Origin of the sequence: uncultured Comamonas sp. (assembly GCF_964277875.1) — a bacterium.
GTDB lineage: Bacteria > Pseudomonadota > Gammaproteobacteria > Burkholderiales > Burkholderiaceae_C > Comamonas > Comamonas sediminis.
Genome location: NZ_CAXYJV010000035.1, coordinates 1 through 93921 on the forward strand (window position 1 = coordinate 1; position 93921 = coordinate 93921).

Genomic DNA, 93921 nt, shown 5'->3' on the forward strand with positions numbered 1-93921 from the left:
AGGTCGACGGTTCGAACCCGTTTTCCCGCTCCAGTTTCAAAGCTGGTGTGGATCCGTTCATGCTGGTTTTTGCGGGAATAGCTCAGTTGGTAGAGCGATACCTTGCCAAGGTATAGGTCGACGGTTCGAACCCGTTTTCCCGCTCCAACACATTGCGAAAAGAGCCTTTGGGCTCTTTTTTGCTTTTCGGCGTCTGCGTTCTGCACGCTAGCGCATGTTGCTGCCGCTGCACAGACCGGCACGAAGCCTGTCTTCGTTTACCCCTGGCGCATTCGCTGTCATGGGCACTGCGCGCATCTGCAGATGCTGGGGCTACCGTGTCCACACGGAGTTCCCGGGCTGTCTTCGTCCAACAGCGCAGCGGGAGCGGCTAGAATGGCAGGCTGCGTGCCTCGATGGTGAAATTGGTAGACACCCGGGACTTAAAATCCCGTGCCGCGAAAGTGGCGTGCCGGTTCGATCCCGGCTCGAGGCACCACCCGGATGATGCGTGGCTGGCGTTGGCGCGATGCTGCGGCAGACACGCCGGTGCGCTGGCGATGCGTGCACCCCACGATCGTCCGCACGGTCTTGCGGACCACCGCCTAAGCTGCGGCAGGCTGACGGTCATCGGCCAGCTTCCAAGAGCACTCTTTCTCTCTCCATCTCCACCTTCATTTCCGCAGCGTGCCTGCCGGCGCACGTCCTGCAGATCTTCCATCGCTGATAGTGACAGGTGCTACCCCATTGCGCGGGCCTCTTGATGACGGTGCGAGCGTTCGAAGGCCTGATCCGCACCGGCTTGCCATTCCACCACGGCGGTCGCACCGCAAACGGACCAGCGGCGCAGGGGGGCGTGCGTTATGCCAGGCGCGCGCATCCGCGCAGACCGCCGCGCTGGAATGTCCAGCCCCTTGCGCTGGGCCGCCATCTGCGGCACTTCAGTCGCGCAAATAGCTCTTTTTGCCACTGTCGGACAGGCAATAGCGTCCGCCGCGTGGACCCGTGCAATAGCGGTTGGCGCGGCAGGCGCAGTCCGTGCGGGAGGGTGTGGCATCGGTGACCAGCGGACGCAGGATTGGCGTGGCTGCGTCGGCGGCAGTGCAGACGCGCTTGGAGCCGCTGATGGAGCCGTCGCGGCAGACAAAGCGCGTTCCCGCACAGTGCGCGATGCCGCCTTTGCCGCCGCTGCAGGGGTAGTTGGCCGCTTCGGTCCCACTGGCCAGCACGCAGAGGAGCAGAACCAGGAGCGCACGGACGGTCGTCAGCATCGTTGCCATCTGCGTTGGACTCTTTGGAGTGCGTCATTCATCTGCATCTGCCCCTTGGTAGTGTGGGAATGCTACATCATTTTGTTACATTCCCCGGTCGCGTAGCTTAGACGCCCCCGGCATGCCCTTGGGGTTCAATGGTCGCCCGTGTCCGGTTTTTCCGCGCATGGCCGCGACTGCGGGCTTGCGGCGGTACCGTTCTCTTCCGGCGGCTGCAGTGCTCCCATCCAGCGAAAGGGGCGGTGATGGGCGCCTTGTTGGCGTGCCAATGCATCGACAGACTGCAGCCACTGCGCACATTCCCGGCTGGGCGTGTTCGCGCTGCGCTGGGTGCCCAGCCGGCTCAGAAAGCGGCCCAGCTCCCGGTGCCAGGCGGCGTAGTCGCCACAGCCATGTGTGCACCAGTGCGGGCGCGTGCCCAGCCAGGCCTTGATGCTGGGATGCTGGCTCAGCGCGCTGGTGTCGAGGATGCAATGCACATCCAGATGAGGCGGCAGCATGGCTTCGACTTCACGCAGGAAGACCAGAAACTCCTGGTGCCGGAGACGGGGCTTGCACTGCGCTGGCGGGCTTGTGCAGGGGCTGCTGAGTGCCTTGCACAGCGCCGTTGAGAGCGAATGCGGCCAACTGCCATGGTCGGTGAGGGCGTGGGATGGGCTGGCCTTGCGGGGAGCGGCGGGCAGGCTCAGCGGGCTCTTGGTGTCCAGGCAGATCACCAGCGCTCTGTCGCTGCCGCTCAGGTAGAGCGCAGCGGGGGCCTGCAGCTGCTCCAGCAGCAGCGGATCGCTGAAGAGCGCAAAGTGGGGACGGGACCTGGTTTTGCCCAGCAGCTGCAGATAGCGCGCCACGCTGCTCTTGGACATGCCCGTGCGCGCTGCCAGCGCGCGCACGCTGTCAGGTGCGGCGTCGCCAGAAGCGGTTGCCGCTGTGGTGATGGCAGCGATGGTTTGCAGCTGCCGGTCATCGATCGTGCGGGGCTTGCCCGGGCGCATGTTGTCATACAGGCCCACGACGCGGTGGCTGGCAAAGCGGCGCCGCCACTTGCCCACCGTCGCCTGCGTCAGTCCCATGCCCTGGGCGATCGCGGTGTTGCTGTCGCCTTCCACGCTGCGCAGGATGATCCGGGCGCGGGCCGCCAGATGGGCGGGCTGGCCTGCCTGGGTGGCCATGGTTTCGAGCTGTTCACGTTCCCGTTCAGTCAGTGTGATGCCTGACTTCGGTCTGCCTTTTTCCATGCTTGTTTCTCCGTGTCCGGGGATCTTCTGCGCTGTACGTTCCGAAGGCGTGGCGTGCGGATCGGCTCATGGTGTAAGGCGTTTTCGCGCGTCAGCGGCCTGCAGTCGACAAGACATTCCACCTGAGCACTCGCGCCGGCCCATGTTCAGACCGCGACAGCGGAGGAGGCAGCAGATCCCTTGCTATGTGTTGGGGCAGCGATTAATGCTGCTTATTTATTGGACAGATGAAATGATTACTCGCTAATTATGGCAAGTTATTCTGGGACGGTATCGAATATCGATTGCATATATATGTTGTGTAATTATGGGACGTTCCCTCGGACTAGGGGCTTGGGTCATGATTTCTATGGAATTATTGTGTTGACTGGCGTTGGTTGCAAAGGATTGTTCAATAACCTGTGGATGTCATCAATATGACAGTTGAAAAATTTCATCTGGCAACAAATTAATTTTGACAAATAAGCTCATTCAGTCTATTTAGGCAAGGAAACACTTTGTTAACATTTTAATAAAAATGGCATGTACATCGCGAAAACAGATAGATACCATTGCGCCGTTCAGTAATTGCGCTGCGCTGTCGCATGGCATGGTTTCTGAAATGACTGCATTTTCGTCCGAATGATCCATGAATGAGGAGCTCGCCTTGAATATCACAAATCACACCCCATCCGCTGTCGCAAGACTTTCCATGCCGGTGACCAAGCGCAAATCGCGCGGCCAGGGCATGACGGAATACATCATTATCTTGGGCTTGATTGCGATTGCCGCGATTGCCGCCTTCAGCTTTTTCGGCCAGACGGTGCGCAGCCAGGTTGCGGGTATGGCCAAGGAAGTGGGTGGTGAATCGGGCAAGGAAGGCATTACTGCGGCACAGGCAGCATCGGGCAAGGCGCTGACCAATGCCCAGAAGAACATGAATATGTCGACCTATACCGAGGGTGGTAACGACGGCGCCAAATAACAGCCGCTGTCGCAAACCGGTTGCGCTGCTGCGAAGCTGCAGGCGCCTGGCCCCAGCGTAAGCAGGTACTGCCTGCGGTGGGCGTCTGGTATTCAGTGCAAACCCTTGGGTGGGCCGGGTTGGGATAATGGCTTTACGCTATCAACGGGAGGGAGGGCCTCCGGAATCCAACGAATTACATAATAGTGGCCATCATGCATAAACCATGTTCGTATCGATTCGGGGATCGCGTACAAAAAGGGCAGGTGATTGTCTATTTGTTGGCCATGGTTCCGGTGGTCTGTCTCGGCATATTCCTGGTCTATAACACGGCCATTGTGACGCGAGACAAAATGAAGCTGCAAAACAATGCCGATGCGATGACGTATAGCGCTTCGACGGTATTTGCGCGGCAATTGAATTTTCTGGCCTATACCAATCGGGCCATGGCCGCAAATGAAGCGGGCGTCGCGATGCTGGCGAGCTTTCAAACGTCGGTGGGCATGGTGGTCAGCACGGCGGCCAATATCCAGGTGGCGCGGGTGGAGATCGAGGGGCAGAAGGGCGTGTGGAACCTGGCCCAGGCAGCAGCCGCTGCTGCACGCTATGACTTCATCAGCGCCATCAATTACCTGGTCAAGTGGGGCGGCAATGTGCAGGCGGCCGCCAAGTACCAGCGCCAGGCCAACAACATCGCCAAGGCCATCGAGCCGTCGGCCCGGCCGTTCCAGATCATGGTGGACGCGCTGCGGGTGCTCAACACCGCCATCTCTCTGGCCCAGGCGGCGACAACCGGCGCCAGCATTCCCGAGGCCATCGTCGTCGCCAAGGATGTGCTCAGCGACAACGACGACAAGGCCTATTTGCCGGTAGCGGCCAATGCACCGCTGATTGCCAGCTCGTCGCTGGAGTTTCTCAACTTCATCAAGCTCTACAGCACCACGTCGGACCGCCGCAACGACGAGGACGATTTTTTTGATGCGATGCGTTTTGCCCATGCGGCCCAGGCGACACGCGATGACTTCAGCAAGGACCGGCGCATTTTCCCGGGCCTGATCGGTCAGGGCATCAGCGGCATGCAAAACGAGGGCTCCAGTTTTGACCTCTCCAGCGGCCCGATAGCCACGGCCATGCAGGAGCTGCTCAAAGGCACGGTGTCGTGGAAGGGCGGCACCGAGCTGGTGGCCACCCGGGGCTCGGACCTGGCCGACGAGCGGGGCCGCATCCGCTGGCAATCAGCCGATTCGGTGAACATCTTCGGCGCCGGGGTGCTGCTGGGCGAGCGCTTTGTCGGCGATTTCGGGCTGGGCGCAGCCGCTGCCACGGGTGGCTCCGGCTATGCCGACAAGGGCTGGTCCGGCCACCGTCTGGCCTTGCGCTCCTACGACAAGAACTTCAAGCCGCGCAATGCCGATCCCGAGTACCAAAGCGATGAGAAGCGCAACTACGGCAAGCTGACCGCGGACGGCCTGTCCGACAGCGCCATCTATGCGGCGGGGCGCGACCGGGATGGCAACAATTTGCTGGTGCCTTATGCGGTGCTGCAGTTCAACTCGGCCTACAAGTACAAGCCGCGCACCGACATTGGGCTGGCCACCAGGAATTTCTCGCTGCCCCGCTACTGGGATGTGCGCCAGCTGCGCACGCTCAAGGGCCGGGACCAGGACAAATGGTATGGCGACCTGTCGATGACCAGCATCAACCCCCGCAAGTGGGGCAGCCTGACCGACAAGGGGCCGACCATCTCGGTGATGGTGGCGCGCCGGGGCAGCGATGTGCGCACTGGCGAACAAGCCGGCTTTGGCTATGCCAAGGACGACTACAGCATCGGCCTGCGCGACCGCATGCTGGGTGGCGACATGAGCGCGCTGTCTTCGGCCCAGCTGTATTTCAAGCGGCCGCAGGACCGCTGGCAGCGCCGCGACATGACCAAGGACCAGTACAAGTCGCTGCAGATCGCCGGCCGCACGATCAAGGTCGGCTTCACCGGTGGCTATATCGAGCACAAGAACCTGTTCTCCCCGTACTGGCAGGTCCACCATGTCGAGCCCTCCATCTGGGCGCGTGGCGTGGCCGTGGCCGGCTCCGCCCTGGGCGGGTCGGATGGCCTGTTTGGCGGCGGCGAGCCCGACAACCAGGATGCCGCGCAATGATGCTCCAGACTCCTCCGATGAAGGCGCTGCAGCGCCGTGCCCGGCACCGCGCGCAGCAGGGCAGCGCGCTGGTCGAGGTCACGTTGATCAGCGGTTTTGCGGCACTGCTGATGGCGGCCGTCCCGTTGATTGCCGACTACGGCCAGGCGCGCATGCAGGTCACGGCGGCGGCCAAGCTCAATGCCTGGCAGCGCGCGGTCTGGTTTCCCGCGGCGACGGAAACCGAGGTCATGTCGGCCGACCAGTACAAGGGCGCCAGCGGCGCCATCCGCAAGTCCGATGCCGAGCTGAGCAACGACCTGCGCCGCCATGTATTCCGCGATCCCATGCAGGACACCAACACGGGTGTGCATGGCGAGGCGGTGTCCGAGTTCACGTCGGGCCAGGCCCGCATGCCCGACTTCAACGAGTCGCTCAGCGCCAAGACCACCGCTGCACCACTGCCCTCGGTCGCGGCCTTCATGGATACCATCTTCTCCAAGGTCGGTGAGGTGCAGAACCTGGCCAAGGGCGAGTCGATCGCCAAGTTCCGCTTTGTCACCCAGGGCTATATGCGCACCGAGGTGGCACTGGAGCGGGGTGCCGGTTTTGCCGCTGCGCGCTTCCCAACCGAATTTGGCAAGGTGGAGTCGGCCTTGCACAAGAACGACACGCCGCTGCCGCTCAAGTTACAGATCAAGGACCATGTGACCATGCTGTCCGAGCCCTGGAGCGCCGGCGGCACGAACCGCGAGGAATCCAAGATCCAGGGGCTGGTGCCGATGAAGCTGCTGGACCGCCCGGAGTACCAGGATTTCCGCGCGCCACTGGGGCAGCTGGGCAGCACGCTCAAGTGGCTCTGGCCCACCTTTGACCACAACAAGCTCACGATGGGCCTGACGCCTGGCGATGCGCAGGAGAAGTCGGTGCCGCTCGACCGCTATGAGTGGCTGCAGAAGGTGCCTGCCAATGAGCACTACAACGACAACCCGGGCGAGCACGAGTGCGGACCGCTGGAGAAGCCCGACGGCAAGGACTGCTTCCGCTTCTACCGCGCGTTCCCGCCGCCGCCGGTCGTCAACACCTTGCCATGACGATGATGCTGTTGCACAGGCCCAGGCGTGGCGTGCGTGCTGTCCGCCGGCCAGCAGGGCTGTGGTTGCCGCTGGCCTGGCTGCTGCTGGCCGCGCTGGCCGCCGCCGTGCCGCTGGCAACCCGCGCCGCACCCGGCAGCGCCATTGCCTGGCCGGTCATCCTGTTTCCAGACAAGCATCTGTCGCCGTACTGGGTGGCCGAGTTGATCGTGCAGAACAAGATACCCATGCAGATCCAGGCCTTTGATATCGACGGCGACACCCGCCAGGCCCAGCGCTTCTACCAGGAATGGCTGGGGGGCAAGTCCGATTTCTCGGAAACCATGCTCGAAGGCATTCCGATCCTCGGCGCGCGCGATGGCCATTTCCGCATCACGGTCGAGTTCCGGCCGCTGCCCAGCGGCAAGCAGCAGGTGCGCATCTCGTCGGCCTGGCTGCATGGCGCGGTGCCGCAACTGGTCAGCGAGCAGCTGCAGCGCCGCAGCTACCTGGCCGTGCCGATGGGCACCGATGAGTTCTCCGACACCTTTTCGTTCGATGCTGACCGGGTCAACCGCACCACCGTCTGGGGCAATACCTTGAGCGTCGAGGCCAATGAGCTCTACATCCGCGAACAGGCGCTGGTGGCCGGCTGGACGGTGCTCAGCCGCAAGACCATCCAAGGCGGCACGCGCGCCCAGGTGGTGCTGCGGCGCGGCGGCCAGGAGGCGGTGATCGCTCTGGCCCACAACGGCGTGGGTTGCTCCATCGTCATCAGCAACACCTTGCCCCAGGCCTAGCCGTTTCCCGCATGCCGACACCGAACCTCCCACGCCCAGTTATCCGCAGCCGCCGGCAGTCGGGGCAGATCATGACCGAGTACGTGATCGTCGCGGGGGTGCTGGCGGCGGTGTTCTTCGCGCCCATGCCGGGGACCGACAAGTCGTTGTTTCAGCTGCTGATCGATGCCTTCCGCGCAGCCTGGGCTTCCTATTCCTACACGATCTCTTTGCCATGGTGACCCCAAACTCTCCCAAACCGAACCGTTTCTCCCGGCTGGCCAATGGTTCGCGCCGCGCCGCTCCGCTGATCGCCGCCATCACGCTCGGGGTCATCGCAGCCGGCCTGGGCTGGTACTACCTGAAGACCTCCGAGCGCGAGATCCAGGCCAACCTGGAATCCGAAGCCGAACGCCTGCGCACCGATGTGGTGGTGCCGATCCAGAACATTCCCGCCGGCACCGCACTGCAGCCCGAGATGGTGGCCAAGCGCAGCGTGCCCTCGGCCTATGTGCATGCCGATGTGCTGACGCCGGACATGATCGACGGCTTTCTGGGCCGCCAGCTGTCGGTGGACATCAGCGCCGGCAAGCCACTGCTGGCCAACTTTTTTGTGACGCCGCGCAAGCTGTTCTCCGAAGAGCTCGAAGCCGGCGTGCGTGCGGTGACCATTCCGGTCGATGAGGTCAGCACCATCTCGGGCATGCTGCGTGCGGGCGACCATATCGACTTCCTGTTCATCGCCGACAAGGATGGCGGCACCCAGGCCGAGGACGCCATCGTCGTGCCGCTGTTGCAGGACGTAGTCGTGCGCGCCACCGGCCAGATCACCTCCGAGCAGTTCTCCGAGCTGCGCAAGCGCCCCGACATCGCCAACACCGTCGATCCCTACCGCCAGCGCAGCTACACCACGGTGACCGTGGGCCTGCCGCCGGTCGATGCGCAGCGCCTGATCCTCGCGCAAAAGCTGGGCAAGATCGTCGCGGCACTGCGCAATGCCGATGACCGCCAGAAGCTCGACACCGGCACCAACGCCCAGCAGCTGGCCAGTTACATCGACAGCTTCCGCCCCCAGCGCCCCCCGGTTCGGACCCTGCCCAGCCGCACACCGGCGATGGTCGAGTACATCGTCGGCGGCAGCGGGGTCAAGACCCAGATGCAGACGCCGCTGGCGGCCTTGCTGGGTGCTGCGGCCGTTCCTGGCGCCAGCGTGCCGGCGCCCCAGGCGCCCGCCGTGGCCGGCTCCTACTGATCCCCGCTGCGTGCTGATCTATTCCCTGGCCTTGCTGTGCCGTTCGCTCCCTAGAGTTGGTAGACCATGAATTCCTTGATGATCCGTATGTCCCGTCCCCGTCCGGCCCTTCAGAACTGGGGTGCGACGGCTTGCACCGCGCTCGCGCTGGCCCTGCCTACGGCGCCGTTGTTGGCCGCACAGCCATCGGGCGGCACCACGCAGCCGGCAGCCACCGGTGCACTCGGTGATTTGCTGCGCGCTGCGCAAAGTGCCTCGCTGCAGGCGGAAGCCGAGCAGCGCGGCCAAGGGGGCGAGGGGGGCGATTTCGCCCGCGATACCGAGGGCCAGATGGCGCCTCTCACATCGCCTGGCTTTCGCACCTTGCCCACGGTCAGCGTCAACACCCAGGCTGGCGCAGATGCAACCAGCATCGGTGGCGTGCAGCCCCTGGTGATCAGGCACCTGCCGGCATCGCTGTCGCTCTATGTGGGGCAGATGACCCTGATCGAGCTGCGCGACGTCGTGCGCGTGGCCGTCGGCAATGGCAAGATCATGGAAGCGCGTGTCGTGGACCAGAAGAGCCTGCTGCTGACGGCGCTGGACGCCGGCGAAAGCACGGTCCATATCTGGCGCAAGGACGGCCAGGTCAGCAGCCTCAAGGCGCGCGTCAATGTGGTCGACCTGGACCGCATCGAAGGCGAAATCTCGATGCTGACCGCCGGCATCAGCGGGGTGAGCGTCTCGCGTGTCGGCGAAAAGATCATCCTCGACGGCGCCAACCTTGACCCCGCTGCGGTATCGCGGCTGCGGGAGATTGCGCGCATGTACGGACCGGCCGTCGTATCCTTCGCCACCTCGGAGCGCCTGCGTGTGGACCGCATGATCGAGATGGATGTGCGCATTGTGGAGTTCTCGCGCTCGGCGCTGGACGACCTGGGCATGAAGTGGGATACGACCGGTGGTGGTTTCAACTTTGGCCTGTTCTCCGATATCGCCTCCAACGGCGGCTACCGCATCCTGCCGGAGAACTCGCCCTTTCTGAACTTGGACAGCGGCTACGGCCAGGGCTTTCTGGACCAGCGCCGGCGCAAGGCGCGCTACTACTTTGGCCTGAGCACGGCGCTGACCTCGGCGATCAACCTGCAGGTGCAGCGCGGCAATGCGATGCTGCTGGCCTCGCCCAAGCTCACCACCCGCAGCGGCGGCGAGGCGCGCTTTCTCTCGGGCGGTGAAATCCCCTTGCCCGCGATGAGCGCGCTGGGTACCGGCTCGGTCAACTACAAGCCCTATGGCCTGCGCCTGCATGTCAAGCCGATGGCCGATGGCGCTGGCAACATCTCCGGCTCGATCCTGGCCGAGGTCAGCAACATCGACCAGTCGGTCTCGGTCGATGGCATCCCGGGGCTGCTGACGCGCCGCACCGAGAGCGAGTTCAATGTCGATGACGGCGACACCATCATCCTCTCGGGCCTGCTGAGCCGCCAGTCCTCGCGCGCCACCGATGGCCTGCCGGGCCTGCGCCATGTGCCGGTGCTGGGCTGGGCCTTCAAGAACAACAACGACAGCGACACCCAGATCGAGACCGTGGTGTTCATCACCCCGCGTGTGGTCACCGCGCGCGATTCGCGCCCCCGCCTGGAGCGCAGCCAGCAGATGGAGGAGCAGATCTCCAATGGCTTTACCGACCTGACCGAAGACCTCTACCGCAACTCCAGGAAGGCCGAGCCGCCGATGCCCGAGCGGGGTCTGGACCCCGACAGCTATTCGCACAACTGACGGCTGCGGCCGCTGATTCCGGAGAAGACCGTGCATAAGTTACTAGTCCATTCGCCCCGCCAGAAGGCGCAGGAGTTCGAACTCGGCGCCGAGACCTTCACCATCGGCAAATCCGCAGACCGCTCCCTGCACCTGACGGGCTGGAACGTGGCCCGCGACCATGCGGTGGTGATGCTGCATGACGGCGAGGTCTTCATCGAAGACCGGGGCAGCCTGTTTGGCACCTGGGTCAACAACGAGCGCGTGACCCGCTATGGCCCCTGCCGAGGGGGGGAGGAGGTGGTCGTCGGCGGGCACTCCATCATCGTGCTGCTCGATGAGAAGCTCGCGGGACCCCGCGAAGAATCCCAGGCACCGGACCCGGGCGCACCGCCTGCGCTGGAGCACCCGCGTCCCGCGCGCAGCCAGCCGCGCCAGGAAGACCCGCTGCTGCAGTGGCGCCGCCTGCTGCACCGCCAGCTGCTCGAGCAGCTGGAAGCGCGCCGCATCGACACCATCAAGATGAAGGACGACGAGCTGCGCTCCAACGTGCGCGCGCTGATTGCCGAGATCATCCGCGACACGCCCAACCTGCCCGAGACCATTGACCGCACCGAGCTGAGCCAGCAGCTGCTGGACGAGGCGATTGGCCTGGGCCCGCTGGAGGTGCTGCTGCAGGACGACTCGGTGACCGAGGTGATGGTCAACCGCTTTGACGAAATCTGGATCGAGCGGCGCGGCCGCCTCGAGCGCACCGATGTGTCCTTCACCAGCGACCTGGCGGTCAACGGTGCGATCGAGCGCATCGTGACGCCGCTGGGCCGGCGGATCGACGAGAGCTCGCCGATGGTCGATGCGCGCCTCAAAGACGGCTCGCGCGTGAACGCCATCATCCCGCCGCTGGCGATTCGCGGCCCCAGCATCACCATCCGCAAGTTTCCGAAGAAGCGCATGGGTGCAGAGGGCATGGTGCAATACCAGTCGATCTCGCAGGCCATGGTCGACTTTCTGCAGCTGGCGGTGGAGAACAAGCTCAACATCGTGGTCTCGGGCGGCACCGGCACCGGCAAGACCACGTTGCTGAACATGATGTCCAATTTCATCCCCAACGACGAACGCATCCTGACGGTGGAGGATGCGGCCGAGCTCTCGCTGAACCAGCCCAACCTGGTGTCGCTGGAGGCACGCCCGGCCAACGTCGAAGGCAAGGGCGCCGTGTCGATCCGGGACCTGGTCAAGAACTCGCTGCGGATGCGCCCGGACCGCATCGTCGTCGGCGAGTGCCGCAGCGGCGAGGCGCTGGACATGCTGCAGGCCATGAACACCGGCCACGACGGCTCGCTCACCACCTTGCATGCGAACTCGCCGCGCGATGCCGCAGCCCGCATGGAAGTGCTGGTGACGATGGCGGGCATGAACATTCCCGTCACCGCCATCCGCGAGCAGATCGCATCGGCGATCCACCTGATGGTGCAGCTCACCCGCTTTCCCTGCGGCAGCCGCAAGGTGACCCAGATCACCGAGGTGCTCCACTGCACCGATGGCGTGATCCAGATGCAGGACATCTTTGTGTTCCGCAAGACCGGGCTGGATGCCGAGTTCCGCACCCAGGGCCGGTTCGAGGCCACCGGGGTGATCCCGGACTTTGTCTCCAGGCTGGTGGAACACGGAGTACCGGTGAACATGGAGGAGTTGTTCTTCCAGGGAGAGCCGGTATGAAGAATTGGCAGTTCTTCGGCTTTCTGCTGGCAGCTGCCGGCTTTGTGGTGCTCTCGGGCTGGCTGGTCTACAGCCGCCTGGGCGAGTGGCGCAACCGGTCCAACGTCTACCTGCGCGGCCGCGGCCTCCGGATCCTGGGCATCTCGGAGTTCCATGCGCAAAAGGCGCTGACCCTGGCCACCGGCCATATGGCCATGGTGGTGGTGGCCGGCATCCTTGCCTACCTGGTGGCCCGCAACTGGTTGCTGGTGGTGGTGGTCTGCGGCGCCGTGTACTTTCTGCCGGCGCGCTACTTTGCCTGGCAGCGCAAGAAGCGGCGCGAACGCATCGAGGCCGAGCTGCCCGATGCCTTGCTCTTCATTGCCAGCGCATTGCGCGCCGGCAGTGCACTGTCGGTGGCGCTGCAGATTCTGGTGCGTGACCAGAAAGGCCCGCTGGGCGATGAGTTCGCGATTGTGCTCAAGGAGCAGCGCATTGGCCTGTCTTTTGACGACGCGGTGCAGAACATGGCGCGGCGCATCCAGATTCCGGACTTCATGCTCGTGGTGGTGGCCTTGCGGGTGGCCAAGGAAGTGGGGGGCAACCTGTCCGAGCCGCTGCAGCTGCTGGCCGAGACCCTGCGCAAGAAAGCCATGCTGGAAGGGCGCATCAAGGCGCTGACGGCGCAAGGCCGCATCCAGGGCCTGGTGATGACCATGTTCCCCGTGGTGCTGGGCGGCATTCTGTACCTGATGCAGCCGACCATGCACCTGCTGTTTGTCACCCCCATCGGCTGGGGGGTACTGGCCGTGATGATCGTGATGCTCACCCTGGGCTATATGTCCATCAAGAAAATTGTCGCCATCGACATCTGAGCCATGAAAAACGCCATTCTGCTCGCCGCCATCTTTCTGTCCGCTGTGATGGCGGCCATCATCCTGCTGTACTTCGTGGCCATTGTGCGCAAGGCCCGGCCGTCGGTGCGCGAGCACATGGACCCGCTTCCATGGGGCATCCGGCTCATCTGGCCGGCGGTCAACGTGCTGCAGTTCCATGTCTCGGAGATCGCGCCCACCTCCAGCCTGCTGCGCTGGAAGCGCAAGCTGCAGCTGGCCGGCCTGGAGTATGTGCTCAAGGCCGAGGAGATCATCGCCGTGCGCGTGATCGCGATGACGGCGGTGGCGCTGGCCTTCACCGGCGCGGCGATGGCACTGAAGATCGATGGGCAGTGGGTGCGCCTGGCCTGCCTGGCAGGCCTGCTGTTGGGCTGGATGCTGCCGGCTATCTGGGTCAACGACCGCAAGAAGCGCCGCGACAAGGAAGTGCTGCGCACCTTGCCCGGCTACCTCGATCTGATCACCTTGTGCTGCCAGGCCGGTCTGGGCTTGACGGCGGCGATCTCGCAGGCGGTGCAGAAGGGACCCAGCGGCGCCATGCACGAAGAGCTCGAGCGCCTGCTGCGCGAAATGCGCACGGGCATGAGCCGTACCGAGGCCTTCAACGCGATGGCCGAGCGCATGGACAACAAGCATGTGCGCGGCCTGGTCTCCAACCTGACGCAGGCCGAATCGCTGGGTGCCAGCGTGACCGACACCCTGGTCGCCATCTCCGAGCAGCGCCGTACCGAGCGCTTCCAGCACGCCGAGAAACTGGCGATGGAAGCGCCCGTGAAGATGCTCGGTCCGCTGGTGATCTTTATCTTTCCGGTCACCTTCATGGTGATCTTTTTTCCACTCGCGGTGCAGATGTACCAGACCTTGAAATGAAGGTGCCCGGCATGCCAGCACTCAAAGCACAGGTGGCCGAGCGCTTTTCCGAACGCGCCTTTGGCCTGATCTTTCGTCCGCCGCCCGGCAGTGGCGAGGCGCTGGTGTTCGAGCGCTGCGCGGCCGTGCATACCTGCTTCATGCGCTACGCGATCGATGTGGTGTTTGTCGATGCGCAGCAGCAGGTGCTGCGCATCAGCGCCGGCCTGGCGCCTTGGCGCATGGCCTGGTGCCGGGGCGCTCAAGGTGTGCTGGAGCTGCGCAGCGGCGAGGCTGCGCGCCTGGGGCTGGCACCGGGCCAGCGGCTGCAACTGTGTTGAAAGGGGTTGACATGCGCATGACGCTCAAGCCTGCAAGCCGCGCCCGGCAGCGCGGCGTGTCGATGACGGAGACCTTGATCGCGCTGCCGGTGGTGCTGGTGTTCACGCTGTCGCTGGTCCAGTTTGCGCTGATCTACCGCGCCAGGCTGACCTTGCAGTACGCCGCCAACGAGGCTGCGCGTGTGGGCTCGCTCAACAATGCGCTGCCGCTGCCCTATGACCTGCGCATTCCGCTGGCCAAGAAGGGCATGCTGGCCGACGTGAGCCTGGGCAACGTCAAGTCCGCACTGACCAAGGGCAGCGTCTGGCAAGGTTTTGTGCGCGGCATGATGCCGCTGTATGTGTCGGACGCCAGTGTCTCGAGCCTGCTCAGGGGCTGGGTCAACACCAACACCGATTTGATCCAGGGCAGCTGCATCGAGTATGTCAACCCGACGCAGAACACTTTTCTGGACTGGGCGATGGTGGAGAACTATGGCGAATCGCGGGGCATCGTTCGCATCCCCAACGACAGCCTGCGCTACCGCAAGCCGTTGCCCTATGAGCGCGATGCGCGTACCGGCGCGACCGACACCTACAACGGCGACACCCCGAATCTGGAAGATGCGCGGCTGCGCGGTGCGGTCTCCAACAAGACCTTGGGCGAGACCAATATCCTGCACCTGCGGGTGCACTACGGCTACAAGCTCAGCGTGCCGATTGCCGGGCCCATCATCATCAAGGCGATGCAGGGCTACCGCTATGTCTCCAGGCACATCGGCTCGGTGCTGACGACCGGCGACGACGTGCCCGGTGCCGATGCCACCGGTGTCTCGGCCATCGATGCGTTCTTTCTGTCGAACGACCGCTTTCCGCTGACGCAGGAGGCCTCGGTCGGCATGCAGTCGTCCCTGTACTGGCATCCCTTCTATTCCTTTGGGCCGGCGCGCGATACCTCGGACCTCAATGCCAGCTTCAAATGGGATGTGGCCGACGGCAACAGCGGCCTGGGCGACTATGCGACCCTGGTGCCCGACCTGGTCGGCAATATCCGCAACGGGGCGCAGTGGGTGACCGCGCATGTGGGCAATGCAGCGCTTGATGGCCTCCAGGACGTGGTGGGCCTGCGCAATGCCTTCTGCCCTGCAATCTGGACAAATCCGATGGGGGTGGAGAATGTTCCCAATCCATTCGATGCGGCACGCTGACGGGGCATTGACGGCAGCGGCCGTGCTGCTGCTGTCTGCCGCGCTGGGCGCTTTGCCAGCCGGTGCGCAGACGGTGTGCAAGGATGAGGGCGTGGAATACATCCTTGGCGGTGCCGCCGCCGCCGGACCCGGTTGCAAGGCCGCAGTTGCAACGCCCGCGCGCCGCACGCTGCGCACGGTCGCATCCGCACCTGCCCCAATCCACACCCGGTCGCCAAGCCCACGCCCGCCTGAGCGCGCAGCTTTTGGCCAGGACGAGCGCCGCCTTATCCTGGAGACCGAGCTGAAAAAGGCCCAGCAGGTGCTGCAGGGCTTCTCCCAGGCCCTGGGAGGATCGGCCGCCAGCGCGGCACCGGCCGACCAGACCCGCGCGCTGGCCGATGTGCGCGCGTTGACTGCCGAGCTGGCGCGCCTGCCACCGGCCCGCTGATCGCTTCGCGTCTATTCGGGGTTCTCCAGCGACTGCACCAGCTCGGCCGCATGCGCATAGCCCGAGGCCCTGGCCCGTTTTGCCCAGTACAGCGCGCTGGCGCTGTCCTGTTCATACATGCCGATCTGGGCCAGGTTGTACTGCGCCGGCGCATGGCCCAGGTCGGCCGCCAGGATCAGCCAGTCGCGCGCCTGGGCATCATCGTTCTCTACCGAGCGCAGATGCTGGTAGACGTTGAAGGCCGCACGTTTGTCGCCCCCCTGGGCCAGGCGCTTTTGGCGCAGCAGCTCAGTCTCTGACATGCGCGCAATGCCCGCGCTGTTGGCGCCAGGCTCGTAGCGGATGCCGGTCGGCGGTGCCGGCAACGGCGAATAGGGGATTTGCTTGCAGCCGGCGCTGGCCAGCAGTACAAGCAATGCCAGGGGAAGGACGATAGAGGACAGGCGCATCGCCGCATTGTGGCATTGCCCGGCCCGGTGCCGTCAACGCCTTCAGCGCACAAAGGTGGACGGCTGCAGATCCGGTGTGGTGGCCTTGCGCCGCTCCAGCCAGAACGCTTCGTTCCTGGTCAGCATCTGGAAGTCCTGCGCATCCTGCAGCTTTTGCGCCGCATCCATCGGCCAGTTGGGGTTGTAGATCAGCTCGCGCGCCAGTGCCACCAGGTCCGCGTCGCCGCTGCGCAAAATGGCTTCGGCCTGTTGCGCATGCACGATCAGGCCCACAGCCATCGTGCGGGCGCCGGTGGCGGCCTTGATGGCCGAGGCCAGTTCCACCTGGTAGCCATAGGTGGCCAGCGCGCCGCCGCGCAATGGCGAGCCGGCAATGCCGCCCGACGAGCAGTCGATCACATCCACCCCCAGCGGCAGCAGGCGCTGGACCAGCGCGATGCTGTCTTCCAAGGTCCAGCCGCCGGGCGCGCCATCGGTGCAGGACAGCCGCACCAACAGCGGCAGGCCCGCTGGCCATACGGCACGCACCGCTTCGACGACGCTCAGCAGCAGCCGGCAGCGGTTGTCAAAGCTGCCACCCCAGGCATCGCCGCGCTGGTTGGCCAGCGGTGACAAAAAGCTGTGCAGCAGATAGCCATGGCCGGCATGCAGCTCCAGCACCTGGTAGCCCGCGCGCGCGGCGCGGCCGGCGGCCGCGGCAAAGGCCTCCACCACCTGCTGGATGTGCTGCAGCGACATGGGCAGCGGCGTCTCCAGTCCCTTGCCCGCCGGGATCGCACTGGGGCCCATCGGCGTCCAGGCATCCCAGTCGGCGATATCGGGCTGGCAGGGCAGGGGGCCCCGGCCCTGGGCCGGTGTCAGCTGCCGGGCCTTGCGGCCGGCATGCATCAGCTGGATGCCGGGCGTGGTGCCGCAGTCGCGCATCAGCTGCACGATGCGCTGCAAGGGCGCGACCATGTCGTCCTGCCACAGCCCTATATCGCCCAAGGTGCCGGCGCCACGCCGCTCCACGCCGGTGCCTTCCTGGAGCACCAGGCCGCTGCCGCCTGCGGCCAGGCGGCCCAGGTGCATCAGATGCCAATCCTGCACCCGGCCATGGCGGCCCTGGTACTGCCACATCGGGGCGGCCGCGATGCGGTTCTTGAGCACGACATCGCGCAGCTGCAGCGGGCTGAAAAGCTGGTTCTGGGTTTCGCGGTGGGCCATGGTGCGGCGGCCTACTTCTTGACCAGCGGGCAGGCCGACTCGGACAGCGGCAGGAAGGCCTTGTCGGCCGGCACCGTGCTGATGACCTTGTAGTAGTCCCAAGGGGCCTTGGACTCCTGCGGTGACTTGACCTGGAACAGGTACATGTCGTGCACCATCATGCCGTCCTCGCGCAGGCGCCCATTCTTGGTGAACACATCGTTGATCGGCATCTCGCGCATCTTGGCCATCACCGCCTTGGCATCGGTGCTGCCTGCGGCCTCCACCGCCTTCAGGTAGTGCTTGAGGGAGGAGTAGGCGCCCATCTGGCTCATATTGGGCATGGCATTGACCTTGGCGAAGTACTTCTTCGAGAAGGCACGCGTCTCGTCATTCATGTCCCAGTAAAAGGCCTCGGACAGCAGCATGCCCTGCGCGGTGCGCAGGCCTACCGAATGCACATCGTTGATGTACATCAGCAGTGACGCGAGCTTTTGCCTGCTCTCGGGGGTGATGCCGAATTCGCGCGCGGCCTTGATCGAGTTGACCAGGTCATTGCCAAAGTTGGCCAGGCCGATCACATCGGCCTTGCTGGCCTGGGCCTGCACCACGGCGGACGAGAAATCCGAGCCATTGAGCGGGTGCCGGGTCTCGCCGATCACCTTGCCGCCGACCGTGCTGATCGCCTGGGTGGTGGCCTTGACGATGTCATAGCCGCCGGAGTAGTCGGCGGTCAGAAAATACCACTGCTTGCCGAACTTCTCGGCTGCAGCCTTGCCCACGGCATTGGCCAGCGAATAGGAGTTGTAGGCCCAGTGGGCCACGGTCGGGCCGCACATGTCGCCAGTGATGCGGTCGCTGGCCGGGCCGCTCATCACCAGCACCTTGCCCTTTTCCTTGGCGATGTTCAGCACCGCCAGCGCGGCTGCCGAGCCGCCCACGTCCTGGATCGCGTCCACGCCGTTGTCGTACCATTCGCGCGCCTTGGCCGCTGCCGAGTCGGCCTTGCTCTGGTGGTCAAAGGTCAGCAGCTCGACCTTGCGGCCCAGCACCTGTCCTCCGGCCTCGTCCAGCGCCATCTGGGCAGCCGTGATGCTGCCCTTGCCGGTGATGGCCGAGTAGACGCCCGACTGGTCGACGATCAGGCCGATGCGCACCGGCGGGCCCGATTGCGCCATGGCGCCCAGCGGCAGGCACAGCAGCGCTGCGGCCAGGCCCAGCGGTGGGAGGGGGGCGCGCAGCGCGCGGATGTGAGAGATAACCATGTCTTGTCTCCTGTTCAGCTTTTTGTCAGTACCTGGGATTCGCGGATCATCTGTTGCCAGCGCAGGCGCTCGGCCTGCAGGAATTTCTCGTAGGCGTCCGGGCCCTGGGCGGTGACGGATACCCCTTGTTTTTCGAGCAGGTTCTTCAGCTCGGGCGCCTGCAGCTGGGCCACGGTGACCTTGCCCAGGCGGTCCACCACCTCGGCGCCGGTCTTGCGTGGCACAAAAAAGCCGTTCCAGATCGGCGCGGCAAAACCGGGGTAGCCCAGCTCGGCCACCGTGGCGATCTCGGGCCAGGAGGCCATGCGCTGCGCGCTCAACGTGGCCAGCACGCGCAGCTTGCCCGACTGCACCTGCGGCCGGGTGAAGAGCGCCGTCATCATGCCCATGTCCACCCGCTGCTGCAGCAGGTCCGGCAGCGCGGGAGCCTCGCCCTTGTAGGGCGCATGGATCATCTGCGCGCCGCTGAGCTTGCCCAGGTACTCCATGGCCACATGCAGCGGGCCCAGCGGCCCGGTGGACATGTAGCGCAGCTTGTCCGGTGTCTTCTTCGCATCGGCCAGCAGCTCGCCCAAGGTCTGGTAGGGGCTGTCCTGCGCCACCACCAGCACATAGTCCACATTGCAGATCGAGGCGACGGCGGCAAAGTCGCGCTGGGGCCGGTAGCCCAGGTCGGGCATCGTGTGCTCTAGCACGATATTGGTGCCCACGCCGCCCATTAGCACGTTGTAGCCATCGGGCTCGGCATGGGCCACCTGGGTGGCACCGATGGCGCCGGCCGCGCCGACCTTGTTGTCGACGACCACCGGCTGGCCCAGGCCCGGCTCCAGCGCCTTGGCCAGCAAGCGGCCCAGCACATCGGTGGCGCCCCCTGCCGCAAACGGCACGACCAGCCGCACCGGGCGGGACGGGTAGGGGCTTTGCGCCCAGGCCGGGTGGCTGGCCAGCAGGCTGGCTGCACCCCAGGCGGCGTTGCGCAGCAACCACCGTCGTCGGTCCCGGTTGGCAGGTGCTTGGGCTGGGGGAAGTTGGTCGTTCATGGCATTGTCTCCGTTCCTTTTTGTGGTGTTGCCGTGTCGAGAAGCCCCTCTGAGATCGCTATAGCCGGGTGGCGCTGATCGTCAGTCCTCCATCGATATGCAAGGTCTGGCCGGTGATGTAGCCGGCCAGCGGATGCAGCAGAAAGTCGATCGCATGGGCGATCTCCACCGGCTCGGACACCCGCTGCAGCGGCACGGCGGCGAGCAGCGCCTCGGTCTGCGGCGCGCCGGGCGGGCTGGCGGTCTTGAACAGTTCGGTGGCCACGGGGCCCGGGGCAATCACATTGACCGTTATCTGGTCCGTGGCCAGCTCCAGCGCCCAGGTGCGGCTCATGCCGATGACGGCGGCCTTGGTGGCGCTGTAGGCGGTGCGGTTGGGCTTGCCCAGCGCGGCGCGCGACGAGATATTGACGACCCGGCCAGCGCGCGCCTGGCGCATGCCCGGCAGCAGCGCCTGCATGCAGACCAGGCAGGCGTTCACGTTCAGCGCCATCGCCTCGTTCATGTCGGCCACGCTGGTGTGTGCCAGGTCGGTGGTGTGTGCCAGCGCGGCGTTGTTGACCAGGCCGTAGAACGGCGCTTGCGCGGCCAGCTGCTCGACCTGCTGGCGCGTGCCATCCAGGTCCATCAGATCGCAGGCGATGAACTGCTCATCGGAGCGGGCGTCGGCAGGGATGCTGCGGGCCAGGCCAATGGTCTGGTAGCCCTTGTCGGCCAGGTAGCGCATCGTGGCGCGGCCAATGCCCCGGCTCGCGCCAGTGACCAGAACGCGGGGTTTGCGGGAGCTGTCTGTCATGCCAGGCCTTTCAATATCTGCCGACCGATGATGGTCTTTTGCACTTCGGTGGCGCCTTCGTAGATGCGCATCGGGCGGACTTCGCGGTAGAGGCGCTCGACCACGCTGCCGCAGGTGATGCCCATACCGCCCCACAGCTGCACGGCCGCATCGACCACCTGGAAGGCGGCCTCGGTGCCCTGCATCTTGGCCATCGCTGCCTCGGTGCTGATGCGGCGCTGGCGCACATCGCGGCACCAGGCGGCCTTGTGCACCAGCAGGCGCGCGGCCTCCAACTGCGTGGCCATGTCGGCCAGCTTGTGCTGCACGGTCTGCATCTCGGCCATCGCCTGGCCATAGAGCTGGCGCTGGCTGACCCGCGCCAGGGTTTCATCGAGCGCACGCTGGCCCATGCCCAGCGCGGCGGCCCCGACGGAGCTGCGGAAGATATCGAGCACACCCATCGCCACCTTGAAGCCTTCGCCGGGCTGGCCCAGCAGGCGGTTGGCGGGCACCCGGCACTGCGCGAAATGGATCTCCGCGAGCGGATGGGGCGCGATGATGTCGATGGTGCGGTGGATGCGCAGGCCCGGGGTGCAGGCATCGACGAGCAAGGCCGACAGTCCGCTGGCACCCTTGGCCTCTTCGGTGCGCGCAATGACGACGTAGAAGTCGGCGATGCCGCCGTTGGAGATATAGGACTTGGCGCCATCGAGCAGGTAGTGGTCACCTTGCAGCACCGCACGGGTCTTGGTGGCCGCCACGTCCGATCCGCCATCGGGCTCGGTCAGCGCAAAGGCTGCGACTTTTTCGCCCTGGCTGCAGGCCTGCACATAGGGCGCCACCAAACGGGGATCGCCTTTTTGCCACAGCGCGGCGCTGCCGATGCCCTGCATGCTGAAGACAAAATCGGCCAGCGGCGCGTAGTAGCCCAGGCATTCGCGCACCAGGCAGATGGCGCGCAGGTCCACCGCCGCTGGCATGCCATCGGCCATCGCCGGCGCGGCGTATTCCAGCAGGCCATGCTGGGCGAGGCTCTGCAGCCAGTGGCGGCATTCGGCCTGCAGGTCCTGCGGCGTTTCATCGGCCAGGCGCGCGCGGTTGTCGCTGATCCAGCGGTTGAGCCGGGCGATGACTTCTTCATGCTGCGCGTCAAAAAAGGGCGTGTCGGCCAGGGTCCATGGCTGCTTCATGCGGTGGCCTCCTGGGCGAGCAGGCGCTGGGCCAGGTCGCGCAGCTCATTGCGTTTGACCTTCTTGCCGTTGGGTCCCATCGTGTAGGGAAAGGTGTCGACCCGGAAGATGCGGATGGGTACCTTGTAGCGGGCAATCTGCTGCTGCAGCTGGGCCTTGAGCGCCTCTTCGTCCCAACGGCTGCTGGCGCTGCCGCTGGGCTCCAGCACAAAGGCCACCGGGCGCGAGCTGCCCGAGGCGTTCACGGCCACCACCTGGCAGGCGCTGGCGCCGCTGAGCGCTATCACCGACTCCTCGATCTCGGCGGGGTTGACCAGAAAGCCGCCGATGCGCAGCACATCGCCCAGGCGCGAGATATGGGTAAAGCCGCCGTCGCCATTGAGGTAGCCCAGATCGCCGGAGCGCAAATAGCCGTCATCGGTGAAGGCCTGCTGCGTGGCCTGTGCATCGTGCAGGTACTGTTGCATCAACGTGGGGCTGTAGAACTCCAGCTCGCCGGGCTCCTGTGCGCCGGCGAGGGCGCCGGTCTCCAGGTTGCGCACGCGCACCCGCGCCTGCGGGCAGACCGGAAAGCCGCCCGATTGCGCGCGCCGGGGCAGGGGCGCGGCCGGGTCCTGGTGGGCAAACAGCGCAAAGGTCTCGCTCATGCCAAAGCAGCCGACCATCGGGATGCCGAACTGCTGCGCAAGGGCTGGCAGCGCATCGAGCCCGGGCACAAAGTTGGCATGGCCAAAAAAGCGCAGCGCCTGCGGCTGCCAGCCTGCGGGCAGATCGGCAATGAGCTTGTCGACCATGTCATTGGTGCCAAACATGTGGGTGATGGGCTCGCTGTGCAGGCAGGCCGCAGCGCGTGCGGTATCAAACACCTCATGCAGCACCAGGCAGGCGCCTGCGGCCAGGGTGGCCATTGCGGCGGTGTAGCCAAATGCCCCGCACAGCGGCAAGGCCAGCAGGCTGCGGCAGCTGGTGTCGATGCCAAAGCCGGGCGCCACATCCTGCGCATGCTGGGCCACGCTGGACTGGCGGTGCACGATGAGCTTGGGCTGGCTGGTGGTACCTGACGAGGACAGGATGATGCAGGTCTGGTCGCCCTGGCAGGCGCTGTTGTTCTGGGGCGTTGCGGGTGCTGCCATCAGCGTTTGCCAGGGCTGGATGGGTAGCGCCGTGCCAGCGACTTGCATTTGGCCTGGGTTGCTGTGGGCCGGGCCCAGGCTGGCATCGATCAGGCACTGCAGGCTGCCGCCTTGCTGCGCCAGGATTTGCGCCAGGCTGTTGCCCGGCAGCAGGCTGCCCGCACTGGCGGCAGCGCCATTCATAACGGCCAGCGCATTGGCGGTGGCGCGGTCAAAGGCCAGTGCCTTGCAACCCGAGCGGTCGATAAAGCTGCTGATTTCCTTGACGCCGAGCTTGAGGTTGAGGCTCAAGGTGGTGATGCCCAGCTCGGCGCAGGCCAGGTGCAGCAGCAGCCAGTGGGGGGTATTGGGCAGCCACAGGCCCAGCACATCGCCGGCCACCAGGCCTTGCTGGCGCAGGCCGTTGGCGCATTGCTGCACCTGGCTGCGCAGCTGCGCATAGCTGTGGGTGCTGCCGCCAAACTGCAGCGCAGGCGCGTCGTCGGCGCCCAGTGCCAGCAGGTGGCGCACATCGTTGGCCCGCGCGCTGCTGGGCGCGCTGGCCATGGGTTGGGATGTCATAGGCGGCCTTCAGACGGTGGCGACCGGAGTCACGGGCGAGCCCACGGCACCGGGCAGGCGAAGCGCCGGTGCGGTCAGCATGAAGCGGTAGCGGCCATGGGCCTGCAGCCACTGCGCCAGCGGGTGCAGGTACCAGAGTTCGCCAAACGGCATGCCGAGCTTGAACAGGCACAGCTCGTGCAGCGGCAGAAAGGCGCAGCTGCCATCCACCGGCCGGCCGGGCACCGATTCGATGCCGTAGTTGTCGGCCACCAAGGTGGTGATGTGGCTGTCGATGATCCACTGCTGCAGCTCGGGGCAGCGCCCATCGAGCACCGCGCCAACGGTCTCGGGCATGTCCGGCTTGGGGGGGCCATCGCAGGCAAGCAGCAGTTCGCTGAAGCCGGTGTAGAGCGCCACGATGTCGCCCTGGGTCACCTCAATGCCGTCGGCCTGCAGCACCTCCTTGAGCATCTTGCCCGACACCAGGGTGTGGCCGTCGCCAAAGTGGCGGCGCAGGTTGACCAGTACGCCCCGGCCCTGGATGGCCTGCTCGGCCAGGCGCTCCACGCCCAGCGCCTTGGCGCGGGACTGGCCGCCCATGTCCGGCAGGTCATCGGGCGCCAGGATGTCGATGCCGGCCTGGAAGCCGTTGTAGTAGACCAGTTCGTCCACGCCATCGCCATTGATGTCGAAATGGCTGCCCACATGCGACAGCGCATCCCATTGCGTTGAGTACTGCAGGTAGAGCTCGGCATAGTCGTCACTGACAACGTCGGTGTAGAGCGGGTTCTCGCGCGACAGCGCAAAGTTCAGGCCCGGGCCCAGCGGCCGGCGCGAGGGCTTGATGATCGGCGGGTGGCGGCGCGGGTTGAGCGCATTGCCGCCGGGCTTGTCCAACGGCAGGCTCAGGCAGAAGCGCTCGCCGGTCTGTATCTCCCGCGCCGCTTCCTTCACCTTGTCCGCCGTCAGGTAGTTCAGGCGGCCGAGCTGGTCGTCGGGGCCAAAATCGCCCCAGTTCGATTGCGCGGGGCGCTGGGTCCAGCGGGGCGAGCCAGCGCTGCCGACAACAGGGGCGGGGTGCGGGGCATGTACAGGGCGGTAGGCGTTCATAGGGTTTTCCAGATAACGGGGGAGACAGGCGCCGGCAGCCATCTGCATTAGCTTGTGCGGGCCTTGCGGGGTGACGACCAACTATGAAACGGGAAGCGCTGGGATGGCAAAAGCTGGCAGCACGGATGTTCACGATATGAACTCAGGTTTTCCCGGGGCGCAGAGCCCTGCGCGCCTGGTCAAGGTGCTGCGGCTGTTGACGCGCCACCATGTGCAAGGCCTGTCGATTGCCGATCTGACGGCGCAGTCGGGGCTGGACCGGTCGACCGCGCGGCGGCTGCTGATGGTGCTCGTGCAGTCCGGCTACGCGGCCAAGGATGCGGACACGGGCCGCTACCGCCTGGGGGTGGAAGCGATGCTGACGGGGCTGGCCGCGATGGCCAAGCCGCCGATCTTCGGGGTCTGCCACCCGGTGATGGTGAGCGTGGCCAGACGCACCGGCGATACGGTGTTTCTGATCATCCGCGTCGGCGACTTTGCCCATTGCCTGCATGTGCAGCCGGGCAGCACGGTGCTGCCTGCCCACAGCCTGATGACCGGGCAGATCCGCCTGCTGGGCCAGGGAACGGCCAGCCTGGCGCTGGCCGCCAGCCTGCGCGATGCCGAGCTGGAGCAGATCTTCCAGCGCCGCCGGCTGGACTACGAGGCCGCCGGCATCAGCCAGGAGCGGCTGATGGACATGGTGCGCCAGACACGCAAACGCGGCCATTCGCTCAGCGTCAACCTGCTGACCTCGGGTGCCACCGGCGTGGGCCTGGCGATCGAGTTCCAGACCGACCACAGCGCGCATATCGCCGCCATCAGCGTGGCCAACCATGATGCGCAGATGGATGCCGCACACCAGGCGCAGGCGCTGCAGGTGCTGCGCGACGAACTGGCCCAGGCCGGCATTGCACAGGTGAGCGGCGGCTGAAGGTCAGTGCCGCGCTTTGGCGCTGCGCTTGGCTGCTGGCTTGGCTGGGGAGGCCGCAAACCGCTGCAGCTCTTCATGGCTGAGGATGAATTCGGGGTTGTCCACCAGTCGCTGCACGGCCAGATCGATAAAGGCGCGCGCCCGTGCGGGCTGGGAGCTTCTGCTGCCAAAGTACACAAAGTAGTGGATGTACTCGGGCGTGTGCTCGACCAGCACTGGCACCAGCCGCCCGTCGCGTATGTATGGCGCGGCGGTGACGCCCGCCAGCTGGCCCAGCACCTTGCCGGCCAGCACGGCATCGAGCTCAAAGGCTTCGTCGTTGCTGCACAGCGCGGGCACCACGGGCAGGTCCACGATCTGTTCGCCCACCTGCAGATGCCAGGGCATGACCTTGCCACTGGCGGGGTGGCGAAAGGCACTGCAACGGTGCGCGGCCAAGGCGTTGAGTGAGGAAGGCACGCCGTGGCGCTGCAAGTAGGCCGGGGATGCGCAGACCACCATCTGCAATGCAAACAGCTTGCGCGCAATCACCCCCTCGTGCGGCGATGCACCCAGCCGGAAGCCGACATCCACGCGGTCCTCCACCCAGTTGCCGACCCGGTCCTCCAGCAGCACATCGGGCTGGATGCCGGGATGCAGGTCACAAAACTCTTCGACCAGGCGCCACAGGATGCCGCCAAACGTACTGCGGGGCCCCGCTATACGCAAGGGGCCTTGGAAATCGTCCTTGCCTTGGCGAGCATTGTCCAGCGCGCGCTGCATGCCTTGGACCGATGGTTGCACTTCTTCAAGCAAACGTTGGCCGGCATCGGTCAGCGACATGACGCGCGTGGTGCGGTGGAACAGGCGTGCGTCCAGATGCGTTTCGAGCTGCGCCAGCGCCTTGCTGGCCGCCTGGGGGCTGATGCCTAGGTCCATGGCAGCTTTGCGCAAGCTGCCCAGCTCGGCCGCCTTGATGAAAGTGGTGATGGATCGCAGTTCGTTGAGGGCCATGCTGTGCTTCCTTTGGGGGCTATTGTCATCAATTTGATGCCAATAAATCAACCTATTCACCACTGTTCAGTATGAACGCCCTTGCTTAAAGTGGGCTTTATCGCGCGCTGGGACCCGCAGCGCTGCCCACATCACCGGAGTTACGCACGATGAAATCCTTGCTTTGCCTCGCCTTGGCCGGCGCCGCATCCAGCGCCGGCGCACAGCCACCAAGCGGCGACCCGCGCACGGCCGTGGTGGAGGTTCGCACCGCTGCCAGCCAGCCGGCTGCCACCGGGACGGCAGACCGCTTTAGCGGTGCCGTGCGCATCAGCACGCCGTTCAGCGCGTCAGCGCCTGGCCACGCTGGTGGTGGTACGGTGGCGTTTGAGGCCGCTGCGCGCACAGCCTGGCACACCCATCCTCTGGGCCAGACGTTGATCGTGACGCAGGGCGTTGGTCTGGTGCAGCAGCAGGGGCAGCCAGCCCTTGCGATGCGCGTGGGCGATGTCGTCAGCATTCCGGCCCACGTGCGCCACTGGCACGGTGCAGGGCCGGGCGGGGCCATGGTGCATGTGGCCATCGCTGAGAAGCAGGATGGCCACTCGGTGACCTGGCAAGAGCTGGTCAGCGATGAGGACTACCAGGCAGCCTGGCAAGGCGCGGGCCTGCAGCAGGCCGCAGCGGCGCAGCCGCCAACACGCCAGCACCCCGGCGCAGATACGCTCAATGCGAAGCAGAAGGCGATTCCCTTGATAGCGGCATTTTCTGCCAGCAGTGATATGGCGCAACTCGATGCCGCCCTGCGCCAGGGCCTTGATGCGGGGCTGAGCATCAGTGAGACCAAGGAAGTGCTGGTGCAGCTGTATGCCTATGTGGGCTTCCCCAAAAGCCTGAATGCGCTCACGCAGTTGATGAAAGTGCTGGAGGCCCGTCAGCAACAAGGCATACAGGATGCAGTAGGCGCGGCGCCCAGCAGTAACGTTCCAACCGGTGAGGATTTGGTGGCGGTGGGGCGCAGAAACCAGACAGAAATATCCGGTGGCCCAGTGCAAGGGCCGGTGATGGTGTTTGCTCCGGTTATCAACCAGTTTTTGCAGGCGCATTTGTTTGGCGACATTTTTGAGCGCGACAACCTTGATTGGCAAAGCCGCGAACTAGCCACCGTGGGTGCATTGGCTGCCACCGCTGGCGCCGAGGCTCAGCTGCGATCGCACATGCTCGCCAGCATGAGGGTGGGGCTGCGTGCCTCGCAGTTGCAGGAGCTCATCCAGCTGTTGGCGGCCAGCGGCCAGACCGCGAGCGCCGAGCGGGCCCAGGTCGCTCTGGATCAGGCGCTGGCAACAAAAGGAAAACCATGAACATCTCCCATCTCTTGTGCACGACGGCGCTGGTCACCGGCTGCGCCACGCCATCCGGCCCAGCCACTGCGCCCCTGCAGATCCAATCCCAAGGCAGCTTTGCCGTGGGCGGTGTGGTGCAGCAGACCCCCGGGCGCTATGACAACAACCAACCCACGGCCGCAGGGCAGAGTTTTCATGGGGACCATCTGTATGCCTTCTACCAGGTGCCGGTGCAGCCCAAGCCGCTGCCGATCGTCATGCTGCACGGAGCGTTCCAGTCGTCGCGCAGTTGGGAGAGCACGCCCGATGGGCGGGAGGGCTTCCAGACCTTGTTTTTGCGGCGCGGATTCTCGGTGTACCTGGTCGACCAGCCGCGCCGTGGCCGGGCCGGCAACAGCACGGTGGCCACGACGGTGGAGCCCACACCGAATGACCAGCTGTTCTTTGACCAGTTTCGCATTGGCCAATGGCCCAAGCGATTTGACAACGTGCAGTTTGACCCGGCGCCAGAAACCTTGAACCAGTTCCTGCGCTCCATCACGCCCAACACCGGTCCCTATGACGCTGGCGTGATTGCCGATGCCATGTCGGCGCTGTTCTCCAAGGTAGGGCCCGGCATTTTGTTCACGCATTCACAAGGTGGCGGCCCCGGTTGGCTGACCGCCATCCGCAACCCGAACGTGAAGGCCATCGTGGCTTTCGAGCCGGGCAGCGGTTTTATCTTTGCGCAGCAGGATGCCCCCGAGCCCATGCCCAGCGCAGCAGGCACTCTGGCGCCGGAGATCGTGCCGCTGGACGATTTTCTGAAGCTGACCCGTATTCCTATCATCATCTATTACGGGGACAACTTTGCTACGACACCCACGGCTGAGCGGGGGCAGGACAACTGGCGGGTTCGGCTGGCCATGGCCCAGCGCTGGGTGGCTGCGATCAACCAGCATGGTGGCAAGGCGCAACTGGTGCACCTGCCCGAGATCGGTGTGCATGGCAACACGCACTTTCTGATGTCGGACCTCAACAACCGCGAGATCGCGGACCTGGTGGGGCATTTCCTCACGGCGCAGCAACTCGACTGATATGCGCACAACCTCCATCAACCACAACCGACATGCATTCTGAAATGACCCCCTTGACCCGACGTGCGCTGATGAAACATTCCGCGCTTACCTTGTCCCTCACTACCTTAGGAATTTCCACCATGGCTACCACCACCGCTGCCGCTGCAGACGCCGCTAAAAACCCTTTCACTTTGGTCTACGCTGGCGCGATCAGCAAGAACGAACCGGGCAAGGTCAACATCCACCCCGTGAGCTACAAGCTCAACGGCCTGGATATCGTTGCCAATGTCTACACCCCCGCCAACTACAACCCCCAGCAGCAGTACCCAGCGGTGGTGGTTGCGCATCCCAACGGGGGAGTCAAGGAACAGGTGGCTGGCCTCTATGCCCAACTTTTGGCGGAGCAAGGCTTTATCACCATCACCGCCGATGCGGCCTACCAAGGCGGCAGCGCTGGCCTGCCACGCAGCACGGACAAGCCACAGTTTCGCGTGGAAGATATCCACGGCATGGCGGATTTCATCAGCCGCTATGCCGGGGTGGATGCCAGCCGCCTCGGGCTGTTGGGAATCTGCGCGGGCGGTGGTTATTCGTTGACGGCGGCCAAGACGGACAAACGCTTCAAGTCGGTGGCCACCATCAGCATGTTCAACTCCGGGCGTGTGCGCCGCGATGGGCTGGCAGGCTCTCAAATGGCCACGATCCAGCAGCGCCTCAAGCAAGCCACCAATGCGCGCATTCAAGAGGTGGCGGGCGGCGAAGTCTTGTATGCAGGTGATGCCGACCTGACCGATGCGCAGATTGCAGCGCTGCCGTTTGCGCTGTACCGCCAGGGCTATGAATACTATTGGCGCACCCACGCTCACCCTGGCTCTACCTTCAAGTACACGATGAGCAGCCTGCTGGATTTGATGCGCTGGGATGCCACGGACCAGATCGACCTGATCGAGCAGCCTTTGCTGATGGTTGCGGGCAGTGCCGCCGACACCTTGTACATGACCGAGGACGCCTTTGCCAAGGCAACCGGTGCCAAGAACAAGGAGCTGTTCAAGATCGATGGTGCCACCCATATCGAGACCTATTGGGTGCCCAAGTATGTCGATGCGGCCATGGGCAAGCTGGCGCCGTTCTACACCAAGACGCTGTAATGGTTGCCGGCAAGCGATTCACGCGGCGGGCGCTGTTGGGCACGCTGGCAAGCTTGCCGGTGGTGGCCGCTGCGGCCGAGCAGACCCCCGCCGGGGGCACTAGTGGACGGGTGCTGGTCGTGTACTTCTCACGCACCGGAAACACCCGTGTCATCGCTGGCCTGATCCAGCGCAGCCTGACAGCGCAGATGGCCGAAATAGTGCCGGCCACGCCGTACCCCGAGGACTATCTGGAGACCGTGGAGCTGGCCCGGCAGGAGCGCGATGCGGGCCGGACCAGGCCGTTGGCACTACGTATCGACGTGGCAGCGTTTGACACGGTGTACCTGGGTTTTCCGATTTGGGGTGAGACGGTGCCTCCCGTGGTGCGCGCCTTTCTGGCATCGCAAAACTGGCAAGGCAAAACCTTGGTGCCCTTCCAAACCCATGGCGGTTATGGCTTGGGCAATAGCCTGGAGGTGCTGCGCGGCTACATGACACAGGGCCAACTGCAGCCGGGCTTTGTGATGGAGGCCGACCAAGAACGGCGCACGATGACCCAAGTGGGGGAGTGGCTGAAGTACAGGCGCAGCCACAGTTAACGCACCCAGATGTAGGGCGACAGTGCAGAAGGCCCGATGTGTCGCATTTTTGCGGAACCCCATCTGCGCTGGTGGCTCCAAGTGCCTTCTTTTGTGCACTTTTAACGCGGAGCCCTGATCCATGACGACTGAAGAAATTCGTGCCACTTTGACCTTGTGCCTGCTGGCCTCGTTCGCCGATGGCGAAAAGCACGAGCGTGAGCGCGAGCAGATCCGCCAGGTGGCCGAGGGCCTGGCGGCCGACCAGCAGATCAACCTGCCCCACCTCTACCAGGATGTGCTGCTGCGCCGCGTGCAGCTGGGCGATGTGCTGGCGCAGCTGCAGACGGTGGAGTCGCGCCAGCTTGCCTATGAGATGGCGCTGTGCGTCTGCGAAGCCGATGGCAGCACCAGCCCGAAGGAAGCGGAATTTTTGGCGCAGCTGCGCGAGGCTTTTGGTACGGTAGGGCAGGCGCCCGGTCCTAGCGCCGCGCCTGCAGTGGCTGCCGCGACGGGGATGGCTGCAGTGGCCACCTTGGCCACGCCACCTGCGCAGGCGCTGGCTGGCAACCTGGTCGATGCGCCGTTGAACGCCGCCTTGCCCGAAGCCCCGCTGGCGCTGACCGAGCCCGCACCCCATCCGGCAGCGGCAGACCCGCTGGTGCCGGCGCAGACCGAGCGCCGGCCCTCGACCTTGTCCGTGGAGGCCATGGACCAGAAGATCCTCAAGGCCTCGATTCTCAATGGCGCGATCGAGCTGCTGCCCGAGAACCTCTCGACCTTGGCCATCATTCCGCTGCAGATGCGCCTGGTCTACCAGATCGGGCAGAACTATGGCTACGAGCTGGACAAGGGGCATATCAAGGACCTGCTCGGTGCCCTGGGCGTCGGCCTGACATCGCAGTACCTGGAGCAGGCCGGGCGCAAGCTGCTCGGCGGTTTGCTGGGCAAGGCCGGCAAGGGCCTGATCGGTGGCCTGGGCAAGCAGGCGGTCAGCAGCGGCATGAGCTTTGCGTCTACGTATGCGCTCGGCCATGTCGCCAACCAGTACTACGCCGGCGGGCGCCAGCTGTCGACCGAGATGCTGAAGAACGCCTACGCGCATGTGATGCAGGATGGGCGCCAGCTCCAGCCGCGTTACCAGGCGCAGATGCAGCAGACCGCCAGCGGCTTGACCACCGCCAAGATCCTGTCGATGGTGCGCGGCGGTCAGTAGGAATATATCTGAATGTAACTGCTCCTGTAGGTCAAAACCTGGAATTCATGCAGGACGATACCGTCGGTATTGTCGGACTATATTGATTTCTGTATTTGGTTTTTTGGCTGATTTATGCCGAACCCGCCTGCATAGGCGGGTTTTTTTGTTTCAAAAATGCGCTGTGGCATGTCTTACAAAATCCAGCGTTTATCCCACATTTCTCCTCTGAAGGAGTATGAAAACAACCCAAAAGCGCATTGCATGGCAGGAGGTTTGCCCAGGGATTTTGGCAATTTTCTCAGCGGGTGGGACAGTCAAGCAGAGTTGAATTTGCTTATAGACCGGAACTAGTCGCGGTTATATGTTCTTTCAATAAATTAATTTACTGTTTACCAAAGATTCAAAGTACGGTTGTCCTTGTGAATAGTTGTGTTTGTATCAGTAATCAGCGGCACCTGTCCTCGACCCTCGGTGGATAAGGCCTGAGTGGAACTCAGCCTGTTCCGGCGTCTTGGCGCGGTGTACTAGGAGACGCTATGAACCCGATTGGTGCGCAGAGGACACTTCGCCGTCTGTTGTATGGGGGGCTCGCGAGCCTGGCCCTCGTCTGCAGTTTTAACGCTTTGGCGGCCTCTACAGGAGCTGGCCGGGCCTATGGCCTGCAGGTGACCGCCGATGCGGCCGGCGTGGGGCTCGGCGTTCCGATTGCCGACACGGGGCCGCGAACCGCACCACCGGATTTCAATGCGCCCACCTCGGTCCTCAGTGCATCGGTTGCTGCAGGCCTGGGCAATTTGCTGACCGTGCGCACGGGTGTTCTCAACGCTGCCACGCAGAGCAAGCTGGCGCAAAACAGTGTCGTGTCCTCGGCGTCCGTCAATGGCCTGGCCCTCAAGCTCGCCGGGCTGGCACTCGGGGCCGATACCGTCAGCTCGCAAGCGAAGATGTCCTGCGAAAACGGCGTCCTCAAACCAGAGGGGAGTGCGCAGATACTTGGCGCCTCGGGCTCACTGGTGGGTGTCGGTGTGGGGGTCAACACCTCGGTCAATCTGACCATCGGCGTGCCAACCCTCGGGACCATGGTGGGCGTGGTTCTCCACACCAATGAGCAAACACTCAGCAACCAGGGGCGGACGCTGAGCGTCAATGCGCTGCGCGTCGAGCTGGTCGCCACCGCGCTGGGCGCGCATTTGCTTGGCGCATCCGTCGTGGTCGGCAACTCCACGGCCACGATGGCCGACTGCGCGCCGACCGTCACCTTGGCTCCATTGCCGCTGATCACCACCAGCAACCAGTCCTCGGTCGCCGTCAGCGGAAGCTGCAGCGCCGGCAGTGGCAATGTGGCCATCACGTCCACGCCCACAGGTGCCAATCAGTCGCTGCCTTGCTCGGCCACGGGCAGCTATTCCGGTTCGGTGAACACCACCGGGCTGGCCGATGGCCCCGTAACGCTGACGGCATCCCAGTCCCCCGCAGGGCCGGGCAGCGCGGCCAGCCAGTCCACCACCAAGAACACGGCCCCGGTGGTGCAGCCGCCCGTCGTGACGGTCGTCTCTGCGCCACCTATCACCTTGGCCAACCAGGCGTCGTATGGCGTCTCGGGCACCTGCTCGGCCAACGGTGCGGCGGTATCCATCCTGGTGGGCGCAGTGCCCGCATCGGCAACGTGCAACGGCGGCCTTTGGTCGGCCACCGGCCTCAATGTCACAGCCGTGCCGAATGGGCCGGTCACCGTCACGGCCTCGCAAACGGTCAGTGGTTTGCTCGGCTCGGGCAGTTTCTCCACCAGCAAGGACGTCACCGGTGTGCTGCCCGTGGTGGTCGTTACGTCGGCACCGGCCATCACCGCGGCGAACCAGGCCTCCTACACCGTATCGGGCAGCTGCTCGGTGAACGACAGCAACGTCACGGTCCTGATCGACACCGTCACTGCCACCGCGCCCTGTACCGGCAATATCTGGGCTGCCGCAGGCTTGGATGTCAGTGGGTTGCCCAATGGGCCAGTCACGGTCACGGCCTCCCAAACGGCCAACCAGCTGACGGGTTCCGGCAGTCTGGGAACGACCAAGGATTCGGCCGGCGCCATCCCGGTGGTGACCATCGGCCTGGCACCGGCCATCACGCAGGCCAACCAGACTGGCTATACGGTCTCGGGGACCTGCTCGGTCAATGGCAACAGCGTGGCGGTGCTGGTGGGCGCTGTCTCCGCCTCTGCGCTGTGCACCAACGGCAGCTGGGCCACTGCAGGCCTGGATGTCAGCGCCTTGCCCAATGGTGCGGTCACGGTCATGGCTTCGCAGACCGTGGGCGCGCAAACCGGATCCGCGACCCTGGTGACGAGCAAGGACGTGACGGGCACCGTCCCTGTGGTGGCGGTGACCTCGGCCCCCTCGATCACCCCGGCGAATCAGGCGTCCTACACGGTCTCAGGCACCTGTTCGGCCAACAGCACCGGCGTCGCCGTTCTGATCGGCTCCCTCGCTGCCACGGCGACCTGCAATGGAGGCCTCTGGTCGTCGGCAGGCGTCGATGTCAGCAGCTTGCTGGATGGATCGGTCACGGTGACAGCCTCACAGACGGTAGGCAACCAGACAGGGTCGGGCAGCCTCTTGACCACCAAGAACACTGTGGTGGAGGCTCCCGTGGTGACCATTGTTTCGGCACCCGCCATCACCGCACTGAATGAGGCGTCCTATACCGTCTCGGGCACCTGCTCGGCCAATGGCACGCCTGTCGCAGTCCTGGTCGGTTCCGTGGCGGCCTCGGCAGCCTGCACCGGCAGCATCTGGTCCAGTTCGGGCATCGATGTCAGCGGCTTGGCGGATGGACCGGTGTTGGTCACGGCCTCGCAGACCGCCGGTGGTCAAACCGGATCAGGCAGCCTCGTGACCGCCAAGGACACGGCGGGTATTGCCCCCGTGGTGTCCATCAGCTCGGCGCCTGCCATCACGGCAACCAACCAATCCGCCTATACCGTCTCGGGCACCTGCTCGGTCACGGGTTCGCCCCCCGGCTCGAATGTGGCGGTACTGATTGGCTCCATCCCTGCATCGGCGGTGTGCAATGCTGGGCTTTGGACCACCTCGGCGGTGGATGTGGGGACCCTGCCGGATGGCGCGGTCACGGTGACGGCGTCGCAGACCGACAATGGCCTGACCGGATCGGGCACGCTGGTGATCAGCAAGGACACGGCCGGCGTCGCACCTAACGTTGCGGTTACCTCGGCTCCCCCCATCACGATCGCCAACCAGGCGTCCTATATCGTTTCGGGCACCTGCTCGGTCAACGGCAGCACGGTGAACGTTCTGGTGGGTTCCATCGCCGCATTGCCCCTGTGCAGCGGCGGTGCCTGGGCCACTGCAGGCCTGGATGTCAGCAGCTTGCCGGATGGACCTGTCACGATCATGGCCTCCCAGACCGCCGGTACCCAGACGGGATCGGGCAGTGCAGTGACCAGCAAGAGCGCGGCGGGGATCGCCCCCGTGGTGACCATCACCTCGGCCCCTGCAATCACGGCTGCGAATGAGTTGTCCTATACCGTCTCTGGCACCTGCACGGCCAATGGCACGGGCGTTGACGTCGGCATCGGGTCCATAACCGCCTCGGCGCAGTGCAACAGCGGCCTCTGGGTCACCGCAGGCCTCAATGTCAGTGGCTTGCCCAATGGATCCGTCTCGGTGGTTGCTTCGCAGACCTTGGGTGGGCTGACCGGCTCGGGCAGCCTGGTGATTGGCAAGGACTCGGTGGGCATCGCCCCCGTGGTCACCATTACCTCGGCCCCCGCGATCACCGCCGCGAACCAGACTGCCTACACCGTCTCCGGCACCTGCTCGGCATACGGCGCGCTGGTGACGGTGCATGTCGGTGAGGTGGCAGCCGTGCCGTTGCCGGTGTGCAATAGTGGGATCTGGTCCACCGCAGCGATGGATGTCAGCGGCTTGCCGGATGAAGCGGTCCTGGTGACGGCTTCGCAGACCGTGAACGGCCAAACGGGATCGGGCAGCCTGGTGACGGCCAAGGATACGGCCGGTATCGCTCCCGTGGTGACCGTGACCTCGGCACCCGCCATCACGGCTGCCAACCAGTCTGCCTATGTCGCAGCAGGCACCTGCTCGGTGAATGGAACCAACGTGGCCGTACTGGTCGGCGCGGTATCGGCATCGGCGCCTTGCACCAGCAGCGCCTGGTCTACCGCTGCGCTGGATGTCAGTAGCCTGCCCGATGGGTCGGTGACCGTGACGGCCTCGCAGACAGCGGGCGGCCTGACGGGATCAGGCAGTTTGGTCACCAGCAAGGATTTGGCTGGTGCTGCACCTGCGGTGGCGATTGGCTCGGCACCCGCCATCACCGCTGCCAACCAGTCGGCCTATGTCGTATCGGGCAGCTGTTCTGCCAATGGCGCCGATGTGTCGGTTCTGGTGGGCCAGGTCGCTGCGACGGCACCATGCAGCAACGGCGCCTGGACGACCGCCGCGCTGGATGTCAGTGGCTTGCCCACTGGATCGGTGACCGTGCTGGTCTCACAAACGGTCGCCGGCCAAACGGGATCCGCCAGCCTGGTGATCAACAAGGAATCCGGAGGGACCGCACCCGTGGTGAGCATCAGCGCGGCTCCCGAGATCACCGCGGCCAACCAGTCGGCCTACACCGTCTCGGGCACCTGCTCGGTCAACGGTGCGGCCGTGGTGGTCCAGGTGGGCGCCCTGTCAGCCACGGCAACGTGCGGCAGCAACGGTTGGACCACCGCCAGTCTGGATGTCAGTGGCTTGCCTGATGGCTTGGTCACCGTGACCGCGTCGCAGACGGTGGGCGGTGGTACGGGGGCGGCGAGCGTGGTGATTGGCAAGAGCACGGGCGGCGCGGCTCCCGTGGTGACCATTACCTCGGCCCCCATCATCACGCTTGCCAACCAGGCGTCCTATACCGTGGCGGGCAGCTGTTCGGCCAATGGCACGAATGTGGCTGTCCAGGTCGGCAATGTGCCTGCCACTGCGATGTGTGACGGTGGAAGCTGGTCTGCTGCCGGCCTGGATGTCAGCGGATTGGCGGATGGAGCCGTCATCGTGACGGCTACCCAAACGCTGGGTGGCCTGACCGGTTCGGACAGCGTCGAGACCAGCAAGGCCACTGCAGTGGTGGTTCCGGTAGTAGTCATTACATCGGCACCGGCGATCACCGCCGTCAACGCGGCGGCCTATACCGTCTCCGGTACCTGCTCGGTCAACGGCCAGGCAGTGGCTGTGCTGGTCGGCTCGGTAGCTGCCTCGGCGCAGTGCAATGAGGGCCTGTGGGCCGCCGGTCCCGTCGATGCCGGTGGCCTGGCCGATGGTCAGATCACGGTAGAGGCGTCGCAAACTGCCGGTGGCCAGACGGGAACGGTCAGTTTGGTGATCAGCAAGGACACGGCCGGTGTTGCGCCCGCCGTGAGCGTGACCTCGGCACCGGCGATCACCGCAGCGAACCAGTCGGCCTACACCGTCTCGGGTACCTGCTCGGCCACCGGCGAGGCGGTGGCTGTCGAGATCGGCACGGTTCCCGCCTCAGCGCAGTGCAACGCCGGCCTGTGGACGAGCCTGGCTGTGGATGTCAGTGCCTTGCCCGATGGCCCGGTCACGGTGAAGGCCTCGCAAACGCTGGGCGCCCAAACCGGCACGGGCAGCCTGGTGACCACCAAGGACGCGGCCGGCAACGTACCCGTGGTGCGCGTGACGTCGGCACCTGCGATCACATTGGCGAACCAGGCCGCCTATAGCGTCTCGGGCACCTGCTCGGTGGATGGCAGCAGCGTGGCAGTCCTGGTCGGCTCGGTATCGGCATCGGCACAGTGCAATGCTGGCATCTGGTCCTCAGCGGCTGTGGATGTCACTGCGTTGCCCGATGGAGCCGTCACCGTCATGGCCTCGCAGACTGCCAATGGCCAAACGGGATCGGGCAGCTTGGTGACGACCAAGGAAACGGCAGGCGCCGCCCCGGTGGTGACCGTCAATGAGGCACCTGCGATCACCGCAGCCAACCAGGCGTCGTACACCGTCTCGGGCACCTGCTCGGCCGACGGCACGCCGGTCGCGGTGCAGGTCGGTTCGGTGGCTGCAAGCGCCCCATGCGCGGGTAGCACCTGGTCCGCCGCAGGCCTCAATGTCACGGTCCTGCCCGATGGAGCGGTCACCGTGACTGCGGCACAGACCGTCGGCAGTGTGCTGGGCTCGGGGAGCCTGGTCACCTTCAAGGACACGGCTGGCGCCGTGCCGGTGGTAACCGTTACCTCGGCTCCCGCCATCACGGCAGCCAACCAGGCCTCGTATGTGGTCTCGGGCAGCTGCTCGGTCAACAGTGCGGCGGTGGCTGTACAGATCGGCTCGGTGTCGTCATCGGCGCCATGCGCCGGGAACCTCTGGACCATCCCAGCCGTGGATGTCAGTGGTCTGCCGGATGGACCGGTCACGGTGACCGCCGCGCAGACGGTTGGCGCGCTGCAGGGATCGGGCAGCCTGGTGACCAACAAGAGCACAGGCGGCGTCCCACCCGTGGTGACCATTACCGTGGCTGCGGACATCACGGCGGCCAACCAGTCGGCCTATAGCGTCTCGGGCAGTTGTTCGGTCAACGGCACCAATGTGGAGGTGCTGGTCGGTTCGGTGTCCGCATCGGTGCCCTGCACCAGCGGCAGTTGGATGACCGCAGCGTTGAATGTCAGTGGCTTGCAGGACGGCACGGTCACCGTGACCGCTCAGCAAACGGTGGGCGCGCTGGTGGGGTCGGCCAATGTGCAGGTCAACAAGAGCACTGGCGTAGCCACACCCGTGGTGACCATTACGTCGGCACCTGTCATCACCGCAGCCAATGCACCGGCGTACTCCGTCTCGGGCACTTGCTCGGTCAACGGCAGCAATGTGCAGGTGCAGGTCGGCTCGGTGTCTGCAACGGCACCGTGCAATGGTGGCCTCTGGGCGACCGCGGGCATGGACGTCAGCGGTCTGGCGGATGGGCCGGTTGCGGTGACGGCGACCCAAGTGGCTGGTGCCCAGACGGGCACGGGCAGCTTCGCCACCAGCAAGGACACTGCAGGCGTGGCACCGGTGGTGGCGATCACCTCGGCGCCTGTGATCACGGCAGCCAACCAGTCGGCCTATACGGTCTCGGGTACCTGCTCGGCGGATGGCGCCAATGTGGATGTGCTGATAGGCGGCCTCACCGCGTCGGCGGTGTGCAACAGCGGCATCTGGGCGACTGCGGCCATCGATGTCAGCGGCTTGGCCGATGGACCGGTCTCCGTGTCCGCGTCGCAGACGGTGGGTGGCCAGATCGGCTCCAGCGGTTGGACGACCAGCAAGGATTCGGCAGGCGTGGTGCCTGTGGTCGCCATTGGCTTGGCATCTGCGATCACGGCGGCCAACCAGTCCGCCTATAGCGTCTCGGGCACCTGCTCGGCAAATGGCGCCGCTGTCACGGTGCTGATTGGATCTGTCCCGGCATCGGCGCAGTGCACCGCCGGCATCTGGACGAGCGCGGGTGTGGATGTCAGCGGGCTGCCCGATGGCGCAGTCACCGTCATGGCCTCGCAAACCGCTGGTGGCCAAACGGGATCGGGTAGCCTGGTGATCACCAAGAACGCGGCCGGTGCCGCACCGGTGGTGGCCATTACCTCGGCGCCTGCGATCACGGCAAGCAACCAGTCGGCCTATGGCGTATCGGGCACTTGCTCGGCCGATGGTGCCAATGTGACGGTGCTGGTCGGCAGCATTTCGGCGACGGCCGTGTGCAGCGCTGGCGCCTGGTCCATCGCGGGCCTGGACGTCAGCGGCCTGCCCAACGGACCGGTGACGGTGACAGTGGCGCAGACGGCGGGAGGCCAGACGGGCACCGGCAGTATCGTGACGAGCAAGGATGCGGCTGGCGTAGTGCCTGCCGTGGCCGTGACCTCGGCGCCTGCGATCACGGCGGCCAACCAGACTGCCTATACCGTATCGGGCACCTGCTCGGTCGATGGCGCCAATGTCACCGTGCTGGTCGGCACCATCTCTGCGACGGCCCTGTGCAGCGGCGGAGCTTGGTCCACCGCAGGCATCGATGTCAGCGGCTTGCCCGATGGTGCGGTCGCGGTACAGGTGGCGCAGACAGCGGGCGGCCAGACGGGGTCGGGTGGTTTTGTGACCAGCAAGAACTCCAGTGGGGGCACGCCCGTGCTGGCCATCACTTCGGCGCCAGCGATTGCCTTGTCCAACCAGGCGTCCTACACCGTCTCGGGCACTTGCGCGGCCAGCGGCAGCAATGTGACCGTTGTGGTCGGCTCCCTGTCTGTGTCGGTGCCGTGCAGCGGCGGCACCTGGTCCACGCCAGCGCTGGATGTGCGTGGCTTGCCTGATGGTGCGGTCACGGTGACGGCTTCGCAGACGGTGGCTGGTGCGGTGGTCTCTGTTTCCCAGAACCCGGTCAAAGACACCGTGGCGCCCGCAGTCGCGATCGGCACGGCGCCAAGCATCGATACCTCCAACCAGAGCGCCTACCGCCCTGCGGGCAGCTGCACCTCGGGTGACGGCCCCATGACGGTGAAGGTCGGTACCGTCCAGGCTGCAGCGGCCTGCGTCAACGGCAGCTGGACGGCACCGGGCATGGATGTCCGTGGCCTGCCGGATGGCGCGGTTGCCGTGACCGCATCGCAGACGGACCAGGCCGGCAACACGGGCAGCATCACCCGCGAAGTCTCCAAGTCGACGGGCTCTGGCGGCGAGCCGCCCGAGCCTCCGGTGGCCCGGATTGCGCCCCAGAACGGTACCTGGATCATCAGCGATGAGCTCAATGGCGAGCCAGGCCGTGGCATGGGTATCGACATCCAGGACGGCGTGCTGTTCATGCAGGTCTACAACTACCGCCAATCGGGCGAGCCGACCTTCCACACGGCGCTGGGCACCTTGCGCGACAACAAGGTGACCGCTCCGCTGTACTTCTACGAAGGCGGGCGCTTCTTTGGCAGCGAGCAACGCGATGGCCATGCGGCCGGCAGCCCCGGCAATGTGGTGATCACCTTCACCAGCCGCAGCACCGGTACGATCCAGTTCCCCGGCGAGCCGGTGAAGGCCATGCACCGCTTTGACTACGAGAGCACGCCTGCTGGTGTCTTCTCCGATCCGGCCTTTGTCGACCGCTGGGCCATGGTCGAGCTCAACAGCAGCAACCAGCCGGTGCGCAGCTGGTGGGCCGATATCGGCAGCAGCGAACAGGTCTCGATGAGCGAGGACTGGGTGGCTGCAGCGATGGGCTGGCCATACCCACCTACTGTGGCGACGGCGGTCCATGGCTTTGGCGGCACCTTGTCGGGCCGTGTGGTGGCGCAATGCAGCTATGGCGGCCGGGGTCTGGTGTTCAACTGCGCGGGCAACCGTGCGGGGGCTAACGGTGCGCCGGCGATCGCGATGACGATGAAGCGTGGTGTGGACCAGCTCAGCGGCACCGTGAAGGAGGGCGGTGGCGAGACCCGGCGCCTGGTGGGCTTCCGCGTGGCGCGTGCTGCCTACGCCTGGCAGGACAACCAGCGCGTGCGCACCAGCTACTATGCGCCGGGCTACCTGCCCGAGTCGGGGACCTGGGTCGTCAGCAGCGAGTTGCGGGGCCTGCCTGGCCGCGGTATCTCCATCGAGCTGCAAAAGCCGCTGCACCAGGAAGACCACCTGTTGTTCATGTCGGTGTACGACTACCAGAGCGACGGCAAGGCCACCTTCCACAGTGTGCTTGGCGCGCATGACCCATCGACCACGCCCGAGCCCCACACCCCCGATCTGCCCACCGTGCAGTACCAGGGTGGGCGCTACTTTGGTGGCCCGGCTGCGATCGCAGGCTTCAAGGCGGATGCGGGACTGACCCAGTCGATCCACTTCAGCGCGCCGTCGGTGGGAACGCTGGCCTTCCCGGGTGAAGAGCCGGTGCAGATCGAGCGCTTCTACTACGGCCTGAACAAGGGATCGGCCCAGTCGCTGCGCGGGTCCTGGTCGGTGATGTCTGCGACCGACGCGATGCCAAGCCGTATCTTCCGCTTCCAAAAGCGCGATGAGCACTCGGTGATCGATACCGACTCGGGCTACGTCTGTGTCGCAGAAGTGCTGCGCCAGTACAACTTCCACTGCACGGGTCCGTCGGGGTCACCCGCCTTCCGCTTTGTCGCCGGCTTCTACGGCGCCAGTACCGGGATCGTAGGTGACGACGAAGATGCCCCCGCCATCACGGTGGTGCGGGTGACCGACACCAATGGTGAGATGGTGCAGGCGGGCGACTGAGCGCAGAGGCCACCGCTGGCCTGGCAAGGCGCAGCGGTGGCTTCCGAGCCGGGTGGCGGTCGCGGTAATGGCGAGGGTGTGCGGGGGCGCCTGGCTGACGCGATGTTGCAAAATCGGCATTGAATCTATGCCAGTATGTAACCGCTGCTGTAAGCCGGCGCCTTGATTTGACGGTGGAAGGCGCTGTCAGACATGTCAGGCGCCGCAGGCTGGAGACGGCTCCAGCGCCTGTTTTCCCTCTCCCCGTACTGTCACCGTGACTGCGATGCAAACCGATGCTGCAGGCAATACCGGCAGTGCCAGCCGCGCGACCAGCAAGCAGAGCACGGCCGCTGTAGTGACCGTGGTGGTCGCGCCCCGCATCAACAGTGGCAACCAGGCCAGTTATGGCGGTGTCTCCGGTGCCTGCAGCGCCTCTGGCGGTGCGGTGACCGTGGCGATCGGCAGTGTCAACAGCACGGCTGCCTGCAACGCCGGCACCTGGGTGACGAGCGGTGTGGACGTGCGCAGCCTGCCAGAGGGCACGGTGGTCGTGAAAGCCTCGCAGACCGTCGCTGGCACCGTCATCTCCGGCTCGCTCAACACGGTCAAGGACACGACGGCACCGGCGGTCTCGATCAGCACCGCGCCGACCATCGACACCTCGAACCAGAACGCTTACAGCCCTTCGGGTACCTGCACCACCGGTGATGGCCTGGTTACCGTGAGTGTCGGGGTGATCAAGGTGACGGTGGCCTGTGTCAACGGGACATGGACGGCACCGGGCATGCAGGTGGGTGCGTTGCCCAAGGGGTCTGTCACGGTCACCGCTTCGCAGACCGATGATGCTGGCAATACCGGTAGCAGCACGCGCGAAGTGAACAAGACCTCGGACCCCAGCGGCGAGTTGCCCACCACGCTGATTGCCGCGCAGAGCGGGACCTGGATCATCAGCGATGAACTCAATGGCGAGCCAGGGCGTGGCATGGGCATCGACATCCAGGATGGCGTGCTGTTCATGCAGGTCTACAACTACCGCCAATCAGGTGCGCCGACCTTCCACACCGCACTGGGCACCTTGCACGACAACACGGTGACCGCGCCGCTGTACTTCTATGAAGGCGGGCGCTTCTTTGGCAGCGAGCAACGCGATGGCCATGAAGCGGGCAGCCCGGGTAATGTGGTGATCACGTTCACCAGCCGCAGCAGGGGCACGATCCAGTTCCCCGGCGAGCCAGTCAAGGCCATGCAGCGCTACGACTATGAGGGCACGCCAGCCGGCGTCTTCTCCGACCCGGCCTTTGTCGATCGCTGGGCCATGGTCGAGTTCAACAGCAACAACCAGCCGGTGCGCAGCTGGTGGGCTGACATTGGCAGCAGCGAGCAGGTCGCGATGAGCGAAGCGCTGACCACTGCCGCGATCACCTGGCCCTATCCGCCAACCGCCGCAACCACCGTGCACGGCTTTGGCGGGACCTTGAGCGGCCATGTGCTGGCACAGTGCAGCTATGGTGGCTCGGGGCTGGTCTTCAACTGCGCAGGCAATCGCGCAGGGGGCGCGGGTAGTGGTGGCCCCGTGGCGCTGACCTTGCAGCGCGGTGTCGACCAGCTGAGCGGCACCGTGCGCGAAGGTGGCGACGAGGCGCGGCGCCTGGTGGGCTTCCGCGTGGCGCGCGCCGCCTACACCCGGCAGAACAACCAGAATGTGCGCACCAGCTACTACGCGCCGGGCTATGCCCCAGAATCGGGCACCTGGGTCGTCAGCAGCGAGTTGCGCGGTCTGCCTGGGCGCGGTATTTCGATCGAGCTGCAAAAGCCCGCGAACGCTGAGGACCATATGCTGTTCATGTCGGTGTACAACTACGAGAGCGATGGCCAGGCGACCTTCCACAGCCTGCTGGGCGCGCACGATGCCTCCACCACACCGGAGCCCAACACGCCTGATCTGCCGACCGTACAGTACCAGGGCGGGCGCTACTTTGGCGGCCCGGCAGCGGTGGCGCGCTTCAAGGCGGATGCGGGACTGACCAAGTCGATCCATTTCAGCGCGCCATCGGTGGGCACCGTGGCCTTCCCCGGTGAGCAACCTGTGCAGATCGAGCGCTTCTACTACGGCGTCAACAAGGGCTCGGCCCAGTCGCTGCGCGGCTCGTGGGTGCTGCTGTCGGCCAGTACGGCGATACCCAGCCGCATCTTCCGCTTCCAGACCCGTGACGCCAACTCGGTGATCGACACGGACTCGGGCTATGTCTGTGTCGCCGAAGTGCTGCGCCAGTACAACTTCCGCTGCACAGGCCCTGCGGGCGCACCGGCCTTCCGCTTTGTTGCGGGCTTCTACGGCGCCAGCACCGGCATTGTGGGAGACGCGGAGGATGCACCGGTTATCACCGTGGTGCGGGTGACCGACACCAACGGCGAGATGGTGCAGGCGGGCGACTGAGGCCGAGGGCGCCACCGCAGGCCTGGCAAGGCACAGCGGTGGCTTCCGACCCTCCAGCACCGGGCCCCAGGCCGGAACTGGTAAAATGCCTGAGCGCAAGGCACCACAGAGCAACGGTTTCGCAGAAATATCCTGCAAACCGTTGTTTTTTATTGCCTATGCCCCAGACGCTGGCCGGGCAATGCGAAGCATGTCGGCAGCGAAGGAGACCGTTTCGCATCCCCCGCTTTTGGTGGCGCGGGGATCGGGCGCCAGCCAGCAGGCATCCTGCTGGCTTTTTCTTCGTCTGAGATCGACAAACCGGGCACAATGTCCGATATTGTGGATATTGCGCCGCTCGGGTGGGTGGCGCATGGAGAGTTGCCAGCCCGGCCCGCTGCAGGTGGGGGGCTGGCGGCTTGTGCAGAGCGATGCGGCGTGCCGTGTCATCAGGCGTGGGGTTGGCCAGCGCAAGCGGACAGCCCCCATTTAGGAAGGTACAGAACATGCCCAGTTACAACCCACCCTTTGAGATCCATGTCCACGGACAAGTGCTGCTGCGTGCCGATGTCGGCTTTGACCAGCTGCAAGAGGCCTTGAAACCGCTGTGGGGCTACGCGGGCGCCAAGTCGCTGGTCGATGGCGCGGAGAGCGCTTATGAGGAAGAGCCCGGCATTCTGTTCGAGCCCAAGGACCATGTGCTGCAGATGTGCTGGACCGTGCGTGGCGACGATGATTTCCGCCAGTCGCTGGACGACATGTGCATGAACCTCAACGAACTGGCCGACCAGGGCGCAGCGATCGAGGTCACCTTCTACGACGCCGAGTTCGATGACGAGGAGCAGGACCGCAGCGCCGAGTCGCGCGATGACTTCATGATGCTGTTTGTCGGTCCGACACCGGCGGCCATCATGCAGGTGCAGCGCGACATGCTGGTGCAGGATGTGGTCAGCACGATGGAGCGCCACTTCGATGCCGGCGAGCTCGTCGGTGTGGTGGGCGAGATCGACAAGCTGTTCAGCCAGCGCTTTGATGCGCTGGTCGATTCGCTGGAGATCGGCAAGCCACCCCGTGGCACCGGTGGCCCCGGCGGCGGCCATGGCGGCGGCGGACGCCGCCCGCGCCACCTGCATTGACCATCGGCTGCGCTGCCCACAGCGCAGCGCTTCCCGTGTTTCACCCCAAGGCAGCCGCTGTGCTGCCTTTGTTATTGGCCTTGCCCCTCATGTCCAGCCCCGTCCTGCTTCCCTATCTGCAGTCCTACCCCGCCAGCTTGCAGCAGCAGGCGGGCAGCCTGGTGCAATCGGGCAAGCTGGGCCAGTGGCTGCTGCAGCGCCATCCGCAGCCGCACCAGATGCGCTCGGACAAGGCCTTGCATGCCTATGTAATGGGCCTCAAGGGCGAGCACATGCGCAACAGCGCGGCGCTGGCCAAGGTGGTGTATGACAGCAAGCTGCAACTGGTCTACCAGGCGCTGGGCATCCATGTGCGTACCGGCAAAAACCATGGCGGCAAGACCCAGTCGCGCCATGAGATCCGCATTGGCAGCCTGTTCAAGCATGCGCCCGAGGCCTTTTTGCGGATGATCGCCGTGCATGAGCTTGCGCACCTGCGCGAGTCCGACCACAACAAGGCCTTCTACCAGCTATGCGAGTACATGGAGCCGTCCTACCACCAGCTGGAACTGGAGGTGCGGCTGTACCTGACCTGGCTGGACCAGGGCGGCCACCGGCTGTGGCAGGTAGCGGCTGATGTGGCGGACGGTGCCCGCTGATCAGTCAGCGGCCCGGCACACCTGTGGCGGCAGACCCAGCCACTGGCCGGCGGCATACTGCAAGGCGGCCAGCTCTCCGGTGGTCAACAGGCTGAAGGCCTCATCGGCACCAGGTGCCTGCGCCGGCTTGCGCAGCATGCCGGTGGCATGCAGCAGGCTATAGGTGCGGCGGGCCACCGGCGTGGCCGTGTCCATCAGCTGCACCTGGTCGCCCACCAGCGCGCGCAGGGTATCGGCAGCAAATAGGTAGTGGGTGCAGCCCAGCACCAGGGTGTCGATCTGGCCAGGCTGGGTGCCAAAGGCGCCCATGGCGGCCAGGTAGGTCTGGCACAGGCTCTGGATATGCGCGGCATCGGCCGCCGCACCGCGCCCGGGCCGGGTGCTGTCTTCAATCGCGCGCGCCAGTCCGTTGCAGGCCTGCACCACAAAGCGGGTTTGCGTGGCATGCGCAGCCTGCAGGGTGGCAAAGCGGCTGCTGGTGACGGTGCCCTGGGTGGCGATCACGCCCACCACATGCGTCTGGCTGTACTGAGCGGCGGGTTTGAGGGCGGGCTCCACACCGATGATCGGTAGGCCAGGGTGCTGCTCGCGCAGGCCCTCGATGGCCGCTGCGGTCGCCGTGTTGCAGGCAATCACCAGCGCCTTGATGCCATGGCGCTCGCGCATCTGCTGCGTGATGTGGGCGCAGCGCTGCTGCACAAAGGCGTCACCTCGCTCGCCGTAAGGGGCATTGCCACTGTCGGCCACATAGACGAACTGCTCATCGGGCAGCACATCGCGCAGCGCGCGCAGCACGCTCAGGCCGCCGATACCGCTGTCAAAAACACCAATGGGGGAGAGGGGGCTGGGCATGGAGGCGTGCACGGTGAGGGCTCTGGAAAAAGAAGCGGGCGCCGTGATTGTAGGCAGGCTGCAGCTTTTATGCACCGGCCGCCGCCAGCAGCATCATGCAGGTGCAGACAATACTGGTGAGCCAGACCCCCATGGCCACGCCCAGCACATGGGGCCAGCGCGGCAGGCCCGGCCGCCAGCGCTGCAGCAGGCAATGCGCGGGCGTGATCAGCAAGGCCTGCAAAAAGCTCGCCGAGATGAGGATGGGCCAGAGGCTGTCGCCCTGGATGGCATCGAGCAGCGCGCCATCGCCGGCCCAGACAAAGAGCTGCTCGGCAGGCGCATAGCTGGCAAAGCCCGGCAGCCCCAGCGTGGCAAAGGACAGCGCAAGGCCGCCCAGGCTCCACAGCAGGGGCGTGCGCTGGGCCTGGGTCCATCGCCAAAGTCGCTGTAAATAAGACATCTCGGTATTGTGCCCATGAACGGTTGCCGCAGCTTGACAGCCCGCGCCCTGGCGGCGTTTGACCGCATCGATGCCCCAGGTTTTTTGGCAGGAATTTCCCCTTATGGCCAGCACAGCCTTGGGCGGCGGTGTATAAATTTGCCCTGTCAATCTGGGCTTTGCCCGGCATTGTTGCCAGCAGCGACCGCTGCTGCCCAACCAACAACTAGGAAAACGCAGCCATGGGCGCGCAATGGAAAGCAAAGGGCAAGGCGCTGGTCGCTGATGCCAAGGGAAAACTCTTTGGCAAACTGGTCAAGGAAATCACGGTCGCGGCACGTTTGGGCGGGGGTGACCCGGCCAGCAATTCGCGTCTGCGCATGGCTGTGGAAGCAGCCCGCAAGGCGTCGATGCCCAAGGACACGTTGGAGCGTGCGATCAAGAAGGGTTCGGGCGCTGGCGCCGATGCGGTCAACTACTCGACCGTGTTGTTCGAGGGCTATGCGCCGCACCGCGTGCCGGTGATGGTCGAGTGCCTGACCGACAACCCCAACCGCACGGCACCCAATATGCGCGTGTGCTTCCGCAAGGGCCAACTGACCGCCGTGGCCTGGGACTTCGACCATGTGGGCATGGTGGAAGGCGAAGCTGAGAACGGCGCCGATGTGGAACTGGCTGCCATTGAAGCAGGTGCGCAGGATTTCGAGCCGGCCGAAGAAGAGGGCGTGACCCTGTTCATCACCGAGCCCTCGGACCTGGACACCGTCAGCAAGGCCTTGCCCGAGCAGGGCATCAAGGTGCTGTCGGCCAAGCTGGGCTACAAGGCCAAGAACCCCGTCAGCATGGGCAGCCTGCCCGCCGAGGCGCAGGAAGAGGTGCAAGCCTTCCTGGCCGGCCTGGAAAATGACGACGATGTGCAGAACATCTACGTGGGCCTGGTGGACTGATCACAGTCTGTGCCAACACTCCTGGAACGGCCGCGCAGGCCGTTTTTTTATGGGCGCTTGTGAGACGGTCGTAGGCAGTTTGCGCTTCTTCATCATCTGCCCATTGACACGCCGGGCCAGATATGCCGAAATTCGCTTGCGCTGGTCGTCGGCGCAGTTTAGATAAGAGCCCATACCATGAAAAAACTCATCGTCCTCGCCAGCATCGCGCTGGCATCCCAGTTTGCGCTGGCAGCCGACAAGACCCCCACGGCCCAGCAGCAGCTGATGGGCACCTGCAACACCGAGGCCAAGACCAAGGAGCTCAAGGGCGATCAACGCAAGGCGTTCATGTCCAGCTGCCTGTCTGACGGCCGCAAGCGCCAGCAGGAACGCATGAAGACCTGCAATGTGGAGGCTACCGGCAAGAAGGGCGATGAGCGCAAGGCCTTCATGAGCGAGTGCCTGAAGAAGTAAGCCATTGTCCGCTCCGGCGCTGATGCGCGGGGTCTGCCCAAGCGGCAAGAAAAAACGCCAAGCATGCACAGATGCTTGGCGTTTTGCGTTGTGGGCCCCAAGGCACCACGGCTCGCTACACGAGCCGCTTAGAAGCGGTGGCGAATGCCGACGCCAAAGCTGGTGCCGTTGCCAAAGTCCTTGACCTTGTCGTACATCACGATGGCGTAGCCGTCGGTGCGCTTGGAGAAGTCGTAGTTGTAGCCGACGGAGACGGTGTCACGCTTGGCATTGCTGTCTTGCAGCTTGCTGTGCGCCCAACCGGCGAGGATGCGGCTGGTGGCGCCCAGCGGTACGGTGGCACCCAGGCTGGCGGTCTTGATCTTGAAGTCGGTGTCCTTGCCGGTCGTCTGGCCATAGGTCGCATAGGCCTTCACAAAACCGGCGTCATAGCTGCTGCCCAGCATCCAGTTGCGGTGGTTCTCGGCCAGCACGGCGGGCACGGGGTTGCTCAGGTCCACGTCTTCATAGAAGCCGGTGATGGCAAAAGGACCGTTGGCATAGGTGGCGTTCACACCGATGTTGTTCTTGCCGCCCTGGCCGGCCTGTTCACCAAACTGGTAGTGCAGGTTGCCGCTGAAGCCGCCGACCTTGGGCGTGCTGTAGATCACCTGGTTGCTCCAGCCGGTGTCCGAGGGGTTGCTGCTCTGCCAGCCGCTCTTGTTGAACAGCGACACGTTTTGGTGCAGCACCAGCGGCGAGAAGGTGAAGGAATCACCAAAGGGGTTCATCGAGATCGATGGCACGAAGTTGGGCGCCACGGTGCGGCCCAGGGTCACGGCACCAAAATCGCCGGACAGCGACACCAGCGCATCGCGCGACCAGAAGACGTCGCCATTGAAGCGGCCGGGCGTGCCGGTGTCGGCGCGCATGAAGCTGGTCAGCAGGAAGCTGGCCTTGAGGCCGCCGCCCAGGTCTTCGGTGCCCTTGAAGCCGAACCAGGAGGTGGTCATGCCACCGCTGCCCAAGGTAGAGGTGCGGCCGTCATCGCCGGGAGCTTTCATCGAGCCGATATACATATCGACCAGGCCGGTGGCGGTCACCGACGATTGGGCCTGCGCCGCGGAGGCGCAGACGGCCATCACGGCCAGGGCGAGCAGTTTGTTGTTCATGGCAGTCCTTTGTTACAAGCGTGTGAATTTGTGATAGCGGTGAATTGTGAAGTCAGTGCCGACCTCCCTGAGCAATATGTGTGCCAAAGGCGGAAAAAAGCGCTGGTAAAGACCCGAGGTGTGGCGTGCACGCCGCATATCGGGCCTATATGGTTTTCGAATAGGTAGTGCCGCCGGTCGTTGGCTAGTGCGATGGCGAGCGGCGGAGGGCGGGTTTTTCTGGACTGCGTGGGAAGAGCATTGATGTAGCTCAATGTGCGGCTGCGCCATTCGCGGCAAAGTGCGGGCCATGCCTGACTTACTCTGCCTGGATGAATTTGCCCCGATCAGCGCCGGCGCGGGTGCCTTGCTGCGTCAGCGCCACCAGCAATTGGTGGATGTGCTGTACCTGGAGCAAGGCTCGGTCGCCTTTGGTGTGCAGGAAGAGGGGCGCATGCGCCACCTGCTGGGCGTGATGGAGGGCCCCTGCTGGCTGGACGCCGCCCCTGCATTGGCGGGCCAGCCCTGCGCGGTGGACATGGTGGCGCAGACCGCCGTGCAATGGCGGGCGGTGCCGGTGACACAACTGCGCGGCTCCCTGCTGCAATGGCCGGCAGAGGCCCAGGGCCTGGTGGCCAGCATGGCCCAGGGCTACTGCCAGCAGGCGGCGCTGGCGGTCAGCCGGGTGGCGCAGGATGCGGTGGCGCGCTGCGCCGAGTGGCTGCTGCTGCATGCCGAGCCCGCCGACAAGGGCTTGCGGGTGCAACTGGGGCAGTCCAAGCGCCAGATCGCTGCACATCTGGGCATTGCGCCCGAGACGCTCTCGCGCGTGTTGCGCCAGCTGCGCGACCAGGGCCTGCTCGACGGCCTGGGCAAGAATCTGTGGCTGCCGCAGCCCGAGTCGCTGCGCCAGCTGGCCAAGGCCTAGTTCAAGCCATCTCCCCAACGCTGGCACCGCATTGGCTGGCCGGCCGCGCCCAGCCTTGTCGCAGGCGTGTGCTGCCTGCGGTGCTCCGTCTTCACCGCTAGCCTCGCCGGGTCCGGCTGCGGCAGCGGGGCTTCACCCGCTCCCTGTGTAACCCGGGTTTCCTCCGTCCGGTCTTTTCCCGATACCGGCGCAGGAGCTAAACAGCGAACATGTGCGCAGCTGAAAGGAGGCGCCACATGCCAGAGTCTGTTATTTGCCATTGCCGGGTTCTGGTTTCCGCCATCGTGGTGGCCAGGTAGCGCGGCATGGATGGCCGGCAGGTGCATTGGCAGCCCGATCCTCCCCCTGCGGCAGAAGGCCTGCGCGAGACGGCCGGACCCTGGCTGTGGCGGCTCTGGGTGGTGGTGCCGTTGATGGTGCTGCTGGGCACGGCGCTGGTGCAGTGGCTGGCGATCCACGCGAGCCAGCAGACCGTCATTACCCAGCTCTCGGCCCAGCAGGCCGATGAGACCGAGATGCTCGCCAGGCTGATGGGCAGCAAGCTCGAGCAAAGCCAGAAGGTGCTCGGCACCCTCGCCGAAGCTGCCGCACCCTGGGTGCAGGGTCCGGCGTCCCAGCCGCCGCCGCTGCTGGACCAGGGCGGCACGGCCACCCGCTACTTCGACAGCCTGGTGTTTGCGCGCGGCGCCGAAGTGGTCAGGCGCCAGGTGCGCGACGCGGGCCAGGGCGACGAGGCGGTGGAGCCTGCAGAGCGCGACGTGCTGCGCCGGGTCATCGTCGATGGCAAACCCCTCGTGTCCGAGCCCTTCAGAAGTGCCTCCGGCGGGCCCAGCATTGCGCTGGGCATTCCGCTGCGCGACAAGCAGGGCGCCGTGCAGGGGGCGATGGCCGGCGTGCTGCGCCTGCAGTCTCAAAGCCTGCTGCCGGTGTCGCTGGCGATCACACCGCCCGACAGCGGACAGCTGGTGCTGATGACGGCCAGCGGTGTGCTCATCTCCCACCCGGACCCGACCCGCGTACTGGGCCCGGCCGACAGCGACAGTCTGCTGGCGCAAGCGCTGCAGCTGTGGCGCGAGCGCACGGCCAACGGCGGCGCACTGACCGCCCATTCCTGGTGGCTGGCGCCGCATGTCGTCAGCGTGGCGCAGATGCCTGCGGCCCGCTGGCTGGTGGTGCGCGTGATGCCGCATGACCAGAGTCTGCAAAGCTGGGGGCGGCAGTGGCGCAGCTGGTGGTGGTTGCTGCTGCTGCCGGTGGCGCTGGCGGCACTGACCTGGCTGTGGCTGTGGGGACATAGCCGGCGCTTCAAGCAGCTGGTCGCCCAGACGCCGCTGCCCGTGGCGCCTGCGCCGGTACTGGCGCTCGCCTCCGGGCCCGTGGATGCCTCGGACTCGGCAAGCGGTCCGCTGCCGGACGAGATTGACCGCATGGGCATGCACCTGCATGAGCTGGGTCAGCAGCGCGACTCGCTGTCCGAGCAGTTGCGCCAGCAGCAGCAGCTGGCCGAGAGCGTGCTCGCATATGCGCGATTTTCCTTTTTGCTGCTGCAGGGAGACCAGATCCAGCAGGTGTCGCAGGCGCTGGCCCATCTGCTGGGCTACAGCCGCCAGGATCTGCAAGGCCAGCCGGTGCGCATGCTGGCGATGGCCGACCAGGACTTTGACCTGGCCTGGGAGCAGCTGGCACCGGATCTGGAGCGTCTGGGCAGTGCCGAGACCAGCGTGGTGCTGCGCCACCAGTCAGGGGCGCCGGTCATGGTCAGCCTGCATCTGGTGAACATTGCCGAGGCAGGACCGGAATTGCGCTGGTGCTTTGTGCGCGCCGGCCAGGCCCGGGTGGCCGCGCAGTCGCCCAGCCGCATGGACAAGCTGACCCTGCTGCCCAACTACGATGCCTTGCTGCTGCACCTGACGGCCCTGCTGCAGGCGCGGCGCCAGGGACTCGATGAGTCGTCCCCGAGCGCGCCGGTGCTGTTCTATGTGAATGTCGACAACATGTCGGCCATCAATACCCTGGCCGGCCATGCCCAGGGCGACCTGGTGCTCCAGCATGTGGCACGCCAGCTGCAGCTGCTGCAACCCTTCCAGGGCTATGCGGCACGCGTGGCAGGCGACAAGTTCGCACTGGTGCTGCGCCAGTGCAGCCGTGAAAAGGCGCATGAGCTGGCTGCCCAGCTGTGCGACACCTTGCAGAACTGGGAGCCCCAGCTGCGCAGCAAGCACTTTGTCGTCACCGTCAGCATCGGGCTGCTGCAGATCGATGCCTCGTTTGCCGATGCGCTGCAGGCGGTGCGCGCGGCCGACATGGCCAGCTACAGCGCCAAACGCCAGGGCGGCAACCGCGCCTGCTGGCGCGAGGCCAAGGCAGCCTGAAGGGAAGGGCTGCGTGGGCGGGACACTGAGGGGCTGTCGCCACAGCTTGGGGTAACAACCGGGATGGCTGGCCGGCCTCGGCTGATAAGCTTGAATGTCCACATTTCGAGAATGTATCGATGATCTCGCCACACGGCAGTGTAGAGATCCTGCACACGTTCCCCACACCCGCATGCGCGACCAAGCCCTGTTTGACAAGATTGACCTGCACCTGATCCGGGTGCTGCACACGGTGCTGACCGAGCGCAGCGTTTCGCGGGCGGCCTTGCGGCTGGGCATGTACCAGCCGGCGGTGTCTGCCGCGCTCAAGCGGTTGCGCGATCTGGCCGGCGATCCGTTGCTGGTGCGCTCGGGTGCGGCGATGATGCCCACCGACAAGGGCCAGCGCATGGTCGAGCCCGCTGCTGCGATCCTGCGCGCGGCCGAAGGCCTGTTCAGTGATGCACGTGATTTTGACCCGCAGACGGCGACCCGCACTTTTCGCATTGCAGCGAGTGATTACTTCGATCCGCTGTTTCTGCCGGCGCTGGTGGCGCGCATCAAGGCAGAAGCGCCGCTGTGCGTGGTCGAGATCTACCCGCTGTCGCCTGAGACGCACTACCACGCCCAGCTCGCCAATGGCGACATCGACGTGGTGGTGGGCAACTGGTTGCAGCCTACCGGAGACCTGCACATGACCAGCCTGATGAGCGACGAGGTGGTGAGCCTCGTGAGCCGCCGCCATCCAGCAGTGCGGCGCGGCTGGGATGTGCAGGCCTGGCTGCAGGCCGAGCACATTGCACCGACGGCGACCCACCCCGGCGCGCGCGGCATCATCGACGCCCGGCTGGATGCGCTGGGCGTGGAGCGGCGCATCATGGCGCGCTGCGCCCATTTCAGTGCGATCCCGGCGATGGTGGCATCGAGCTTGCTTGTGCTGACCACGGGACGCCAGTTCTGCGAGCGCTTTGCCGACAAGCATGCGCTGGCGATCCTGGAGTGCCCACTGGCGCTGCCGCCGCTCGACTACTACCTGCTCTGGCATGCGCGCAGCCATGCCTCCGAGGCGGCCATCTGGCTGCGCAGCTGCCTGAAAAAAACCGCTCTGGCGCTGCGAAGCCCGGTGGCCTATTCGCCGTGAGTGAGTGCATCTTCGCGTTTTATCCCGCGCTCGGGTAACAATTTGAGGGACAATTGCCGCCCATGACAGAACAGACCCCGACACCGACAACCGATGGTGCGGCCGCACCCCGGTTACAGCTGATCGGCATCACCAAGCGCTACCCAGCGGTTGTAGCCAATAACAAAGTATCGTTGAAAGTACGGGCCGGGGAAATCCACGCCGTGCTGGGCGAGAACGGCGCTGGCAAGTCCACGTTGATGAAGATCATCTACGGCTCGGTCAAGCCCGACGAGGGCCAGATCCTGGTCGATGGCCAGCCGGTACTGGTCCGCAACCCGCAGGAGGCGCGCCAGCTGGGCATCAGCATGGTGTTCCAGCATTTCAGCCTGTTCGATACCTTGACCGTCGCCGAGAATGTCTGGCTGGGCCAGGACAAGCGCATGTCGCTGGCGGAAGTGACTGCTCGCATCACCGAGGTGGCCAGTGAATATGGCCTGGACATCGACCCTGTGCGCCCGGTGCACAGCCTGTCGGTGGGCGAGATGCAGCGGGTGGAGATCATCCGGGGCCTGCTGACCCGGCCCCGGCTGCTGATCCTTGACGAGCCGACCTCGGTGCTCACGCCGCAGGCGGTCGAGAAGCTGTTTATCGTGCTGCGCAAGCTGGCCGCCGAGGGCTGCAGCATTCTCTATATCAGCCACAAGCTCCATGAAATCCGCGCGCTGTGCACCGCCTGTACGGTGATGCGCGGCGGCGAGGTGACCGGCGAATGTGACCCACGCGCGCAAAGCAATGCCTCACTGTCGCGGCTGATGATTGGCGCCGAGCCGCCGATGCTGGAGCTGCGCCCCAGCCAGGCGGGCGCAACCGTGTTGGCGGTGCAGCAGCTGCGCCTGGCCCGGCAGGACCCCTTTGGCGTGGATCTTGACGGCATTTCGCTGCAGGTGCGCGCCGGCGAGGTGGTCGGGATTGCCGGCGTCTCCGGCAATGGCCAGAAGGAGCTGATGTATGCGCTCTCGGGCGAAGACATGCGCGCCGAACCCCAGGCCGTGTTGATGGATACCACGCCAATGGGGCGCATGGGCCCGGGCCAGCGCCGTGCACTGGGCCTGCATTTTGTGCCCGAAGAACGCCTGGGGCGGGGCGCCGTGCCCAGCATGAGCCTGGCGCATAACCTGGTGCTGACGCGCAACGAAATGCTGGGGGCCGGCGGCTGGTTGCGCATGGGCCAGCTCGACCAGATGGCACGCGGCATCATTGCGCGCTTTGGCGTCAAGGCCGGCGGGCCGCATGCAAGTGCGCAGTCGCTCTCGGGCGGCAACCTGCAAAAGTTCATCGTGGGCCGGGAGATCGATGCCAAGCCCCGCCTGCTGATCGTCTCCCAGCCTACCTGGGGGGTCGATGTGGGCGCGGCCGCGCAGATCCGGGGCGAAATCCTGGCGCTGCGCGATGCAGGCTGCGCCGTGCTGGTGCTCAGTGAGGAGTTGGAAGAATTGTTTGAAATCAGTGACCGCCTGCATGTGATCGCCAAGGGCCGCCTGTCGCCATCGGTGGCGCGGGCCGATGCCTCGGTGCAGCTGATCGGCGAATGGATGAGTGGACTCTGGGATGGCCGCAGTGCTGCCCCGGCTGCTGCGGTTGCTGCCGAGGAGGGCCGCCACCATGCTTAAGCTGGAGCAACGCCCGCAGGCCTCGCGCTTCTGGACCTTTGGCTCACCGGTGCTGGCCTTGCTGATCACGGTGCTGATCGGTGTGGGCCTGTTCGTGCTGCTGGGCAAGGACCCCGTCAAGGGCCTGCAGGCCTTTTTCTGGGAACCGATCAAGTCCGGCTATGCGCTGGGCGAATTGACGATGAAGGCCACGCCGCTGCTGCTGATTGCGCTGGGTCTGGCCGTCTGCTTCCGCTCCAATGTTTGGAACATTGGCGCCGAAGGCCAGTTCGTCATCGGCGCCGTGGCTGCGGGCGGCATGGCCTTGCTGGCCGACAAGAACACCGGTCCCTGGATCGTGCCCGTCATCCTGCTGGCCGGCATGCTCGGCGGCATGGTCTGGGCCGGCATCGTTGCCTGGCTGCGCGACCGCTTCAATGCCAACGAGATTCTGGTCAGCCTGATGCTGGTCTATGTCGCGACCCTGGTGCTGGGCTACCTGGTCTACGGGCCCTGGAAGGACCCGATGGGCTACAACTTCCCGCAGACCAAGAGCTTCGATAAGATCACCCAGATCCCCAAACTGGTGCAAGGCATGCGCATGAACATCGGCGTGCTGATCGCGTTGGCCGGTGCGGCGCTGCTGTGGGTCTACCTGTTCCGCACCCGTGCCGGGCTGGCGCAGCAGGTGGGGGGGCTGGCGCCGTCGGCGGCCCGCTATGCCGGTTTCTCGTCGCGCAAGGCGCTGTGGACGGCGCTGATGATCTCGGGCGCCACCGCTGGTCTGGCTGGCGCGCTGGAAGTGGCCGGCCCGTTGGGCCAGCTCACCCCCTATGTGCCCGCTGGCTACGGCTTTGCCGCCATCATCGTCGCCTTTGTCGGCCGCCTGCATCCGGTGGGCATGGTTTTCTCCGCGATTCTTATGAGCATGTTCTATATCGGCGGCGAGCTGGCGCAGTCGCGCCTGGGTCTGCCCAAGGCCCTGACCGGCGTCTTCCAGGGGCTGCTGCTGTTCACGTTGCTGGCCTGTGACACCCTGGTCGTCTACCGCCTGCGTTGGGTGGCATCGCGCGCCGCAGTGAAGGGAGGCCTGTGATGGAATCCTATGCACTGCTTTTGGGCGCCACCTTGAGTGCCGGCACCGTGTTGGCGCTGGCCGCGCTGGGCCTGCTGATCAATGAAAAGGCCGGCATCGTCAACCTGGGTGCCGAGGGCATGATGCTGTGCGCGGCCATCGCCGGTTTTGCCACGGTGGTCCACACCGGCAGCACCTGGCTGGGCTTTGGCGCGGGCATGCTCGCGGGCGCTGTGCTGGCCGCCATCTTTGGCGTGCTGGTGATCTGGCTCAACACCAACCAGTACGCCACCGGTCTGGCACTGTCGTTGTTTGGCGCGGGCTTCTCGGCCTTTGTGGGCCTGTCCTACGTGCAGGCCAAGCTGCCCAGCCTGCCCAAGTACGCGATCCCTGGCCTGGCCGATATCCCGCTGCTGGGCCCGGCGCTGTTCACGCTGCATCCGCTGGTGTATGGCGCGATGGCGCTGGTGCTGGTGATGATGTGGTTCCTCTACCGCACCCGCGCCGGTCTGGTGCTGCGTGCCGTCGGTGAATCGCCCACCTCCGCCCATGCGCTGGGCTACCCGGTCCGCCGCATCCGCCTGATGGCGGTGGTGTTCGGCGGCGCGATGTGCGGCCTGGCTGGTGCCTACATCTCGACGGTCTACACCCCCCTGTGGGTCGAAGGCATGGTCTCGGGCCGGGGCTGGATTGCGCTGGCGCTGACCACCTTTGCCACCTGGCGCCCCGCACGGGTGCTGCTGGGCGCCTACCTGTTCGGTGGTGTGACCATGTTGCAGTTCCACCTGCAGGCCAGCGGCGTGCAACTGGCCAGCCAGCTGCTGTCGATGCTGCCTTACCTGGCCACGATCGTGGTGCTGGTGCTGATCTCGCGCAATCCGACCTGGATTCGCGCCAATATGCCTGCCTCTTTGGGCAAGCCTTTCTACCCGGGTTCATAAGCGCATGTCACCACGCGCCCATAACGATAACAACGGCCCGGCTTTCGTTCATTTTTCATAAAAACCAAGGATTCATCCATGCAAACCGTGCGCAAGCGCTCCGTGATCAAGCTGATCGGCCTGTCGGCCCTCTCTGTGGCAGCGCTGACTGCCTGTGGCAAGAAGGAAGAGCCCGCAGCTCCTGCGGCGCCCGCGCCGGCGGCCGCCGCTCCCGCCGGCGACAAGCTCAAGGTCAGCTTCATGTATGTGAGCCCGATTGGCGACGGCGGCTGGACCTTCCAGCACGAGTTGGCGCGCAAGGCGATTGCGCAGAAGTTCGGCGACAAGATCGAGACCTCGATGGTCGAGAGCGTGCCCGAGTCGGCCGATGCCGAGCGGGTGCTGCGCGACATGGCGGGCCAGGGCAACAAGCTTGTATTTGCGACCAGCTTTGGCTACCAGGAGTTTGTGCAAAAGGCCGCCGCCGATCTGCCCGGTGTGAAGTTTGAGCATGCCACCGGCTACAAGCAGGCGGACAACGTCGCGGTCTATGACAGCAAGACCTTCGAAGGCGCCTATCTGGCCGGTATCGTGGCCGGCTCGATGACCAAGACCAAGACCGTCGGTGTGGTCGCCTCGGTGCCGATTCCGGAAGTGGTGCGCAACATCAACAGTTTTGTGCTGGGCGCGCAGAGCGTGGACCCCCGCATCCAGGCCAAGGTGGTCTGGGTGAATGAATGGTTCGCACCGCCCAAGGAGTCGGAAGCGGCCACCAGCCTGATCAACGGCGGCGTGGACGTGATGTACCAGAACACCAACTCGCCGGCCGTCCTCAAGACCGCCGAAGAGCGCGGCGTCTACGCTTTTGGCAAGGACGGCGACATGAGCGCCTTCGCACCCAAGGCCCACCTGGGCTCGGCCGTGATCGACTGGACGCCTTACTACAGCAAGGTGGTCGAGGACACCCTGGCTGGCAAATGGCAGTCCGGCAACTTCTGGTGGGGCGTGAAGGAAGGCGCGATGGACCTGGTCAAGATCGCCGACCAGGTGCCGCAGGAAGCCAAGGACAAGGTCGAGAAGGTCAAGCAAGGCCTGAAGGACGGCAGCTTCGCTGTCTGGACCGGCCCGATCGTGGACAACAAGGGCCAGGAAGTGCTGGCCAGTGGCGTGGTGGGCGATGATGCGTTCCTGCGCGGCATCAACTTCTACGTCAAGGGCATCGAAGGGGCCGTGCCTGGCGCCAAGTAAGCGGGGCTGCGGTGCCCGGTCACGCCAGCATGGGCTGGCGTGCTGCGCCGGGCCTGCTGGCCAACCAACAACAGTGCAGCGCGGCGGGTGGCTGCTGCTGGAACCTGGCCCGATTTATGCATATATTGGCCGGGCGATGTTCTACCCGCTGCAGGCCGGCCCGGTGGCCTGTACAGCTCGACATTCCAACAACATTCGAGGACACACAGATGACTGATTTCCGTAAGCGTTCGCTGATCAAGGTCGCCGCGCTCTCCGCGCTGGCCGCTGCCGCCGTGGTGGGTTGCAGCAAGAAGGAGGAGGCGCCCGCGCCGGCGCCTGCTGCTGCTCCAGCGGCCGCTGCGCCTGCTGCCGAGCCCTTGAAGATTTCCTTTGCCTACGTCGGCCCGGTGGGCGACGGCGGCTGGACCTATGCGCATGACCAGGCGCGCAAGGCGCTGGAGAAGGAGTTTGGCGACAAGATCCAGACCAGCTTTGTCGAAAGTGTGCCCGAAGGTGCGGACGCCGAGCGCGTGCTGCGCGACATGGCCAGCCAGGGCAACAAGCTGGTGTTCGGCACCACCTTTGGCTACATGGATGTGATCCAGAAGCTGGCCCCCGAGTTTGCCGATGTGAAATGGGAGCATGCCACCGGCTACAAGGTGGCCGGCAATGTCAGCACCTATGACAGCCGCACCTACGAAGGTGCCTATCTGGCGGGCATCATCGCCGGCTCGATGACCAAGAGCAACACCCTGGGCGTGGTGGGCTCGGTGCCGATCCCCGAGGTGATCCGCAACATCAACAGCTTCACCTTGGGTGCGCAAAGCGTCAACCCCAAGATCAGCACCAAGGTGGTCTGGGTCAATGAATGGTTCAGCCCTCCGAAGGAAACCGAAGCGGCCACCAGCCTGATCAATGGCGGTGCGGACATTCTGTTCCAGAACACCGACTCGCCGGCCGTGCTCAAGACGGCCGAAGAAAAGGGCAAGCGCGCCTTCGGCTGGGATTCGGACATGACGGCCTACGGCCCCAAGGCCCACCTGGGCTCGTCCATCATCAACTGGACGCCTTACTACATCGACACCACCCGCAGCGCCCTTGAAGGCAAGTGGACCAGCCGCCAGACCTGGTGGGGTGTGAAGGAAGGCACGATCGACCTGGTGTCCATCGCCGAAGACGTGCCCGCGGAAGCCAAGGCCAAGGTCGAAGAGGTCAAGAAGGGTCTGAAGGACGGTACGTTCAGCATCTGGAAGGGCCCCATCCTGGGCCAGGATGGCAAGGAAATCCTGGCTGCCGACAAGGTTGCCGATGACGAATTCCTCAAGGGCATCAGCTTCTACATTAAGGGTGTGGAAGGCCAGGTTCCTGGCAAGTGATGCGCGGGCACTGCGCCCGACGTTCGACGCCCGATCTAAACGCGAGTGGCACAGGTGTTTTTTATGCCAGTGCTAACATCGTGACCCAAGGCTGCCCCAGGGCAGCCTTGTCATTTATACAAAGAGATTCCCCGATGATCGAAGCCCAACAATGGCACCCCGTTGCCCTGTCTGATGCGGTGGTGAGCGCACCGCTGCCTGTGCGCCTGCTGGACCAGGAGCTGGTGCTGTGGCGCGATGCGCAAGGCCAGGTGCAGGCCTTTGTTGACCGCTGCCCGCACCGTGGCGCCCGCCTGTCGCTGGGCCGCGTGCAGGATGGCCAGCTGGAGTGCCCCTACCATGGCTGGCAATTTGCCAGCGGCGGCCAGTGCGTGAAGGTGCCGGCGGTGCCTGCCTTTGTGCCGCCCGCCAAGCACTGCGTCGCCTCCTATGGCGTGCAAGAGGCCCATGGCCTGGTGTGGGTGCAGCTGGCGCCCGATGCGGACGGCCAGCCCGCGACGCCGTTGCCGGTGTTCGAGGCCGAGGCCGATGACCGCCTGCGCAAGCTCAACTGCGGGCCCTACGATGTGGAGGCCAGCGCGCCCCGCATCATCGAGAACTTTCTGGACATGTCGCACTTCGGCTTTGTGCATGAGGGCTGGCTGGGCAGCCGCGATGCGACCGAGATGTCGCACTACGAGGTGGAAGCCACGGAGCGGGGCGTCAAGGCCACCGGTTGCAAGGCGATCCAGCCCCAGTCGAACCTGCATTCGACCAAGCCCGCCGAAGTGGACTACACCTACGAGGTGACCGCACCCTATACGGCGTTGCTGACCAAGGTGCCCGAGAGCGGATCGAGCAAGCAGGGCTGGCGCGAGGCGATTGGCCTGTTTGTCTGCCCGGTCACGCCGGAGCGCAGCCGCGTCTGGTTCCGCCTGGCGGTGGCTGATTTCGACAGCACCGATGCACAGCTGCAGCAGTTTCAGCATACGATCTTTACCCAGGACCAGCCTGTGCTGGAGTCCCAGATGCCCAAGCCGCTGCCACTCGATGCCAAGGCCGAGCTGAACTCACCGGCCGACCGCATGTCGGTGGCCTACCGCCGCTACCTCAAGGCCAGTGGCGTCACTTTTGGAGTGTGTTGAGATGTACACCGTCCCACAAATCGAGGCTGCGCGTCTGCCCGGCCTGCTGCGCGCCATGCCCAAGGCAGAACTGCACATGCACATCGAAGGCTCGCTCGAGCCTGAGCTGATTTTTGCGCTGGCCCAGCGCAATGGCGTGGCCTTGCCGTATGCCGATGTCGAAAGCCTGCGCGCAGCGTACGCCTTCACCAACCTGCAGAGCTTTCTCGACATCTACTACGCGGGCGCCAGTGTCTTGCTGACCGAGCAGGACTTCTACGACATGGCCATGGCCTACCTGGAGCGCGCGGTAGCCGACAACGTCGTGCACACCGAGATCTTCTTTGACCCGCAGACGCACACCGCCCGTGGCGTGGCGATGGCCGATGTGATCCAGGGCCTGCACAGGGCCTGCGTGGATGCGGAAAAACGCTGGGGCATCAGCTCGCAGCTGATCCTGAACTTTCTGCGCCACCTGAGCGAAGAAGAAGCGCTGCAAACGCTGGAAGAAGCGCTGCCTTACCGCGCCCACTTCAGCGGTGTGGGTCTGGACAGCAGCGAGGTCGGCAACCCGCCCGAGAAGTTTGCCCGCGTGTTCAGCCGCTGCAAGGACCTGGGCCTGCGCCGCGTGGCCCATGCCGGTGAGGAGGGGCCACCCGCCTACATCTGGGGTGCGCTGGACCTGCTGCATGCCGAGCGGGTGGACCATGGCGTGCAAGCCGTGCACGATGCCGCACTGATGCAGCGCCTGCGCGACGCACGCATTCCGCTGACCGTCTGCCCGCTGTCCAACCAGAAGCTGCAAGTCTTCCCCGACCTGGCCGACCACAACATGCCGCAGCTGCTGGCTGCCGGCCTGGTGGCTACGGTCAATTCAGACGACCCCGCCTATTTTGGCGGCTATATCAACGAGAACTTCGTGCAGCTGTTTGCCGCTACCGGCATGGGTTCGGACGAGGCCTACCAGCTGGCCGCCAACAGCTTTGAGGCCAGCTTTGTGCCAGCCACCCGCAAGCAGGCCTGGCTGGGCCAGCTGCAGATGGCCTTTGCCGAGGCCGCCCGCCAGCGCTAAATGCAGCAAAGGCGCCATGAGGCGCCCTTGTTCTTGGGTGGGTGGTGGCTTTAAGCTGCCACGGGCACCGATTCCGACAGCATCGCATTGCGCAGCTGCAGCGCATAGCCTTCCAGCACCGCGCCACCGGGCTCCTTGCGCGGCCAGCTGAAGCTCACGCCATCGTCGGCATGGCGGGGCACCACATGCAGGTGGAAGTGGGCAACGGTCTGGCCGCCTTCCACACCGTTGGCCTGCAGCAACGTGAGGCCTGCGGGCTCGAAAGCGATCTTGGCAGCCAGCGCCACCTTGCGCGCGGTCTGCATCACAGCGGCCGATTCCTCGTCGGTGATCTCGAAGATATTGGCCGCATGGCGCTTGGTGGCCACCAGCACATGGCCGGGGTTGACCTGGCCCAGGTCCATGAAGGCAATCGTCAAGGCGTCTTCATACACCTTGGCCGAGGGAATTTCTCCTTGCACGATTCGGCAGAAAATGCAGACACCGGCAGGGGACGGATCAACAAAATGCGGCATGGGACGGGCTTCCTCCTTGCAATGGTGCAGCGGGCGCTGTCTTGGCAGCGCCGCAGACTGTTTTAACCAACAGGTAAAACAAACACTATAGACCGCAGGGATGACCTGCGCATGCGTCTGAGACTGGGGTTTTCCCTGGTTAACGATATGCCTGCTGTCAGCGCAATGCCCGTGTTGCACGCCGCCCGAAGCTGGCGCGGCCAACAGCCCTGTATCCGCGCATAGAAACTATTGCTGAGCTTATATAACGGCAAGCCTTGGCAGCCGCTAAGCTTGGCGCCATGCATATTTACCGATCCGCCCTGTTGCGCTTTGCCGATGATGGCCAGGCGCTGTATGAAGAAGATGGCCTGCTGGCCGTGGCGCCGGGCGCCGATGGCCGCGAGCGGGTGCTGGCCGCAGGCAGCTGGCAGGCGCTGTCTGCCCCGCTGCTGGCCCAGGCCGGTGCCGAGGCCGTGGTGGAGCACCTGCCGGGCCGCATCATCGCGCCAGGTTTTGTGGACATGCACATCCACTACCCGCAGACCGATGTGATCGGCTCGCCCGCCAGCGGCCTGCTGCCTTGGCTGAACGACTACACCTTTCCGCATGAGTCGCGCTTTGTCGATGCCGGTTATGCGGGCGAAGTCGCGCATTTCTTTGTCGATGAGCTGCTGCGCAACGGCGTGACCACCGCGCTGACTTTTGCCACCTCGCACCCGGCATCGGCCGATGCGCTGTTTGCCGAAGCGCAAAAGCGCCAGATGCGTCTGATCACCGGCAAGGTGCTGCAGGACCGCCATTCGCCCGACGGCGTGCGCGATGAGACCGCGCAAAGCCTGATCGACACCGAGGCGCTGATCCGCCGCTGGCATGGCGTGGACCGCCTGGGTTATGCGATCACGCCGCGCTTTGCACCCACGAGCACCGATGCCCAGCTGCGCGGTGCCGGCGAGCTGGCGGCGCGCTACAGCGATGTCTGGATCCAATCCCATGTGGCGGAGAACCTGGACGAGATGGCCTGGGTGCGCGAGCTCTTCCCCGACAGCCGCAGCTACCTGCAGGTCTATGCGGACCGGGGCCTGATGCGCGAGCGCGCCGTCTATGCGCATTGCATCCACCTCGACGACCGCGACCGCGCGCTGATGCACGAGACCCGTACAGCCGCTGCGGTCAGCCCGACCAGCAACCTGTTTCTCGCCAGCGGCTTTTTTGACTATGCCAAGGCCGACGCGGCGCAGATGCTGTACGGGCTGGCCAGCGATGTCGGCGGCGGCACGAGCTTCAGCCCCTTCCGCACGATGCTGGCTGCCTATTTTGTCGGCCGCGAGGGGCGCGACAAGCAGGGCCTGTCGCTGGCCCCCAGCCATCTGTGGTGGCAGCACACGGCCGGTGCTGCCAAGGCGCTGGGCCTGCCGGGCGTGGTCGGCAACCTGCAGCCCGGCTGCGAGGCAGACTTTGTCGTGCTCAACCCCCAGGCCACGCCGTTAATTGCCCGCAAGACGGCCCAAGCCCGTAACCTCGAGGAGCTGCTGTTCAGCCTGATCGTGCTGGGCGACGACCGCCTAATCGAGCGCAGCCATATTGCGCAGAAAGCCGGCTGATCCTGGTGCCGCATTGGTGGAGGGACAGGCCCCAGGGCAGCTGTACATGCCGCCCGCTGGGGCCATGCCTTTCGCTACAATGCCGCCTAGGAGTTATTCAGACATGAGCATTCAAAGCGACAAGTGGATTCGCCGCATGGCGGAACAGCACGGCATGATCGAGCCGTTCGAGCCCGGCCAGGTGCGCCAGGTCGATGGCAAGAAGATCATCAGCTATGGCACCTCCAGCTACGGCTACGACATCCGCTGCGCCCGAGAGTTCAAGGTCTTCACGAACATCCACAGCACCGTGGTCGACCCGAAGAACTTCGATGAAAAGAGCTTTGTCGATTTTAAAGGCGACCACTGCATCATCCCGCCCAACAGCTTTGCGCTGGCCCGGACCGTCGAGTACTTCCGCATTCCACGCGATGTGCTGACCGTCTGCCTGGGCAAGAGCACCTATGCGCGCTGCGGCATCATCGTCAATGTGACGCCCTTCGAGCCCGAGTGGGAAGGTTATGTGACCTTGGAGTTCTCCAACACCACGCCGCTGCCGGCCAAGATCTACGCGGGAGAGGGCTGCGCGCAGGTGCTGTTCCTGCGAGGGGACGAGCCTTGCGAGGTGAGCTACAAGGACCGCAATGGCAAGTACCAGGGCCAGCACGGCGTCACCCTTCCCAGGGCCTGATGACGCGCGCCCATGCCCAGAAGCCACTCCCCATCCGGAGTGGCTTTTTTACGCGGGCGCTGCAGTGCGGGCCAGGGCTTTGCAAATTTTCTTCAATGGCAGTGCCGGTCCGGGATTTTCTGCCAGATTGGGGGCCGGTCTTACGGACGGCACCCCGCCAAATGCGCTACTGTAGGCGGATCAATAACAGAGTCAGTGCCAGGGCACTGCGAGGAGAGCGACCATGAAATGGGAAGGCAACCGCGAATCGAGCAATGTGGAAGACCAGCGCGGCAGTGGCGGTGGGGGCGGAGGGTTTGGCCTGGGCGGGCGCAGCATTGGTATCGGCACCGTCGTGCTGGCGCTGATCGGCTGGGGCGTGTTCGGCATCAACCCGCTCACCACCATCGGCGTGCTCTCCGGGGGCGGCTCGCCCGCGCCGACGCAGCAAGGCCCGGCCAAGGCACCACCTGCCAATGACCAGGGTGCCAAGTTCGTCTCCACGGTGCTCGCATCGACCGAAGATGTCTGGAGCGACATCTTCACCAAGGGGGGCGCCCAGTACCGTGCGCCCCGGCTGGTGTTGTTTACGGGCGTCACGCGCACCGCCTGCGGCACCGGCCAATCGGCGATGGGGCCGTTCTACTGCCCCGGCGACCAGAAGGTCTACCTGGACATGGATTTCTTCAACACCATGAGCCGCCAGCTGGGCGCGCCCGGTGAGTTTGCGCGCGCCTATGTGGTGGCCCATGAGGTCGGCCACCATGTGCAGAACCTGCTCGGCATCTCGGGCAAGGTCGATGCGATGCGCGGGCGCGTCAGCGAGCGTGAGCAGAACGCGCTGTCGGTGCGCCTGGAGCTGCAGGCCGACTGCTATGCCGGCATCTGGGCCAACCATTCGCAGCAGGCCAAGAGCTGGCTGGAACAGGGCGATATCGAGTCGGCGGTGAATGCTGCGCAGCAAATCGGTGACGACAAGCTGCAGCGCGAGGCCACCGGCACCGTGCGCCCTGACAGCTTCACCCACGGCTCCAGCGCCCAGCGTGTGCGCTGGTTCACCCAGGGCTACAAGACCGGCAGCGTCCAGTCCTGCGATACCTTCCAGGCCGGTAGCCTCTGATGCGCCGGGCCCAGCCCGCAAAAACCGGGCTCGGCCCTTGCGCCGCGATACCCGGAAATGCCTTGCCTGGCGCCCGCACTTACGCTGGTCTGCCAGGCTTTGCACTGCGGCTGAGCGAATCCGTAAGCCATGACAGGGTTAAACCAAGCGCCGATTTGTCTGCAGTGCGACAATAGGGGGCTTACATGACAAATTCTTTCTCCAACCTTCATCTGGCCGAGCCCCTGGCCAAAGCCATCTCCGAGATGGGCTACGCATCCATGACGCCCATTCAGGCGCAGGCCATCCCTGTGGTCCTGACCGGCAAAGACGTCATGGGTGCCGCGCAAACTGGCACGGGCAAGACAGCTGCTTTCTCCCTGCCGCTGCTGCAGCGGATGATGGTGCACGAAAACAGCTCGGCATCGCCCGCGCGCCACCCGGTGCGTGCGCTGGTGCTGCTGCCCACGCGTGAGCTGGCCGACCAGGTCGCCCAGCAGATTGCCCAGTTCGCCAAGCACACCAAGCTGCGCAGCACCGTGGTGTTCGGTGGCATGGACATGAAGCCCCAGACGCTGGAGCTGAAAAAGGGCGTCGAAATCCTGGTGGCAACGCCCGGGCGTCTTCTGGACCATATCGAGGCCAAGAACGCGGTGCTCAACCAGGTCGAATATGTGGTGCTGGACGAAGCCGACCGCATGCTCGACATCGGTTTTCTGCCCGATCTGCAGCGCATCCTGTCCTACCTGCCCAAGAAGCGCACTACCTTGCTGTTCTCGGCCACGTTCTCGCCCGAAATCAAGCGCCTGGCCGGCAGCTACCTGCAAGACCCGATCACGATCGAGGTGGCGCGCCCCAACGAAACCGCCTCTACCGTCGAGCAGCGTTTCTACGCCGCCTCCGATGACGACAAGCGTCGCGTGCTGACCAAGGTGCTGCGCGATCGCCAGATCCGCCAGGCCTTTGTGTTCGTCAACAGCAAGCTGGGCTGCTCGCGCCTGGCCCGCACCTTGGAGCGTGAAGGCCTGCGGGCGGCTGCGCTGCACGGCGACAAGAGCCAGGACGAGCGCCTCAAGGCCCTGGAGGCCTTCAAGCAGGGTGAAGTGGATCTGCTGGTCTGTACCGATGTGGCCGCGCGGGGTCTGGACATCAAGGATGTGCCTGCCGTCTTCAACTTTGATGTGCCCTTCAATGCCGAAGACTATGTGCACCGGATTGGCCGTACCGGCCGTGCAGGCGCATCGGGTCTGGCCGTCACCTTGGTCTCCCACGCGGATTCCCGGCATGTGTCGGACATCGAAAAGCTGATCAAGAAGAAGATCGACGTGGAGAACTTCGCGCTGGGCGAACAGCCTCAGCGCGAGCGTTTCAACGATGGCAACCGCGAGCGCCGTGAGCGCGAAGCAGGCCGAGAGCGCGACAGCTCCCGCAGCCGCGACCGCCGTGCGCCCCGTGAGGACGAAGGCCAGGACCGCCGCGAGCGCTACCGCCCGGCACCGGTCTCGCGCGACCCCTTCTTTGACAAGCCTTACGAGCCCAAGGCGGCCGAGCCTGCGGCCTGGGATGCAAACGCCAAGCCAGCGCCGGCACGCGGCCCCGGCATCAAACCGCGCCGCAAGGTGGCTGCGCTGTTCAAGCCCTCGCCTGCTTCTGAATAATCGCGATAACGTCGATGGACCAAGGCCTCAGCTGACCGCTGAGGCCTTTTTTTGAACCTTGTTGGCCATCGCTGCGCAGACGCGTCGGAGTGCGCAGCGGGGCGCCCCCTCGCATCCCATCGCGCAAAGACCCTGTCGCGGCGCGAGGAGTCCCGCTTCAGGTTCTCAGCCCGGTTGCTGGGCCTGCTCGCAATCCACGTGGATCAGCTCGCGCTCAGCCAGGGTGTTGCCAAAGCGCACTGCGCTCAGGCAGCCCCCCCAGACGCAGCCGGTATCGAGCGCCAGCAGGTGGGGGCGCTGCAGATCACCCAAGGTGGACCAGTGGCCAAAGGCGATGGTGGTGCCGGCGGTGGCGCGGCCGGGCAGGTCAAACCAGGCGGTCAGGCCCTCGGGTGCTTCTGCGAGGCTTTCGGTGCTGTCGAAGTCCAGGCTGCCATCGGCGTGGCAAAAGCGCATGCGGGTGAGCACGTTGGTAATCATCCGCAGGCGCTCCATGCCGCTCAGTTGCGGATCCCATTGCGCCGGGGTGTTGCCGTACATGGCTTGCAAAAAAAGGCTCAAGCCGTCGCTGCGCAGCACCGCTTCGACCTCGGCGGCATGTCGCAGGGTGGCGTCCAGATCCCATTGCTGGTGAACGCCGGCATGCACCATCAGCAGCTGTTCGCCGCCCAGCGTATGCGTGCGGGCCAACGGCTGCTGGCGCACCCATTCCAACAACTGCGCAGCATCCGGCGCCTGCAGCACGTCTAGCAAGGTATCGCGCCGGGAGAACTTGCGCCGGCCATCGGCAGCCGCCAGCAGGTGCAGGTCATGGTTGCCGAGAATGGCCTGGATGCTACCGTCCGCCGCGATGCAGCGCCGCAGCGTCTGGGCCGATTCCGGGCCCCGGTTGACCAGGTCGCCCAGCAGATACACGGTATCGCGGCTGGGAGAGAAATCGATTGTGGTCAGCAGACGGCCCAAAGCGCTATCGCAGCCTTGGATATCGCCGATACAGTAAAGTGACATGCTTGTTGAACTACCTGTGAACTATTTTGTTAGACGTACTCTTGATCGCGCTTTTGACCTTGTTGAATGGGGTCTTCGCCATGTCCGAGCTCGCGCTCGCCAGCAGCCGCAAGTCCCGTTTGCTGGCCATGGCCGAAAGTGGCGACAAGGGCGCCAAGGCGGCGCTGGATCTGCTCAGCAATCCTACCCAATTTCTGTCCTCGATTCAGGTCGGCATCACGTCGATCGGCATGCTCAACGGTATTTTTGGTGAGGCGGCCTTCAGCGACGGGCTGGCACAGTCGTTGGTCACCTGGGGCATGCCTGCCTCGGTGGCATCGGTGGTGGCCACGACCACGGTGATCATCGTCATCACCTTCATGACCATTGTTTTTGGCGAACTGGTGCCCAAGCGCATTGGCCAGATGTACCCTGAGGCATCGTCGCGCATCATCGCGCTGCCTCTCACCTGGGTGTCGAAAATTGCCAAGCCCTTTGTGTGGCTGCTAGCCATCTCTGCGCAAGGCGTGCTCAAGCTGCTGCGCATCAAGGATGAGTCGGACCGTGCCGTGACCGAAGAGGAAATCGTCGCCAGTCTCGACGAGGGACGGGACGCCGGCGTGATCGAACGCCATGAGCACCAGATGGTGCAGAACGTGTTCCACCTCGATGACCGTCCGCTGATTTCGATGATGGTGCCCAGGGGCGATGTGGAATGGCTCGATGCCAATCTGACCGTGACCCAGGCCTTGCACGAGGTGCGCGCCTCCAGTGGCAAGGGCGCGCACTCGTGGTATCCGGTGTGCCGTGAGTCACTGGACAACGTGGTCGGTCTGGTCAGCGTGGCACATCTGCTGGACGTCGCCGACCCCCAGAACACCTCGATCGCCAAGGTGGCCGTGGCAGCCAGCTATGTGCCGGAAACCCTGAGCGGCTTTGAGCTGCTGGAGCAATTCCGCGCGCGCGCCGGCCGCATGATTTTCGTGGTCGACGAATACGGTGTCGTGCAGGGCATCATCACGCCGCGCGACCTGCTCGAAGCGATTACCGGCGAGCTCAAGCCGGGCGCTGCCAGCGAGGCCTGGGCGGTGCAGAACGACGATGGTTCCTGGTACCTGGATGGGCTGATGCCGGTGTCGGAATTGAAGGCGCGTCTGGAAATCAAGGAGCTGCCCGATGAGGACAAGGGCCGCTATAACACCTTGGCCGGCATGCTGATGGCGGAATCGGGCCATCTGCCGCCACTGGGCGAAAAGATTTATTGCGCAGGCTGGGTATTCGAAGTGCTGGCTCTGGAGGGCAAACGGGTCGACAAGGTAATCGCCCGGCCGGATCTCACGAGCATTGATTACTAGTCGTTACAAGTTTTTGGCACTAGGTTTACCATTCCTTTAAATAGAAAAATGTCGAGGCGCACTCGGTTATTGCGTTTTTAGGTATACTGCAAACGTTAACTGAATTGAATGGATATTAAACATGCCTACTTTGAAGGAAATCGATGCCCAACTGGCAGCCCTGCAACAACAGCGTGAAGAAGTTCGTCGCAACGAACTGAAGACCGCCGTCGACCAGGTGCGCAAGCTGGTGTCTGATTATGGCCTGACCGAACAGGATGTATTCCCTCCTGCCCGTGGCCGTTCGGCTTCCGCTGGCTCCAAAGTCGCTCCCAAGTACCGCGATCCTGCGACCGGTGCAACCTGGACGGGCCGCGGCAAGGCGCCCAAGTGGATTGAAGGCCAAGACCGTGATAAGTTCGCGATTTGAGCCGGGCGTCCTTCAAAGAAAACCTGCTTCGGCAGGTTTTTTTCGTTGCGGGGTCGACTAGTCAATCCGGTTTATAGAAATTCCTACATATCTTCTTAATTTCTCCTATTTTTGTGGAGAAGGATTGTCATCGACTATCTGTTAAGCTGCCGGTAAGTCTGGTGCGCTGCTAAATGTAATCAGTTGCCAATAGTGCCTTGCTATAATTGTATTTGTTAATCTATAGGCTTATAAATTTTCCGAACGATTTTGTAGATTCCGTGTGCAGCCTTGGCAGCGAATTGGCAGCTGCCGGTTCCCATGCATCGGTCCGCATGCGGCGCGGAGATTAATGGGAAACGGCCGCGCAACCAGGATCGCACACACGATCGCAGGGCTTAGCGATTGGATGACATATGTAGGACCTGACCCAGGAGTAGACTGTTCGCAGCGTTCAGTCTAATACCCCGCCAATCAGGAGCCACGATGAAATCAGGTGTTCATGAGCCAGCGCAGCATGCGTTCGCCTCGACCTTCAAATCCTTCTCGATCGCCTCGTCCGAGAAGTCCGGCAAGCCCAGCAAGGCCAAGTTCTATTCGCTGCCGGAGCTGAGCAAACAGTTCCCCAATGTCCAGCGCTTGCCGATGTCCCTGCGCATCGTGCTGGAGTCGGTTCTGCGCAATTGCGATGGCCAGCGCGTCCTGCCCGAGCATGTCGAGCAACTGGCCAACTGGAAACCCCAGTCGGAGCGCACCGAAGAGATTCCCTTTGTCGTCGCGCGCGTGGTGCTGCAGGACTTCACGGGCGTACCGCTGCTGGCCGACCTGGCAGCGATGCGCAGCACGGCCGAGCGCATGGGCAAGAATGCCAGCGCCATCGAGCCGCTGGTGCCCGTCGACCTGGTGGTGGACCACTCGATCATGGTCGACTATTACGGCAGCAAGAATGCGCTGGACCTGAACATGAAGCTGGAGTTCGAGCGCAACAACGAGCGCTACCAGTTCATGAAATGGGGCATGCAGGCTTTTGACACCTTTGGCGTGGTGCCGCCCGGCTTTGGCATCGTCCACCAGGTCAACCTGGAATACCTGGCGCGGGGCGTCCACAAGGACCAGCGCGATGTTTACTACCCCGATTCACTGGTTGGCACCGACAGCCACACGACGATGATCAATGGCGTCGGCGTGGTCGCCTGGGGTGTTGGCGGTATCGAGGCCGAAGCGGCGATGCTGGGCCAGCCGGTGTACTTCCTGACGCCCGATGTCGTTGGTTTCGAGCTCTCGGGGACGCTGCGCGAAGGCGTGACCGCGACCGACCTGGTCCTCACGGTCACCGAGATGCTGCGCCGCGAGAAGGTGGTGGGCAAGTTTGTCGAGTTCTTTGGCGAAGGCACCCGCAGCCTCTCGGTTCCGGACCGCGCAACGATCGGCAATATGGCCCCGGAGTATGGCGCGACGATGGGTTTTTTCCCCGTCGACGACAAGACCATCGACTACTTCCAGGGAACGGGCCGCAGCAAGGCAGAGATTGCCGCGTTCGAGGCTTACTTCAAGGCCCAGGGCCTGTTTGGCGTTCCCCGGGCCGGTGACATCGACTATTCCCAGGTCGTGCGGCTGGACCTGGGCAGCGTCGCGCCCAGCCTGGCAGGGCCCAAGCGCCCCCAGGACCGTATCGAGATTGGCCATGTGGCCAGCACCTTTGATGCGCTGTTCAGCGCGCCGGTCACCCAGAACGGTTTCAACCTGCCGGCCCAGCAGCTCGACAGACCGGTAAAGGTGCATATCAACGGCACCGGCGAGACCGCTGCGCCCGCGACACAGCCCTTGCCCGCAGGCTCGCCACGGCATGCGCTGGAAATGGTGGAGAACAAGCCGGCAGTCGTCGACGAAGAGGCGCGCGTGCAGACCGCCGATGCCCATGCCGAGCGCATCGAGGGCCGCGATGTCGATCTGCACAATGGGGATGTGCTGATCGCCGCCATCACCAGCTGTACCAATACCTCCAACCCCAGCGTGATGCTGGCCGCAGGCCTGCTGGCCAAGAAAGCGGTCAAGGCAGGCCTGCGCGTGCAGTCGCATATCAAGACCTCGCTGGCCCCGGGATCGCGCCTGGTCACGCTGTATCTGACGGAATCTGGCCTGCTGCCGTACCTGGAGCAATTGGGCTTCAGCATTGCCGGTTATGGCTGCACCACCTGCATCGGCAATGCCGGAGACCTGCTGCCGGAATTCAACAGCGCCATCCAGCGCGAGGACCTGGTCTGCGCGGCCGTGCTGTCCGGTAACCGCAATTTCGAGGCGCGCATCCATCCCAATATCCGCGCCAACTTCCTGGCCAGCCCGCCGCTGGTCGTTGCCTATGCCATTGCCGGCAATGTGCGCAAGGATCTGATGACCGAGCCCGTCGGCCAGGGCAAGAACGGCCGCGATGTCTATCTGGGCGATATCTGGCCGTCGACAGACGAGGTGCAGGCCCTGATGAAGTTCGCGATGAACGGCAAGGCCTTCCGAGCCAACTATGAGAAGGTCAGCAGCGAGCCGGGCAAGCTCTGGGAAAAGATCCAGGGGGTGACCGGTGCGACCTATACCTGGCCGGAGAGTACGTATATTGCCGAGCCACCGTTCTTCAAGGATTTCTCGCTCGCCGCCCCCGAGCCAGGTGCGGAGCTGCGGGACAACGCGGTCCGCAAGGCAAGAGTGATGGCCTTATTTGGCGATTCGATCACCACGGACCATATCTCGCCGGCCGGGTCGATCAAGGAAACCTCGCCAGCGGGCCAGTGGCTGCTGGCCCATGGCGTCAAGAAGAGCGACTTCAACAGCTATGGCTCGCGCCGTGGCAACCATGAGGTGATGATGCGGGGCACGTTTGCGAACGTCCGCATCAAGAACCTGATGCTGGCCGCAAAGCCGGATGGCTCCCGGGAAGAGGGCGGCCTGACGCTGTACCAGAACCCGGGCGAGGAGCAAGGCACCCAGCTGTCGATTTACGATGCCGCCATGCGTTATATGGCAGCGGGTACACCGACCGTGGTGTTCGCCGGCGAAGAATATGGCACCGGCTCCAGCCGCGATTGGGCGGCTAAAGGCACCCAGTTGCTGGGTATCAAGGCCGTCGTGGCCCGTAGTTTTGAGCGTATCCACCGCGCCAACCTGGTGGGCATGGGGGTGCTGCCGCTGCAGTTCAAGCAGGGCGAAAGCTGGGAGACATTGAAGCTGCGCGGCGACGAGTTGATCGACATCGTGCCGCAGCCGTCACTGGCACCGCGCAGCAAGGCCAAGCTGGTGATCCAGCGTGCCGATGGAAGCGTTACCGAGGCGGAACTGGTGTTGCGTATTGACACGCCTATCGAGGTCGCTTACTACAGGGATGGCGGTATACTGCCCTTCGTTTTGCGCCAGCTTCTGTAAGAGTTGACCTACATGCGACCGAAACGGGCCTTGTTGATACGAGGCCCGTTTGCATTTGTTGACCGTTACTGGTCAAATAGATGGACGTTGGTTTACTTTTAATTACATTTAGCCCCATATGGCCCTCCCTTACACACCGTTGTCGCTTGGCCGGCGCATCCATGAGATCCACACCCGGATCGTCTGGTGCCTGCTGGCAGGTGGCGTGGTGTTGGCCGGATTGGTGGCCACGGATGCGCAGGGGGTGGGCTTTGTCCAGGCGCTGCAGACCTGGGTGCAGGTGCTGCTGCTGCTGGCAGCACTTGCCACATTGGGCTGGGGCGGGCGCCTGCTGCTGCAGGGCTCGGCCGCCAGTGCCTTCCTGGGCTGCCCGCTGTGGGTATGCAGTGCCGTGGTGCTGGGCGGCTTTGCGGTGGTGCTGGCGCTGCCGCTGCGCTGGTCGGAACCTGGCAGCCTCCCAGCCCTGTGGCTGGAGCTGGCAGTCAATATTCTTCTATCAATAAGCCTATTGATAGTCTCCATAGAACTGTCTTCATCTTCGCGGCGCCACCGTCCTGGCACGGCGCCAGGCGCCAGCCCTTGGCTGCGACTGCAAAGCCATCGCGCCGTGCTGACGGCGCTGGCGGCACTGGCGCTTGGAGCGGCCGTGGTGGCGCAGGGGCTGGTCGACCTCGAAGGCGTGCGCCGCTTCCTCGTTCCGCTGGCCATGCTGGTCTGCTGTGCCTGGGTTGCGATGCAGAGCCGCCATTTTGCGGGGCAGTCCGGCCGCTGGACGGTGCTGAGAATCTCCGCAGCGCTGGCTGTGGGCGCGATGGCCATGCTGCTGGGCGCCGGCACCCGCTGGGCGCTGCTGGTGGAGCAGGCGGCCTGGAGCTATGCGCTGTCCGTGCTGGCGCTGGTGCTGATCATGGCGTCGTTGCGCCATAGCCTGGTCGACTGGGCCTCCAGCCATCCCGCACGCCTGCAGGGCGAAGAATGGCTGGAGCAGGCCCCCATTGGGGTGGTGCGGGTCGATGGCACAGGCGCCATCGTGCATGCCAACCGCACCCAGCTGGACTGGCTGGGCGTGCCCAGCCTGGTGGACCAGCCCTGGACCGAGGCACTGGCACCCAGCCTGCGCGGCCAGGCGCCTGACTGGCTTGCGCGCCTGCGCGCAGGCCAATCGCTCGCATTCGAGCAAAGCATTGAAACGCCCCAGGGTCTGCGCCACTTCCAGACCGATATTCTGGTCGCCCCGCAAGGCCGCGATGCCCATGCCTTCATGCTGCTGTCGCACGATGTGTCGATGCAGAAGCTGATGGTGGGCCGCGTGCAGGAGCAGCAGTCGCAGCTGGTGTCACTGGTCAGTGCCATCCCCGACCTGGTCGTGCTCAAGGGGGCGGATGGGCGCTTTCTGCACTGCAACCAGGCTTTCGAGCGTCTGGTGGGGCTGACCCATGCGCAAATCATTGGCCGCACCACGTCCGATCTGGGGCTGCAGGCGCGCATGCCATCGGACTGGGAGACGGACCTGCGCGCGCGCAATGCGAACACGCCGGTGGTCTATGAGGAAACCCTGCAGTTTGCCGACAACGGCTACCAGGGCCGTTTCGAAATCACCAAATCCGCCATCCGGGCAGCCAATGGCGAGGTCACCGGCCTGCTGTGCATTTCGCGCGATCTGGCCGAACGCAGCCGCGCCCGCAAGGAAATCGAGCGCCTCGAGTTCTTCGACGTGCTCACGGGTCTGCCCAACCGCCGTATGCTGATGGACCGGCTGGAATGGTCCATCATTGCCTGCCAGCAGCGCGGCACCTATGCAGCGCTGCTGTTCATCGATCTGGACAATTTCAAGGACCTCAACGATTCGCTGGGCCACCAAAAGGGTGACCGGCTGCTGTGCGAGGTGGGCAAGCGCCTGATTGCCAGCGTGCGCAGCGGCGATGTGGTCGCGCGCTTTGGTGGCGACGAGTTCGTGGTGCTGGTCGAGAACCTGGGCGCCGAGCGCGCGCAGGCCGAGGCCCATGTGCGCGCTGTGGTCGAACATGTGATCACCCGCTTCAAACAGCCGTTTGCGCTCGATGGCCAGTCCCACCACAGCACGCCCAGCATTGGCGTGACCGTGTTTGGCGACCATGAATCGCTGACGGTGCAGGAATTGCTCAAGCGCGCCGACCTCGCCATGTACGAGGCCAAGTCGGCCGGCCGCAACACCCAGCGTTTCTTTGACCCGCAGATGCAGGCCATTGTCAATGCGCGTGCCAATCTGGAAAATGACCTGCGCCAGGCCATCCATGACGGCGAACTGCAGGTGTACTACCAACCAGTAATGAACGGCAGTGGCAGCCTGGTAGGCGCCGAAGCCCTCGTGCGCTGGCGCCACCCGGCGCGTGGTCTGGTCATGCCGATCGAGTTCATCGACCTGGCCGAGCAAACCGGCCTGATCGTCGAGCTCGGCAACTTCGTGATGCGCACCGCCTGCCAGCAGCTGGCGCTGTGGGCCGCGAGTGCCTCCACACAGGGGCTGACGATGTCGGTCAATGTGAGTCCCCGGCAGTTCCACAACCAGGGTTTTGTCGACGAGGTGCTGGGCATCGTGGCGCAGACGGGGGCCAACGCCCGGCGGCTGAAGCTGGAGCTGACCGAGAACCTGCTGCTCGGCGACGTCAATGAAACGGTGAACCGCATGCGCCAGCTCAAGGAGCACGGCGTGGGCTTCTCGCTCGATGACTTTGGCGTGGGTTACTCATCGCTGGCCTACCTCAAGCGCCTCCCGCTGGACCAGCTGAAGATCGACCGCAGCTTTGTCAGCGATGTGCTGAGCGATGTCAGCGACGCGGTGATCGTGCGTACCATTCTGGCGCTGGCCCAGAGCCTGGAGCTCGAAGTGGTGGCCGAAGGCGTCGAGAACTCCGAGCAGGTGGATTTCCTCGTCAGCAATGGCTGCAAGCGCTTCCAGGGCTTTCACTTTGGCCGCCCGGTGCCGATTGGCGAGTTCGAGCGCCTGCATAGCTTCCCCAGCTGCCGTCCGGCTTGAGCCACACCACCGCCGGGTGCTGCAGCCACGCAGTGGGCTGTTGCGCTAGCGCACAAGCTGGCCCCTGCAATCTGGGCACAATGGCGGTATGCATGAACAGATTTTGATCGCCGGCGGCGGCATTGGCGGCATGGCCGCTGCGCTGGCCGCTGTCCGCGCGGGCACCGAGGTGCGGATGTTTGAGCGCGCTGCGCAGTTCAGCGAAGTGGGTGCCGGCGTGCAGCTGGGTCCCAATGTGGTGCGGCGCCTGCAGGCCTGGGGCCTGCAACGGCCCCTGCAAGCGGTGGCGGCGTTTCCGCAGGCCTTGGTCTCGCGCAATGCGATCAGTGGGCAGGAGCTGGCCCGGCTGGATCTGGGCGCGCAGGCAGTGGCGCGCTATGGCGCAGCCTATGCCACCGTTCACCGGGCTGATCTGCACCAGCTGCTGCTCGATGCGGTGCAGCCCCATGCAGATCTGCACCTCAACCTGGACCATGCAGTGGACTACCATGAGGACAATGGCCGGGTCGTCACCATCACCACCAAGCAGGGCAAGCAGATCGAAGGCGATGCGCTGGTGGGTGCCGACGGCATCTGGAGCCGCACGCGGCTGCGCCTGCTCCATGATGCGCCACCGCGCGTGACCGGCCACCTGGCCTACCGGGCACTGGTGCGCCAGGCAGACCTGCCGGCGGCCTTGCGCACCGAGGTAGTCACCGCCTGGATGGGGCCGCGCTTCCATGCGGTGCAGTACCCCGTGCGCGGTGGCGAGCTGCAGAACCTCGTCTTCATTGTCGAAGGCCCGGCACCCGATGACCTGGAGCACTGGGACCATGCCGCCAATGGCGCCGATCTGCAGCGCGGTCTGGCCGGTGCCCACCGCCAGCTGCTCAATCTGGTGGAGGCCGTGCATGCTGCAGGCGCTGCCTGGCGGCTATGGCCGCTGGCTGACCGGGCACCGGTCACCGGCCCCCATGAGATGGCGCAGGGCCTGGTCGCATTGCTGGGCGACGCCGCCCACCCGATGCGGCCCTACCTGGCCCAGGGTGCCGGCATGGCGATTGAAGATGCCGCCGAGCTGCAGCGCGCGTTGACCATGCACGACCTGGAGATGCCGCTGCGCCTGCGCCGCTATGCGCTCAACCGCTGGCAGCGCAATGCCCGGGTGCAGGCCCGTGCGATCCGCAATGGCGAGATTTTCCACGCGCGGGGCCTTGTCGCATTGGGGCGCGATACCGCATTGCGCGCGCTGGGCGCCAAGCTGATGGATGTGCCCTGGCTGTACCGGGGCGATGGGTCCTCGGCTTCGGTGCTGTAACCATTGGCTGGTTAAGGGCTGGCGGGGCTCTTTGGGGCCAGCAGCGGCGACTGGGGCAGAAAACGGAAGGCCAGGCAGCCGATCAGCAGCATGCCCGCGACAAACAGCATCACATACTGGTAGATCTCGCCGCCATGCCGCTGCGCATAAGACGCGACGATGCCCGAGAGCCACTGCATCAGCGCGACGCCCAGGAACATCGCCATCGTGTAGACCGACAGCGCGCGGCCCGTGGTTTCCCGGGGGTAGGAGGAGCGCACATCGGCATACTGCAGCACCGAGTAGCCCGAGGCCAGCCCCATGAACATGATCAGCGCGACGGTGGCTGCGGGATGGTGGACAAAGGCCAGCGCGCAGAAAGTACTGGCCATCACGGCGGCACCGGCGATGATGCGGCGCCGGCGGCGGGCCGGGCCCGGATCGAGCCGGCCAAAGACCGACGGCGTGAACAGCGAGATCATCGAGACGACCAGGGCCACATTGCCGGTCGCCACCAGCGAGAAGCCATAGCGGTCGATCAGCATCGGGCTGAGCCAGAGGCCCCGCACCGTCAGAAATGAGGCGTAGCCGACCATGCCCATGATGGCGATGGCCCAGGTGTGCGGCACCAGCAGCAGGCCGCCAAACCCCTTGACGGCTGTGAGCCAGCTGGGCTTGGGCAGGTCATCGCTGGGCAGGTGCGGCTCATGCACGCGCACAAAGATGGCGATCCAGGACAGCGCGCAAAGCACCGCCAGCAGGCCAAAGCCCCAGCGCCAGCCATAGTGCTGTACCAGCCAGGCCAGCGGCGTGCCGGTAAAGAGCAGGCCCAGACCGCCGACGCCCATGCCGACGCCGGACATGAAGGCAAAGCGGTCGCTGGGGAAATGGCGCGCGATGAACATGGTGCAGGCCAGAAAGGCTGGCGAACAGCCGATGCCGATCAGCAACTGGCCCAGCATCAGGCCGTGGTAACTGGGGGCCAACGCCGAGATCAGCGAGCCGGCAATCGCCAGCGGAAAGGCCGTCAGCACGGTCTTGCGCAGCCCATACAGGTCCATGCCCACGCCCATGAACAGCTGCGTCACCCCGAAGGACAAACCAAACAGCCCGGCAAACGCGCCCAGCGACTCGGCAGACAGCCCGAAATCGGTGCGCAGCCCGTCGGCAATGATGGAGGTGACGGTGCGGAAGGCCTGGCTCAGCGAGAAGGCCGACAGCAAGGTCAGCAGCATGGCCCAGAGCAACGTGGACGAGGACGCCGCAGGGCGCCCGGTGGGGGAGGGTGTAGGTGGGACCGGCATGGCTGAGAGTGCGGGCAACAAGCCGGGGCCAGAGGGGGCCGGCCCATGGTGTATGCGCGATCGGCCAGCAGGGGCGGGCGCGGCTTGTTACATGCGCTTGCCACTATAGAGGACTCTGGCCCCCTCTGCACGGCGCGCTGTCACTTGGAGCAACCCCTTGGCGGGTTGCTGTGGCTTAGAACAGGTGCTTAGAGGTTGGTGCGCAGGGTCCAGATCTCGGGGAAGAGCACCACATCGAGCATTTTCTTGAGGTAGCTGACGCCACCGGTGCCGCCGGTGCCGCGCTTGAAGCCGATCACGCGCTCGACGGTGGTCAGGTGGCGGAAGCGCCAGAGGCGGAAGGCATCCTCGATGTCGGCCAGCTTCTCGCCGAGCTGGTACAGGTCCCAGTACTGGTGCGGATCGCGGTAGACGGTGATCCAGGCCTGTTTGACGCCTTCGCTCTCCACATAGGGCTGGGTCCAGTCGCGCTGCAGCGCCTCGGCCGGCACGGCAATGCCTTCGCGGGCCAGCAGCTGCAAGGCAATGTCGTACAGCGACGGCGATTCATAAGCCGCCTGCACCTGGGCCAGCAGGTCGGCCCGGTGCGCATGGGGCTTGAGCATGGCGGCATTCTTGTTGCCCAGCGAGAACTCGATGCAGCGGTACTGCGCGCTCTGAAAGCCGCTGGAGTTGGCCAGGTAGGGCCGCATCGCCGAGTACTCGGGCGGCGTCATCGTCGACAGCACGGTCCAGGCATTGACCAGCTGCTCCATGATGCGCGAGACGCGCGCGAGCATCTTGAAGGCCTCGGGCTTGGTGTTGGCCTCGGGGTTGGCAATGGCCTGTATGGCCGCGCGCAGCTCGTGCAGCATCAGCTTCATCCACAGCTCGCTGGTCTGGTGCTGCACGATGAACAGCATCTCGTCGTGCGCGGGCGACAGCGGGTGCTGGGCGTTCAGGATCTCGTCCAGGTGCAGGTAGTCGCCATAGCTCATGTCTTTGCTGAAGTCGAGCTGGGCGCGCTCTTCATGCACAATGGATTCGGGCTTGCTGTTGGTGTCTCGCATGGTATGTGGGGCAGTGGAAGCGGCTTCAATTGCAGCGCAAGAATGGCACTGCGCAACAGGGCCGCAAGGCCTAAAGTGGCTGCATCGATTGTACTGAGGTGATCCGCATGAAACAGTCTGCCCCATCCACACCACGCTCCACGTCGGCTGCCCGCACGTCCAACGCCGCCACACTGGCTGCCCGTGCGCAGCAAACCCTGGCCGATCCGCGCTGGGCCGATGTGCAGGGCCGCCACGCTGCGGCCGACGGCCGCTTTGTCTATGCGGTGCGCAGCACCGGCATTTTTTGCCGGCCCTCGTGCAGCTCGCGGCTGGCCAAGCCCGAGAACGTCCGCTTTTTTGACACCGCCGCGCAGGCCCAGGCCGCTGGCTACCGCGCTTGCAAGCGCTGCCAGCCCGATAACCCCGCCAAGCCCAGCCATGCCGCGCTGGTGGCCCAGCTGTGCGGCTGGATCGCCACCGCCGAAGAAGAGCCCAGCTTGGCCGAGCTGGCCGAGCGCGCCGGCATGAGCCCCTTCCATCTGCAGCGTGTCTTCAAGGCGGCGGTCGGCGTATCGCCCAAGGCCTATGCCAAGGCACAGCGCCGGCAGCGCCTGCAAACCGCGCTGGGAGATGCGCAGGAGGCGCCCCGCGTCATCGATGCGATCTTTGATGCCGGCTTTGCCAGCACCGCGCAACTGTACCGCGACAGCCAGGCGGTGCTGGGCATGACGCCGCGCCAGTACCGCACCGGCGGCGTGGCGCAGCAGATTCGCTTTGGCGTGGCCGAATGCAGCCTGGGCCCGATTCTGGTGGCTGCCACCGCACAGGGCATTTGCGCCATCTTGCTGGGCGACGATGCCGATGCGCTGGTGCAGGACCTGCAGCAGCGTTTTCCCAAGGCCCAGCTGGCTGGTGGCGATGCCGACTTTGAGCGCTGGATGGCGCAGGTCATCGGCTTTGTCGACGAGCCCACGCGCGGCCTGGCACTGCCGCTGGATGTGCGCGGCACTGCCTTCCAGCAGCAGGTCTGGCAGGCGCTGCGGCTGATTCCGGTCGGCAGCACCGTCAGCTACAGCGAGCTGGCGCGCAAGCTGGGCATGCCCCAGGCCAGCCGCGCCGTCGCTGGCGCCTGCGCGGCCAATGCGCTGGCCGTTGCGATTCCCTGCCACCGGGTGGTGCGCAACGATGGCGGCATCTCCGGCTACCGCTGGGGCGTGGAGCGCAAGCGCGCGCTGCTGCAGCACGAGGCCGAGCTGGCGCCCCAGGCCCCCCGGGTGGCCCGCCATGGTTAAGCGCCTGGCCTGTGCCGCGCAGGCCGCGTTGCCGCTGGATGAAGCGGGGCCTGCGCCGCTGTTGCAGGCCGGCTCGGCACCATCCGGTGCCGGTGGCGCAGATGTGCAGGCCGAGGCAGCCCTGCAGCGCTATGACTGGATTGCGGTGGGCCGCCAGTTGGACCGCCAAGGCTGGGGCCTGCTGCCGGGTTTGCTGGATGCGGCGCAGTGCCAGCAGATGGCCGCGATGTACGGCGAGGCGGCGCATTTCCGCAGCCGCATCCAGATGCAGCGCCATGCCTTTGGCAGAGGTGAGTACCAGTACTTTGCCTACCCGCTGCCAGCGCTGCTGCAGGCCTTGCGCACGGCGCTCTATGCGCGGCTGCAGCCCGTGGCGGAGCACTGGCGCCAGCAGCTCGCATCCGCCACGCCGCCCTGGCCTGCGCAGCATGCGGCCTTGCTCGCCCAGTGCCATGCAGCGGGCCAATGTCGGCCCACACCGCTGCTGCTGCGCTATGGCGCCGAGGATTACAACTGCCTGCACCAGGACCTGTATGGCGCGCTGGTGTTTCCGCTGCAGGTGATCGTGCTGCTGTCGCAGCCGGGCGAGGAGTTTGACGGGGGCGAGCTGGTGCTGACCGAGCAACGCCCGCGCATGCAGTCGCGCGTGCAGGTGCTGCCGCTGCAGCGTGGCGATGCGGCCATCATCGCGGTGCGCGAGCGGCCGGTGCAGGGCACGCGCGGCAGCTACCGGGTGCAGCACCGGCATGGGGTGTCCACGGTGCTGCGCGGCCAGCGCCATACGCTGGGCATTGTGTTCCACGACGCGGAATAGCCGTAGCGCATGGAAACAGCTGTGACTGCATCGCCCGCCCTCCATCCCCTATAGTGGGGAACCGCGCCCGCCGCCGCCTTCCGCACGCCCTCCCATGCCCCTGGTCCTGAGCACCCAAGTCGCCCTGCCTGCCAACTACCGCCCGCAGGACATGCTGGCCCTGCATGCCCGGGATGCCCTGCAGGCTTCCGAGAAGGTCGAGGGGCTGCGGGTCAGCAAGGGCTTGACCTGGCAAGGCCGGCCTGCGCTGCTGGAGCTGGAGCTGGTGGAGGGCGCCACCCAGGCCGTAGCCAGCCTGGCGGTCGATGGGCCGGCCGACACCGGCGCTACCGGAGACGGCCCAGCCGCACTGGATGCGATGGTGGCGCGCATGCTGGGCCTGGGCGAGGGGGCAGACCAGCTGGCGCTGCAGCATGGCAAGCACCCGGTGCTGGGCCCGTTGCTGCTGAGCCAGATGGGTCTGCGTGTGCCCGCCAGCAGCAGCCCGTTCGAGGCCCTGGTATGGGCGATCACCGGCCAGCAGATCAGCGTGGCGGCAGCCATTGCACTGCGCCGGCGGCTGATTGCGGCCACGGCGCTGCAGCACAGCAGCGGCATGCTCTGCCACCCTGATGCCGCTGCGTTGGCGGCATTGACGCCTGAGCAACTGCGCGCCGCAGGCTTTTCGGTCAGCAAGATCGCGACGCTGGAGCGCGTTTGCGCTGCCGTGCTCGACGGCAGCCTGCCGCTCGATGCCTGGGCCACGCAGCCCTTGCAGGCGCAAGACGCCCAGGCGATTGAGGATGCGCTGCTGGCCGTCAAGGGCATTGGCCCCTGGACGGTGCACTACGCACTGCTGCGCGGCTTTGGCTGGCTGGACGGCAGCCTGCATGGCGATGTGGCGGTGCGCAATGCGCTGGCCCGCTTGCTCGATGTGCCCAGCGTCTCGCAGCGCGAGGCCGAGCAATGGTTGGGCGCGTTTGCGCCCTGGCGGGCGCTAGTGGCGGCCCATCTCTGGGCCAGCCTGTCGGCCAAAAGCTACTGAGGGGTGGCAGCGGCTGCTGGCAGTGCATCGCCATGGGCCGGGCGCAGCAGGGCCAGCACCACCAGGGCCGAGAGCGTGGCTATCGCCGCCAGCACCTGCAGCAGCTGTGCAAAGGCCTGGCCATAGGCCTTTTGCAAACCAGGTGCAGCTGCCGCATAGTGCTGGGCGGGCAGCAAGGCCAGCGCCTGGCGCAGCTCACCCATCGCCAGTTGCTGGGCGGCAGTCTGCAGGCTGGCCACCTCCAGGGATGCCGGCAGGTGCGGGGTGATAAAACCGGCCAGCAGCGCGGTCACCATCGCCAGCGCAATGCCTTCACCGGCTACCCGCACGGTGCTGAAAATACCGGTGGCCATGCCCGCGCGTTCCTTGGGCACCATGCTGACCGACAGCCCATCCATCAGGCCCCAGGGCAGGCCCGCGCCGCTGCCGATCAGCAACAGCGGCAGCACACGCGCCATGCCACCGGCCTCCACGGGGATCTGCGCCAGCCACAGCAGGCCGCCGGCCGCGAGCAGCAAGCCCGCTGCCGAAATGGGACCGGGGCCGAACCAGCGCGTCAGCCAGGCTGCGGCCAGTGGTACCACCAGCATCGGCGCGGACAGCGCCAGCATCCACCAGCCGGCCGCCACCTCGCTGTAGCCGCCAATGCCGATCAGCTGCAGCGGCAGCAGCACCAGCAGCACCACGTAGCAGTAGCAGGTGGCGATCGGCAGCACCTGCACACCGACGAAGCGCGGGTAGCGGAACAGACTCAGGTCCAGCATCGGGCGCGCCACCCGCCGCTCCACGGCGACGAAGAGCAGCAGCGCGGCAGCGGATGCCAGCAGCAATGCGATGACAAGCGGGCTGTGCCAGCCCCGTGCAGCCGCCTCCACCATCGTCAAGGTCAGCAAGGCCAGCGCGCTGGTGAACAGCAGCGCACCGGGCCAGTCCAGGCCCTGGGCCTGCGGATCGCGCGACTCGCGCATCGCGGCGATGCCCACCAGCAAGGCCAGCAGCCCCAGGCCGGTACAGAGCGCAAAACCGGCCTGCCAGCCGGCGCGCTCCATCAACCAGCCCGTCAGCAGCGGGCCAAAGGCCAGGCCGGTGCCAAAGGTGGTGCCCAGCAGGCTGAAGGCCTGCGCGCGCTGCGCCGCTGCAAACTCCTGCGCCAGCGCGGCTGTGCCACCGGCCAACGTGGCAGCAGCGGCCACGCCTTGCAGCGCGCGCAGCAGGTCAATCTGCCACACGCTGCGCGCCTGTATCAGCCCCAGGCCCGCGAGGCAAAAGGTCGACAGGCCCAGCAAGAACAGCCGCTTGCGCCCCCACTGGTCAGCCAGCGCGCCGGCGGCCATCAGACAGCTGCCAAATCCGAGCATGAAGGCATTGGTGATCCAGCCCAGGCTGGTGGCGCTGCCACCCAGTGCGCGGCCAATCGCCGGCGTGGCCACGGCCCCGCCAGAAAAACTCAGCGGCAGCACCAGCGCTGCCAGACAAACGGATGCCAGAACCATCCAGGGCCCGCGCCAGGCGGCGGGTAAAACTTGACGCATAGCCAACTCCTGCAAAAACACGCTGTGGAGCTTAATGAGGAATGGATAGCTAATAAACAGCCCAGTCGTTGTTTGATTAGCAACCAAATTTCCGTAATATGCGCGGATGGACAACCTGAACCACATCGCCGCCTTTGTGCAGGCGGCCGAGCGCCGCAGTTTTGTGGCCGCTGCCCGCGCCCTGGGCATCTCGGCATCGGCCGTCGGCAAAAGCGTGGCCAAGCTGGAGGCACAACTGGGCACGCAGCTGCTGGTGCGCACCACGCGGCGGGTGTCGCTGTCGCATGAGGGCGAGCTGATGTACACGCACTGGCGCCGCATTCTGGATGACCTGCAGGATGCGCAGGCACTGCTGTCGAGCACGCAGAGCAGCCCCCGGGGCTTGCTGCGCATTGGCCTGCCCACCATTGGCTACCGCTTCTTGCTGCCGGTGATTCCAGCCTTCCGCGCGCGCTACCCGGATATCGAGCTGGACCTGGACTTCAACGACCGGCTGGTCGATGTGGTGGAGGCGCGCCTGGATGCGGTGATCCGCAGCGGCGTGCTGGCCGACTCCAGCCTCAGCGCCCGGCGTCTGGGCCTGTTCCGCTTTGTGCTCTGCGCATCACCGGCCTATCTGGCGCAGCGCGGCCAGCCCCTGCGGCCCGAAGATCTGGCGGCGCATGACTGCCTGCGTTTTCGCTTTCCCACTTCGGGCAAGCTGCAGCCCTGGCAGATGGGCGGCGATAGCACCGACGCCGCGCAGGATGCCGCCGCCCACCCGCCAGCGCTGACCTGCAACAACATGGAGGCCTTGCGCGGCGCGGCGATCGGGGGCCTGGGCATTGCCTATATGCCCGATTTTCTGGCCCGCGACGCGCTGGCCGATGGCAGCCTGCAGACGGTGCTGGACGACTGTCTGACCTATGCCGGCCAGTTCAGCATCCTCTGGCCCTCGGGCCGGCTGATGTCGCCGCGCCTGCGTGTGTTTGTGGACTTTGTGGCCGAGCGGCTGTTCCAGCCATCTTCGTGATGACGGCACTGCAAGGGGCCATCAGCCCCCATGCGTGGGCGCTGCCACCAGCAGGATGAAATGCGCGACGCCCCGGCCTTCGTTGGCAAAGTGGTGCTCGGTGTCCATCGCCAGCTGGGCGCTGTCGCCGGCTTGCAGCAGCACGGAATCGGCCCCGGTGAAGACGCGCAGACTGCCGCTTTCGACATAGAACACCTCGCGCGTGCCCGGCCGGTGCGGCGCGAAGTGGCTGGAGGCCTGGCCCGGCGGCACGGTGTAGTGCAGCAGCTCCAGCCCCGGCAGCGGGCGGGCCAACGCCAGGCGCACGATGCCGGTGTCCTCATGGACAAAGCGCGCATGCGCGCCGGCACGCGTGATCTGTGCGGGCGCAGGGCTTTGCACCAGGTCGCTCAGCTCGCAGCCCAGGCCGCGGGCAATCGCCATGGCATTGCGCAGACTCACGCTGAGCAGGCCCCGTTCCACCCGGGACAGCGCCCCGGACGTGACGCCGCTGGCCTGGGCCAATTGGTCCAGGGTGATGGCCAGCTGCGCGCGGCGGGCGCGCACGGCCAGGCCGAACTGCAGGTCGGAATCGGTGCTGGGTGGGGAATTTTCAGTCGACATGGATTGACTATATTTCGTGTAGGAAATATTATTTGCCTATATGCAATTTCAACAAGCGCTCTCCCAATGTACCTGTTCTTGAGTGCGTCCCCGGTCCTGGCCGTCATCGCGGGGCTGTTGCTGGGGCTGCGTTCGCTGTATGCGGCGCTGACCGGTGTGGTGCTGGCACTGGCCGGCTGCCTGCTGGCTTTTCCGCTCAGCGCAGCTGCGGCGCAGCAGGCGCTGGCCAGCTGGATGCCGGTCCTCGTGGAGGTGCTGCTGATCGTGGGCGGCGGCCTGCTGCTGTCCGAAGTGCTGCGCGCTGCCGGAGCGCAAAAGGCGCTGGCGCAATGGGTGATGGGCCGCACCGGCGAAGGCGTGGGCGCTGTGCTGCTGGTCGTGCACGGGGTCACGCCCTTTGCCGAATCACTGACCGGCTTTGGCATTGGCATCACCATCGGCATTCCGCTGCTGGCGCACAGCGGTTTGCCGGCGCGCAAGATGGCGCTGATTGGCTTGCTGGGCCTCTGCGCCGTGCCCTGGGGCTCCATGGGCCCGGGCACCTTGATTGCGGCCACGATGGCCGGGATCGGCTTTGATGCGCTGGGTGTGGCGTCGGCAGCGGTGAGTGTGATTCCGATGGTGGTGGCCGGTGTGGCCGCAGCGGGGCTGGCCAGTGCGCCGGGCCGGCGTGCAGTAGCCATGCTGCAGGGTGCGTTGTCGGGCCTGATGCTGGCGCTGGCCATTGGGCTGAGCAATGCGGTGGCCGGCACCTCGGCCGCCGGCGCGCTGGGCGCCTTGCTGATGACGGTGCTCTGGCTGTGGCTGGGCCGGCGGGGCACAGGCGTTGTTGCGAGTGAGGCCGCTGCGCCGCTGGGCCCCTTGGGCTGGCGCGCGCTGGCCGCCTATGGCTTGCTGCTGCTGGGTGTGCTGGTGGCGGGCGCCGTGCTGCGCGCCTTGCAGGGCGCGGGTGCCTGGCATTTGCTGGCATCACCTGCGCTGTGGCTGTTTGTGGCGGCGGTCTGGTTTGCGCGCGGCCTGCCCGCAGCCAGCAGCCTGCAGCGGGTCTGGCAGTCCTGGCGCCAGGTGGCGCCGATCACGGGGCTGTTCATCGTGCTGGGCGTGGTGATGGCAGTATCGGGCATGGCTGCGCAGCTGGCCCATGCGTTGGCACAGGGCGGCAGTGCCTATGTGTTTGCTGCGCCTTTTGTCGGCGCACTGGGTGGTTTTGTGACCGGCTCCAACACGGGCGCCAATGCGATGTTTGCGGCCACCCAGGCCGAGATTGCGCAGGCCCTGGACGTGGCGGTGCTGCCGTTTATGGCGGTCCACAATGTCAGCGCGGCACTGCTGCTGATGGCCTCCCCCGGCAAGGTGGAGATGGCCTGCCAGCTGGTGCCCGGTGCTGCGCAGGCCGAGCGCGCCTGGGTGCAGTCCAGGGTGCTGCTGGTGACCGGGCTGGCGGTGCTGCTGATGGCGGCGCTGAATGTGCTGCTCAGCGTGTTGCTGGCGCAGCCGTAGGCATCACCGTGTTGGCCAGCTCAGGCAGCTGCGGCTGGGTCTGGCGCGCGGAGGTGCTGCTGAGCCAGCGGCCCAGGTGCTTGCGCTGGCAGACCTGCAATTCGCTCAGCAGCGCATGGCTGGGTTCGGGGATGTGCCAGCGGCTGCGCAGATCGGCCTGCATGCGCAGCAGCAGGTGGGCGGTCATCTCGGCATCGGCCAGTGCCCGGTGGGCCTTGTCGGCCGGCGGCAGTTCCAGGTAGCGCACGATCTTGCCCAGCGAGTGGCTGGGCGCCTCGGGGTAGAGGCGGCGCGACAGCAACACGGTGCAGGCAAACAGCTTGCCGGCAGGCGCTGCGGCCGGGCTGGCTGCGCCGCCTGCGCGTTCCAGCTCATCCAGCCAGAACTTGCTGTCGAACGATGCGTTGTGCGCCACCAGCGGCGCCGTGCCGACAAATGCTGCCGCCTCGCGCATCACCTGCTCTGCAGGCGCCGCCGCCTGCAGCATCGCGGTGGTGATGCCGGTGAGCTGGGTGATGAAGCCGGGCATGCGCTGGCCGGCATTCATCAGGTTCTGGTAGCGGTCCACGATGCGGCCGTTCTCGACCATGACGATGCCCACCTCGGCCGCCCGCGCGCCATGCGCCGGGCTCATGCCGGTGGTTTCAAAGTCGAGAATGGCGATGCGTTCGGACATGGACACGAGTCAATCAATTGGAAGGATCTAATGGTGGCAATACGTCAGCGAACTCCGCTTGAATGGCTCGATAATCATCTCTCCAACCCTCGAACGGAAGCAAAAGGGTCTGCGTATTGATCAGAAGCAGTCCGTTGGTGTTGCGTAAGACATCAAGTTGCTTGTCCAAAGGAATGTCTATCAGAGCATGAACATTGGCGTAGATTCCTCCATGGACGAAGGAGTGCATAACCTTACTCGTCACGCTGTAAAGCGCTACAAGCTTTTGATGAATCTGGGTGGTTGGAGGGTGCTTCGCAATGTCATCAAGCATATCCTTGATCATTTTCTGAGGAGCGGTTTCCTTGATGAGATCGCCTTCTGGTGGCGTCCAGAGACGCTCGAGCCAATCATCTTTGGCATATACACGGCACCAAATGGCTTTGACAACATGCTCGAATAGCGGGCGCACCAGGGTGTACGCAGGGAGTGCATTTTCGGCTGTGATGAGTAGCCACTGTGCGTGCGCTAAGTCCCGCGCAGCCTTTGATAAAGCTACGATGGTTAATTCACGTTTATCCGTTGTACTTCCTTCGACTCCGCTGCATAAATCTTCAATAGATTCTTGGAAAATTGCGTGCCGCTCGAGTCTTGGATCTAATGTGTCGTCCATTGCGTCCATATCGCTTTTGATCATCAGGTCACCGCGTTGATGCGGTTGAACTCGGGCTTCTGCCATTCGCCCGATTCCAGTACCTGGCGCAGGTGCTCGACCGCGTTCCACACGTCTTCAAAACGGGTGTAGAGGGGGGTGAAGCCAAAACGCAGAATATCCTTGTGCGGGCCCTTGCCGCCATCGCCCTTGCGGAAGTCGCCAATCACGCCCCGGGCGATCAGCGCCTGCACGATGGCATAGGCGCCGCTGCCCTGGCCGTCCACGCCCGCGCCGTCGTCGCGGGTCAGGCAGACCTGGGAGCCGCGCGCAAAGATATCACGCGGCGTGGCCAGGCCCAGGCCGTAGCCGGCGCAGCGCGTCTCGACCAGCTCGATGAACAGGTCGGTCAGTGCGATGGACTTGCGGCGCAGTGCCGCCATGCCGCCGTACTTTTCGGCTTCGCTGAAGATGTCCAGCCCGCACTGGAGGGCCGACAGCGCAATCATCGGCTGGGTGCCGCACATGTAGCGGCGGATGCCAGGCGCAGGCTGGTAGTCGCTGTTGAAGGCAAACTGCTCGGCATGGCCGAACCAGCCCGACAGCGGCTGCCAGAACTTGTCGGTATGGCGCGCATGCACCCAGACAAAGGCCGGCGCGCCAGGGCCGCCGTTGAGGTACTTGTAGCTGCAGCCCACGGCGTAGTCGGCGTTGGCGGCATTCAGGTCCACCGGCACGGCGCCGGCGGCATGGGCCAGGTCCCAGACGGTCAACACGCCCTGTGCATGCGCGTCGCGCGTGACCTGGGTCATGTCGTGCATATGGCCGGTGCGGTAGTTCACATGGCTGAGCAGCAGCACGGCCACGTCGGTGGTCAGGCAGGCGGGCAGCTCTTCGGGCTCGATCAGCACCAGCTCCAGGTTGTGCTGCTTGCACAGCGATTCGGCGATGTACAGGTCGGTAGGGAAATTGCTGCGCTCGCTGATCACCTTGGTGCGCGGTGCCGGGTCGGAGAACTCTTGCTGCGACAGGCGGATGGCTGCGCTCAGCACCTTGTAGAGGTTGACCGAGGTGGTGTCGGTGAACACGACCTCGCCGGGCTTGGCGCCAATCCAGGGCGCAAACTGGTCGCCCAGGCGCTGGGGCAGGTCGATCCAGCCGGCATCGTTCCAGCTGCGGATGAGGCCCTGGCCCCATTCACGCTGCACCACATCGGCAACGCGCGCCGCGGTGGCCTTGGGTAGCGGGCCCAGCGAGTTGCCGTCCAGGTAGATCACGCCTTCGGGCAGGTCGAACAGGTGGCGCAGCGGTGCCAGCGGCTCATGCTGGTCAACGTCGCGGCAGGCTTCCAAGGTGGTCATGGCTAGGTCTCTTTGTCAATGGTGGCGGGCAGGCGCTGGTGGGCCAGGCGCCTGCCGCAAGGGAGGAGGGGGTTCAGGCCGTGGCCTGATTGTAGGTGCCGGGCAGCGCGCGCAGCACGGCACGCACCGGCGATGCATCGGCCTGCACAAGCTTGAGCGGCAGCGCGATCAGCTCGTAGTCGCCTTCGGGCACAGCGTCCAGCACCAGGTTCTCCAGCACGCGCATGTCGTGGCGGCGAATGGTCTGGTGGCTGGGCAGGGCCTTGCTGTCAGCCGGGTCGATGCTGGCGGTATCGATGCCAATCAGGCGCACGCCCAGCGCGGCCAGGCGCTCGACGGTCTCGGCCGCGTAGCCGGTCAGGCCGGCATCCCACTGGGTCTGCGGCATCTGCTGGTAGGTGCGCACCAGCACACGCTCGGGCAGGTCGTCGCTGATCGCATGTTCGATGTGCTGCCATTCGATCAGCGGGCCGCAGCCGATGGCATGGACCACGCGGCAGCGGCCCAGGTAGGGCGCCAGATCGACCTGGCCGATGGTGGCGCCATCGGGCGCATAGTGCAGCGGCGCGTCGGCATGGGCGCCGGCATGCGGTGTGCTGGTGATGCTGGCCACATTGACCGGGCAACCCGGCCCGATGCTGGCCACCCATTGCTGCTGGTAGGGCGTGTCGCCGGGGAACACCGGCATGCCCACATAGACGGGTGGCGAGATGTCCCAGAGGCTTGGCGCAGAGTGAGGCGTGTTTGGCATAGCTGTGCAATGTATCAGCGCTTGCGGTACCAGATCAGGTAGACGGCGGTCATCACCAGCAGCATGGGCACGCCGATGAGGGTGGTCATGTGGAACACGTCGGTGAAATAGGTGGTGATGATGACGGCCAGCATCAGCACGGCGCCCAGCAGGGTCAGCACCGGAAAGCACCACATGCGGAACTGCAGGCGTTCGCCCGGATGCTCGCGCTGCCAGCGGCGGCGGAAGAACAAATGGGTGACAAACACCATGAACCAGGCAAACATGGCGCCGAACATCGAGATCGACATCATCAGTGTGAGTGATTCCTCGGGCTTGAGCACGTTGAGCACCATGGCCACGGCCATGCCCAGGCAGGAGATGGCAATCGCACCCATCGGCACGCCCCTGCTGTTGACCTTGCCCAGCGCTGCCGGCGCATAGCCGCCACGCGAGAGGCTGAACATCATGCGCGAGGTGACATAGAGCTGCGCATTCATCGCCGAGAGGCTGGCGACCAGCACCACAAAATTGAGCACACTGGCCGCGCCGGGAATGCCGACGATCTCCATCACCTTGACGAAGGGGCTCTTGTCGGTGCTGGCATGGCTCCAGGGCACGATGGCCAGCATCAAGGCCAGCGACAGCAGGTAGAACAGCACCAGGCGCAACACCGTGGTCTTGAAGGCCGAGGTGACCGCCTGGCGCGGGTTCTGCGCCTCACCTGCGGCAATCGCGATCGACTCCAGGCTGAGGTAGCTGAAGATGGCCACGATCACCCCCACCCAGGTGCCCCACCAGCCATTGGGGAAAAAGCCCCGGTCTGCGGTGTAGTTGGAAAAACCCACCCCCTCGGGCCGCGAGCCGAACACCACATAGGCGCCAATCAGGATAAAGGCGACGATGGCCACGACCTTGACCATGGAGAACACATACTCCATCTGCCCAAAGGCCTTGACGCTGGTGGCATTGACCGCAGCCAGCACGACCGAGAACAGCGCCACCCAGACCCACTGCTCCACCTCGGGGAACCAGTACTTCATGTACTTGCCCACCGCGGTAACCTCCATCCCCACGGCCAGCACCACGGCTGCCCAGTAGGCATAGCGCACCACAAAGCCGGCGAGCGGGCTGAGGTAGTGCTCGGCATAGGCGCCAAACGATCCGCTGGTGGGGTGCGCGACCGTCATCTCGGCCAGGCAGCCCATCAGCAGCAAACCAATGAGCGCGCCGATGGCGTAGCTGATGAGCACGCTGGGCCCGGCAAAGCCGATGGCAAATGCGCTGCCCATGAAGAGGCCGGTGCCGATGGCGCCGCCAATGGCGATCATCGTCATTTGGGCTGCAGTGAGTTGCTGCAGCAGCCCGCGTTCGCGGCGGGCAATCGATTCAAAAGGGGACACGGGTTTTTTGCCTGTTATGCCTGGGGTGGCGCTGGGGTGGCTTTGGTTGCTGCCTCTGCGCGCTGGAAGGTGGGGATTTTAGGATTTGTGGGAAATCCATGTCGCTTGTTTGTGACATGCCTGTTAGATGGGCATTTAACTTTGCAAGTTGTTGTTGGCCGGGTCTCGCCCCGGCGGGCGAGGTACTTTTCTTGCTCAGCCAAGAAAAGTACCCAAAAGAAGGCTGCCCCTGCTGACTGCGTCCCTTCGCTTCGCTGCGGGCAACCTGTGGTGCTCGGGCATGGGCTGCACCGCGAAACTCACTACGCGCC

At 65.0% G+C, this 93921-nt stretch carries 74 protein-coding genes and 2 tRNA genes; 51 read left to right on the top strand and 25 right to left on the bottom strand.

The genetic code is table 11. From position 1 onward, the window contains the following. Positions 1-71 precede the first annotated feature (71 nt). Both ACHWUQ_RS12580 and ACHWUQ_RS12585 read left to right on the top strand, forming a co-directional pair. Positions 72-147, top strand: a tRNA-Gly gene (locus ACHWUQ_RS12580). A gap of 242 nt (positions 148-389) precedes the next feature. Then, positions 390-478: transfer RNA gene (locus tag ACHWUQ_RS12585), tRNA-Leu, on the top strand. Positions 479-920: 442 nt separating this feature from the next. Here ACHWUQ_RS12585 and ACHWUQ_RS12590 read toward each other — a convergent pair. Both ACHWUQ_RS12590 and ACHWUQ_RS12595 read right to left on the bottom strand, forming a co-directional pair. Continuing rightward, positions 921-1259: a hypothetical protein gene (locus ACHWUQ_RS12590; protein ID WP_394681341.1), complete on the bottom strand. Its 339-nt coding sequence runs from the start codon at positions 1257-1259 to the stop codon at positions 921-923. 125 nt (positions 1260-1384) lie between these two features. Beyond that, positions 1385-2419, bottom strand: coding sequence for a helix-turn-helix domain-containing protein (locus tag ACHWUQ_RS12595; protein ID WP_394681342.1), 1035 nt, complete (start codon positions 2417-2419; stop codon positions 1385-1387). 712 nt (positions 2420-3131) lie between these two features. Here ACHWUQ_RS12595 and ACHWUQ_RS12600 point away from each other — a divergent pair. The 13 genes from ACHWUQ_RS12600 to ACHWUQ_RS12660 all read left to right on the top strand — a co-directional run bounded on the left by ACHWUQ_RS12600 (position 3132) and on the right by ACHWUQ_RS12660 (position 15802). After that, complete coding sequence (locus ACHWUQ_RS12600) at positions 3132-3449, top strand: pilus assembly protein (RefSeq protein WP_373450503.1); 318 nt, start codon at positions 3132-3134, stop codon at positions 3447-3449. A gap of 332 nt (positions 3450-3781) precedes the next feature. Then, complete coding sequence (locus ACHWUQ_RS12605; protein ID WP_312530905.1) at positions 3782-5581, top strand: hypothetical protein; 1800 nt, start codon at positions 3782-3784, stop codon at positions 5579-5581. Beyond that, positions 5581-6654: a hypothetical protein gene (locus ACHWUQ_RS12610; protein WP_312530903.1), complete on the top strand. Its 1074-nt coding sequence runs from the start codon at positions 5581-5583 to the stop codon at positions 6652-6654. Before ACHWUQ_RS12605 ends, ACHWUQ_RS12610 begins: the two co-directional genes overlap by 1 nt. A gap of 2 nt (positions 6655-6656) precedes the next feature. Then, positions 6657-7433: a hypothetical protein gene (locus ACHWUQ_RS12615; protein WP_394681343.1), complete on the top strand. Its 777-nt coding sequence runs from the start codon at positions 6657-6659 to the stop codon at positions 7431-7433. A gap of 71 nt (positions 7434-7504) precedes the next feature. Next, complete coding sequence (locus ACHWUQ_RS12620) at positions 7505-7654, top strand: hypothetical protein (protein WP_394681344.1); 150 nt, start codon at positions 7505-7507, stop codon at positions 7652-7654. Next, positions 7648-8664, top strand: a complete 1017-nt coding sequence (gene cpaB / locus ACHWUQ_RS12625) for a Flp pilus assembly protein CpaB (protein WP_394681345.1) — start codon at positions 7648-7650, stop codon at positions 8662-8664. Before ACHWUQ_RS12620 ends, cpaB begins: the two co-directional genes overlap by 7 nt. 87 nt (positions 8665-8751) lie before the next feature. Further along, positions 8752-10422 (top strand): type II and III secretion system protein family protein, encoded by a 1671-nt coding sequence (locus tag ACHWUQ_RS12630; RefSeq protein ID WP_394681346.1) that lies wholly within the window; start codon positions 8752-8754, stop codon positions 10420-10422. 30 nt (positions 10423-10452) lie between these two features. Beyond that, positions 10453-12120, top strand: coding sequence for an ATPase, T2SS/T4P/T4SS family (locus ACHWUQ_RS12635; protein ID WP_239809098.1), 1668 nt, complete (start codon positions 10453-10455; stop codon positions 12118-12120). Next, the gene (locus ACHWUQ_RS12640; protein ID WP_394681347.1) at positions 12117-12974 is read left to right on the top strand and encodes a type II secretion system F family protein; all 858 of its coding nucleotides are present in this window, start codon (positions 12117-12119) and stop codon (positions 12972-12974) included. Before ACHWUQ_RS12635 ends, ACHWUQ_RS12640 begins: the two co-directional genes overlap by 4 nt. 3 nt (positions 12975-12977) lie before the next feature. Beyond that, the gene (locus ACHWUQ_RS12645; RefSeq protein ID WP_239809096.1) at positions 12978-13865 is read left to right on the top strand and encodes a type II secretion system F family protein; all 888 of its coding nucleotides are present in this window, start codon (positions 12978-12980) and stop codon (positions 13863-13865) included. An 11-nt stretch (positions 13866-13876) separates the two neighbouring features. Beyond that, positions 13877-14185, top strand: a complete 309-nt coding sequence (locus ACHWUQ_RS12650; protein ID WP_239809095.1) for a DUF192 domain-containing protein — start codon at positions 13877-13879, stop codon at positions 14183-14185. Positions 14186-14196: 11 nt separating this feature from the next. After that, positions 14197-15372: a TadE/TadG family type IV pilus assembly protein gene (locus ACHWUQ_RS12655; protein ID WP_394681348.1), complete on the top strand. Its 1176-nt coding sequence runs from the start codon at positions 14197-14199 to the stop codon at positions 15370-15372. Further along, on the top strand, positions 15359-15802 hold the full coding sequence (locus tag ACHWUQ_RS12660) for a hypothetical protein (protein WP_394681349.1): 444 nt from the start codon (positions 15359-15361) through the stop codon (positions 15800-15802). The genes ACHWUQ_RS12655 and ACHWUQ_RS12660 overlap by 14 nt, the downstream gene beginning before the upstream one ends. Before the next feature lie 11 nt (positions 15803-15813). Here the strand turns inward: ACHWUQ_RS12660 and ACHWUQ_RS12665 are convergent, their stop codons facing one another. From ACHWUQ_RS12665 to ACHWUQ_RS12700, 8 genes are read right to left on the bottom strand one after another with little or no spacing between them, the layout of a single operon-like run. Further along, positions 15814-16251 (bottom strand): hypothetical protein, encoded by a 438-nt coding sequence (locus ACHWUQ_RS12665; protein ID WP_312835400.1) that lies wholly within the window; start codon positions 16249-16251, stop codon positions 15814-15816. A 42-nt stretch (positions 16252-16293) separates the two neighbouring features. Then, positions 16294-17457, bottom strand: coding sequence for an NADH:flavin oxidoreductase/NADH oxidase (locus ACHWUQ_RS12670; RefSeq protein WP_394681350.1), 1164 nt, complete (start codon positions 17455-17457; stop codon positions 16294-16296). 11 nt (positions 17458-17468) lie between these two features. Beyond that, positions 17469-18701 (bottom strand): ABC transporter substrate-binding protein, encoded by a 1233-nt coding sequence (locus tag ACHWUQ_RS12675; protein ID WP_394681351.1) that lies wholly within the window; start codon positions 18699-18701, stop codon positions 17469-17471. A 14-nt stretch (positions 18702-18715) separates the two neighbouring features. Beyond that, positions 18716-19741 (bottom strand): tripartite tricarboxylate transporter substrate binding protein, encoded by a 1026-nt coding sequence (locus ACHWUQ_RS12680; protein WP_312413336.1) that lies wholly within the window; start codon positions 19739-19741, stop codon positions 18716-18718. Between the two features lie 58 nt (positions 19742-19799). Continuing rightward, positions 19800-20537 (bottom strand): SDR family oxidoreductase, encoded by a 738-nt coding sequence (locus ACHWUQ_RS12685; RefSeq protein WP_394681352.1) that lies wholly within the window; start codon positions 20535-20537, stop codon positions 19800-19802. Then, on the bottom strand, positions 20534-21709 hold the full coding sequence (locus ACHWUQ_RS12690) for an acyl-CoA dehydrogenase family protein (RefSeq protein ID WP_394681353.1): 1176 nt from the start codon (positions 21707-21709) through the stop codon (positions 20534-20536). The genes ACHWUQ_RS12685 and ACHWUQ_RS12690 overlap by 4 nt, the downstream gene beginning before the upstream one ends. After that, a complete protein-coding gene (locus ACHWUQ_RS12695; protein ID WP_394681354.1) occupies positions 21706-23403 on the bottom strand; it encodes an AMP-binding protein in 1698 nt (565 codons plus the stop codon). The genes ACHWUQ_RS12690 and ACHWUQ_RS12695 overlap by 4 nt, the downstream gene beginning before the upstream one ends. A 9-nt stretch (positions 23404-23412) precedes the next feature. Then, positions 23413-24495, bottom strand: a complete 1083-nt coding sequence (locus tag ACHWUQ_RS12700) for a cyclase family protein (RefSeq protein ID WP_394681355.1) — start codon at positions 24493-24495, stop codon at positions 23413-23415. Between the two features lie 136 nt (positions 24496-24631). On the opposite strand from ACHWUQ_RS12700, the gene ACHWUQ_RS12705 reads away from it, so the two are divergent. Continuing rightward, positions 24632-25408 carry an IclR family transcriptional regulator gene (locus ACHWUQ_RS12705; RefSeq protein ID WP_394681356.1) on the top strand — a complete coding sequence of 259 codons (777 nt, stop codon included), beginning with the start codon at positions 24632-24634 and terminating at the stop codon, positions 25406-25408. A 3-nt stretch (positions 25409-25411) separates the two neighbouring features. Here the strand turns inward: ACHWUQ_RS12705 and ACHWUQ_RS12710 are convergent, their stop codons facing one another. Then, positions 25412-26401, bottom strand: a complete 990-nt coding sequence (locus ACHWUQ_RS12710) for a LysR substrate-binding domain-containing protein (RefSeq protein WP_394681357.1) — start codon at positions 26399-26401, stop codon at positions 25412-25414. 149 nt (positions 26402-26550) lie between these two features. Here ACHWUQ_RS12710 and ACHWUQ_RS12715 point away from each other — a divergent pair, with 149 nt between their 5' ends. The 9 genes from ACHWUQ_RS12715 (at position 26551) to ACHWUQ_RS12755 (ending at position 46127) form a co-directional block, all read left to right on the top strand. Continuing rightward, positions 26551-27741, top strand: a complete 1191-nt coding sequence (locus ACHWUQ_RS12715) for a cupin domain-containing carboxymuconolactone decarboxylase family protein (protein WP_394681358.1) — start codon at positions 26551-26553, stop codon at positions 27739-27741. After that, the gene (locus tag ACHWUQ_RS12720; protein ID WP_394681359.1) at positions 27738-28799 is read left to right on the top strand and encodes an alpha/beta fold hydrolase; all 1062 of its coding nucleotides are present in this window, start codon (positions 27738-27740) and stop codon (positions 28797-28799) included. Before ACHWUQ_RS12715 ends, ACHWUQ_RS12720 begins: the two co-directional genes overlap by 4 nt. A 122-nt stretch (positions 28800-28921) precedes the next feature. Beyond that, positions 28922-29929: an alpha/beta hydrolase gene (locus tag ACHWUQ_RS12725; protein WP_394681360.1), complete on the top strand. Its 1008-nt coding sequence runs from the start codon at positions 28922-28924 to the stop codon at positions 29927-29929. Continuing rightward, positions 29929-30510 carry a flavodoxin gene (locus ACHWUQ_RS12730; protein ID WP_394681361.1) on the top strand — a complete coding sequence of 194 codons (582 nt, stop codon included), beginning with the start codon at positions 29929-29931 and terminating at the stop codon, positions 30508-30510. The genes ACHWUQ_RS12725 and ACHWUQ_RS12730 overlap by 1 nt, the downstream gene beginning before the upstream one ends. Before the next feature lie 121 nt (positions 30511-30631). Beyond that, complete coding sequence (locus ACHWUQ_RS12735) at positions 30632-31705, top strand: YcjF family protein (RefSeq protein WP_394681362.1); 1074 nt, start codon at positions 30632-30634, stop codon at positions 31703-31705. 518 nt (positions 31706-32223) lie between these two features. Next, positions 32224-41955 carry a hypothetical protein gene (locus ACHWUQ_RS12740; RefSeq protein WP_394681363.1) on the top strand — a complete coding sequence of 3244 codons (9732 nt, stop codon included), beginning with the start codon at positions 32224-32226 and terminating at the stop codon, positions 41953-41955. 256 nt (positions 41956-42211) lie between these two features. Next, positions 42212-44374, top strand: coding sequence for a hypothetical protein (locus ACHWUQ_RS12745; RefSeq protein WP_394681364.1), 2163 nt, complete (start codon positions 42212-42214; stop codon positions 44372-44374). 485 nt (positions 44375-44859) lie between these two features. Beyond that, the gene (locus ACHWUQ_RS12750; protein WP_239809080.1) at positions 44860-45489 is read left to right on the top strand and encodes a DUF6806 family protein; all 630 of its coding nucleotides are present in this window, start codon (positions 44860-44862) and stop codon (positions 45487-45489) included. A gap of 89 nt (positions 45490-45578) precedes the next feature. Beyond that, on the top strand, positions 45579-46127 hold the full coding sequence (locus tag ACHWUQ_RS12755; protein WP_394681365.1) for a YgjP-like metallopeptidase domain-containing protein: 549 nt from the start codon (positions 45579-45581) through the stop codon (positions 46125-46127). On the opposite strand, the gene murI is transcribed toward ACHWUQ_RS12755, so the two are convergent. After that, the gene (gene murI / locus ACHWUQ_RS12760) at positions 46128-46979 is read right to left on the bottom strand and encodes a glutamate racemase (protein WP_394681386.1); all 852 of its coding nucleotides are present in this window, start codon (positions 46977-46979) and stop codon (positions 46128-46130) included. It lies immediately after the preceding gene. A gap of 67 nt (positions 46980-47046) precedes the next feature. Beyond that, positions 47047-47421, bottom strand: a complete 375-nt coding sequence (locus ACHWUQ_RS12765) for a hypothetical protein (protein WP_394681366.1) — start codon at positions 47419-47421, stop codon at positions 47047-47049. Between the two features lie 221 nt (positions 47422-47642). On the opposite strand from ACHWUQ_RS12765, the gene ACHWUQ_RS12770 reads away from it, so the two are divergent. Both ACHWUQ_RS12770 and ACHWUQ_RS12775 read left to right on the top strand, forming a co-directional pair. After that, positions 47643-48347 carry a YebC/PmpR family DNA-binding transcriptional regulator gene (locus tag ACHWUQ_RS12770; protein WP_239809076.1) on the top strand — a complete coding sequence of 235 codons (705 nt, stop codon included), beginning with the start codon at positions 47643-47645 and terminating at the stop codon, positions 48345-48347. 177 nt (positions 48348-48524) lie between these two features. Beyond that, positions 48525-48803, top strand: coding sequence for a PsiF family protein (locus tag ACHWUQ_RS12775; protein WP_312461494.1), 279 nt, complete (start codon positions 48525-48527; stop codon positions 48801-48803). Positions 48804-48931: 128 nt separating this feature from the next. Here the strand turns inward: ACHWUQ_RS12775 and ACHWUQ_RS12780 are convergent, their stop codons facing one another. Then, complete coding sequence (locus ACHWUQ_RS12780; protein ID WP_394681367.1) at positions 48932-49954, bottom strand: porin; 1023 nt, start codon at positions 49952-49954, stop codon at positions 48932-48934. Between the two features lie 289 nt (positions 49955-50243). On the opposite strand from ACHWUQ_RS12780, the gene ACHWUQ_RS12785 reads away from it, so the two are divergent. From ACHWUQ_RS12785 to ACHWUQ_RS12830, 10 genes are all read left to right on the top strand, one after another. Continuing rightward, positions 50244-50861 (top strand): Crp/Fnr family transcriptional regulator, encoded by a 618-nt coding sequence (locus tag ACHWUQ_RS12785; RefSeq protein ID WP_239809074.1) that lies wholly within the window; start codon positions 50244-50246, stop codon positions 50859-50861. A 305-nt stretch (positions 50862-51166) separates the two neighbouring features. Then, entirely contained in the window at positions 51167-53233 is a 2067-nt protein-coding gene (locus ACHWUQ_RS12790; RefSeq protein WP_312835413.1) for a diguanylate cyclase domain-containing protein, read from the top strand. 172 nt (positions 53234-53405) lie between these two features. Beyond that, on the top strand, positions 53406-54353 hold the full coding sequence (locus ACHWUQ_RS12795; RefSeq protein ID WP_312413399.1) for a LysR family transcriptional regulator: 948 nt from the start codon (positions 53406-53408) through the stop codon (positions 54351-54353). A gap of 62 nt (positions 54354-54415) precedes the next feature. After that, complete coding sequence (locus ACHWUQ_RS12800; RefSeq protein ID WP_394681368.1) at positions 54416-56005, top strand: ABC transporter ATP-binding protein; 1590 nt, start codon at positions 54416-54418, stop codon at positions 56003-56005. Next, positions 55998-57080 (top strand): ABC transporter permease, encoded by a 1083-nt coding sequence (locus ACHWUQ_RS12805; protein ID WP_394681369.1) that lies wholly within the window; start codon positions 55998-56000, stop codon positions 57078-57080. Before ACHWUQ_RS12800 ends, ACHWUQ_RS12805 begins: the two co-directional genes overlap by 8 nt. After that, complete coding sequence (locus ACHWUQ_RS12810; protein WP_021027743.1) at positions 57080-58000, top strand: ABC transporter permease; 921 nt, start codon at positions 57080-57082, stop codon at positions 57998-58000. Before ACHWUQ_RS12805 ends, ACHWUQ_RS12810 begins: the two co-directional genes overlap by 1 nt. 78 nt (positions 58001-58078) lie before the next feature. Then, positions 58079-59227 carry a BMP family ABC transporter substrate-binding protein gene (locus ACHWUQ_RS12815; protein ID WP_394681370.1) on the top strand — a complete coding sequence of 383 codons (1149 nt, stop codon included), beginning with the start codon at positions 58079-58081 and terminating at the stop codon, positions 59225-59227. Between the two features lie 209 nt (positions 59228-59436). After that, a complete protein-coding gene (locus tag ACHWUQ_RS12820; RefSeq protein ID WP_239809069.1) occupies positions 59437-60585 on the top strand; it encodes a BMP family ABC transporter substrate-binding protein in 1149 nt (382 codons plus the stop codon). 134 nt (positions 60586-60719) lie between these two features. Beyond that, the gene (locus ACHWUQ_RS12825; protein WP_239809068.1) at positions 60720-61709 is read left to right on the top strand and encodes an aromatic ring-hydroxylating dioxygenase subunit alpha; all 990 of its coding nucleotides are present in this window, start codon (positions 60720-60722) and stop codon (positions 61707-61709) included. 1 nt (position 61710) lies between these two features. After that, positions 61711-62760, top strand: coding sequence for an adenosine deaminase (locus tag ACHWUQ_RS12830; RefSeq protein WP_239809067.1), 1050 nt, complete (start codon positions 61711-61713; stop codon positions 62758-62760). 50 nt (positions 62761-62810) lie between these two features. On the opposite strand, the gene ACHWUQ_RS12835 is transcribed toward ACHWUQ_RS12830, so the two are convergent. Continuing rightward, on the bottom strand, positions 62811-63275 hold the full coding sequence (locus ACHWUQ_RS12835) for an HIT family protein (protein ID WP_133857827.1): 465 nt from the start codon (positions 63273-63275) through the stop codon (positions 62811-62813). 281 nt (positions 63276-63556) lie between these two features. Between ACHWUQ_RS12835 and guaD the strand changes: the two genes are divergently transcribed. The 4 genes from guaD (at position 63557) to ACHWUQ_RS12855 (ending at position 68264) form a co-directional block, all read left to right on the top strand. Then, on the top strand, positions 63557-64858 hold the full coding sequence (gene guaD, locus ACHWUQ_RS12840) for a guanine deaminase (protein WP_394681371.1): 1302 nt from the start codon (positions 63557-63559) through the stop codon (positions 64856-64858). Positions 64859-64961: 103 nt separating this feature from the next. Beyond that, positions 64962-65528, top strand: coding sequence for a dCTP deaminase (gene dcd / locus ACHWUQ_RS12845; protein ID WP_394681372.1), 567 nt, complete (start codon positions 64962-64964; stop codon positions 65526-65528). A gap of 223 nt (positions 65529-65751) precedes the next feature. Next, complete coding sequence (locus ACHWUQ_RS12850) at positions 65752-66627, top strand: neutral zinc metallopeptidase (RefSeq protein ID WP_239809064.1); 876 nt, start codon at positions 65752-65754, stop codon at positions 66625-66627. Between the two features lie 185 nt (positions 66628-66812). Beyond that, on the top strand, positions 66813-68264 hold the full coding sequence (locus tag ACHWUQ_RS12855) for a DEAD/DEAH box helicase (RefSeq protein WP_394681373.1): 1452 nt from the start codon (positions 66813-66815) through the stop codon (positions 68262-68264). Between the two features lie 165 nt (positions 68265-68429). Here ACHWUQ_RS12855 and ACHWUQ_RS12860 read toward each other — a convergent pair whose 3' ends face one another. Then, positions 68430-69272 carry a symmetrical bis(5'-nucleosyl)-tetraphosphatase gene (locus ACHWUQ_RS12860; protein ID WP_394681374.1) on the bottom strand — a complete coding sequence of 281 codons (843 nt, stop codon included), beginning with the start codon at positions 69270-69272 and terminating at the stop codon, positions 68430-68432. A 26-nt stretch (positions 69273-69298) separates the two neighbouring features. On the opposite strand from ACHWUQ_RS12860, the gene ACHWUQ_RS12865 reads away from it, so the two are divergent. The 5 genes from ACHWUQ_RS12865 to ACHWUQ_RS12885 all read left to right on the top strand — a co-directional run bounded on the left by ACHWUQ_RS12865 (position 69299) and on the right by ACHWUQ_RS12885 (position 78718). Beyond that, positions 69299-70606, top strand: a complete 1308-nt coding sequence (locus ACHWUQ_RS12865; protein ID WP_256460934.1) for a hemolysin family protein — start codon at positions 69299-69301, stop codon at positions 70604-70606. Positions 70607-70727: 121 nt separating this feature from the next. Further along, on the top strand, positions 70728-71015 hold the full coding sequence (locus ACHWUQ_RS12870) for an H-NS histone family protein (protein ID WP_239809061.1): 288 nt from the start codon (positions 70728-70730) through the stop codon (positions 71013-71015). A gap of 465 nt (positions 71016-71480) precedes the next feature. Continuing rightward, positions 71481-74405, top strand: coding sequence for an aconitate hydratase (locus ACHWUQ_RS12875; protein WP_394681375.1), 2925 nt, complete (start codon positions 71481-71483; stop codon positions 74403-74405). A 118-nt stretch (positions 74406-74523) separates the two neighbouring features. Beyond that, positions 74524-77421, top strand: coding sequence for an EAL domain-containing protein (locus ACHWUQ_RS12880; protein ID WP_312835419.1), 2898 nt, complete (start codon positions 74524-74526; stop codon positions 77419-77421). Between the two features lie 88 nt (positions 77422-77509). Beyond that, the gene (locus ACHWUQ_RS12885; RefSeq protein ID WP_369461046.1) at positions 77510-78718 is read left to right on the top strand and encodes an FAD-dependent monooxygenase; all 1209 of its coding nucleotides are present in this window, start codon (positions 77510-77512) and stop codon (positions 78716-78718) included. Positions 78719-78729: 11 nt separating this feature from the next. On the opposite strand, the gene ACHWUQ_RS12890 is transcribed toward ACHWUQ_RS12885, so the two are convergent. Both ACHWUQ_RS12890 and kynA read right to left on the bottom strand, forming a co-directional pair. Further along, positions 78730-80001: an MFS transporter gene (locus ACHWUQ_RS12890; RefSeq protein ID WP_312413440.1), complete on the bottom strand. Its 1272-nt coding sequence runs from the start codon at positions 79999-80001 to the stop codon at positions 78730-78732. Positions 80002-80189: 188 nt separating this feature from the next. Beyond that, positions 80190-81050, bottom strand: coding sequence for a tryptophan 2,3-dioxygenase (kynA, locus tag ACHWUQ_RS12895; RefSeq protein WP_394681376.1), 861 nt, complete (start codon positions 81048-81050; stop codon positions 80190-80192). 107 nt (positions 81051-81157) lie between these two features. On the opposite strand from kynA, the gene ada reads away from it, so the two are divergent. The 3 genes from ada (at position 81158) to ACHWUQ_RS12910 (ending at position 84162) form a co-directional block, all read left to right on the top strand. Then, complete coding sequence (gene ada / locus ACHWUQ_RS12900) at positions 81158-82324, top strand: bifunctional DNA-binding transcriptional regulator/O6-methylguanine-DNA methyltransferase Ada (protein ID WP_394681377.1); 1167 nt, start codon at positions 81158-81160, stop codon at positions 82322-82324. After that, positions 82317-83138, top strand: a complete 822-nt coding sequence (locus ACHWUQ_RS12905; RefSeq protein ID WP_394681378.1) for a 2OG-Fe(II) oxygenase — start codon at positions 82317-82319, stop codon at positions 83136-83138. The genes ada and ACHWUQ_RS12905 overlap by 8 nt, the downstream gene beginning before the upstream one ends. Positions 83139-83232: 94 nt before the next feature. Beyond that, on the top strand, positions 83233-84162 hold the full coding sequence (locus tag ACHWUQ_RS12910) for a DNA-3-methyladenine glycosylase 2 (RefSeq protein WP_394681379.1): 930 nt from the start codon (positions 83233-83235) through the stop codon (positions 84160-84162). Here the strand turns inward: ACHWUQ_RS12910 and ACHWUQ_RS12915 are convergent. Further along, positions 84156-85694 carry an MFS transporter gene (locus ACHWUQ_RS12915; protein WP_394681380.1) on the bottom strand — a complete coding sequence of 513 codons (1539 nt, stop codon included), beginning with the start codon at positions 85692-85694 and terminating at the stop codon, positions 84156-84158. The genes ACHWUQ_RS12910 and ACHWUQ_RS12915 overlap by 7 nt on opposite strands. Positions 85695-85800: 106 nt before the next feature. Between ACHWUQ_RS12915 and ACHWUQ_RS12920 the strand changes: the two genes are divergently transcribed. Further along, the gene (locus ACHWUQ_RS12920; RefSeq protein ID WP_394681381.1) at positions 85801-86706 is read left to right on the top strand and encodes a LysR family transcriptional regulator; all 906 of its coding nucleotides are present in this window, start codon (positions 85801-85803) and stop codon (positions 86704-86706) included. A gap of 21 nt (positions 86707-86727) precedes the next feature. On the opposite strand, the gene ACHWUQ_RS12925 is transcribed toward ACHWUQ_RS12920, so the two are convergent. After that, positions 86728-87309: an XRE family transcriptional regulator gene (locus ACHWUQ_RS12925; RefSeq protein ID WP_239809050.1), complete on the bottom strand. Its 582-nt coding sequence runs from the start codon at positions 87307-87309 to the stop codon at positions 86728-86730. Between the two features lie 66 nt (positions 87310-87375). On the opposite strand from ACHWUQ_RS12925, the gene ACHWUQ_RS12930 reads away from it, so the two are divergent. Beyond that, positions 87376-88809 carry an L-lactate permease gene (locus ACHWUQ_RS12930; protein WP_394681382.1) on the top strand — a complete coding sequence of 478 codons (1434 nt, stop codon included), beginning with the start codon at positions 87376-87378 and terminating at the stop codon, positions 88807-88809. Here the strand turns inward: ACHWUQ_RS12930 and ACHWUQ_RS12935 are convergent. The 5 genes from ACHWUQ_RS12935 to ACHWUQ_RS12955 all read right to left on the bottom strand — a co-directional run bounded on the left by ACHWUQ_RS12935 (position 88784) and on the right by ACHWUQ_RS12955 (position 93610). Continuing rightward, positions 88784-89485, bottom strand: coding sequence for a PolC-type DNA polymerase III (locus ACHWUQ_RS12935; RefSeq protein WP_394681383.1), 702 nt, complete (start codon positions 89483-89485; stop codon positions 88784-88786). The genes ACHWUQ_RS12930 and ACHWUQ_RS12935 overlap by 26 nt on opposite strands. 13 nt (positions 89486-89498) lie before the next feature. After that, positions 89499-90203, bottom strand: coding sequence for a DUF6988 family protein (locus ACHWUQ_RS12940; RefSeq protein ID WP_394681384.1), 705 nt, complete (start codon positions 90201-90203; stop codon positions 89499-89501). Continuing rightward, on the bottom strand, positions 90161-91477 hold the full coding sequence (gene kynU, locus ACHWUQ_RS12945) for a kynureninase (RefSeq protein ID WP_312461457.1): 1317 nt from the start codon (positions 91475-91477) through the stop codon (positions 90161-90163). The genes ACHWUQ_RS12940 and kynU overlap by 43 nt, the downstream gene beginning before the upstream one ends. A 73-nt stretch (positions 91478-91550) precedes the next feature. Further along, on the bottom strand, positions 91551-92228 hold the full coding sequence (gene kynB, locus ACHWUQ_RS12950) for an arylformamidase (RefSeq protein ID WP_239809046.1): 678 nt from the start codon (positions 92226-92228) through the stop codon (positions 91551-91553). 14 nt (positions 92229-92242) lie between these two features. Next, positions 92243-93610, bottom strand: a complete 1368-nt coding sequence (locus ACHWUQ_RS12955) for an amino acid permease (RefSeq protein WP_394681385.1) — start codon at positions 93608-93610, stop codon at positions 92243-92245. Positions 93611-93921: the final 311 nt, after the last annotated feature.

What these genes read in the sequence shown, in the direction of transcription:
- ACHWUQ_RS12590 (WP_394681341.1), bottom strand. Translation starts at nt 1,259, where the DNA reads ATGGCAACGATGCTGACGACCGTCCGTGCGCTCCTGGTTCTGCTCCTC.
- ACHWUQ_RS12595 (WP_394681342.1), bottom strand. Translation starts at nt 2,419, where the DNA reads ATGGCCACCCAGGCAGGCCAGCCCGCCCATCTGGCGGCCCGCGCCCGG.
- ACHWUQ_RS12605 (WP_312530905.1), top strand. Translation starts at nt 3,782, where the DNA reads ATGAAGCTGCAAAACAATGCCGATGCGATGACGTATAGCGCTTCGACG.
- ACHWUQ_RS12610 (WP_312530903.1), top strand. Translation starts at nt 5,581, where the DNA reads ATGCTCCAGACTCCTCCGATGAAGGCGCTGCAGCGCCGTGCCCGGCAC.
- ACHWUQ_RS12615 (WP_394681343.1), top strand. Translation starts at nt 6,657, where the DNA reads ATGATGCTGTTGCACAGGCCCAGGCGTGGCGTGCGTGCTGTCCGCCGG.
- ACHWUQ_RS12620 (WP_394681344.1), top strand. Translation starts at nt 7,505, where the DNA reads ATGACCGAGTACGTGATCGTCGCGGGGGTGCTGGCGGCGGTGTTCTTC.
- cpaB (WP_394681345.1), top strand. Translation starts at nt 7,648, where the DNA reads ATGGTGACCCCAAACTCTCCCAAACCGAACCGTTTCTCCCGGCTGGCC.
- ACHWUQ_RS12630 (WP_394681346.1), top strand. Translation starts at nt 8,752, where the DNA reads ATGTCCCGTCCCCGTCCGGCCCTTCAGAACTGGGGTGCGACGGCTTGC.
- ACHWUQ_RS12640 (WP_394681347.1), top strand. Translation starts at nt 12,117, where the DNA reads ATGAAGAATTGGCAGTTCTTCGGCTTTCTGCTGGCAGCTGCCGGCTTT.
- ACHWUQ_RS12645 (WP_239809096.1), top strand. Translation starts at nt 12,978, where the DNA reads ATGAAAAACGCCATTCTGCTCGCCGCCATCTTTCTGTCCGCTGTGATG.
- ACHWUQ_RS12650 (WP_239809095.1), top strand. Translation starts at nt 13,877, where the DNA reads ATGCCAGCACTCAAAGCACAGGTGGCCGAGCGCTTTTCCGAACGCGCC.
- ACHWUQ_RS12655 (WP_394681348.1), top strand. Translation starts at nt 14,197, where the DNA reads ATGCGCATGACGCTCAAGCCTGCAAGCCGCGCCCGGCAGCGCGGCGTG.
- ACHWUQ_RS12660 (WP_394681349.1), top strand. Translation starts at nt 15,359, where the DNA reads ATGCGGCACGCTGACGGGGCATTGACGGCAGCGGCCGTGCTGCTGCTG.
- ACHWUQ_RS12665 (WP_312835400.1), bottom strand. Translation starts at nt 16,251, where the DNA reads ATGCGCCTGTCCTCTATCGTCCTTCCCCTGGCATTGCTTGTACTGCTG.
- ACHWUQ_RS12670 (WP_394681350.1), bottom strand. Translation starts at nt 17,457, where the DNA reads ATGGCCCACCGCGAAACCCAGAACCAGCTTTTCAGCCCGCTGCAGCTG.
- ACHWUQ_RS12675 (WP_394681351.1), bottom strand. Translation starts at nt 18,701, where the DNA reads ATGGTTATCTCTCACATCCGCGCGCTGCGCGCCCCCCTCCCACCGCTG.
- ACHWUQ_RS12680 (WP_312413336.1), bottom strand. Translation starts at nt 19,741, where the DNA reads ATGAACGACCAACTTCCCCCAGCCCAAGCACCTGCCAACCGGGACCGA.
- ACHWUQ_RS12685 (WP_394681352.1), bottom strand. Translation starts at nt 20,537, where the DNA reads ATGACAGACAGCTCCCGCAAACCCCGCGTTCTGGTCACTGGCGCGAGC.
- ACHWUQ_RS12690 (WP_394681353.1), bottom strand. Translation starts at nt 21,709, where the DNA reads ATGAAGCAGCCATGGACCCTGGCCGACACGCCCTTTTTTGACGCGCAG.
- ACHWUQ_RS12695 (WP_394681354.1), bottom strand. Translation starts at nt 23,403, where the DNA reads ATGACATCCCAACCCATGGCCAGCGCGCCCAGCAGCGCGCGGGCCAAC.
- ACHWUQ_RS12700 (WP_394681355.1), bottom strand. Translation starts at nt 24,495, where the DNA reads ATGAACGCCTACCGCCCTGTACATGCCCCGCACCCCGCCCCTGTTGTC.
- ACHWUQ_RS12705 (WP_394681356.1), top strand. Translation starts at nt 24,632, where the DNA reads ATGAACTCAGGTTTTCCCGGGGCGCAGAGCCCTGCGCGCCTGGTCAAG.
- ACHWUQ_RS12710 (WP_394681357.1), bottom strand. Translation starts at nt 26,401, where the DNA reads ATGGCCCTCAACGAACTGCGATCCATCACCACTTTCATCAAGGCGGCC.
- ACHWUQ_RS12715 (WP_394681358.1), top strand. Translation starts at nt 26,551, where the DNA reads ATGAAATCCTTGCTTTGCCTCGCCTTGGCCGGCGCCGCATCCAGCGCC.
- ACHWUQ_RS12720 (WP_394681359.1), top strand. Translation starts at nt 27,738, where the DNA reads ATGAACATCTCCCATCTCTTGTGCACGACGGCGCTGGTCACCGGCTGC.
- ACHWUQ_RS12725 (WP_394681360.1), top strand. Translation starts at nt 28,922, where the DNA reads ATGGCTACCACCACCGCTGCCGCTGCAGACGCCGCTAAAAACCCTTTC.
- ACHWUQ_RS12730 (WP_394681361.1), top strand. Translation starts at nt 29,929, where the DNA reads ATGGTTGCCGGCAAGCGATTCACGCGGCGGGCGCTGTTGGGCACGCTG.
- ACHWUQ_RS12735 (WP_394681362.1), top strand. Translation starts at nt 30,632, where the DNA reads ATGACGACTGAAGAAATTCGTGCCACTTTGACCTTGTGCCTGCTGGCC.
- ACHWUQ_RS12740 (WP_394681363.1), top strand. Translation starts at nt 32,224, where the DNA reads ATGAACCCGATTGGTGCGCAGAGGACACTTCGCCGTCTGTTGTATGGG.
- ACHWUQ_RS12750 (WP_239809080.1), top strand. Translation starts at nt 44,860, where the DNA reads ATGCCCAGTTACAACCCACCCTTTGAGATCCATGTCCACGGACAAGTG.
- ACHWUQ_RS12755 (WP_394681365.1), top strand. Translation starts at nt 45,579, where the DNA reads ATGTCCAGCCCCGTCCTGCTTCCCTATCTGCAGTCCTACCCCGCCAGC.
- murI (WP_394681386.1), bottom strand. Translation starts at nt 46,979, where the DNA reads ATGCCCAGCCCCCTCTCCCCCATTGGTGTTTTTGACAGCGGTATCGGC.
- ACHWUQ_RS12765 (WP_394681366.1), bottom strand. Translation starts at nt 47,421, where the DNA reads ATGTCTTATTTACAGCGACTTTGGCGATGGACCCAGGCCCAGCGCACG.
- ACHWUQ_RS12770 (WP_239809076.1), top strand. Translation starts at nt 47,643, where the DNA reads ATGGGCGCGCAATGGAAAGCAAAGGGCAAGGCGCTGGTCGCTGATGCC.
- ACHWUQ_RS12775 (WP_312461494.1), top strand. Translation starts at nt 48,525, where the DNA reads ATGAAAAAACTCATCGTCCTCGCCAGCATCGCGCTGGCATCCCAGTTT.
- ACHWUQ_RS12780 (WP_394681367.1), bottom strand. Translation starts at nt 49,954, where the DNA reads ATGAACAACAAACTGCTCGCCCTGGCCGTGATGGCCGTCTGCGCCTCC.
- ACHWUQ_RS12785 (WP_239809074.1), top strand. Translation starts at nt 50,244, where the DNA reads ATGCCTGACTTACTCTGCCTGGATGAATTTGCCCCGATCAGCGCCGGC.
- ACHWUQ_RS12790 (WP_312835413.1), top strand. Translation starts at nt 51,167, where the DNA reads ATGGATGGCCGGCAGGTGCATTGGCAGCCCGATCCTCCCCCTGCGGCA.
- ACHWUQ_RS12795 (WP_312413399.1), top strand. Translation starts at nt 53,406, where the DNA reads ATGCGCGACCAAGCCCTGTTTGACAAGATTGACCTGCACCTGATCCGG.
- ACHWUQ_RS12800 (WP_394681368.1), top strand. Translation starts at nt 54,416, where the DNA reads ATGACAGAACAGACCCCGACACCGACAACCGATGGTGCGGCCGCACCC.
- ACHWUQ_RS12805 (WP_394681369.1), top strand. Translation starts at nt 55,998, where the DNA reads ATGCTTAAGCTGGAGCAACGCCCGCAGGCCTCGCGCTTCTGGACCTTT.
- ACHWUQ_RS12810 (WP_021027743.1), top strand. Translation starts at nt 57,080, where the DNA reads ATGGAATCCTATGCACTGCTTTTGGGCGCCACCTTGAGTGCCGGCACC.
- ACHWUQ_RS12815 (WP_394681370.1), top strand. Translation starts at nt 58,079, where the DNA reads ATGCAAACCGTGCGCAAGCGCTCCGTGATCAAGCTGATCGGCCTGTCG.
- ACHWUQ_RS12820 (WP_239809069.1), top strand. Translation starts at nt 59,437, where the DNA reads ATGACTGATTTCCGTAAGCGTTCGCTGATCAAGGTCGCCGCGCTCTCC.
- ACHWUQ_RS12825 (WP_239809068.1), top strand. Translation starts at nt 60,720, where the DNA reads ATGATCGAAGCCCAACAATGGCACCCCGTTGCCCTGTCTGATGCGGTG.
- ACHWUQ_RS12830 (WP_239809067.1), top strand. Translation starts at nt 61,711, where the DNA reads ATGTACACCGTCCCACAAATCGAGGCTGCGCGTCTGCCCGGCCTGCTG.
- ACHWUQ_RS12835 (WP_133857827.1), bottom strand. Translation starts at nt 63,275, where the DNA reads ATGCCGCATTTTGTTGATCCGTCCCCTGCCGGTGTCTGCATTTTCTGC.
- guaD (WP_394681371.1), top strand. Translation starts at nt 63,557, where the DNA reads ATGCATATTTACCGATCCGCCCTGTTGCGCTTTGCCGATGATGGCCAG.
- dcd (WP_394681372.1), top strand. Translation starts at nt 64,962, where the DNA reads ATGAGCATTCAAAGCGACAAGTGGATTCGCCGCATGGCGGAACAGCAC.
- ACHWUQ_RS12850 (WP_239809064.1), top strand. Translation starts at nt 65,752, where the DNA reads ATGAAATGGGAAGGCAACCGCGAATCGAGCAATGTGGAAGACCAGCGC.
- ACHWUQ_RS12855 (WP_394681373.1), top strand. Translation starts at nt 66,813, where the DNA reads ATGACAAATTCTTTCTCCAACCTTCATCTGGCCGAGCCCCTGGCCAAA.
- ACHWUQ_RS12860 (WP_394681374.1), bottom strand. Translation starts at nt 69,272, where the DNA reads ATGTCACTTTACTGTATCGGCGATATCCAAGGCTGCGATAGCGCTTTG.
- ACHWUQ_RS12870 (WP_239809061.1), top strand. Translation starts at nt 70,728, where the DNA reads ATGCCTACTTTGAAGGAAATCGATGCCCAACTGGCAGCCCTGCAACAA.
- ACHWUQ_RS12875 (WP_394681375.1), top strand. Translation starts at nt 71,481, where the DNA reads ATGAAATCAGGTGTTCATGAGCCAGCGCAGCATGCGTTCGCCTCGACC.
- ACHWUQ_RS12880 (WP_312835419.1), top strand. Translation starts at nt 74,524, where the DNA reads ATGGCCCTCCCTTACACACCGTTGTCGCTTGGCCGGCGCATCCATGAG.
- ACHWUQ_RS12885 (WP_369461046.1), top strand. Translation starts at nt 77,510, where the DNA reads ATGCATGAACAGATTTTGATCGCCGGCGGCGGCATTGGCGGCATGGCC.
- ACHWUQ_RS12890 (WP_312413440.1), bottom strand. Translation starts at nt 80,001, where the DNA reads ATGCCGGTCCCACCTACACCCTCCCCCACCGGGCGCCCTGCGGCGTCC.
- kynA (WP_394681376.1), bottom strand. Translation starts at nt 81,050, where the DNA reads ATGCGAGACACCAACAGCAAGCCCGAATCCATTGTGCATGAAGAGCGC.
- ada (WP_394681377.1), top strand. Translation starts at nt 81,158, where the DNA reads ATGAAACAGTCTGCCCCATCCACACCACGCTCCACGTCGGCTGCCCGC.
- ACHWUQ_RS12905 (WP_394681378.1), top strand. Translation starts at nt 82,317, where the DNA reads ATGGTTAAGCGCCTGGCCTGTGCCGCGCAGGCCGCGTTGCCGCTGGAT.
- ACHWUQ_RS12910 (WP_394681379.1), top strand. Translation starts at nt 83,233, where the DNA reads ATGCCCCTGGTCCTGAGCACCCAAGTCGCCCTGCCTGCCAACTACCGC.
- ACHWUQ_RS12915 (WP_394681380.1), bottom strand. Translation starts at nt 85,694, where the DNA reads ATGCGTCAAGTTTTACCCGCCGCCTGGCGCGGGCCCTGGATGGTTCTG.
- ACHWUQ_RS12920 (WP_394681381.1), top strand. Translation starts at nt 85,801, where the DNA reads ATGGACAACCTGAACCACATCGCCGCCTTTGTGCAGGCGGCCGAGCGC.
- ACHWUQ_RS12925 (WP_239809050.1), bottom strand. Translation starts at nt 87,309, where the DNA reads ATGTCGACTGAAAATTCCCCACCCAGCACCGATTCCGACCTGCAGTTC.
- ACHWUQ_RS12930 (WP_394681382.1), top strand. Translation starts at nt 87,376, where the DNA reads ATGTACCTGTTCTTGAGTGCGTCCCCGGTCCTGGCCGTCATCGCGGGG.
- ACHWUQ_RS12935 (WP_394681383.1), bottom strand. Translation starts at nt 89,485, where the DNA reads ATGTCCGAACGCATCGCCATTCTCGACTTTGAAACCACCGGCATGAGC.
- ACHWUQ_RS12940 (WP_394681384.1), bottom strand. Translation starts at nt 90,203, where the DNA reads ATGGCAGAAGCCCGAGTTCAACCGCATCAACGCGGTGACCTGATGATC.
- kynU (WP_312461457.1), bottom strand. Translation starts at nt 91,477, where the DNA reads ATGACCACCTTGGAAGCCTGCCGCGACGTTGACCAGCATGAGCCGCTG.
- kynB (WP_239809046.1), bottom strand. Translation starts at nt 92,228, where the DNA reads ATGCCAAACACGCCTCACTCTGCGCCAAGCCTCTGGGACATCTCGCCA.